Here is an 82,235-nt window from a genome sequence, read left to right on the forward strand (position 1 = left end):
CTCCTCGAATCTGTTTGGCGTCATGGCACAAAGAATGGATAGACTCTGCCGGAACCATGGGCAATAGCCTCTTGGTAAGCCAATGGAGTAGGTAACGTCATGGAACTATCAAAACAACACAAGGCGCGGCTCAGGCGCATATCTGTCGGACTGCTGACAGCATGGCTGGCGTCCGGTATCAGCTACAGTTTCGCCGAGGATAAGGGAGTCAAGGGAATGCAGAGTATCCAGTTTCAAAAAGTCATTGACCTCAGCCATGTGATTACAACGTCCATACCACTGTGGCCGCACGATCCTCCCGTCACCTTCAATGTGGTGGCCACACAGGAAAAAGACGGTTACTACTTGCGCAGCTTCAGCATGGGGGAACACAGCGCCACCCATATGAATGCCCCCAACAGCTTTCATCCCGACGGTATCGGGATTGAGGCCTACAAACCGGAGTCGCTGGTAAGGCCAGCCGTGGTGATCGATGTCCGGGCAAAAACAAAGGCCAATCCCGACTATGTGATCAATCCTCAAGACATCAAGGACTGGGAACACGATCATGGTCGCATCGCCCAGGGCTCCGTGGTGCTCTTCTATACCGGGTGGCAAGCCCTGTGGAACGACTCCAAACGCTTTTTCAACGAAGATGACAAAGGCGGTCTGCACTTCCCTGGAGTCGGTGCCGCCACGGCAAAACTGCTGGTCGACGACCGCCAGATCGCAGGGGTGGGTATCGATACCCACGGGGCGGATCCAGGCCAGGACACGGTATTTGCCACCAACAGCCTGGTTCTGGCGAAGAACGGAATCATCCTGGAGTGCCTGACCAACCTGGATCAGTTACCCGCCAAAGGTACAACGCTGGTCATTGGTGTCCTGAAGCTCAAAGACGGATCCGGCTCTCCCGCTTCCGTGCTGGCGTTTGTGCCCTGACCTCGTTTTGACAAGAGATCATTCGACTATCGGGGCGCTGGTCTGGAACTGCTTCCGGTAGTCCGCCGAGCGGCGTAGCACCTCGCAAAAACCCAGGAAGCTGGCCGGCTTGGTCAAAATATCATTCGCCCCAGCAACCCTGAAACGCTCTATCTCATTCGAAAAGGCACTCGCGGTAAAAGCCACGATGTAACAGGTGTCGCCCAGTGGCAGCCCCCGGATTCTACGAATGGCCTCCAGGCCGTCCATTCCTGGCATGTTGATATCCATCAGGATGACATCTGGGGTCGATGTCATGCACAACTCGAGTGCCTCGAGCCCCGCTGACGCAAGATCGGGCGCATAACCCAACGTCTGCAGCATGGCCATCGCCACTTTCTGATTCAACGGATGGTTCTCGACCAGCAGGATATCCAGCGGGTAACGCCGGGCAAACGACGAATCAAAAACCACCGCTGGACGATCGACCGCAAGGGCTATTTCCGAATCAGAGAAGGGGGCGTTCACCAACGAAAAAGAAAACGTCGAACCGACACCAGGCTGGCTGCTGAAGGACAGGACCCCACCCTGGGCTTCGACCAGGTTCTTACAGATGGACAGGCCGAGCCCACTCCCGGTAAAGCGCTGATTGGTCGATCCTTCAAACTGAGTGAAGGGTTTGAACAGACCGCCCTGCCGCTCTGCGGGAATCCCTATGCCTGTATCGCGTATTGAAAAGCAAAGTCGAGATTGAACAGTATCATCGCCGAGGGTGACGGTGAGCGATACCTCCCCGGCTTCAGTGAATTTGATCGCATTGCCCAGCAAGTTGATCAGTACCTGACGCAGGCGATCAGCGTCGGTTTTAACCCATAAGGGAACATTCGGCAGGACGATGACTTCAAGCGTAATGGGCTTGTCCTGAATATTTTGCCGGACCATTTCAACGCTGGAAGCAATCAAGGGACGCAACTCGAACACACGAGGCCTCAGATCCAGTTTTCCCGATTCAATCTTGGCGAGATCAAGAATGTCGTCAATCAGCGACAACAGGGTCTTGCCACTGGTGTGAATGGTGGTCAGCAAGTCACTTTGCTTTGGGCTCAAGGACGTCGCCGCCAGCAGGTCGGTCGCGCCGATAACGCCGTACATCGGAGTCCGAATTTCATGGCTCATGGTGGCCAGAAATTGGCTTTTCAGGCGATCGGCCTCTTCAGCGGCGCTTTTCGCCTGTTTCAGTACCTGTTCGTTGACTTGCAGTTGTCGAAGATGGGTTCGCAGGCGTATGGCGTCAATGACAATCAAGAGGCTGAAGGCGAGAAAGACCAAAATGGCGAGCAAAATATGGTGCAGGGAGTCTTGATTGAGTTGGTGGTAATAGTCCGCCAGCGTAATTTCCGCACCGGCAACATAAGGGGTGCCATCCTGGGACTTCAAAGGAACAAAGACCGCACGGAAATCCCCCCAGTGATCCGTGTAATCGATCCAGCTCGGGGTCGTGCGTTCGAAGCTGTCAAGCAAGGCCTGACTGGCATCGGGGTAGGGGTCGAAATAGCGGACGAAGTTATTATCCTGGACTTCCTTGGCCGAGGCGCTGGAACTGACAAGGATCGCTTGCCCTCCTCGCTTCACCACGGTATAGATGAACGCCGTGCCCATGGATTCGTTAAACCTGGAAAGCTTACGAATTGCATTTAAATCCTCGGCCTCCGTCTTTGAGCTCTTATCGATCAAATGGTCATGATATTGATCGCCCAAAATAGCTGAAGCGCCCAAGGCCGCATGCAGAAGTTTGTCATTGATGCTCTGCGTGAGGATGGCTTGAGCCTGAGCATGAAGATAATAAATATAACCACTGACACCCACAATATAGAGAAACAATAAAATCCATATATTGCGTCTGATTTTTAACATGCGTCACGGCCTCCATTGCCATAAAACTCAACCAGCTGAAATCACACTTCATGCTTGACTTATTCAGAATAAATCAAGCATGAATGGAATACAACATTTGAGTTTTTGACAACTCTACGAAGAGACACGACGAGTCCACTCGAACTGGAAGCATCGATTACATCCAGCTACATATATCTTTCATCCAAACATCATTCAGTGCGACAACCCATCAGGCCGGCAGGTGAAGCTCAACCGTGATATGCACCAGTTCCTCATGGATCGCCAGTTGTGCCTTGAAGTAGTCCGGCGTGGTCGGCAATTGCGTCACCAGGCTTAGCACGCAGGCAAACTGGCCCTTGCCAACCCGCCAGACATGCAGGTCACTGATGCTGGCCCGAATCGGGCTGGCCGCGATGACCTCACGGATTTCCTCGACCACTGGCGCATCCATTTCCGCATCCAGTAATACACGGCTGGTCTGACGGATCAGCCCATAGGCCCAACTCGCCACCAGCCCCGCGCCGACAATCCCCATCAATGGGTCGAGCCACGCCGCGCCCCAGACCTTGCCGCCGATCAACGCCAGGATCGCCAGCACCGAGGTGGCCGCATCGGCCACCACATGCAGGTAGGCCGAACGCAGGTTCAGATCGTGGCCGTGTTCATGGCCGTGACCATGATGATGGTCGTGGTGGTGATCGTGGGCATGGCCGTCCTTGAGCAACCAGGCGCAGGCCAGGTTGACCATCAAGCCGACGATGCCGATGACGATGGCTTCATCGTAGTGGATCGCGGCGGGCGCAATCAGCCGTTCAACCGATTGATACAGCATCAGCCCCGCCACCATCACCAGAAACAGCGCACTGGTGTAGCCGCCCAGCACTTCGATCTTCCAGGTGCCGAAGGCAAAGCGATTGTCGCTGGACAGCCGTCGGGCGGCGCCGTAGGCCAATACCGACAACCCCAGCGCCAACGCGTGAGAACTCATGTGCCAGCCGTCGGCGAACAGCGCCATCGAGTTGTAGTACCAGCCGCCGAAGATCTCGGCGACCATCATGATGGCGGTGAGGATCATGGCACGCCGGGTGTTGGTCTCCGCCAGGGGGTTTCCGTCGTTGAGGATTTTTGAATGGCAGTTCTGATGAGTAGCATTGGGCGAAGACATTGGGCTACAGTCCTGATGACAAGGTCGAAATATACTATACCCCAGTATAGATAACACTCAACGAGACAATTCCATGCCGCATACCATCAAGGATAAAAAGCGCCTGCTGACCCGTGTCAGGCGCATCAAGGGCCAGGCCGAAGCGCTGGAAAACGCGCTGAACATGGAAGTCGAGTGCATCGCCGTGCTGCAACAGATCGCGGCGATCCGCGGGGCGATCAATGGCTTGATGGCCGAGGTGCTGGAGGGACATATCCGCGAGCACCTGGGCACGGACGACATCACGCCGGCCCAGCGTCGCGAGGATGTGGATGAGGTGGTGTCGGCGCTGCGCTCGTATTTGAAGTGACTTCGACGGGCTTGGTCAGGCCACGCAGCGCACTTGGGAAGAACCGGCACGTCCAGGGTGACGGGCGGGTATTGGCAGGCTTGCAACAAGGGGTGGAACCCGAAGATCCACCCAGATTATTTGACCAGGCGCTTTTCCTTGGAAGGCCTGTAGCCAAAATACGAGCTATAGCATTTGCTGAAATGGCTGGGCGACACAAACCCGCAGGCCACCAGCACATCGACCTGGGACAGCTCGGTATGCTGAAGCAGTCGGCGTGCTTCGGTGATACGCAGTTCCAGGTAATAGCGTTGCGGCGTGGTGCCCAATTGCTCCTTGAACAGACGCTCGAGCTGCCGACGTGAACGACCGGCATAGGCCGCCAGTTGCTCCAGCTCCAGAGGCTCTTCGAGGTTGGCATCCATCAGCTTGACCACCTCCCGCAGCGGTGCGCTCACACACACATTCTCGGCCGGTTTGATACGCCGGTAGCGCGACTCCTCGAACGCCAGGATGTCCTCGATACCTTCGACCAGGGCTTTATCGTGCAGGCCCTTGATCCAGTCCAATGCCATATGGAAAGCCCCTGAAGGGCTGGACGCGGTGAGCCGGTCGCGATCGATGACATAGGCCTCGCTGGTGACATGGGTCGCCTTGGAGATTTCCGCGAGCGCCGGCCGATGTTCGGGGTGAATCGCACAACGGTAGCCATCGAGCAAACCCGCCCGGCCCAGGAACCAGGCGCCATTCCACAACCCGGCCAAGCTGACATCCTGGTCCGACGCAGCCCGCAGCAGGTTGATGAGCGGGTCATCGGCCTTCAGTTCAGTCCGGTAACCGCCGCAAATGACCAACAACTCAAGGTTTTGAATGGCTGCCAGATCGATACGGGCATCAGGGCGAATCACCAGGCCCAGGTCGCTGATGACCTCCCCGTCATTCAAGCCGAAGGTTCGTGAAGAGAACAACCCGGGGCGCAGCAGGTTCGCCGTGACCAGCGTATCCAGAGCCTGGGTGAACGCCGGCAGGGAGAAATGCTCGAGCAGCAGAAAGCCTGTCCGGGTCATTTGCGCGGGCAGGTCAGGTCTATCATTCAGATAGCGGAGATTTTTCCCCTTCATCCCTCCGCTGAATTGACGTCGCTCGATCAATGTTTGAACCACTCGCTTGTGTTGACCAACAGCTTGTTGGGTGGATTGATCAGGGTGAAACACCTGGCCGCTACACAGCGCAGGCAGCACCGGCCCGTTGCTCCAGTGCCAGGGCAAATCTACCCAAGCTTCACTGAGTAATCCAAACAGTCATTCTCATGCATGAAGATGAAAATGTCTTGCGGACACACCATGCCTGAGCCCCGAGGTTGTCAGCAATTTTTTGTAGAGTTCGCGCTTCAGCGCCTCACTGCACCCTCTGCGCAGCATAATTTCAATCACGACCAGATTGCCTGAACGGCAGCCACGAGGAGCAAGAGCGCCTCAACGAATCAGCATCGCCGCGGCAGCCGCCACCATGATCACCGCCGCACCACGGAACAGCCGCTGTTGTGCTCGCAAGCTCGACAGCAGGTGCCGGATGCGCACCGCGCTGACAATGAACAGCGCGCCAACACCGAGCAGCACGAGAATGGTCAGCGGCACCAGCATCAGCCCCCAGGTCTGCAACGAAACCGTCTCCAGGTTGATCACCAGCGGCAACAACGCCAGATAGAAGGCGATGGTCTTCGGGTTGCCCAGGGTAATGGTCAGGCCGGATATCGCCGCCGACAGCAGCTCCTGCCTCTTCACCGGCCTGCCGACTTCGATAGCCTGATGGTTGGCGAACCAGAACTGCCAGGCCAGATAGCACAGGTATAGCGCCGCCGCCCAGCGCACCAGCTGGAACAACGCGTTGAAGTGCTCGGCGATCATTGCCAGGCCAAAGACGGCAAATGACAGATAGGTCAGATCGCCGAGGATCAACCCAAACAGCAGGCAAAAGCCCGACAACGCACCACCACTGACGCTGCGCGCCACCAGCGCCGCCATGCCGGGGCCGGGAATGGCCGCAGCGATGCCCAGCGCAGCCGAGTAGGTAAGTACTTGTGTCAAATCGAGCATGTCATATTCCTCAGGTCATTTATTATTGTCTTGCCCGACGCTTTGCGCTTGCGACAAGCAAGGCTATCAACGCTTTCAACGGAAGCCGGCAAGCCACTGTCCGACAACTTCCCGGGAGAAGACCAGATCCACCACCGCTAATCCGAGCGACTTGAAGACCGTCACGCCTGCCTCATGAGCCAACCATTGCAGCGGGCAGCGAATTGAGACGAATCAGGTATGCACAGCGCGTCTCTTGAGTTTCAAACACCCACCTCACTACAAAGTCGATAGCCTGTTTCCGCTGACTGACACACCTGGCGCAAGCCCAGCGCAACAGTGAGTTAATAATGATCGGTTTTATTTATTCAACGACGCCGACGGCATCGATGGTTGCGTAGCCACTAAACCCTGGTCACTTCAAGTTCAGAAACTGGAGAAATATTATCCCTTTTAGTCAGGGAAAAATTTTCTATTTAAATTGCCGGAGTGCCGAGTTCTGGTAGGATTCACCCCCTTATCATAGGAAAGCGAAATTTATGACCTCTCAGACACTGAATCTGACAGACGTCAAAATCCTTACCGCCTTGCAACAGGACGGCAGGATCACCAACCAGACCTTGGCCGAGCAGATCGGCATGTCGGCCTCCCCTTGCTGGCGCAGGGTCCGGCAGTTGGAAGAACATCGCTATATCCAAGGTTACAGGGCGGTGCTGGACCGACGCCGGATCGGGTTGGGGGTCATGGTGTTCATACGGGTCAGCATCGACCATCACAGCGAAGCCGAGGCCCGGAAGTTCGAACAGGAAGTGATGCAGCTGGAGGATGTGGTGGCGTGCTACAGCATCGGTGGCGACGCCGACTTCCTGTTGCAGGTCGTGGCGCGCGATCTTGACTCGTTTGCCGACTTCGCGATGTCGGTGGTCCGGCAGTTGCCCGGTATCAAGGAGATGCAGAGTATGTTCGTACTCAAGGAGATCAAGCCTTTCGTGTCGTTCCCGGTCAAGCGCTCCCAGGAAGCCTGAACGCACAGATACGGAGCTCCAGGCGGTCGCGCAGAGCAGCCAAGTCGAGCGTTGGCACCGTTTACCAAGAGTTCGCGGGCTTGCACGATTCAGCCGACAGTTCGTGCAGATAGTCGACAAAAGCAGGCAATGGTGCCGGCAAATGGCGCCGCCCAGGCTAATACAGAAACGGACCGGAAAACGTCTGCCACCAAGGCTGCAAGATGGGGTCGCGCTCGCCGCTGTCCTGTTGCGGCCGCAAGGTCTTCAAACAAATGCATCACGTCCAGGCCGGCGACCGCTGAACCGGATGCAATTGGTGATAAGGCGAACGTGGATTAATGGTGGACCGATAAACTCCAGAAACGACAAAGCCCCGGATTCCGGGGCTTCTTCATTGAGGCCGCGACACCGTCCAATAATTGGTGCACCGTGTCCCCTACCCCAAAAATGCATCACAGACCCACCTTTATCCGGACGTCACATGACACCCAACGCAGAGTTCTACAACCCTTCCACCGAATATGCCGACAAGCTGATTGCGCGCATCGGACAAACCCCGTCCTGGATCGCAAAACGCATCGGCGTGACCGACAAGCGCATTCGCTACATCCTGGATGGCGAAAGGACCGTCAAGGGCGAAACCACCCCCATCCAGATGACCTACACCGAGCAGTTTGCCCTTGAGTGCCTGGCCGCAGAGGCGGGTTCGAGGAAGAAATAGGCGCTGATCCGGACGGGCTGTCGGATCCACACGGCATCAGGGGCCACAAAGCCTCCTATTTTTTCACCCCGAGTGTCGCAATATAATGAGCAACCGATTCAGCATCTGCATCAGACAGTGAATGAGTGACCTGCTTCATCAGGGCCCCACGGGGACGCTGGTCAGTCTGTTGGAAAATCTTGATCTGGCGGATCAGATAGTAGGCATGTTGACCCGCCAGACGCGGAAATTGGCCATTGCCCTGACCGTCAGCACCGTGACAGGAATTACACTGGATGACACCCGACCCAGGCACCCCCTGGCGAAAGATTGATTCGCCGCGTGCATCAGGCGTATCAGCGTCAGCCTTCATGGGGTTCTGACTTGAAAAATAGTCTGCCAGTTCGCTGATCTGGGTCTCTGTCAAATGGGTAAATCCCCACATGTACTGAGTCCCGCTTTCATCGCTGCGGGCATGCCCCTTGAAGTCAGTCAGTTGCAACTTCAAATACTCTTTTTGCTGGCCGGCCAACTTTGGAAACATCGGCGAGACAGACTCCCCGGTCAGTCCATGGCACATGGAGCACACCTTTTCCGCCATGGCGGTACCGGACAGGGATGAGGTCTTTTTCGATAGTTCCCCGTTCGTACCTGTACACCCCGTGAGCGCCACCACGCAAAGGGCAAGAAAAAAAGGTGAACGCTTGAAAGTACCCTTCATGCCCATCGCCTCCAGGGTTCACACCCCTGTGCTCAACCGTTCAAAGCGCGTACCACATATAGAAATACGTGGTGTTATTGTCACTGGCATTACGGCCGTTACCGTCATAGTTGCTCGATGCACCTAAATAACGGGTGAAATAGTTATATTGAAGTCCGACCCTCAGGTTTTGCATCGGCAACCAAAAAACCTCTGGCGTCCACATCTGTGTATTGGGTGAGAGATTGGCACTGTTCGGATACGCCATGGCATCCGAACTGCCATTGACATTGGAATAGGCCAGGCTCGCACCATATTTGGCACGGTACACATAACTGCCCTTCAGTTTGAATGATCGGAGGGACGCCGGGCCGTCAAAGAGCGTATGGGTGTCATCTTTTATTTCCTCCTTGACATACCGTATCTGCGCAGTAAAAGCATGGGGTTCAAGAAGGTACTGATACTGCCCATCGAAGCCCAGGTCTCGGTACTCGGTGCTGCCCTGGCCGTAGACCGGATTGTTGGAGTCATCCATGGGAAGAATTTTGGCCTTCATTGCAAAGGCGCCCACCATGATGTTTTGGGCGCCCCACTCATAGGTATAAGCCAGCCTCGCATAGGGGCTTGAGCCATCCATGTACGTCAACGGATGGTAGGTGTCGCCCTTCTTGTTACCCAGACTGAGAAAGCCCCACGTATCCTTGGCTGTCTGGTAGGAGGTCAGTTCCAGATACAACGACTTGTTCAAATAGACATAGGCCCCGATACCCGCCACCTGTTGAGCCAATCCCCCTTCAATCAGCGTCGAGGCTGGAACCCCGCCAAAAGCCCCCAATGTGGAGCTGACATACGGATAGCCCCAGGCGGGGGTGCTGTTCCAGACATCCTGCACCGTTGGGTTATTGTTCAATGTAACCCCCCAGATGACATCCCGTGAGGCATCCGCCCGGCGATCCGCATAACGCAGATCAAAATTGTCCGAGCCCAGGTGACTGACCCAATTACCCGAGCCATCCTGGTGGTCATACGAGCTGTAGGTGAATTGGGCAAAGCCGCCGATGACGTCAGTGATTTTTCCGCCCAGGAACACGCTGGAGTAATCAATGAGGAATTGCTTGTCCTTCGGTGAAATCGAGCCGCCCGCGCCATCGCTGTTGTTACGTGTCGAGGTGAGGTCACCGACGATCATGGCGGCCAGGGGGTTGGTTTGTACGCCGTTGGTATAACCTGTCAGCTTGAACAGACGCCCATAAGGCGTTAGCTCAGGAAATTGCCCACCGGCATGGCAGGCAACGCAGCTTTGTCCTGTCTGGCGCGCAAAGGAAGGCAGGGCCTGGGCGGATTGACAGAACAGGAGGAACATCAGCCCCCCCAGCAGGGTTCCCGGCTGCCCAAGCAACCTGAAAAAAAACCACCACGTCACCGCCCTCTTTCCGCCTGCGTCGCCATCCTTCGGATACATTTCAATGCCCTCTGGAAAGAGGCTGTCAAGTGACATAACCTTTTGGTGGAGCCTAGCTAGGTGTGGACCATTTACAAGTCATGTCGGGCATTGTGTCAGGGTCAAGTTTGCATCGGTACCGATACTCAGGGATGAAAACGTTTGGGTATCATCCGTACCATCGTGTTATCGCCGACCCAATAATGGTGGAAAAGCCCTGCGCAGGCGTGTAATCCGATCAGCCAGTACCCCGCATTTCCAACCCACTCATGCCAATTTTTGAGTTGCCTCGCCATATCGGGATCGAGCGCTATTGGCGAGGGGAGCATAAAGTCATAGTACGGGATCGGTTTGCCAGCAGCACTGAGCATCAACCAGGCGAGTAACGGGGTAGCGATCATCAGCCCATACAACGCCAGATGAGCCATGTGGGCCAACAGCGTTTGCCAGACAGGTGGCTTGGGCAAGATCGGCGGGCTTGCTTTCAAACGCCCTAACAGGCGCACCCATACCAAGGCAAAAATAGCCATGCCAAACACTGCATGGGTACCTAGAAAGAAACTTCGCAAGGCACCACCACGAGGAAAAAACCCTTTGATTTCGATACATGCATAGACACCGACAAAGAGCGCCAGCATTAGCCAATGCAAAATTATCGACATTTTTGCGTAACGTTGGACGACAGTTTCGTGGGGCATAACAGACCTCTTTACTTTATTGGCAAATGGGTGATTTGTTCAAACCACCCTGCTCACGTGAATGACACTTGTTTACCGATTCAAAATCAGAAAGACATCGCCATCCTCAAACTTGAGTGCTGGCGATTAAAGCCCAGGGACCGCACTCAACCGGACGGCGTCGGCGCGAGATGAAATTGGATGGCCACTTCGAAACCATCTGCCCTGCCCGGTGCGGGAGAGGCTAACGTCATGCTTGCCTTGACCCCATGGACAATGGTCTTTGCAATGGCCAAGCCCAGCCCCGAACCACTGCTCTCGCTGCTGCCTCTTACAAAGCGCTCGGTCAGACGTTGCAACACCGACTCCGGCACCGCAGCACCACCATTGGCCACCCGCAATAGACCCTGGCTAGTGAGACTGACCTCGACCGGCTGATCCGTCGCACCGTACTTCAACGCATTCTCGATCAGGTTGCGCAACAGGATGCCGAAGGCGTCCGGGTCGATGGCTGTAAAGACACTGGCCTGGGTCGGTAGCTGCAACTCGATCCGCCGACCGCTGTTGTGGTTCCATTCATCAACCACATGGGCCAGCAAGGGAATCAGGTCCTGGGGCGTTTCGGACAACAGCCCGCCCCCTTCGGCCTTGGCCAGCTGCATGAGCTTTTCCGAGAGCCGGGTCAACTCCCGCAGGGAGCTTTCGATCTTGGTCGCACGCACTCGCAACGGTCCTTCGGGGGCCTCGTGGCGCAGTCGCTGGATTTGCGCGAGGGTCGCGGCCAGTGGTGTACGCAGTTCATGGGCACTGTTGGCGGTGAAACTGCGCTCTGTCTCCAACGCCTTGCGCAAGCGTTCCAGCAGGTGATTGACCGCCTCTGCCAGCGGATCGATTTCAGCCGGCAGGCGAGCCACCGTGATCGGCGACAGATCACCAGCACCACGCACCTCGACGGCACGGCGATAGGCCAATACGCTGCGCAGGCTGATCCGTACGAACAGCCAGGTGCCCAGCAGACTGATGGGAATCAGTGCCAGCAACGGCAGCAACAAGGCAAATAGCGCTTCGCGAGCGGCTTCACGACGATGGCTCAGGGGCTCGGCGATCTCGATGAACACGGTTCCATGCCGCGCACTGGCGCTGTAAAGACGATATTTTTCAGTGTTGGAGAAGCCTTCGCTCGACGGTCTGCTGAAGATCTTCGGGCTGGCGTCATGGGACTGCATCAGGACTTTGCCCTCGGCATCGCGCACCCGATAAGCCAGGTATTCCTGGTGCATTCTCAGGGTGGGCACATGTTGTGCCTCGGACTCCTGTTCACGACTGCCGATCTCCAGCACAGCCAACGGCAGGATGCGTTGCGCGGTTTCTTCCAACGCACTGTCGAACGCCTCGTTCAGCTCATGCTGCACCACCAGCCAGGCGCCGACGGTGCCCCCCAGCCAAAGCAAGGTCATGCCCAGGGTCAGGCCCAGGCCCAAGCGTTTTTGCAGGCTTGCAGACGGCTTCATTCGCAGATCAACCGGTAACCCATGCCACGCACGGTTTCAATCATTTCCCGGCCGAGCTTTTTACGCAGGCGGCTGATATAGACCTCGATGGTATTGCTCTCGATTTCGGCGCCAAAGGCATACAACCGCTCCTCAAGTTGTGACTTGGACAGCAGCGCCGTGGGACGTTGCACAAACGCCTCGAACAGCGCCCACTCGCGAGCCGTGAGGTCCACGACCAGGCCGCCGCGCTGCACCGTGCGGGCGCTCATATCGACCTGCAGATCGCCGAATTTGATGTGCGGGTTGGGATTACCGCTGTACCGTCGGGCCACGGCGGCAACCCGGGCCGAGAGTTCAAACAGATCGAACGGCTTGACCAGGTAGTCGTCGGCACCGGCGTTGAGGCCGGCGATACGCTCGGATATCTGATCCTGGGCGGTCAGGATGATCACGGGGGTCACATCCCCCGCCGAGCGCTGCTGACGCAGAAAGTCCAGTCCGCGACCATCCGGCAGCATCAGGTCGAGCAGGATCAGGTCGTAAGGCGTGGTGCGCACGCTACTGCGTGCATGGTCCAGGCACTGCACCCAATCCACCGCGTGGCCGTCATCGGCGATCTGCTCGCGTACGGCATCCCCCAGCCCTACTGCGTCCTCGACCAGCAAAACCCGCATGCGGCACCTCTCGTAATGGTTGTCGTGGCACACCTTAAACGCCTTTGCTGACATCAACCTGAAGATTCAGGTGATTGTCAGGATTGCGCTCTAGGGTATGCCACGGGTGCCGCCTCCGGCAGCTATTTCCAAGGGTTCAGGTTGCTGTCAGCCAGCCAGTCCAGACTCTCGTCACAACGCTCGAACAGGATATCGTCATGAAAACCCTCATCGCTACAACCTGCCTCGTCGGCACCCTCGCCCTGCCAGTGCAGGCACATGCCCGTGAAGTAACCCTGACCACCCAGCTCAAGGACTACAGCGGTAGCGAGGCCTATCTGGCGATCTACCTCACTGACGGTAATGGCCAGTACCAGAAAACCCTCTGGGTGGCCGGCCGCCGGGCCAAGTATTACCGGCACCTGAGCGAATGGGCGCGGGGGAGTGGCCAAAGACCCGCTGAATTTGATGGCATCAGCGGCGCCAGCGTCGGCAGCGGCGACACCCTCAAGGTCAGCGTCGAGCTGGCGGACACTTTGATCGATGCCGGGTTTCAGATCCATATCGACAGCGCCGTGGAGAACCAACGCGAAGGCCGTGCCGACGTCAGCGTGCCCCTGACCTCCAAAGGGGCGGGCAAGACAACCCTCGGTAATACCTACGTCAAGTCCTTTACCTACGACCTGTAACACCTGCTGTTTCCGGAGGCTGAACATGCTTCGCCAATTCCACTCACTGCCCGGCCTGATCGCCGCATTGCTGGTTATGCTCCTGGCCATCAGTGGCGCGCTGCTGTCCATTGACCCGGCCCTGGAGCGCCTGCACAGCGTTCCGAGCGCCACCGGGCAGGTCACTGTCGGCCAATTGGCCGGGCGCGTTGCCGAGCATTTTCCTGGCGTGGAGCAGATCCGCCGCACCGCGTCTGGAACGGTAATCGTCTACTACAACCAGAACGATCAGACCGCGACGGAAACCGTCGACCCATTGACCGGCCAAGGCCTCGCGCCCTATGAACCGTCCGCCTTCTCGCGCTGGGTGAAAGACCTGCATCGCTCGCTGTTCCTCGGTACACCGGGGCACGCTGTATCTGGCGTCGGCGCGCTGTTCATCCTGATACTGTCGGTGTCCGGCACGCTATTGCTGACGCGGCGCCTGGGCGGCTGGCGCAATCTGTTGCGGCCGCTGCGGGGCACGTTCAGCCAGCGCTGGCATTCTGAAGTCGGACGCCTGGCCTTGCTCGGCCTGCTGCTGTCGGCACTGAGCGGGCTATACATGTCCGCCAGTACCCTGGGGCTGATCGCCGACGGTAGCCAGGATGAACCGCCACTCCCCAGTGGGATCCGTGTTGCTCCGGCATTGCCAGTGGCGAGTCTGCGGGCCCTGCAAGCCACCGACCTGAATGATCTGCGCGAGCTGGTTTACCCAAGCCCCGACAACCCACAGGACCTGTTTTCCCTGCGCACGGCACATGGCGACGGCTACGTGAATCCGGCCAGCGGCGACTGGCTGTCCTATCAGCCCCATGATGCGATGCTCAGGATTTACGAATGGATTTACCAGTTGCACACGGGTGAAGGTCTCTGGTGGCTGGGCCTGCCACTTGGTGTCTGTGCGCTCTGCGTTCCCTTGATGAGCGTGACCGGTGTCCTGCTGTGGTGGCGTCGCCGCCAGGCCGGACCGAACCTGAGCCACAACAGCGACGCGCAATCGGCCGACAGCGTGATTCTGGTCGGCAGCGAAAACAACAGTACCTGGGGCTTTGCCAAGGCGCTCCATACAGCCTTGCACCAGTCCGGCCATCAGGTACACAGCACCTCGATGAATGAATGGACTGGCCAATACCCTGGCGCCAAGCGTCTGTTCATCCTCACGGCAACCCACGGCGACGGCGATGCACCCGCCTCGGCTTCGCAGTTCCTGGCGCGGCTTCGTGAGACCGGCCTCAAACCCGGCCAGCCCTTTGCCGTGTTGGGCTTTGGTGATCGACAGTTTGCCCGGTTCTGTCAGTTTGCCCGTCAGATCCAGGACGCGATGCTGCAAGCCGGCGGCTCGGCGTTACTGGAGCTTGAAACCATCAACCGCCAATCCTCCCAGGAGTTTGCCCGCTGGGGATACGCACTGGGAGGGGTGCTGGGACAGGACCTGACGCTGACTCACACCCCCGAGCGCCCGCACACCCAACCACTGCAATTGGCGGGGCGCATCGTCTACGGTGAACAGGTGAATGCGCCGACCCAGATACTACGCTTCAAGGCTATCGGCGAGTTGCCGAGCTTCCAGGCCGGTGACCTGGTAGGGATCCTCCCACCGGGCAGCCCGGTACCACGTTTCTACTCGCTGGCAAGCCGTTCGGAGGATGGCGTGTTGGAAATCTGCGTCCGTAAACATGAAGACGGCCTGTGCTCCGCGTTTCTGCATGATCTGGAGATCGGTGCGCAGATCGACGCCTTTATCCAGCCCAACCCGCAATTCCGTCCAGCGTCCGGCGGCCAGCCGGTGATCCTGATCGGGGCCGGGACCGGTATGGGTCCCTTGGCCGGCTTTATCCGAAACAACAAGGACCATAACTCGATGCACCTGTATTGGGGCGGACGCCACCCGGCCTCGGACTTTCTCTACGAGCCGGAGCTCAAGCGCTACCTGGCTGACCGACGCCTCACGGCCTTGCGCGCGGCCTTTTCCCAAACCCAGGAGCGCAGCTACGTGCAGGACCGCCTGATCAGCGATGCACCGTCCCTGCGCCGGCTGATTGAAAAAGGCGCCCAGGTATTGGTGTGTGGCCGCCGCGAAATGGCCAGGAGCGTAATGCAGGCGCTGGATGAAGTACTCGCGCCTCTCGACCTCAGCGTGCTGACCCTGAAAGCCCAAGGACGCTACCGTGAAGATGTCTACTGACCTGCAACGCTACAGTTTGAGTGGCGAAACCATGGGCACTCGCTACACGGCCTTGTTCTACGCCGAGACAGGGATCGATACCGATGTCATTGGCCAGGACCTGGCGCACGCCGTGGGCCGGGTGGACCAGCAGATGTCGACCTGGAAAGCCAACTCCGACCTCAATCGCCTCAACGCCGCCCCCGAACAGGAATGGGTGCCGGTACCCAGGGAGATGATCAGGGTGTTGTCCGCGGCGCTGCGTATCAACCAGCAATCCAACGGTGCCTTTGACATCGCTGTTGGTGATCTGGTGCATGCCTGGGGATTCGGCCCCGGCGAACAGACGGTCACGCAACCGCCGTCCGCGACGAGCCCACCACCAGTTCGCCTGTCGGCCAGCGCGGGCCTGGTGGTCGATACACGACACAATCAGGTGCGCAAGCGCGCCGCGCTCAACCTTGATTTGAACGGTATCGCCAAGGGTTTCGGCGTGGATGAACTGGCCCGTAGCCTGGAAGGCTTCGGCATCACACGGTACCTGGTGGGTATCGACGGCGAGATGCGTGCCCGTGGCGTCAAACCCGACGGCAGGGCCTGGGCCGTGGCCCTGGAAAAACCCAACCGAGGCGTACGTGAAGTGATGGGGGTGATGGAGCTCAGCGACGCCGCCATTGCAACCTCCGGCGACTACCGACAGTGGGTCGATGTGGCCGGTCGATCCTATGCCCATACCATGGACCCGGCGACCGGCGCACCGCTGAGAAACAACCTCGCGGCCGTCACCGTAGTGGCGCCAACCGGCCTGCTCGCCGACGCCTGGGCCACGGCACTGATGGTGCTGGGCGAAAACGAAGGTCCACGCCTGGCTCAGGAGCGCGGCATGGACGCCTTGTTTGTGTTACACGACGGGCAAGACTTCAAGGAAATATACGTTTCTGATGGAAAGTTACAGCTTGCCGCGGAGGGAGAAAAACAGCGGTGATCTGCTCGCCCCGGAAACACGATTTTATAAAAACCACGCGCCCTACGACGAAAGTATAATGGACTGATATAAGACAATGAACCCAGGTTAAATATCTTGATAAAAATCAGCGGCTGGTTGAGTCACGAGACTGAATATTGGAACCGTGAAGAGCAAGAGCGTCGGCCCCATTTCCCGCTCCAACTTTATCGGTAGATAAAGCTGAAGGCATGGGTATCAGGGCCGACGTCAATGACAGGTTAAGCTTTGGTGTTGATGATCGTACCGACGGAGCCTGAAGTCGCCTTTTTTTCGACCTCACCTGGCTTGCTGCCGTCGTGATCGCCGTCGCTGTCAATCTGGGCAGCGGGCGCCTGCTGGTGCTTGATTGGGGCGTTAACAGGCATGGTTACATGCATTGAACTACCAATGGCTGATGTCATTTCGAATACCTCGAAGAAGCAGTGATTTGAATTAATATTATCGGCCGCCCGTTGGAAAGTTTAGAGAAAACGAAGAAAATTCGGATTCAAAAACCAAAGAAGGGAGTCATTATCATTCACCGCCTTACTTTCATCCATACCGGCTTCAGCCCCAACTAACCCAGTAATCAAATCGTTATATTTTTGTGAAAAAGTAGTGAAGCAGACAGCCCTTCCGCCTTTTCGCCCCCTCTGAAATCCATTTAAAAATCCCACCCCGGCAGCGTTAATACATTAAAACGCAGCACCTGCATGGAATGCGCATGACAGGCATTCCAATTAGTATTCATGCGTGCGTTGCCGGGCCTGCGTAGTCAAATGTTCGTCGCCTGGAGCGGGCACCAAAAGTGGATATGCGCCGGACGCTGACCGGGGCGACCCAATTGATTGAGGCATTCCTGGGGCCGGCCCGGTCGAGCGCAGTCAGAGCAAACAGCTGGCTGCTTGTCCGAGTTGATGGTCGTGCGTTCCAGAGATGAGGTGCGGTGGAATGCACTCTTGAGCCTCACTGGCTGGGATTTCGAAACTACAGGCTATCTGGAGGCGTAGCTCACTCAGTCCGGTCGACTCTTCTTCTTTTGCCTTGGCCATTCTCGCGTGGTTCGCTGCGATTTCATTGAGAGTTGACACGGTACATCTCCCGGTGACTGACCAAGCGTATCGCTGGAGTCCTGAAGCGTTGATTGGATGGCTGCCGCGTCAGAATTATGTCGTTCTACGGCTGCTACGACCGGCCTCTGCAAACCGCAAGCCAGACAGGCTGGTGTATTGCGCGCCAGGTTTTCATAGGCGACGAATGGCGTCACGGCGTAGTCCATCAGTTCCCTAATGTGCCTGCGTCAAGCCCATCCCATGAGCCAGGACATCACTAAGGCGCTGACTGAGCGGCATAATGCGACTCCAATCATCCAAGGAGTCGGGCCATGTTGTTTTCTGCCTATACCGAAGAATCCCTCAGCGGAATCGGTCACGTTGTCCAGGACATCGAGCAAGTAAACAGATACATCGATGGGTTGCGAAACCGGCTTTCCAGTCTTTTCAAATTCACGGAGAGCCGGTTTGGCGTGAGTTTCTCCATTCCCTCGGAGAGCTACTTCCAGATTGAAGGCCACTTTGGCCTGGTCAGGGCCAACCTGATCTATGCAAATGAAGGGAATGGGACATTCGGTCGCGTGGTGCTACGCAAGCACACGCTGGATGAACAGGGAAAAGAGGCATGGCCAGAAATCTGGGCATTCAGGATTCTGAAGGATGGCGATATCTTGATGAGCGATGCTGGCCCGGTCCTCTACAACTCATGGAATACACCAGACGAGCAGAAGCACGCCGCCACCCAGTCTCTGATTGAATCAATCGTGTTGTCTGCCATGAAGCCACGATAAACCGGCAGGTTATGCAACGCCTGCGGTTTGCGCCGACACCCAAACGCCTGCGCCAGATGTTTGCTGACCTACAACCAAAAGCGATTGGCTAGGCTCAAGACTCAGCTTGAGGACTTGACCATATAGTACACCGTAGAACCGGGGACAACCGCGAGGCCCTGACTGACGGGCCCCGCGATGGCAAATCAGCTAACCGATAATGATTTCAGGCCCATCGTCAATCTCGGAGTTCGGATCAGCCGGTTTGCAGATGAGCGAGACTAAGCTCAGGGTATTATTGAGGGTCTGCCTGCCGTCCCCGTTCGACACCGTGCTGCTCCAGCGGATTTGAGAGCTGTCGGGAACGTCGGGGGTACACGTGCGCTTATCTTTGGGTTTAACCGAATGACACTTGAACGTCATGCTCGAGTTTCCATCGAAATTGATGGGATCCCACCATTGCACATTCGCGATCTCGTTTTTCGCGCCACCGGTACTCCTCACGTTATTGAGTTTGACAATGAACTCCGCCGACTCGATGGGAAAGAGCGTATTATTGTGCAAAACCGGAGCGCAAGTATAGTACTCCTGATCGTTCAGTTTGATCTGCACTTTAACGGGCAGCTCCAAGGTGATCTTGATCCCGTCTTGGTCGAAGAGGATGACCTGTTTAGTTCTCGGCGACACGCCCAGGTTCGAGAGTGTTTCTTTGGCTAATCCAGACATTTTAATTTCCTTATTTCCCTGTTTCCATAGGTACGGAGGTTCTGAGCAAGAACCTCTCCCGGTTACGCGAATCCACTCTTTGGATACGCTTCACCATTAAAGAATGACAAATCCCTTCTGTCAACATTCGCAGATACCAACCCCAAAAAAACCAACACCCCAACTTTTATTCGCTATTGATGAGAATATTCCTTATCGCCAAACATAATAATAATTGGGACTTTAACAACCTTCTATTAGTTGCTAGACAACTGAACTTAAAGCGAAAAATGAAGAATGGCGGGGCTTGGCCTACGGTGATAGTTGCGAACACACACCGACAAGCCAGGCACCACGACGGCCAACCTCTTCCGCCCGCCGGGCGCCTTCGGCTGGTTCAGCTACACCACTTCCAGGGACACGATCGGCCATCCACGCCAGACGCTCCACGCCGAGCTGTAACGCCAGGGCGGTATGGCCCAGGTAATCGGCGGTCATTGACCGGATACCAGCCAAAACGCTGTAAAGATTGTTGAGCCCGGCTTCTGCTTGGGGCATTCTTCGCGACGCAAATTTACAAGGACCGTAAAATTTTATGCGATCTTCACCCATGGACGTGCCTATCCCCTGCGCCTGCATACCCGATGCCTTGCTTCATCCCAGCGGCCTGAAAACCTCATTGCGTCTTTATGGACTGGTTCGCATCGTCGGATTCAGCGACGCGCCTACGAGCACACCAGTTGAAATTCTTTGCGCGGCATCCGGCAAAGGAAAGGCGATTCGGGCCTTTGTTTCAAGACTGGACGCTGAGTTGGTCGCCAGGTCAATGCCTGGCACGGGCTATCGTGTCATACCGCTGGCACAATTCGATCCCACCGAATTTATCCAACAACACCAGGGCTGGCTGACCGTCCACATCACCTGTGGCTTTACCTCGCAGCGCGGCACGTTACGGTTGGCAAATGGTGACTTGACGAGCTTGGGCTGGTTTGTCTATGCCCAGACCGGCCCGTGGGCACCTGGGCGATTCCTGAATTGGGGTGAGGAAGTCGCGCAGACACTGCTTGATGCATACCGCAGCGTTGACATGCCCAATTACAACGCCTGGCTCAACCAGCTTGATGATTATTCCGCTCACGCCATGGATGACTGCACCGAGCTCGCCTGGCAAGCACTCAAGGCCTGCCGTCCGCCCCAAGAAAACCACCGAGTCATGTACAACCCCGTGGATGAAAGCTGGCGACTTTCAGACACTCCCATTGAGCTCTACTACCCCCTTTGAACACTTGAGAAGGACCTTCCCATGAGTGGCAAACCTGCTGCACGCATCACCGACCCCACCGCGTGCCCAGTTTCGGGTCACGGCACCAATTCGCTGGTAACCGGCTCATCCGATGTGATCTTCGAAGGCTTGGGTGCTGCCCGCCTGAACGACACCTCGGCGTGCGGGAGCCCGATTACCGGCGGCGTCTCTTCAACCGTATTTATCAATGGCTTCAATGCCGCCACCGTCGACAGCATCGGTGCCCATGGCAATACGGTGACGGCAGGCGCAAGCACTATCATTATCGGTGACACCTTCGTACCGGCACCCTTCAGCGGCCTGTTGCCAATGCCAGTACACTTCAGCGACAAGATAAAACTGGTCGACGAAGCTACGGGTGAATCCATGCCAAACCATGCCTACGGTATTCAGCGCGCCGACGGCAGCATTGAACATGGGGTCAGTGATGCGTTGGGCTACACCCATGTAGTGAGCTCGCATCTGGCTGAAAGCGTCAAACTATTTTTGGAAGATTAAGAACATGGAAGCTGAGAAAATCATTTTGCCGAGTGGTAAGACAGCAAGTCTGGTGGCCACCCACACACTGACAGCGGTGAGCAACTCACAGATAAAGACCGTACCTGTACCCACCGCCAAACCCATTGTTTTTTACATTGGTGGTGCTGGAGACCAAGAAAGCTACTATTTTCAAGGTGCATTTCACAACATTAATGAAGTCGAGGTACTGATGTCAAAGAGGATGAAAAACGCACAACTTTTCGAAAAATACACAAAACACGTCTGGGGATATAATGAGGTTCGTGGGGGGCGTGATATCAAAGAACACATCACAAACCTCATTCCTAACAAATCATGCCCTATCTATATCGTCGGACACAGCTTAGGCGGGTGGAATGGTGCTCACCTCTCGAAGATACTCTCTGATGAGGGTTACAAAATCGCACTCCTAATAACCTTGGATCCTGTCGGCAAAGGCTTTCTGGTTTGGTTAGGCTCTAACATCGACTACTCCGAACCAACCCCCGTTGCCGACATGTGGATCAATATCCGCGCCAACCCGATAAAATCGGACGCATCGGACCACGTTGCCAACTTCGGAGAACGATGGATTGTGAGCCAAGGCCCCGCGATAAATGCAACAGTCGACATACACCACGCGCTTGCGAGCCACATGATGGTTGCGCCGATCCAAGGTGCAAAATGTGCTCTGGACTTTCTTTATGATGCCTACGTGAAAAATATTAAATGATCACAGCTAAAAGATCACTGATACTGGCCATTGCACTGATTTGCAGCGCATGTGCTCGGACACCCAACATCCCGACTGCGTCATTGACGTTTTTAGGATTTGCGCACTATGGCGACACGCTGCTTTACGTGACGCTCGAATCAGATCAAGATCTTAGCGACGTCTTCAATATCTACGAAAAACAGAATCAAAACACCCCTACACTTATATGCTCCTTGGATCATGACAAGAACTTTGATGTAAACCACACAATTAAAATGCGAGGCCTAGGCCTTTTAGAAGCTGACGCCACACCCAGTAAAAATGGACACTTTTACTTCCGCTCTTGGCTATCATTCAACACAACCGAAGAAAGAGGGATATCTATCCCAACCCCAATAACTTCGGGCACAGTCTTAGAGACTCTGTTAGCGGGGCAAGAGAGCATCCCATGTCAGGTATACATCACCGCTTATGGATTCAAAGCTTATTACACCAACACCGTATACATCCCTACTTCAGACCTGATTACAGATCTAAAGAACAATACAAACGAACATCATCAGTAATTATTTTTCGCGAACATACTCATTTGACGATGTCGTAACCACTTACAAGGGATTTGGTGGAGCCACAAAATAAAACTACGCTCTACCGCTTGCATCTCTCTTTGTTTTTAGTCTTTTCTGCAAATGCAACGGATGTGCCAATCACGAGTGGAATGCCGTTTTTAAGTGCGCGAAAAGCATTGATTAAACATGGCTGGAAGCCAAGTTTAGCGAACGAGATGCAGCCAGCAGGCACTGCGGAGACCCTTAAAAACATGGGCATTATTGAAATAGGAAGATGCACTCAAGGAGTGCAACACTGCAAATTAAATTATAAAAAATAATATATACCTCGGAATCACCACTACCGGCGAAGAAGTAAAAGACCTGAAAATTGATGCGTGGAATTTCAAGTGCCCCGAGACAGATTAGAGGAACATCAATATCAGCCCGCCATTTTTCGGGCATTGCTTAGGGTGGAGGAATTGTCAAATGAAGGCTTCGATCCTCGCGCTCGTCGCACTTTATTGCATTGGCACCAGCGCAGCGTTTGCAGATGGCTCGCAGGCGACAAGCGACAAGCGCGGGCCGGCAGGCATCGCCGTCGGTGAGCCCTTGGTCGCTGCCAGGGCCAAGCTCGTCAAACAAGGATGGAAGCCGACGCGGATGCATACCACCGATGGCTATGAATATAGTGGCGTGGAGCGGGAGCTGGCTGCACGCAAGTTCTTCGAGGTCGATACCTGCTCTTTTGATAGCTCGCGTTGCATCTTGTTCTACTCAAAGAACGGCGCTTGCCTGCGTGTCGACACCATTGGGGAGCAATTCAATGACATGACGATTACGCGATGGGCCGATGAGTGTCCTGACGCAACTCCAAAACCAAGTAAGCGCGGCGCAGGATAGCAACCGACCATTTTGAATGGGGGCGACATTTGCCAGTACCTGGCCCAGCGCCGAAAATTGCGGTCATTCAACCTCAATGTGATACCCCCCTCACATACGCCTGGCACGCCGCCAAGGCAATCAATCCTTGGTCGCCGTCGCCGGTGATTCCGATAATTCGTTGAGCATGCGCTGGAGTAAGCTGGACACGTGCTCTTCCATGAGCCACCCCGCCGGCACTAGTGGCGGAAGGCCCAGCACGACCTCCTCTCCGGCATCCTACCGAACGAACACAATCCCCAGCCCCACTGCTATGCTCCGGTCATTACGGAGGCCCAACCATGCCAAACACAGACCTGCTGCCAGCCCTTCTCACCAAGCTCAATGAGAACCAGCTCGCCCTGGGTGCCGCGATCGAGGAATTGTCCAACTGGGTCGAGCTGCGCGGCTCCGTCGAGGTGGCCGACAACATCCGCGCCGCACTCTGGCCGCAGGACAACAACCTTGAGTTCATCAGCATGAGCTTGGCAGTGCTCAATTCACCCGAGTGACTGATCACCGGCAGGCAGCCGCCGCAGCCACAAGCTCCCGCTCGTATCCCATCCGCTGCCGGTGCTCTGCCAGCTGCGCCCTCACCCTCACCTCCGGCGACAACCTCAGCGCCATGCCCCCAAAACACCACATCGACACACACAGGAGCCCGAAATGATTGCACTCAAAAGCAGCCTGTCCGAATACTCGGAAAACGAATTTCTCGAATTGATCAAAGAAATCTGTGGAACTGTCGGCACAGAAGAGTATCAGGACGAATTGCTAGAACACTTCATTGAGGCAACTGGTAATTCCGCTGCATCTGACTGGATCGACTACCCAGAGGACGGCGAGGACGACTCGCCTAAAGGCATCTTGGAATCCGTTAAGGCGTGGCGTGCTGCTCAAGGCTTGCCAGGCTTCAAGGTGCAGGAGGGCCTGCTCCGACAGCTGCTTGCCGTAGCGGCTTTTGAGCGGCTTTTGGGGACAGATCTATTTTCACATCAGGGAGGCGAGGTACTCGGGAGTAATTGAGTGCATAAAAATGTAAACCCTCCTTTCCGAAATGGGGCAATCACAAATCAAAACAGGGTAATACCCTCATAAAATACCCCATTTAAATGCTCCATTACCCCATTTACGACTGGTCTGAGAGCTTGAAAAGGCAAATGACAAAGGGAATGGGACACAAGGGACAACAAAACAGGCTTACCAAAGATCAAGGCCGTACCACTGCCTCCTTTGGCAATGGTAAGGCTCACCGCAAGCGGATAATCACAACGATCCGTTCGGCCACTGAGTTGGAGCACACTCAACCGACGGCATCAGCACCGGCATATCCCGCCATCTGATCCAAGGCTCGTTCTGCCAGTGCAACAGGCTCACCGAATGTCCAGCCCACTGCAGGGAACTGAGGCTGGGGCCGTGGTTTGCCACGGTGGACGACATATTGCGCAATGCGGGTATGACTTCGAGGCTAAGCCACTGCCGCAGGTGCTGGTTTTCCGGGATATGGTGATGAATCAGCAGCGCATACATACCGGACTCGCTGACCATCAGGGTGTTCTGGATTTTGCCGTGGTAGTTCATCCAGAGATACCGCTGCTGATCAGCATCAAGCTTACGGGTCAGACGTTCATCCAGCGCACGGCCCATCATGCGGCCGAGGTCGGTTACGCTGAACCAGGCTTGTGACTCCAGCATCAGGCCATGGATAAAACGGTTGTGACGGGGAAACCGGATAGGTTCGAAATGTTCGATCATGATGAGTTCTCCAACTAGCGTTAAAACCGCCGCCTGACGCCAATCAGGGTGGGCGGAACCGTATGGGTTGGCGTACCGGCTAGTTGGACCCCGGCGCATCCGAAGATGCCCACATACGGCCCGCCCATAATAGACAGCCACACGCAGGACACGAAAAGCCGCTATGGCGGCTTTTGTGTCTTCCGAACCAGCCAGGACGCCAATCCTGTATCGCTGAGATTCAGCGACACGTGGACCTTAATGCCTGGTGGACGGTTGGAGATATAGGATATGGGAGCACATATCGTACGAAAAGTCCTGGATTGCGCTCTGATTGCGCGCCAACAAGCCCCCCTCAGAAGTGAGTGCCTATCGAGCGGGCGGAGACGCAGGGATGGCCGATAATGAATTGTCCGGCCTCGGGCCAAGGCCTGGATCGGGGTATCGATCGACACCCTCCAGAAACGACAAAGCCCCGGATTCCGGGGCTTTGAGGTATCTCGATATGGCGGAGGCGCAGAGATTCGAACTCTGGGACCTGTTACAGTCGGCAGTTTTCAAGACTGCTGCCTTAAACCACTCGGCCACACCTCCTATGTACTGCGGGCGCCATAATACCGGAATGAAACACACTGTCAAACTCTCGTGATAGCTTGTTACAGAGCCTCTGGTATGATCTTTGAGACTGAACATTTCAAACCCGAAGGAGTGTCGCCATGCGCGAACAGGATTACGCCGTCAACAGCGTGCAGGCTGAGCAGCTAGAAGTTAGCCGCGTCCTGCGCAACACCTACAGCCTTCTGGCCCTCACCCTCGCCTTCAGTGGCCTGACGGCCTATATCTCCCAGCAGATGCACGTCGGCTACCCGAACGTGTTCGTGGTACTGATCGGTTTCTACGGGCTGTTCTTCCTCACCAACAAACTCCGTGATTCGGCCTGGGGCCTGGTCTCCACCTTCGCCCTCACCGGTTTCATGGGCTATCTGCTCGGCCCGATCCTCAACCGCTACCTGGGCATGCAGGGCGGCGCGGAAGTGGTCAGCTCGGCCTTCGCCATGACCGCCCTGGTCTTCGGCGGCCTCTCGGCCTACGTGTTGATCAGCCGCAAGGACATGAGTTTCCTCAGCGGTTTCATCACCGTCGGTTTCTTCGTCCTGCTGGGCGCGACCCTGGCCAGCATGTTCTTCCACATCAGCGGCCTGCAATTGGCGATCAGCGCCGGTTTCGTGCTGTTCTCCTCGGTCTGCATCCTCTTCCAGACCAGCGCCATCATCCACGGCGGCGAACGTAACTACATCATGGCGACCATCAGCCTGTATGTGTCGATCTACAACCTGTTTATCAGCTTGTTGCAGATCTTCGGCATCATGGGCCGCAATGACTGATCGCACCCGTTAAGCAAAAAGCCCGCTTCGGCGGGCTTTTTCTTGCCCGCGATTTAGCTTCTTGGGGGTTCTGGCCTTATTATGACGGCAGGTTTGCCGACAGAGTCCCCCATGAAGTTTGCCATTGCGCTGTTTTCCGCGCCCCACGCGCCCTCCTCCCGCCGCGCCCTGCTGTTCGCCCAGGCCGCGCTCGCCGGCGGGCATGAGATTGTGCGGTTGTTCTTTTACCAGGACGGCGTGTACAGCGCGTCGAACAGCGTGGTCACGCCGCAGGACGAGCTGGACCTGCCCCGGCAATGGGCGGATTTCGTCAGCGAACACCAGCTCGACGGCGTGGTCTGCATTGCCGCGGCCTTGCGGCGCGGCGTGCTGAACGCCGAAGAAGCCCAGCGTTATCAACGTTCGGCGGTCAACCTGAGTGCGCCCTGGGCCTTGTCCGGCCTGGGACAGTTGCACGACGCGGTGCAAAGCGCCGACCGTTTGATCTGCTTTGGAGGGCCTTGAAATGTCCAAGTCCCTGTTGATTGTCAGCCGCCAGGCGCCCTGGGCCGGCCCGGCCGCCCGTGAAGCACTGGATATCGTGCTGGCCGGCGGCGCGTTCGATCTGCCCATCGGTCTGCTGTTCATGGACGACGGCGTCTTCCAGTTGATGCCCGGACAGAACGCCAAAACCCTGCAACAGAAAGACCTGACCGCCAACCTCCAGGCCCTGTCGCTGTTCGGCATCGACGAACTGTACGCCTGCGCCGACAGCCTGGCCGACCGCGGGATTTTCCCGACCCAGGTCGCCGGCGAAGACCTTGAGGTGCTCACCGCTGAACAGCTCAGTGCGCTTGTTAACCGTTATGACCAGGTGATCACCCTCTGATGTCGACCTTGCATGTGTTGTCCCACTCCCCTTTTACCGACAGTCGCCTGGGCAGTTGCCTGCGCCTGCTGGGCAGCGCGGATGCGCTGCTGCTCTGTGGCGACGCAGTGCATGCCGTGCAACCGCGCAGCCTGCCATTTGAGGCGCTGGAAGAACGCGCCGATGACCTGAGCCTGTTCCTGCTCGACGAAGACCTGCAGGCCCGAGGCCTGGAATGCCCGAGTTGGGCCACCAGCGTCGACTATCCGGCATTCGTCGAACTGTCGATCCGTTACGACAAGGTCAACACCTGGCTATGAACACGTTGACGGTAAATGGACAGTCCATCGCCCTGGACAAGGACGGCTACCTGGTCGAACTGGGCGACTGGTCGCCGGAAGTCGCGGCGGCCCTCGCCATGCGCGAAGAGCTGGAGCTGAGCGCCGAACACTGGGAAATCCTTGAACTGCTGCGCGGGTTCTACCGCGAGTTCGAACTCTCTCCCGCGACGCGCCCGCTGATCAAGTACACCGCCTTGAAGCTGGGCGCCGAGAAAGGCAACAGCCTGCACCTCAACCGCTTGTTCAAAGGCACCCCCGCCAAACTTGCCGCCAAGCTGGCGGGCCTGCCCAAACCGACGAACTGCTTATGACCGAGTACACGCCGTTGATCACCGAAACGCCCGCCGAGCATCCGTTCGCCCAGTTCGTCCGTATGCTCGGCAAGGGCAAGCGCGGCGCCCGCAACCTGACCCGCGAAGAAGCCCGCGAGGCCATGGGCATGCTGCTGGATGGCAAGGTCGAGGACACCCAGCTCGGGGCTTTCCTGATGTTGTTGCGGCACAAGGAAGAAAGCCCGGAGGAACTCGCCGGTTTCACCGAAGCCCTGCGCGAGCGCTTGCAGGCACCCAAGCTGGCGATCGACCTGGACTGGCCAAGCTATGCCGGCAAGAAGCGCCACCTGCCTTGGTTCCTGCTGGCCGCCAAGTGCCTGGCGCAGAACGGCGTCAGGATCTTCATGCACGGCGGCGGCGCCCATACTGCCGGCCGCCTCTACACCGAACAGTTGCTCGATACCCTGCGGATTCCGCTGTGTCGCGACTGGCCGGCCGTCGAGCAGGCCATCGGCCAGGGCAATATCGCCTTTATGCCCCTGGGCGACTGGGCGCCGCCCTTGCAGCGCATGATTGACCTGCGCAACATCCTCGGCCTGCGTTCGCCGATCCACTCCCTGGCGCGCCTGCTCAACCCGCTGGGCGCCCGCTGCGGCCTGCAAAGCATCTTCCATCCCGGCTATCAAGCAGTGCACCGCGACGCCAGCGGTTTGCTGGGCGACACGGTAATCGTGATCAAGGGCGATGGCGGCGAAATCGAGGTCAATCCGGACAGCAGCAGCCATCTCTACGGCACCACCGGCGGCGAAAGCTGGGACGAGGAATGGCCGGCGCTGTCCGAGCAGCGTCATGTGAAACCGGCGAGCCTGGAGCCCGAACACCTCAAGGCGGTCTGGCGCGGTGACGTCGAGGACAGCTACCCGCAACTGGCGCTGATCTCGACCATGGCCCTGGCCCTGCGCGGTCTTGGCACACCCCGTGAACAGGCCTTCGAACAGGCCCGTCGTTACTGGGATGCGCGGGATAGATCGATCTGATCGATGATTAACCCCCAGGGTTTGCGCTATTTATTCGAACCAAGGCCTTTAGACTGGACTCCAAAGCACACTTGCCGAGGAGTTTCCGATGGGCCTTTTGATCGACGGCCGCTGGCATGACCAGTGGTACGAAAGCAGCAAAGACGGCGCCTTCCAGCGCGAACAGGCGCAACGCCGCAACTGGCTGACCGCCGACGGCAGGCCCGGCCCCAGTGGTGAAGGCGGCTTCAAGGCCGAGGCCGGACGCTATCACCTCTATGTCTCCCTGGCCTGCCCCTGGGCCCACCGCACCCTGATCCTGCGCAAGCTCAAGGGCCTGGAAAGCCTGATCGGTGTGTCCGTGGTCAGTTGGTTGATGCTGGAAAATGGCTGGACCTTTGACAAGGCCTACGGCTCCAGCGGCGATGCACTCGATAACCACGCCTTCATGCACCAGCGCTACACCGCCGATACCGCCGACTACACCGGCCGCGTCACCGTGCCGGTGCTGTGGGACAAGCAGTTGCAACGCATCGTCAGCAATGAATCGTCGGAAATCATCCGGATGTTCAACAGTGCGTTCAATGGGATAACGGGCAATCAGCTGGATTTCTATCCCGAAGCCTTGCACCCGCAGATCGACAGCTGGAACGAGCGCATCTATCCGGCGGTGAACAACGGGGTATATCGGGCCGGGTTTGCCACTTCACAGAGCGCCTATGAAGCAGCCTTTGATGATGTGTTCAGTGAGTTGGAGCAGTTGGAGCGGCACCTGGGGGAGAACCGCTATCTGGCAGGGGAATATCTGACTGAAGCGGATATACGACTGTTCACTACGCTGATCCGTTTCGATGCGGTGTACTACGGGCATTTCAAATGCAACCTGCGGCGGATTGCCGATTATCCGGGTCTGTCGAACTGGCTGCGGGAGCTGTACCAATGGCCGGGTGTGGCCGAGACGGTGGATTTTACCCATATCAAGGGGCATTACTACGCCAGTCACCGGACTATCAATCCGACGGGGATCGTGCCCAAGGGGCCGGAGCAGGACTTCATGAAAGGCCATGATCGGGAAAAACTGATGGGCCGCGGTGTCTGGCGCGACCTGTAACAGAGTACAAAACTGTAGGAGCGTGGCTGCCTGCAAAGCTGTTGGCGGCCTCTAGGGCCTCTTCGCGGATAAATCCGGCTCCCACAATGTCCGTGTCGAACAGAGGGGCTGCATACGATCGAATACCTGTGGGAGCGGTGCTTGCCCGCGAAGAGGTCCCTGAGGCCGCCAACAGCTTTGCAGGCAAGCCACGCTCCAACAGTGTCAAACCTGGGATTGCGCGCCTTCGAACCAGGCCAGTTTCTCGCGCAACCGCACCACTTCACCGACAATCACCAGCGTCGGAGCATGCACTTCATGCTCCGCCACCAGCTGCGGCAAGTTGGCCAAGGTCCCGGTAAACACCCGCTGATTGGCCGTGGTGCCCTGCTGGATCAACGCCGCCGGCGTCTGTGCCGAACGACCATGGGCAATCAACTGCTCACAGATCATCGGCAACCCGACCAGGCCCATGTAGAACACCAAAGTCTGCGCCGGCGCCACCAGATCCGCCCAGGGCAGGTCCGTGGAGCCATCCTTCAAATGCCCGGTGACAAACCGCACCGACTGCGCGTAATCGCGATGGGTCAACGGAATCCCGGCATAAGCCGAACAACCGCTGGCCGCGGTGATCCCCGGCACCACCTGGAACGGAATGCCTTGGGCCGCCAGCTCCTCGATCTCTTCGCCGCCACGACCGAAGATAAACGGATCGCCGCCCTTCAGCCGCAACACGCGCTTGCCCTGTTTCGCCAGCTCGACCAATTGCTGATTGATCTGGTCCTGGGGTACCGCGTGATCGGCGCGACGCTTGCCGACATAGATCCGGTCCGCATCGCGCCGGCACAGTTCCAGAATCGCCGGTGCCACCAGGCGGTCATACAGCACCACATCCGCCTGCTGCATCAGGCGCAGGGCGCGGAAGGTCAGCAAATCCGGATCACCCGGGCCCGCGCCCACCAGATACACCTCACCTGGCGCATTCGGCGCCGCGCCATTGATTTTCTCCAGCAGCAAGCGCTCGGCTTCAGCGCCCTGCCCGGCCAGTTGCCGGTCGGCAATCGGGCCCTGGAACACCTCCTCCCAAAACGCCCGGCGCTGTTGCACACCCGGAAACAGGCCTTTGACCTGGGTCCGGAAACGCGCGGCCAAACCGGCCAGTTGACCATAGGTCGAGGGAATCCAGGTTTCCAGCTTGGCCCGGATCAAACGCGCCAGCACCGGCGCATCGCCGCCGCTGGAAACCGCAATGATCAACGGCGAACGGTCGACAATCGCCGGGAAGATCACGCTGCACAAGGCCGGCGCATCCACCACATTGACCGGCACGCAACGCCGATGGGCATCCGCCGAGACCTGGGCATTGAGCGGCTCGTCGTCGGTGGCGGCAATGATCAGCCCGCAACCGTCGAGGTCGGACTCAAGGTAACCGCGCAACAGCAACTCGCCGCCGCTGCCACTGACCAGCTCACGCAGCTGGCCCTCGACCTCGGGCGCGACAACCCGCAGCACCGCGCCGGCATCGGCCAGCAGGCGGGATTTGCGCAAGGCAATTTCCCCCCCGCCGACCACCAGCACACGGCGGCCGCGCAGGTTGTGGAACAGCGGCAGAAATTCCATTTAGCCGATGACCTCGATGCCGCCCATGTACGGCTTGAGCACTTCCGGTACACGGATCGAACCGTCGGCCTGCTGGTAGTTCTCCAGCACCGCCACCAGTGTACGGCCCACGGCCAGGCCGGAACCGTTCAGGGTGTGCACCAGCTCGGGCTTGCCGGTTTCCGGGTTGCGGAAACGCGCCTGCATGCGCCGGGCCTGGAAATCGCCGCAATTGGAGCACGACGAGATTTCACGGTATTTGTCCTGGCTCGGCACCCAGACTTCCAGGTCGTAGGTCTTCACGGCGCTGAAACCCATGTCGCCAGTGCACAGGGCCAGGACGCGGTACGGCAGTTCCAGCAGTTGCAGGACCTTCTCGGCGTTGGCGGTCAAACCTTCCAGGGCCTGCATGGAAGTCGACGGTTCGACGATCTGGACCATTTCGACCTTGTCGAACTGGTGCTGGCGGATCATGCCGCGGGTGTCGCGCCCCGAAGCACCGGCCTCGCTGCGGAAGCACGGGGTGTGGGCGACAAACTTCAGCGGCAGTAGTTTCGAATCGACGATTTCGCCGGAAACGATGTTGGTCAGCGACACTTCGGCGGTCGGGATCAGGTACAGGTCGGCCTCGCCTTCGCGGCTGATCTTGAACAGGTCTTCCTCGAACTTCGGCAACTGGCCGGTGCCCTGCAGGGCCGGGGCCTGGACCAGATAAGGCGTATAGGCCTCTTCGTAGCCGTGCTCGGTGATGTGCAGGTTGATCATGAACTGCGCCAGGGCGCGGTGCAGGCGGGCAATCGGACCGCGCAGCAGGGCGAAACGGGCGCCGGACAGCTTGGCGGCGGTTTCGAAATCCAGCCAGCCGAACTTCTCGCCCAGGGCAACGTGGTCCTGGATCGGGAAATCGAAGGCGGTCGGCGTGCCCCAGCGGCGCACTTCGACGTTGCCTTCTTCGTCGGCACCGACCGGTACGGAAGCGTCGGGCAGGTTCGGAATATTCAGCAGAATCTGGTCCAGCTCGGACTGGATCGCATCCAGCGCGACCTTGCCTTCGCTCAACTCGGAACCCATGGTTTCGACACTGGCCATCAACGGCGCGATGTCTTCGCCGCGCTGCTTGGCCTGACCGATACTCTTGGAAACCGCATTGCGCTCGGCCTGCAATTGTTCGGTGCGGGTCTGCACCACCTTGCGCTGGTTTTCCAGCGCTTCGATGCGGGCGACATCGAGGCTGAAGCCACGGGAGGCCAGGCGATCCGCTACGTCCTGAAGGTTGCTACGTAACAGTTTGGAATCGAGCATGTCGGTTTCTCGTTATCAGAGTTTGGTCAAGGACAGGCCGGCCCAGGTCGCGAGCAGCCCGCCGAATACGCTGAGGGCCGCATAGCCCAGGGCGATCAGCACCTGCCCGCTTTCCAGCAGGCGCACCGTATCCAGTGAAAAGGATGAAAATGTGGTCAGTCCGCCGACAAATCCCACGATCAAGCCGGCGCGGATCTCAATCGGCACCTCGGGACGCAGCAAAAACAGGCCGTAGAGCACGCCAATCACCAGGCAGCCCACGATATTAACGGCCAATGTCGCGGTATAGAAGTGCCGCGGCCAATTGGCGTTGATCAGATTGCCGGTGGCGAAGCGCACCAGGGTGCCGATAATGCCGGCGAAGGAGACGGCAAGGATGGTGCGGATCAAGGCTTTCTCCGTTGTTTCGGGCTGCTGCGGTCGAGGGCTGCGAGGTGGTTGAGCTTTTCGCCGATCTTCAGTTCCAGCCCGCGTGGCACGGGCTGGTAGAAGGGCTGGGGCGGCAGTTCTTCGGGAAAATAGTCCTCGCCCGCCGCATAGGCGTCGGGTTCGTCATGGGCGTAGCGGTATTCGTCGCCATAACCCAGTTGTTTCATCAGCTTGGTCGGCGCATTGCGCAGGTGCAGCGGCACTTCCAGCGAACCATGCTCGGCGGCGCTACGCATGGCCGCCTTGAAACCCATGTAGACGGCGTTGCTTTTCGGCGCGCAAGCCAGGTAGGTGATGGCCTGGGCCACCGCCAATTCGCCTTCGGGGCTGCCGAGACGCTCCTGCACATCCCAAGCCGCCAGGCACAGACTCAGGGCTCGTGGATCGGCATTGCCGATATCTTCGCTGGCCATGCGCACCACCCGGCGGGCCAGGTACAGCGGGTCGCAGCCGCCGTCGAGCATGCGCGCGAACCAGTACAGGGCACCATCGGGATTGGAGCCGCGCACCGACTTGTGCAAGGCGGAAATCTGATCGTAGAACGCCTCGCCGCCCTTGTCGAAACGCCGACGGGTATCGCCGAGCAGGCTTTGCAGCAACTCGACGCCGATTTCCTCGCCGTCTTCGGCCAGGTCCGAGGCGTTTTCCAGCAGGTTGAGCAACCTCCGGCCATCGCCATCGGCCGCCGACAGCAGCATCTTGAAACCTTCCTCGCCCAGGCTCAGCTGGCGCTTGCCGAGACCGCGCTCTTCGCTCAGGGCACGCTGCACCAGCTTGTTCAGCGCCGCGTCGTCGAGGCTTTTCAGCACATAGACCCGCGCCCGGGAGAGCAAGGCGTTGTTCAGTTCGAACGAGGGATTTTCCGTGGTGGCGCCGATAAAGATCAGCGTGCCGTCTTCCACATAGGGCAGGAAGGCATCCTGCTGGGACTTGTTGAAGCGGTGCACTTCATCGACGAACAGGATGGTGCGCTTGCCGTACTGGCCGGCCTGCTGCTTGGCGATTTCCACCGCCTGACGGATCTCCTTGACCCCGGCCAGCACCGCCGAAACGGTTTCGAAGTGGGCGTCCGAGACTTCCGCCAGCAGCCGCGCCAGGGTGGTCTTGCCCACGCCCGGCGGGCCCCAGAAGATCATCGAATGCAGCGCGCCCTGTTCCAGGGCTTCGCGCAACGGCTTGCCACGAGCCAGCAGGTGCTCCTGGCCGACGTATTCATCCAGGTTGGTCGCGCGTAAACGGGCGGCCAGGGGCTGGGCAATCGGGGCGCGGCTGAACAGGTCCATGGCGGGCGTCTGAAACCTCTTATTCCTGGATCACGTCCGCACCCTTGGGGATGTCGAACTTGAACTTGGCGGCGTCGATGGGTTCATTGGCCTTGACCCCGGTGAACAGCAGGTTGGTGCGCTGGCCGACGCTGTCGACCAGTTGCATGTCATTGATCAGGCCGTTGCGAAACGACAGGCGCAGGCTGTCGAACAGGGTGTCCTTGGTTTTCGGCTTGAGGACGAAGTCGATCACCCCGCCGGCTTCCTTGGCACTGATATCGAAGCTTTCGCTGATCTTGGAGACGTCACCGGAGAGCAGCAGGGCCGGGGTCTGGGTCAGGCGCAGGTCGAGCTTCTTGATGGTGACCTGTTCCAGATCCGGGTCCCATAGGGTGACTTTCTGGCCGTCGGAGATCATGGTCTGCTCCTGCGGCGCATCGGTGTGCCAGTAGAACAGGCCCGGGCGCTTGAGGCTCATCTCGCCGGCGGTTTCCTGCAGCTGGGTACCGCCGCCGTCCAGGGTCAACTGCGAGAAACGCGCGGTCAGGGTCTGGGATTTTTCGAGCAACTGGGTCAAACGGGCCACGTCCTTCGGATCGGCGTGGGCCGACAGCGTGGTCAGGGCCAGAACCGGCAGCAACAGCATGCGGATAAAACGCATGGGAATCCTCATTGAACTCGTTGAAAAGGCGCGCCGCGTGACTCCACGCGGCACGGATCAGTCGCGCGACGGCCCGGGGGCGAGTACTTCACGCGAGCCGTTGGTGTTCATGGCGGTCACGACCCCGGCCATTTCCATGGACTCGATCATGCGGGCGGCCCGGTTGTAGCCGATCTTCAGCTTGCGTTGCACCGCGGAAATCGAGGCCCGGCGGCTTTCCAGGACGAACTGCACGGCTTCGTCGTAGAGCGCGTCGGCTTCGGCGTCATCGCTGTCGCCACCACCACTGCCGCCGTCGAAGCCGCTGCCGGCCTCTTCGACACCATTGAGGATGTCGTCGTTGTATTCCGGTGCGCCGCGCAGTTTCCAGGCTTCCACCACCCGGTGGACCTCATCGTCGGAGACGAAGGCGCCATGCACACGAATCGGCAGGCTGGTACCCGGCGGCATGTAGAGCATGTCGCCGTGACCGAGCAATTGCTCGGCACCGCCCTGGTCGATGATGGTCCGCGAGTCGATCTTGCTCGACACCTGGAACGCCATGCGGGTCGGGATGTTGGCCTTGATCAGGCCGGTGATCACGTCCACCGACGGGCGCTGGGTCGCGAGGATCAGGTGGATACCGGCGGCCCGGGCCTTCTGCGCGATACGGGCGATCAGCTCTTCGACCTTCTTGCCGACGATCATCATCATGTCGGCGAATTCGTCGACCACCACGACGATGGTCGGCAGCTTCACCAACAACGGCGCTTCATCGTGGATGCTTTCGCGGTTGTACAGCGGGTCGGTCAGCGGCGTACCGGCGTCCTGGGCTTCCTTGACCTTGTGGTTGAAGCCCGACAGGTTACGCACCCCCATCTTGGCCATCAGCTTGTAGCGTCGCTCCATCTCGGCGACGCTCCAGCGCAGGGCGTTGGCGGCATCCTTCATGTCGGTGACCACCGGGCAGAGCAGGTGCGGAATACCTTCGTAGATCGACAATTCGAGCATTTTCGGGTCGATCATGATCAGCTTGGCGTCTTCCGGGCCGGACTTGAACAGAATCGACAGGATCATCGCGTTCACCCCCACCGACTTACCGGAACCGGTGGTACCGGCCACCAGCAGGTGCGGCATCTTCGCCAGGTCGGTGATGACCGGCTTGCCGCCGATATCGTGACCCAGGGCCAGGGTGACCGGGGATTTGGCGTCGTCGTATTCCGGGGTCGACAGTACCTCGGAGAAACGCACGATCTGGCGGTCCTCGTTGGGGATCTCGATGCCCACGGTGGTCTTGCCGGGGATGACTTCCACCACCCGTACGCTGGTGACCGCGAGCGAACGCGCCAGGTCCTTGGCCAGGTTGGAGATCCGACTGACCTTCACCCCCGCCGCCGGCTGGATCTCGTAACGAGTGATCACCGGGCCCGGGTGAATGGAATCCACCGAGACCTCGACGCCGAACTCCTTGAGCTTGATTTCCAGCAGGTGGCCGACGGCCGCCAGGGATTCCGGCGAGTAGTTGAGCTGCTTCTTTTCCGCCGGGTCGAGGATCGAGATCGGTGGCAAGGTGCCTTCCACCGCGCTGTCGACAAACAACGGCGCCTGTTTCTCTTTCTCCACGCGCTTGCTCTGCTGCACCGGTTTCACTGGCGCCGGGGCAATCACCGGCGGCACCTGCTTCTCGCGCTCGGACATGTGTTTGCTGAGGGCCTGCTCGCGCTCGATCAGGCGTTCCTTGACCTTGGCCTGCTCGCGCTTGTCGGGGACGCTCGGCGCCACCACTTCATTGACGCGGTCGTCGACCTCGCGCAGTTGCGCCACCAGTTGCTTGCGCTCGACCCGGCCCGACCACCAGCGATTCAGCGCGCCCTGGAACAGCTCGAACAGGTCCAGGGTGATCTTGCCGGTGACGTCCATGACCTTGAACCAGGACAGATCGGTGAACACCGTCAGGCCGAACAGGAACAGGGCGATGAACAGCAGCGTGCTGCCCTGGATATTCAGGGCGTTTTTCGCCAGGTTGCCGAGGCTCTCGCCCAGGGCACCGCCCGCGCCTGCCGGCAGGCCGAAGGGCTGATGGAAATGGATATGGGCCAGCGCGGCCCCGGACAGCACCAGAAACACCAGGCCGATCAGCCGCCAGGAAAACAGCCAGCCGCTCCATTGCCAGGGCTCATGGCGTTGACGGAAGATCTGGTAGGTCTTGATCGCCAGCAGCAAAGGGAATACGTAGGCGAAGTAACCCAGCACCATGAACAGGATGTCGGCGCTGTAGGAACCGGCGGGACCGCCGAAGTTCTGCACGTTGTCGATCTTGCTGTTGTGGCTCCAGCCCGGATCGTCCTTGCCATAGGTCAACAAGGCCATCATCAGGAACAGGCACAACGCGCCGATAGCGATCAGCGCACCTTCCTTGAGGCGATAATGCAGCTGCTGCCGCCAGAGCGGAACGACTGCTTTAGAGGGTGTGGCGGTGGATTTCTTCAAAATGATTCACTGCTTCATTACATAACCGGCATTGTACGGATTTGTCCGCCCGATGCCACGCTGTCACCGCATGGGTGTAGCATAACCGACAGCACTTTTCACGCGGTTCAATTTGAGCACGCATTCTCTTTTGTGACAAAGGCTTATGAGGTGTTTTATGAGCGCAACCAAGCATTCACGCCTGATCATCCTGGGATCCGGCCCTGCCGGCTACAGTGCGGCGGTATATGCCGCCCGCGCCAACCTCAAGCCTTTGGTCATTACCGGCCTGCAAGCCGGCGGTCAACTGACCACCACCACCGAAGTCGATAACTGGCCCGGCGACGTCGAAGGACTGACCGGCCCGGTGCTGATGGAGCGCATGCAAAAACACGCCGAGCGTTTCGACACCGAGATCGTCTATGACCACATTCACACCGCCAAGTTGCAGCAGCGCCCGTTTATCCTCGAGGGCGACAGCGGTATCTATACCTGCGACGCCTTGATTATCGCCACCGGCGCCTCGGCGCAATACCTCGGCCTGCCGTCCGAGGAGGCTTTTGCCGGCCGGGGCGTCTCGGCCTGCGCGACCTGTGACGGGTTCTTCTACCGCAACCAGGTGGTGGCGGTGATCGGCGGCGGCAATACCGCGGTCGAGGAGGCCCTGTACCTGGCCAATATCGCCAAGGAGGTGCACCTGGTGCATCGCCGGGACAAGCTGCGTGCGGAGAAGATCCTCCAGGACAAGCTCTTCGAGAAGGCCGCCCACGGCAATATCCGCCTGCACTGGAACGAGAACCTCGATGAAGTGCTCGGCGATGCCGGCGGCGTCACCGGTGCCCGTCTACGCCACAGCGACACCGGCGCGACCCGCGAACTGCAGCTGGCCGGGGTATTTATCGCCATCGGTCACAAGCCCAACACCGATCTGTTCGAGGGCCAGTTGAGCATGCACAACGGTTATTTGCGGGTACAGGGTGGCAGCGAGGGCAATGCCACGGCGACGCAAATCCCTGGGGTGTTCGCCGCCGGCGATGTGGCCGACCACGTCTATCGCCAGGCGATTACCTCGGCCGGCGCCGGCTGTATGGCGGCACTGGACGCCGAGAAGTTCCTGGACGACAACCAGACCTTGTAGGAGCCGGCTTGCCGGCGATTGCGATGCAACATTTACCATCGTCATCGCTGACAAGCCAGCTCCCGCAGGTTGTGTAGCGCCTATAAAACCGCCCTCCCCTCCTCTGCTCAAGCCTGAATGCCATGCTGACCTGGTTACAACGCAATTCCCTGACCTTCCCGCCCCTGGCCAAAGCCATGCGCGAACCCAACGGCCTACTGGCCGCCGGCGGCGACCTGTCCGCCGATCGGCTGATCCAGGCCTATCGCCATGGCTGTTTCCCCTGGTTCTCCGAAGGCCAACCGATCCTCTGGTGGTCGCCGGACCCGCGCACCGTGCTGTTTCCCGATGAATTACACATCTCCCGCAGCCTGAACAAGCTGTTGCGCCAGCAACGCTACCAGGTCACCTTCGATCGCGATTTCGCCGCCGTGATCCGCGCCTGCGCCGCGCCTCGGAGCTATGCCGACGGCACCTGGATCACCGAGGCCATGCAAAACGCCTATCTGCAACTGCACGAACGCGGTTTTGCCCACTCAGTGGAGGTCTGGGATAACGCGGAGTTGGTGGGCGGCCTCTACGGCCTGGCCATGGGCCGGTTGTTTTTCGGCGAATCCATGTTCAGTCGGGCCGACAATGCCTCGAAATTCGGGTTTGTCACCCTGGTCCGACACCTCAAGGCCTCGGGGTTCGTCCTGATCGACTGCCAGATGCCCACCGATCACCTGCACAGCCTCGGCGCCCGGGCCATTCCCCGCGAGGAGTTCGCCCGCTACCTGGGCGAATACCTGGACCCGCCCAACAGCGCGACCTGGCTGCCCTGATCCCATACGATCAGGTAACCTTCACACGGCGCCTAGGCGTCTTTTCCCAGGCTGGCTTACACTTGATTCAACGCAATTGAAAGCTTATTCCGAGGGTCGATCATGACCGAGCTGGCGCGCTTGAAGTTTTATGCCACTCAACCCCACTCTTGCAGCTATCTGCCCGAAGAGCAGGCCACCACGCTGTTCCTCGACCCTAGCCAGCCCATGGACGTGCATGTCTACGCAGACCTGTCGGAAATGGGTTTCCGTCGTAGCGGCGACCACCTGTACCGGCCTCACTGCCAGAACTGCAATGCCTGCGTGCCGGCACGGATTCCCGTGGCGCAGTTCCAGCCCGATCGCCAGCAAAAACGTATCTTCAAGCGCAATGCCGAGCTCAAGGTCCGGGCCGTCAAGCCAGGATTCAGCGAGGAATACTTCGACCTGTATCAGCGCTACATCGAACAACGGCATGCCGATGGCGACATGTTCCCCCCCAGTCGCGACCAGTTTTCCACTTTTCTGGTACGCGACCTGCCGTTCTCACGCTTCTATGAGTTCCGCCTGGAGGGGCGCCTGCTGGCCGTGGCCGTCACCGATCTGCTGCCCAACGGTTTGTCAGCGGTCTACACCTTCTACGAGCCCGCTGAGGAGCGTCGCAGCCTGGGGCGCTACGCTATCCTCTGGCAGATCGGCGAAGCGCAGCGGCTGGGCCTGGAGGCGGTCTACCTCGGCTATTGGATCAAGAACTGCAAGAAGATGAACTACAAGACCCAATATCGACCGATCGAACTGCTGATCAACCAGCGCTGGGTCACCCTCAGTTAGGTCGCCGACCCCGGCGCAATCGAACTGTATTTTCCAGGCCGGTACTAACCCCTTGGCGTGACCCCCCTTTTTCGGGCACAATGCACGCCGCTTTTGCCTGGCGCAGTTGCACCGGGCCATTCACTGGACACCGAGGGCTTTACTGCATGTCGAAAGAAGACAGCTTCGAAATGGAAGGCACTGTCGTCGACACCCTGCCGAATACCATGTTTCGCGTGGAATTGGAAAATGGGCACGTCGTAACCGCGCATATCTCCGGAAAGATGCGCAAGAACTACATTCGTATTCTCACCGGTGACAAAGTGCGCGTCGAGCTGACGCCCTACGACTTGAGCAAAGGGCGCATCACCTACCGCGCCCGCTAAGCAAGTCGATACAAAAACGCCCGGTACTGCCGGGCGTTTTTGTTTGTCTGGCGAGCGGGCTTGCCCGCGCTGGGCCGCGAAACGGCCCTAAAACCGGCTAATCCGGTACACCAGGTAGACTGAGGTGGTCGGTTTTGCGACTGCTGCGCAGACGAGCGCGGGCAAGCCCGCTCGCCACACAAGACAGCAGACACAACAAAGGCGCCTTCTGGCGCCTTTGTTGTGTTTTGCAGGCCTACATCAAGCCATTTCAGCCGTGGTTTCGAACTCGAAGGTCAGCTCGCCGTCCTTGATGTCGATGTGCACCACACCGCCATGATCGGACAACTCGCCAAACAGGATCTCTTCGGCCAACGGCCGCTTGATCTTGTCCTGGATCAGACGCGCCATTGGGCGTGCACCCATCGCCGCGTCGTAACCGCTCTCTGCCAGCCAGCTGCGGGCCGCATCGGTAACCTCCAACTGCACACGCTTGTCTTCCAGCTGCGCCTGAAGTTCGGTAAGGAACTTGTCCACCACGCTCTTGATGACCTCATGACTGAGGCGACCAAACTGGATAATGGTATCCAGACGGTTGCGGAACTCCGGCGTGAAGCTCTTCTTGATCACTTCCATGGCATCGGACGAGTGGTCCTGATGCGCGAAGCCAATCGACGCACGCGCCGCAGTCTCGGCACCGGCGTTGGTGGTCATGATCACGATCACGTTGCGGAAGTCCGCCTTGCGCCCGTTGTTGTCGGTCAGGGTCCCGTGATCCATCACCTGCAGCAGCAGGTTGAAGACTTCCGGATGGGCCTTCTCGATTTCATCGAGCAACAGCACGCAATGCGGTTGCTTGGTGATGGCTTCGGTCAGCAGACCGCCCTGGTCGAAACCGACATACCCCGGAGGCGCACCGATCAGACGCGATACGGTGTGCCGCTCCATGTACTCGGACATGTCGAAGCGCACCAGTTCGATCCCCATCGCCTTGGCCAGCTGCCGCGCCGCTTCGGTCTTGCCGACGCCGGTAGGACCGGCGAACAGGAACGAACCGACCGGTTTGTCCGGCGATTTCAAGCCGGCACGAGACAGCTTGATGGCGGTCGACAGCGAGTCGATGGCCGCATCCTGACCGAATACGGTCAGTTTCAGGTCGCGCTCCAGGTTACGCAGCAGTTCCTTGTCGGAGCTGGTGACGTGTTTTGGCGGAATCCGCGCGATCTTCGCCACGATGTCCTCGACCTGCGCCACCTCGATGCGTTTGACGCGTTTCTCGATCGGTTGCAGGCGCTGATAGGCACCGGCTTCGTCGATCACGTCAATGGCCTTGTCCGGCATGTGCCGATCATTGATATAACGCGACGCCAGTTCGGCGGCGGCGCGCAAGGCCTCATCGCTGTACTCGATATTGTGGTGCTGCTCGAAACGCCCTTTCAGGCCGCGCAGGATGCCGATGGTGTCTTCCACCGAAGGCTCGGACACGTCGACTTTCTGGAAGCGCCGCGCCAAGGCCCGGTCCTTCTCGAAGATGCCACGAAATTCCTGGAAGGTGGTCGAACCGATGCAGCGAATATCACCCGAGGAGAGCAACGGCTTGAGCAGGTTAGAGGCATCCATGACGCCGCCGGAAGCGGCACCCGCACCGATGATGGTGTGGATTTCGTCGATGAACAGGATCGCCTGCGGACGTTTTTTCAGCTCGCCGAGCAACGCCTTGAAGCGCTTCTCGAAATCGCCACGGTATTTGGTACCGGCCAGCAGGGCACCGAGGTCGAGGGAGTAGACCACGCTGTTGGCCAGCAGGTCCGGCACCTGGTTGTCGACGATGCGCTTGGCCAGGCCTTCGGCGATGGCCGTCTTGCCCACGCCCGCCTCACCCACCAGCAGCGGGTTGTTCTTGCGCCGACGCGCCAGGATCTGCGCCACGCGCTCGACCTCCAGCTCGCGCCCGACCAACGGATCGATACGACCCTGGCGCGCCAGTTCGTTCAGATTGCTGGCATACGCGTCCAGCGGATTGCCTGAAGATGAAGACTCACCGCCCTCTTCGTCCTGCATATCTTGCTCGCCTTCGGAGTGATCGCCGTGCCCGGGCACCTTGGAGATGCCATGGGCGATGTAATTGACGACATCGATTCGTGCAACGCTTTGTTGCTTGAGCAGGAAGACCGCCTGGCTTTCCTGCTCGCTGAAGATCGCGACCAGCACGTTGGCGCCCGTCACTTCACGCTTACCGGAACTCTGCACATGGAAGACGGCACGTTGCAGGACACGCTGGAAGCCCAGAGTCGGCTGGGTTTCGCGATCCTCGTCATGGACGGGGATCAGCGGCGTGGTGGAGTCGATGAACTCCTGCAGATCGTGCTTGAGTTTATCGAGATTGGCGCCACAGGCACGCAGGACGGTGGCGGCAGCCTCATTATCCAAAAGGGCCAGCAGCAGGTGCTCGACGGTCATGAATTCATGACGCTTCGAGCGAGCCTCCTTGAAGGCAAGATTGAGGGTGACTTCGAGTTCGCGGTTTAACATAGTTCACCTCATACCCAAGTGGTCGGCATTAACCGTCCTTCTCGATTTCACAGAGTAGCGGATGCTGGCTTTCCCTGGCGTACTGGTTGACCTGCATGGCCTTGGTCTCGGCGATGTCGCGGGTAAACACTCCACATACTGCCCGCCCTTCTGTGTGGACGGCCAGCATGACCTTGGTCGCCAGCTCGCGATTCAGGTTAAAAAACACCTCGAGCACTTCGACGACGAAATCCATCGGTGTGTAGTCATCGTTGAACAAAACCACCTTGTACATCGGCGGCGCCTGCAACGCGGGCTTGGATTCCTGTACTGCAATACCCGCGGAATCGTCGTCGTGGGAATCCGGGCGATCCTGATTGAATGTTAGTCGAATCTGGCTGATTGCATGCATGGAAAGAAAGGTTCGTCAGTTGAGCAATTGCAGTGATGGGGACGCGGCAGACAGATTTCAATGCTGACCGCCAGGTCACCTTGACTATCGGCAAAACGGTGTTACAACCAATAGAGCCCACAGTGGGTAATAAAGGTCCATACCGTCAACCGTTTTTCTGGTTCACGCAGTGAAGGATGAACTGGATGATACTCCAGTGATGGGGTCGTTTGCAGAGGGATATGAGCATGCTGAGTGGTAAAGTCAAGTGGTTCAACAATGCCAAGGGCTACGGCTTCATCATTGAAGAAGGCAAGAGTGAAGACCTGTTCGCCCATTACTCGGCCATCCAGATGGATGGCTATAAGACCCTTAAGGCTGGCCAAGCAGTAAGCTTTGAGATCATCCAGGGCCCCAAGGGCTTGCACGCGGTCAACATCCGGCAACTGGTGACCGTTGCCGCGCCTGCCGCCAAACCGCAGAACGCTGCCGCACAAGCCCCCGCAGCCACAGCCAGAGCCTGAAAGCCAGACACTTTCAGATAACGAAACGCCCGACCCAATCACTTGGTCCGGGCGTTTTCGTTGACCGCCGGTCGACTTACATGTGCTTGATCAGCGCATCGCCAAAGCCGGAAGACGAGACCAGCGTCGCACCGTCCATCAGACGCTCGAAATCGTAAGTTACGGTTTTCGCGCCGATGGCACCGTTGGTGCCCTTGATGATCAGGTCGGCCGCTTCAGTCCAGCCCATGTGCCGTAACATCATTTCCGCGGAAAGGATCAGCGAACCGGGGTTGACCTGGTCCTTGCCGGCGTACTTGGGTGCCGTACCGTGGGTCGCCTCGAACATCGCCACGGTGTCGGACAGGTTGGCCCCGGGGGCGATACCGATACCACCGACTTCGGCGGCCAGGGCGTCGGACAGGTAGTCACCGTTCAGGTTCAGGGTCGCGATCACGTCGTACTCGGCCGGGCGCAGCAGGATCTGCTGGAGCATGGCATCGGCGATTGCGTCCTTGACCACCACGTTGCGGCCGGTCTTCGGGTTCTTGAACTGCATCCACGGACCGCCGTCGAGCAAGGTCGCGCCGAACTCCTCGGCCGCCACTTCGTAGGCCCATTCCTTGAAGGCACCCTCGGTGAACTTCATGATGTTGCCTTTGTGCACGATGGTCAGCGACTTGCGGTCGTTATCGACAACATATTGCAGGGCCTTGCGCGCCAGGCGCTGGGTGCCCTCTTTCGACACCGGCTTGATGCCGATCCCGCAATCCTGGTCGAAACGGATCTTGGTCACACCCATTTCTTCCTTCAGGAACTTGATGACCTTGGTCGCTTCCGGCGAACCGGCTTTCCATTCGATACCGGCATAGATGTCTTCGGAGTTCTCACGGAAGATGGTCATGTCGACGTCGCCGGGCTTCTTCACCGGGCTGGGCACGCCTTCGAACCAGCGCACCGGACGCAGGCAGACATACAGGTCGAGCTGTTGGCGCAGCGCCACGTTCAGCGAACGGATACCGCCGCCAACCGGCGTGGTCAGCGGGCCCTTGATGGAGACCACGTAATCCTTGACCGCGTCCAGGGTTTCCTGGGGCAGCCAGGTGTCCTGGTCATAGACCTGGGTGGCTTTCTCGCCGGCGAAGACTTCCATCCAGGAGATCTTGCGCTTGCCGCCGTAGGCCTTGTGCACCGCCGCATCGACGACCTTGATCATCACCGGGCTGATATCGACGCCAATACCATCGCCTTCGATGAAGGGGATGATCGGGTTGTCAGGAACATTGAGAGAATGGTCTGCATTGACGGTGATTTTGTCGCCGACTGCCGGAACCTGAATCTTCTTGTATCCCATGTTGAACTCCATCTATGGATTGAACATCTGGCTGCGTTCGAGCGTACCCCAGGTGCATGCCCGTGGGAACCTCACACCCGACTCATGTGCCGCGAAAAACCTCGAATTCGCGGCCTACAAGCTTGAAAGCAAAGGTAAAAGTGCCAAAGTCGAGCACTGCTTGCGACACCTCGCCGCAGGGCGCCCTGCGACCTTTAGACCAATGGACGAGTGTAGTCGCTTATGAAGCATCGGCGTTTTGCCAGCAACCTATGTATAATCGCGCCGCTGACCATGGAGTCACGCCGGCCGACCTCTCTACAACGAGACTTTCCGCCCGAAAAAGCCGGGTTGTTATCGCAATCCGACCGCTTGACGCTCGACTGATGCACCCAACATCACCGCGCGCGAAGAAACCTCGACATTCGGCTCATGGATGACTTTTGAACGAACGCGCTTACCCGGCGCATCTCGAGTTTCTGCGCATGCTTTAGCAAAGAAGAGAGTTAATCCGAATATGCCCAACCGTTCGAAGATCATCTACACCTTCACCGACGAAGCGCCTGCCCTCGCCACTTATTCACTGTTGCCTATCGTAGAGGCCTTTACCGCTTCGGCTGATATCGCCGTGGAAACCCGCGATATCTCCCTGGCCGGACGCATTCTCGCAAGCTTCCCTGAACAACTGGGCGCCAAGGCCGTGCCTGATCACCTCGCCGAACTGGGCGAGCTGGCCATCACCCCTGAAGCCAACATCATCAAGCTGCCGAACATCAGCGCCTCGGTTCCACAACTGCAGGCTGCGATCAAGGAACTGCAAGCCCAGGGCTTCAACATCCCGGACTACCCGGAAACCGTCAGCACCGACGCCGAGAAAGATGCTCGCGCCCGTTACGACAAGATCAAGGGCAGCGCCGTGAACCCGGTCCTGCGCGAAGGCAACTCCGACCGCCGCGCCCCGCTGTCGGTCAAGAACTATGCACGCAAGCACCCGCACAAGATGGGCGCCTGGGCAGCCGACTCCAAGTCCCACGTTGCCCACATGAGCACCGGCGACTTCTACGGCAGCGAAAAAGCCGCGCTGATCGACACCGCCGGCAGCGTCAAGATCGAGCTGATCGCCCAGGACGGCACTGCCAGCGTCCTGAAAGAGAAAACCAGCGTACAAGCCGGTGAGATCCTCGATTGCGCCGTGCTGAGCAAGAATGCCCTGCGCAGCTTCATCGCCGCTGAAATCGAAGACGCCAAGAAACAAGGCGTGCTGCTGTCGGTTCACCTGAAAGCCACCATGATGAAGGTCTCCGACCCGATCATGTTCGGCCAGATCGTTGCCGAGTTCTACAAGGATGCCCTGACCAAGCACGCTGAAGTACTGGAGCAGATCGGCTTCAACCTGAACAACGGCATCGGCGACCTGTACGCCCGTATCAAGGCCCTGCCGGCCGAACAGCAGGCGCAGATCGAAGCCGACATCCAGGCGGTCTACGCCGTGCGTCCGGCGCTGGCCATGGTCAACTCCGACAAGGGCATCACCAACCTGCACGTACCGAGCGACGTCATTGTCGACGCCTCGATGCCAGCCATGATCCGTGACTCCGGCAAGATGTGGGGCACCGATGGCCAACTGCACGACACCAAGGCGGTGATCCCGGATCGCTGCTACGCCACCATCTACCAGGCGGTAATCGAAGACTGCAAGCAACACGGCGCCTTCGATCCGACCACCATGGGCAGCGTGCCGAACGTCGGCCTGATGGCGAAGAAAGCCGAAGAGTACGGCTCCCACGACAAGACCTTCCAGATCAAGACCGACGGCGTGGTTCGGGTTTCCGACAACAGCGGTCGTACCCTGCTGGAACAAACCGTGGAAGCCGGCGACATCTTCCGCATGTGCCAAGCCAAAGACGCGCCGATCCAGGACTGGGTCAAACTGGCCGTCAACCGTGCCCGCGCCAGCAACACTCCGGCGATTTTCTGGCTCGACCCGATGCGCGCCCATGACGGCGTGGTGATCGAGAAAGTCCAGACCTACCTCAAGGACCACGACACCACTGGCCTGGACATCCAGATCATGTCGCCGGTCGATGCGATGAAAGTCACCCTGGCCCGCACCCGTGCCGGCAAGGACACCATCTCGGTCACCGGTAACGTGCTGCGCGACTACCTGACCGACCTGTTTCCGATCATGGAACTGGGCACCAGCGCCAAGATGCTGTCGATCGTGCCGCTGATGAACGGCGGTGGCCTGTTCGAAACCGGCGCCGGCGGCTCGGCTCCCAAGCACGTGCAGCAACTGGTGGAAGAGAACTTCCTGCGCTGGGATTCCCTGGGTGAGTTCCTCGCCCTGGCCGCCTCCCTTGAGCACCTGGGCGTGACCTACAACAACCCGAAAGCCCTGGTGCTGTCGAAGACCCTGGACCAGGCCACCGGCCAGTTCCTCGACAACAACAAGTCGCCATCGCGTAAAGTCGGCAACATCGACAACCGCGGCAGCCACTTCTACCTGGCGCTGTACTGGGCCCAGGCCCTGGCCGCCCAGAGCGAAGACACCGCACTGCAAGGCCAGTTCACCCAACTGGCCAAGACCCTGGCCGAGAACGAGGCGACCATCGTTGCCGAGCTCAACGCGGTACAGGGCAAGCCAGTGGACATCGGCGGCTACTACCACGCCGATGCCGAGCTGATCAGCAAGGCCATGCGTCCGAGCGCGACCTTCAACGCAGCGATTGCCGCGCTGGTGTAAGCGTTCAGGAAGCACCACAAACCCCGGCCCGGTGCCGGGGTTTGTGTTTGTGGCCCAAGCATTCATCGCCCTGTGAATACAAATCCCGTGGGAGCCCCACCCTATGAAATGGCAACCCCATATCACCGTCGCCACCGTCGTCGAAGACAACGGTCGTTTCCTGCTGGTCGAAGAGCTGCAAGACGGACAGACGGTCTTCAACCAGCCCGCCGGCCATCTGGCCCCCGATGAAACCCTGATCCAAGCCGCCATCCGCGAAACCCTCGAGGAAACCGGCTGGGACGTGGAGCTGACCGGCGTCATCGGCATCTACCTGTATACCGCCCCGAGCAACGGCGTGACCTACCAGCGCGTCTGCTTTGCCGGCAAACCGCTCAAGCACCACCCCGAGTATCAACTGGACCACGGCATCATCGGCCCGCACTGGCTGACCCGCGAGCAATTGCTGGCCCTGCGCCCGCAATGGCGCAGTGAGCTGATCATCCGCTGCCTGGACGATTATCTGGCCGGCCCCCTGCACAGTCTCGAGCTGATCCGCCCTTCTCTTTAGCCTTGCGGGCCCGGGCCTGTTAGAATCGCGTCCTTTTTCGAAGACACTCATTGAATCCCTATGCGTGATCCAGCTGCCACCGCCCCAGAAAACCTGCGCGTCATCGTCGGCATGTCCGGCGGCGTAGACTCTTCCGTTTCCGCTGTCCTGCTGATGGAGCAGGGTTACCAGGTGGAAGGCCTGTTCATGAAGAACTGGGAAGAAGACGACGGAACGGAGTACTGCACCGCCATGGACGACCTGGCGGACGCCCAGGCCGTGTGCGACAAGATCGGCATCAAGCTGCACACCGCCAACTTCGCCGCCGAATACTGGGACAACGTGTTCGAACACTTTCTGGCCGAATACAAGGCCGGACGCACGCCGAACCCGGACATCCTCTGCAACCGCGAAATCAAGTTCAAGGCGTTCCTCGACTACGCCCTGATGCTCGGTGCCGACCTGATCGCCACCGGCCACTACGTGCGTCGACGCGACATCGACGGCCGCACCGAACTGCTCAAGGGCCTGGATCCGAACAAGGACCAGAGCTACTTCCTCCACGCCGTCGGCGGCGAGCAGATCGCCAAGACCCTGTTCCCGGTCGGCGAGCTGGAAAAACCCGCCGTGCGCGCCATTGCCGAGAAACATGAACTGGCCACGGCGAAGAAGAAGGACTCCACCGGTATCTGCTTTATCGGCGAGCGTCGCTTCAGCGACTTCCTCAAGCAGTACCTGCCGGCCCAGCCGGGCGAGATCAAGACCACCGACGGCGAAGTCATCGGCCGTCACCACGGCCTGATGTACCACACCATCGGCCAGCGCCAGGGCCTGGGTATCGGCGGTCTGAAGGACGCCAGCGACGAGCCGTGGTACGTGCTGCTCAAGGACCTGGAACACAACGAACTGATCGTCGGTCAGGGCAACGAGCACCCATGGCTGTTTTCCCGCGCCCTGCTCGCCTCCGAGATCTACTGGGTCAACCCGGTGGACCTGAGCGCGCCGCGCAAGTTGACAGCCAAGGTGCGTTATCGCCAAAGCGACCAGTCCTGCACCCTGGAACAGACCGCAAACGGCTATCGCGCGGTGTTCGACGAACCACAACGCGCGGTGACTCCCGGCCAGTCCGTGGTGTTCTACGACGGCGAGGTCTGCCTCGGTGGCGGCGTGATCGAAGTCGCCGAGCCCTGGACCTTCAAGGACCCGCGCCCATGAGCCCGACCCAGGAGCAATTGACCGCGCTGGGCGGTGTGTTTCTCGCCGCGGTGCTGGTGGACAAGATCGCCAAGAGCGGCCAGTCCAGCGAAGCCGGCCTGAGCTGCATGCTCGGCAGCCTGCTGGTGCGCGACCCCAAGGACACCCTGGAAGTCTACGGCGGTGACGACCTCCAGTTGCGCGACGGCTACCGCGCCCTGATCGGCGCCCTGGAGCGCGACCCCAGCACCCTGCAACGCGAACCGCTGCGTTATGCCCTGTCGATGCTTGGCCTCGAGCGCCAGTTGGCCAAGCGTGACGATCTGCTGGAGATCATCGGCAAGCGCCTGCCGCAGATCCAGTCCCAGGTCGAACACTTCGGCCCGTCCCACGAAAACGTCGTGGCCGCCTGCGGCGCCCTGTACCAGGACACCCTGAGCACCCTGCGCCAGCGCATCCAGGTGCACGGCGACATGCGCAACCTGCAACAACCGAGCAACGCCTCGAAGATCCGCGCCCTGCTGCTGGCCGGTATCCGCTCGGCGCGCCTGTGGCGACAACTGGGCGGCCATCGCTGGCAACTGGTGGTCAGTCGACGCAAGCTGCTCAAGGAACTCTACCCGCTGATGCACAGCGCCTAGGCGCTGTTATCCGCAAAAAGCGCAAGACGCCGGTCGGTTGGCAACAGACCGGCGATTATTTTCATGTATAATTCGCGCCCCATTTCGTTGCCCGACTGTCCGAGAACACCCCATGCAGCTTTCTTCGCTCACTGCGGTTTCCCCTGTTGACGGCCGCTACGCCGGCAAAACCCAGGCCCTGCGCCCAATTTTCAGTGAATACGGCCTGATCCGTGCTCGCGTCCTGGTGGAAGTGCGCTGGCTCCAGCGTCTGGCCGCCCATGCCCAGATCAGCGAAGTTCCGGCGTTTTCCGCCGAAGCCAACGCAGTACTGAACACCCTCGCCGAGAACTTCTCCCTGGAACACGCCGAGCGTGTGAAGGAGATCGAGCGCACCACCAACCACGACGTCAAGGCCATTGAGTACCTGCTCAAGGAACAAGCCGCCAAGCTGCCTGAACTGGCCAACGTCAGCGAATTCATCCACTTCGCCTGCACCAGCGAGGACATCAACAACCTGTCCCACGCCCTGATGCTGCGCGAAGGCCGCGACGATGTGCTGCTGCCGCTGATGCGCCAGATCGCCGAAGCCATCCGCGAACTGGCCCACCGCTTCGCCGGCGTGCCGATGCTCTCGCGCACCCATGGCCAGCCGGCCTCGCCGACCACTCTGGGCAAGGAGCTGGCGAACGTCGTCTACCGCCTGGAACGCCAGATCGCCCAGGTCGCCGCCGTGCCGCTGTTGGGCAAGATCAACGGTGCCGTGGGCAACTACAACGCACACTTGTCGGCCTACCCGCAGATCGACTGGGAAGAAAACGCCCGCGCCTTCATCGAAGACGAGCTGGGCCTGGGCTTCAACCCCTACACCACCCAGATCGAGCCGCACGACTACATCGCCGAGCTGTTCGACGCGATCGCGCGCTTCAACACTATCCTGATCGACTTCGACCGCGATATCTGGGGCTACATCTCCCTGGGCTACTTCAAGCAGCGCACCATTGCCGGCGAAATCGGTTCCTCGACCATGCCGCACAAGGTCAACCCGATCGACTTCGAGAACTCCGAAGGCAACCTGGGTATCGCCAACGCGCTGTTCCAACACCTGGCCAGCAAGCTGCCGATCTCCCGCTGGCAGCGCGACCTGACCGACTCCACCGTGCTGCGCAACCTCGGCGTCGGCTTCGCCCATAGCGTCATCGCTTACGAAGCCAGCCTCAAGGGCATCAGCAAGCTGGAGCTCAACGAGCAGAAAATCGCCGCCGACCTGGACGCCTGCTGGGAAGTCCTGGCCGAGCCGATCCAGACTGTCATGCGTCGCTACAACATCGAAAACCCGTACGAAAAACTGAAAGAACTGACCCGTGGCAAGGGCATCAGCCCCGAAGCACTGCAAACTTTCATCGACGGCCTCGAGATGCCCGCGGACGCCAAGGCCGAGCTGAAAAAACTCACCCCGGCCAACTACATCGGCAACGCCGTGGCCCAGGCCCAGCGTATCTGATCGCACCGTACCCGCTCTGAACGCCCGGCTGAGCCGGGCGTTTTTATTCCAGTCTGAAAAATAATCTTTTTCAATAGGTTACACATGAATCCTGATATTCCTCTGCAACTTCTGGGCGGTATCACCGCCCGGGAATTCCTGCGCGACTACTGGCAGAAGAAACCCCTGCTGATCCGTCAGGCGATTCCGGATTTCGAAAGCCCGATCGACGCCGATGAACTGGCCGGCCTGGCCCTGGAAGAAGAAGTCGAATCGCGCCTGATCATCGAGCACGGCGAGCGCCCCTGGGAGCTGCGCCGTGGCCCATTCGCCGAAGACGCCTTCAGCCAGTTGCCGGAACGCGACTGGACCCTGCTGGTGCAGGCCGTGGACCAGTTCGTCCCGGAAGTCGCCGAACTGCTGGAGCACTTCCGCTTCCTGCCGAGCTGGCGCATCGACGACGTGATGATCAGCTTTGCCGCGCCCGGCGGCAGCGTCGGCCCGCACTTCGACAACTACGATGTGTTCCTGCTCCAGGGCCACGGCAAGCGCAACTGGAAAATCGGCCAGATGTGCGACTCCAACAGCCCGCTGCTGGAACACGCCGACCTGCGCATCCTCGCCGAATTCGAGGAAAGCGCCGAGTGGACCCTGGAACCCGGCGACATGCTCTACCTGCCGCCGCGCCTGGCCCATTGCGGCGTGGCCGTGGATGACTGCATGACCTATTCGGTAGGTTTCCGCGCGCCGAGCGCCGCTGAAGTACTGACCCACTTCACCGACTTCCTCGCCCAATTCCTGCCGGACGAAGAGCGCTACACCGACGCCGACGCGCAACCGGTGGCCGATCCGCACCAGATCCAGCATGATGCCCTCGATCGCCTGAAAAGCCTGCTGGCCGAACACATGAGCGACGAGCGCCTGCTGCTGACCTGGTTCGGCCAGTTCATGACCGAGCCGCGCTACCCGGAACTGGTGACAGGCCCGGAACTCGAAGAAGAAGACCTGCTCGCCAGCCTGCAACAGGGCGCGATACTGATCCGCAACCCGAGCGCGCGCATGGCCTGGTCCGAAGTCGACGACGACCTGCTGCTGTTCGCCAGCGGACAGAGCCGCCTGCTGCCGGGCAAACTGCGCGAGCTGTTGAAAATGATCTGTGCGGCCGACGCCCTGCACGCGGATAATCTGGCGCCATGGTTGGCCGATGAAGATGGGCGCAGCCTGCTGTGTCAGCTGGTCAAACAAGGAAGCCTGGGATTTGCCGATGAATAGAATTCACGTACGTGTCGCGGACTGGCAAAAGGATAACGCCGAGATTCGGCGCATTCGTGAGTCTGTATTTATTGCCGAGCAGTCGGTTCCGCCGGAGCTGGAGTGGGACGCCGATGACAGCGGTGCCGTGCACTTCCTGGCCTTCGAGGGAGACTTCCCGATCGGCACCGCCCGGTTGTTGCCGGACGGCCATATCGGCCGGGTCTCGGTCCTCAAGGACTGGCGCGGCCTGAAGGTCGGCGACGCGCTGATGCAGGCGGTGATCGGCGAGGCCGAGAAACGCGGCCTCAAGCAACAGATGCTCAGTGCCCAGGTCCAGGCGACCCGGTTCTATGAGCGCCTGGGGTTCAGCATTGTCAGCGAGGAGTTTCTCGAAGCCGGGATTCCCCACGTGGACATGGTGCGCGGCTCGGTTTAAAAGCCGGCGCTGCTGCGCAGCCATTCGCGGGCAAGCTCCGCTCCCACAGGTTTTGCGTCACGCACAAAGCTAGTGGCTGCTCTCAATCCCGTGGGAGCGGAGCTTGCCCGCGAAGGCGTCGACAAGAACACCTCAAGACGCCCCGCCATCCTCCGATGCCGGGGCGTTTTGCTGTCCGCGATTCAACTTGACCCACCAATGGCCGAGAAACTGTCAAACTCAAGCTATTGCCCAGTCCAACGCGGAGATAACGGACATGTCCCTACGCACCCTGTTCACCGGCCTGCTACTGACCTGCACGCTCAGCGCCCAGGCCGCCACCGAAATCATCCCCCTGAACTACCGCACCAGCGCCGACCTGCTCCCCGTGGCCCAGGACTTTCTCGGCAAGGACGGCAAGGCCAGCGCCTACCAGAACCAACTGATCGTCAATGCCGAACCGGCCAAGATCAAGGAACTGCGCGACTTCCTCGGCCAACTCGACACCCCCGCCAGGCGCCTGCTGATCAGCGTCGACACCAGTGAAAACAACGACCAGAACAGCCAGGGCTATAGCGTCAATGGCCAGAGCCAGACCCGTATCATCAACTACGGCACCGCCAGTCGCGACGGCGGCATCCAGCAGGTCCAGACCGTCGAAGGCACCCCGGCGCTGATCCAGGTCGGCCAGAGCGTTCCGCTGACCACCGCCATCAGCACCAACCAGTCCTTCGGCAACGGCTCGAGCCAGAATCAGAACCCGAACCAACAGCCCCTGACGCAGATACAGAGCCAGTACCGCAACGTGACCCAGGGCTTCTACGTCACCGCCAGCGTCACCGGCGACATCGTTCACCTGTCCATCAGTACCAATCGTGACCGGATCAGCCAGGAGCGTCAGGATGTAGTGAACGTGCAAAGCACCGACACAACCGTCAGCGGGCGCCTGGGCGAGTGGATCACCCTGGCCGGTGTCAACGGCCAGAGCCAGGCCGACCGGCAGGCGCTAACCCGCAGCTACTCGACCTCCGGGCGTAACGACATGACTTTGCGAGTGAAAGTCGACAGCCTGGACTAAACCACCGAAAACTGACTGGCAAGTCGTATTAGACTAAAGATGTAGTGCCATAAAAAAAGCACTACAAAATGTTTGACGAGCCAAAAAACCGAAGGCATGATGGCCTCGCTCCCGCTAATCAGGGGCCCTGGCAAGGGCCTTCGGATCGCCGCTCTGACCCACCCACCTGAGCCGATTCGTGTCTGTTCCGCCCACAAGGCGCGTTTGACGAGGTTGCGACTGGAACGAAGTTGTCCCGAGGGACGGAAGCGTAATAGGTAGAACGGCAAGACCCCTGAAGTCCGCATGAAGGCCCACGACGCCCCAATGCGCCCGAAGGCTCGCCCTCGCCTCGCTCACTTCCCCCCTTGAGCTCATCGTTCAATCGTCGCCTTCCCCGCCGGACCGTACCTGAACGCCTAAGCTTCTGGTCAGCGAGCAGCCGTTTGCCCAAGCCTTCCCTTGAGCCTGCGGCGGAGCAAGGAACTCTCCACCCAAGACCTATGCGACGAGGTTTATCTCCATGGCACTGACACGCGAACAGCAAATTGCAGCCCTTGAAAAAGACTGGGCTGAAAACCCGCGCTGGAAAGGCGTGACACGCACTTACTCCGCCGCTGACGTGGTCCGCCTGCGTGGCTCGGTTCAACCCGAGCACACCCTGGCCCGCATGGGCGCCGAGAAACTGTGGAACCTGGTGACCCAAGGCGCCAAGCCGTCCTTCCGCCCGGATAAAGATTTCGTCAACTGCATGGGCGCCCTGACCGGTGGCCAGGCTGTACAGCAAGTCAAGGCCGGGATCCAGGCGATCTACCTGTCGGGCTGGCAAGTCGCTGCGGACAACAACTCCGCCGAATCCATGTACCCCGACCAGTCGCTGTACCCGGTGGACTCCGTGCCGACCGTGGTCAAGCGCATCAACAACTCGTTCCGTCGCGCCGACCAGATCCAGTGGAAAGCCGGCAAGAACCCGGGCGATGACGGCTACATCGACTACTTCGCGCCGATCGTGGCCGACGCCGAAGCCGGTTTCGGCGGCGTCCTGAACGCCTACGAGCTGATGAAGAGCATGATCGAAGCGGGCGCCGCCGGTGTGCACTTCGAAGACCAACTGGCTTCCGTGAAGAAATGTGGCCACATGGGCGGCAAGGTACTGGTTCCGACCCAGGAAGCCGTGCAGAAGCTGACCGCCGCCCGCCTGGCAGCCGACGTCGCCGGTGTACCGACCATCATCCTGGCCCGTACCGACGCCAACGCCGCTGACCTGCTGACCTCCGACTGCGACCCGTACGACCAGCCGTTCGTCGTTGGCACCCGTACCCAGGAAGGTTTCTACAAGGTCCGCGCCGGCCTCGACCAGGCCATTGCCCGCGGCCTGGCCTATGCACCATATGCCGACCTGATCTGGTGTGAAACCGCCAAGCCGGACCTGGACGAAGCCCGTCGCTTCGCCGAGGCCATCAAGAAGGAATACCCGGACCAGATCCTGTCCTACAACTGCTCGCCTTCCTTCAACTGGAAGAAGAATCTGGACGACGCGACCATCGCCAAGTTCCAGCGCGAACTGTCGGCCATGGGCTACAAGCACCAGTTCATCACCCTGGCGGGTATCCACAACATGTGGCACAGCATGTTCAACCTGGCGCACGACTACGCCCGTAACGACATGACCGCCTACGTGAAGCTGCAGGAGCAGGAATTCGCCGACGCGGCCAAGGGTTACACCTTCGTCGCGCACCAGCAGGAAGTCGGCACCGGCTACTTCGACGACATGACCACCGTGATCCAGGGCGGCTCGTCCTCGGTGACCGCGCTGACCGGTTCGACCGAAGAAGAACAGTTCCACTGAGTCTGCTGCGAGCAAGCGGCCATTCCAGAGCGAAGCAGAACTAACTGGAATGCCTGGAAAACTGACGCCCCGACTGGTTCGGGGCGTTTTTTTGCGTGTCGCCTACAGACTCGCCACTGCACTTTGCAGGAGCAGGGCTTGCCCGCGAAGGCGGCCGGATGAGCGGCGCAGGACTCAGGGGCCTCTTCGCGGGCAAGCCCTGCTCCTACAGGAATGCGTTCAACCGCGACAGTGCAAAACATTGATCCAGAGCGGTATCGATTACGACAAAAAGTGCTAAAACGACGCGCGACGCAACTTTCATCCCGCGCGCGGTTAAAGCCACTACACTTCCCGTCGCGGCCAGCAACAAGCATTGGATCGACCTAGATGATATCAATTATCATTCAATATTCACTTCGTTCATTACAATGCGGATAAAACATAATTAACAAAAAGGCCCCTAATGCCCACAGTACATGGCCTGCGAGCCATCGAGACCTCGACATGTCCTTATTCCAGCCAATAATTTCGCTATAGAAAATTTACTTGCCCGGTGTTTAGCCATAAAATCACCGGGCTAGATTGCACTGCGACATATCGTCACTGTTTTTACTTCTTTATCACGCTCAGAGACCTTTGCGCTCTGTTAAGGATTACCCGCATGACCGAAGCGACCGGACTCATGGCCCACAACTGGGGCTTTGCCATTTTCCTGCTCGGCGTCGTCGGCCTCTGCGCCTTCATGCTCGGTCTTTCCAGCCTCCTCGGGTCAAAAGCCTGGGGCCGCAGCAAAAACGAACCGTTCGAGTCCGGCATGCTGCCTACCGGTAGCGCCCGCTTGCGGCTCTCAGCCAAATTCTATCTGGTCGCGATGCTGTTCGTGATCTTCGATATCGAAGCCCTCTTTCTCTTTGCATGGTCTGTGTCCGTCCGCGAAAGCGGCTGGACCGGATTCGTCGAAGCTCTCGTTTTCATAGCAATTCTGTTGGCAGGTCTTGTCTACCTTTACCGAGTGGGGGCGCTTGATTGGGCTCCGCAAGCTCGTCAGAAGCGGCAGGCGAAGCTGAAACAATGAGGCTTTGGCAATGCAATACAATCTCACTCGAATCGACCCGGATGCGCCTAACGAGCAGTACCCGATCGGCCAACGGGAAACCGTTTCCGATCCGTTAGAGGATCAAGTCCACAAGAACATCTACATGGGCAAGCTGGAAGACGTGCTGAACGGCGCGGTCAACTGGGGGCGCAAGAACTCCCTGTGGCCGTACAACTTCGGCTTGTCCTGCTGCTATGTGGAAATGACCACCGCCTTCACGGCGCCCCACGACATCGCCCGCTTCGGCGCCGAGGTTATCCGGGCATCGCCGCGTCAGGCGGATTTCATGGTTATTGCCGGCACCTGCTTCATCAAGATGGCGCCGATCATCCAGCGTCTCTACGAGCAAATGCTCGAACCCAAGTGGGTCATCTCCATGGGTTCGTGCGCCAACTCCGGCGGCATGTACGACATTTACTCCGTGGTCCAGGGCGTGGACAAGTTCCTGCCCGTGGACGTCTACGTGCCTGGCTGCCCGCCCCGTCCCGAGGCTTTCCTGCAAGGCTTGATGCTGTTGCAGGAGTCGATTGGCCAGGAGCGTCGCCCACTTTCCTGGGTCGTCGGTGATCAAGGCGTGTATCGCGCCGAGATGCCGTCGCAAAAGGAACAGCGCCGCGAACAGCGTATTCAGGTCACCAACCTGCGCAGCCCCGACGAAGTCTGATCCAGATCCGCTCTGTAAAAAGAAACGAGAAGCTGGCTTCATTCTTTACGTTGACCGAAAGCGATAAGAAACCATGACTACAGGCAGTGCTCTGTACATCCCGCCTTACAAGGCTGACGACCAGGATGTGGTCGTCGAACTGAACAACCGTTTCGGCCCCGAGGCCTTTACCGCCCAGGCCACCCGCACCGGCATGCCGGTGCTCTGGGTGACCCGGGCCAAGCTCGTCGAAGTCCTGACCTTCCTGCGCAACCTGCCCAAGCCGTACGTCATGCTCTATGACCTGCACGGCGTGGACGAGCGTCTGCGCACCAAGCGCCAGGGCCTGCCGAGCGGCGCCGATTTCACCGTGTTCTATCACCTGATGTCGCTGGAACGTAACAGCGACGTGATGATCAAGGTCGCCCTGTCCGAAAGCGACCTGAGCATCCCGACCGTGACCGGTATCTGGCCAAACGCCAACTGGTACGAGCGTGAAGTCTGGGACATGTTCGGCATCGATTTCCCCGGCCACCCGCACCTGTCGCGCATCATGATGCCGCCGACCTGGGAAGGTCACCCGCTGCGCAAGGACTTCCCGGCCCGTGCCACCGAGTTCGATCCGTTCAGCCTGACCCTGGCCAAGCAACAGCTTGAGGAAGAGGCCGCGCGCTTCCGTCCGGAAGACTGGGGCATGAAGCGTTCCGGGGCCAACGAGGACTATATGTTCCTCAACCTGGGCCCGAACCACCCTTCGGCCCACGGTGCCTTCCGTATCATCCTGCAACTGGACGGCGAAGAAGTCGTCGACTGCGTCCCGGACATCGGCTACCACCACCGTGGCGCCGAGAAAATGGCCGAACGCCAGTCCTGGCACAGCTTCATCCCCTACACCGACCGTATCGACTATCTCGGCGGGGTGATGAACAACCTGCCGTACGTGCTTTCGGTCGAGAAGCTGGCGGGCATCAAGGTGCCGGACCGGGTCGACACCATCCGCATCATGATGGCCGAGTTCTTCCGGATCACCAGCCACCTGCTGTTCCTGGGGACCTATATCCAGGACGTCGGCGCCATGACCCCGGTGTTCTTCACCTTCACCGACCGCCAGCGCGCCTACAAGGTCATCGAAGCCATCACCGGTTTCCGCCTGCACCCGGCCTGGTACCGCATCGGCGGCGTCGCCCACGACCTGCCCCGCGGCTGGGATCGGTTGGTCAAGGAATTCGTCGACTGGCTGCCAAAACGCCTCGACGAGTACACCAAGGCCGCCCTGCAGAACAGCATCCTCAAGGGTCGGACCGTCGGTGTCGCCGCCTACAACACCAAGGAAGCCCTGGAATGGGGCGTCACCGGTGCCGGCCTGCGCTCCACCGGTTGCGATTTCGACCTGCGTAAAGCGCGTCCGTACTCCGGCTACGAGAACTTCGAGTTCGAAGTCCCGCTGGCGGCCAACGGCGACGCCTACGATCGCTGCATGGTGCGCGTCGAAGAAATGCGCCAGAGCATCAAGATCATCGACCAGTGCATGCGCAACATGCCGGAAGGCCCGTACAAGGCGGATCACCCGCTGACCACGCCGCCGCCGAAAGAGCGCACGTTGCAGCACATCGAGACCCTGATCACGCACTTCCTGCAAGTTTCGTGGGGCCCGGTCATGCCGGCCAACGAATCCTTCCAGATGATCGAAGCGACCAAGGGCATCAACAGTTATTACCTGACGAGCGACGGCGGCACCATGAGCTACCGTACCCGGATCCGCACCCCAAGCTTCCCGCATCTGCAACAGATCCCTTCGGTGATCAAAGGCAGCATGGTCGCGGACTTGATCGCGTACCTGGGTAGTATCGACTTCGTTATGGCCGACGTGGACCGCTAAGCATGAACAGCCCGCTTATCCAGACAGACCGTTTCGCCTTGAGCGAAACCGAGCGCTCGGCCATCGAGCACGAGTTGCATCACTACGAAGACCCGCGCGCGGCGTCCATCGAAGCCCTGAAGATCGTCCAGAAGGAACGTGGCTGGGTGCCTGACGGCGCGCTCTACGCCATCGGCGAGATCCTCGGGATTCCGGCCAGCGACGTCGAAGGCGTCGCGACCTTCTACAGCCAGATCTTCCGCCAGCCGGTGGGTCGTCACATCATTCGCGTCTGCGACAGCATGGTCTGCTACATCGGCGGCCACGAGTCGGTGGTCGGCGAGATCCAGAGCAAGCTCGGCATCGGCCTGGGTCAAACCACCGCCGACGGGCGCTTCACCCTGCTGCCCGTCTGCTGCCTCGGCAACTGCGACAAGGCCCCGGCGCTGATGATCGATGACGACACCTTCGGCGACGTCCAGCCAGCCGGCGTTGCCAAACTGCTGGAGGGCTACGTATGACCCTGACTTCCTTCGGCCCTGCCAACCGCATTGCGCGGTCGGCGGAAACCCACCCGTTGACCTGGCGCCTGCGTGATGACGCAGAACCCGTGTGGCTCGACGAGTACCAGGCCAAGAACGGCTATGCCGCCGCCCGCAAGGCCTTCGCCGACATGGCCACGGACGACATCGTCCAGACCGTGAAGGACGCCGGGCTCAAGGGTCGCGGCGGTGCCGGCTTCCCCACCGGGGTGAAGTGGGGCCTGATGCCCAAAGACGAATCCATGAACATCCGCTACCTGCTGTGCAACGCGGATGAAATGGAGCCGAACACCTGGAAGGACCGCATGCTGATGGAGCAACTGCCCCATCTGTTGATCGAAGGCATGCTGATCAGCGCCCGTGCGCTGAAAACCTACCGTGGCTACATCTTCCTGCGCGGTGAATACGTCACCGCCGCCAAGCACCTCAACCGTGCGGTGGAAGAAGCCAAGGCCGCAGGCCTCTTGGGCAAGAACATCCTCGGCAGCGGCTTCGACTTCGAGCTGTTCGTCCACACCGGCGCCGGGCGTTACATCTGCGGTGAAGAAACCGCACTGATCAACTCCCTCGAAGGCCGTCGCGCCAACCCGCGCTCCAAGCCGCCCTTCCCCGCCGCCGTCGGCGTCTGGGGCAAGCCGACCTGCGTGAACAACGTCGAGACCCTGTGCAACGTGCCGGCGATCATCGGCAACGGCATCGACTGGTACAAATCCCTCGCCCGCGAAGGCAGCGAAGACCACGGCACCAAGCTGATGGGCTTCTCCGGCAAAGTGAAGAACCCTGGCCTGTGGGAACTGCCGTTCGGCATCACCGCCCGCGAGCTGTTCGAAGACTACGCCGGCGGCATGCGCGATGGCTTCAAGCTCAAGTGCTGGCAGCCCGGCGGCGCCGGTACCGGTTTCCTCCTGCCCGAACACCTGGACGCGCAAATGTATGCAGGCGGCATCGGCAAGGTTGGCACCCGCATGGGCACCGGCCTGGCCATGGCGGTGGACGACAGCGTCAACATGGTCTCGCTGCTGCGCAACATGGAAGAGTTCTTCGCTCGTGAGTCGTGCGGTTTCTGCACCCCTTGCCGCGACGGCCTGCCGTGGAGCGTCAAGCTGCTGCGCGCGCTGGAGAACGGCGAAGGCCAGGTCGGCGATATCGAGACCCTGCTGGGTCTGGTCGGTTTCCTCGGCCCGGGCAAGACCTTCTGTGCCCACGCACCGGGTGCCGTCGAGCCATTGGGCAGCGCCATCAAGTATTTCCGTCCGGAGTTCGAGGCTGGCATCGCACACAAGAGTGCAGCCGTCCCGCCTTTGGCGCGGCCGATCGTAGTCGGCGCATAACGTATCGAAAGGGAGGGCGGCCCGTGCCGCCCTCTTGCTCGCCTGAAGACGCACTTGTGATGCGCCAGGCGAGGACCAGGATTCCATTAGCCACGCCCGCAGACGCGGGCCAACGAAGAACTTTGAACCATGGCCACTATCCACGTAGACGGCAAAGCGCTCGAAGTCGATGGGGCAGACAACCTGTTACAGGCGTGTCTGTCGCTAGGCCTCGACATCCCTTATTTCTGCTGGCACCCCGCGCTCGGTAGCGTCGGTGCCTGTCGCCAGTGCGCGGTCAAGCAGTTCAACGACGAGAACGACAAGCGTGGTCGTATCGTCATGTCCTGCATGACCCCGGCTTCCGACGGCAGCTGGATCTCCATCGATGACGAGGAAGCCAAAGTCTTTCGCGCCAGCGTCGTCGAATGGCTGATGACCAACCACCCGCACGACTGCCCGGTCTGCGAGGAAGGCGGTCACTGCCACCTGCAAGACATGACTGTGATGACCGGCCACAACGAGCGTCGTTATCGCTTCACCAAGCGCACCCACCAGAACCAGCAACTGGGCCCGTTCATTTCCCACGAAATGAACCGCTGCATCGCCTGCTATCGCTGCGTGCGCTTCTACAAGGACTACGCCGGCGGTACCGACCTCGGTGTGTTCGGTGCCCACGACAACGTGTACTTCGGTCGCGTCGAAGACGGCACCCTGGAAAGCGAATTCTCCGGCAACCTCACCGAGGTCTGCCCGACCGGTGTGTTCACCGACAAGACCCACTCCGAGCGCTACAACCGCAAGTGGGACATGCAGTTCTCGCCGAGCATCTGCCATGGCTGCTCCAGCGGTTGCAACATCAGCCCGGGCGAGCGCTACGGCGAGCTGCGTCGGATCGAAAACCGCTTCAACGGTTCGGTCAACCAGTACTTCCTCTGCGACCGTGGCCGTTTCGGCTATGGCTACGTCAACCGCGAAGATCGCCCACGCCAGCCGCTGCTGGCCAACGGCGCCAAGCTGAGCCTGGACGAAGCCCTGGATAAAGCCGCCGAGCTGCTGCGCGGCCGCAATATCGTCGGTATCGGTTCGCCCCGCGCCAGCCTGGAAAGCAACTTCGCCCTGTGCGAGCTGGTCGGTGCCGAGCACTTCTACTCGGGTATCGAAGCCGCCGAGCTGGAACGCATCCGCCTGGTCCTGCAAGTACTGAACGACAGCCCGCTGCCGGTTCCGAACATGCGCGACATCGAAGACCACGACGCCGTGTTCGTTCTCGGTGAAGACCTGACCCAGACTGCCGCGCGCATGGCCCTGGCCCTGCGCCAATCGGTCAAGGGCAAGGCCGAGGACATGGCCGAGGCCATGCGCGTCCAGCCTTGGCTCGATGCCGCGGTGAAGAACATCGGCCAGCACGCGCTGAACCCGCTGTTTATCGCCAGCCTGGCTGAAACCAAGCTCGACGATATCGCCGAAGAGTGCGTGCACGCCGCGCCCGACGACCTGGCGCGCATCGGTTTCGCCGTGGCCCACGCCCTCGACGCCAGCGCCCCGGCTGTCGAAGGCCTGGACGCTGAAGCCCAAGCCCTGGCCCAACGCATCGCCGACGCCCTGCTGGCGGCCAAGCGCCCACTGATCATCGCCGGTACCTCCCTGGGTTCCAAGGCGCTGATCGAAGCCGCGGCCAACATCGCCAAGGCCTTGAAGCTGCGCGAGAAGAACGGTTCCATCAGCCTGATCGTGCCGGAAGCCAACAGCCTCGGCCTGGCCATGTTCGGCGGCGAGTCCCTGGACGCCGCCCTGCAAGCGGTGATCGACGGCAAGGCCGACGCCATCGTCGTGCTGGAAAACGATCTGTACACCCGCACCGACAAGGCCAAGGTCGACGCCGCGCTGAACGCCGCGAAAGTAGTGATCGTTGCCGACCATCAGAAAACCGCCACCAGCGACCGCGCCCACCTGGTCCTGCCAGCGGCCAGCTTCGCCGAAGGCGACGGCACCCTGGTCAGTCAGGAAGGCCGCGCCCAGCGCTTCTTCCAGGTCTTCGATCCGAAGTACCTCGATGCCAGCATCCTGGTCCACGAAGGCTGGCGCTGGCTGCACGCCCTGCGCGCAACCCTGCTCAACCAGCCGATCGACTGGACCCAACTGGACCACGTCACCGCCGCCTGCGCTGCGAGCACGCCGCAACTGGCGCGCATCGTCGACGCCGCGCCTTCCGCCGCGTTCCGCATCAAGGGCATGAAACTGGCCCGCGAACCGCTGCGCTACTCCGGCCGGACCGCCATGCGCGCCAATATCAGCGTGCACGAACCGCGTACCTCCCAGGACGTCGACACCGCCTTCGCCTTCTCCATGGAAGGTTACTCGGGCTCCGTCGAACCGCGCCAACAGGTGCCGTTCGCCTGGTCGCCGGGCTGGAACTCGCCACAGGCCTGGAACAAGTTCCAGGACGAAGTCGGTGGTCATATCCGCGCTGGCGACCCGGGCACCCGCCTGATCGAAAGCCAGGGCGACTCGCTGAACTGGTTCGCCAATGTCCCACGCGCCTTCAACCCGGCCCAGGGCACCTGGCAAGTGGTGCCGTTCTTCCACCTGTTCGGCAGCGAGGAAACCTCCTCGAAAGCCGCACCGGTACAAGAGCGCATCCCGGCCGCCTACGTGTCCCTGGCCAAGTCCGAAGCCGATCGCCTGGGCGTCAACGACGGCGCCCTGCTCAGCCTGAACGTTGCCGGCACCACCCTGCGTCTGCCGCTGCGCATCAACGAAGAGCTGGGTGCCGGCCTGGTGGCCTTGCCGGCCGGCCTGGCGGGCATTCCTCCGGCGATTTTCGGCAAATCCGTTGACGGTCTGCAGGAGGCAGCTCAATGACCTGGTTCACCCCTGAAGTGATCGACGTGATCCTCTCGGTCGTCAAGGCCATCGTGGTGCTGCTGGCCGTGGTGGTCTGCGGCGCCTTGCTGAGCTTCGTCGAACGTCGCCTGCTGGGCTGGTGGCAGGACCGCTACGGTCCGAACCGCGTCGGCCCGTTCGGCATGTTCCAGATCGCCGCCGACATGTTGAAGATGTTCTTCAAGGAAGACTGGACCCCACCGTTTGCCGACAAGGTGATCTTCACCCTGGCACCGGTGGTGGCCATGAGCGCCCTGCTGATCGCCTTCGCCATCATCCCGATCACCCCGACCTGGGGTGTCGCGGACCTGAACATCGGCCTGCTGTTCTTCTTCGCCATGGCCGGCCTGTCGGTCTACGCGGTGTTGTTCGCCGGTTGGTCGAGCGCCAACAAGTACGCCCTGCTCGGTAGCTTGCGTGCCTCGGCGCAGACCGTGTCCTATGAAGTGTTCATGGGCCTGTCGCTGATGGGCATCGTGATCCAGGTCGGCTCGTTCAACATGCGCGACATCGTCGACTACCAGGCCCAACACCTGTGGTTCGTGATTCCGCAGATCTTCGGCTTCCTGACCTTCTTCATCGCCGGCGTGGCCGTGACTCACCGTCACCCCTTCGACCAGCCGGAAGCGGAACAGGAACTGGCCGACGGTTACCACATTGAATATGCCGGCATGAAGTGGGGCATGTTCTTCGTGGGCGAGTACATCGGCATCATCCTGATCTCGGCGTTGCTGGTCACTCTGTTCTTCGGTGGCTGGCACGGTCCGTTCGGCATCCTGCCGCAACTGTCGTTCATCTGGTTCGCCCTGAAGACCGGGTTCTTCATCATGCTGTTCATCCTGCTGCGCGCTTCGATTCCGCGCCCACGCTATGACCAGGTGATGGATTTCAGCTGGAAATTCTGCCTGCCGCTGACCCTGATCAACATGCTGGTGACCGCTGCGATTGTGTTGTTGAACACGCCTGCGGGCGCGGTTCAGTGAGGATTTGACCCATGTTCAAATATATTGGCGACATCGTTAAGGGTACCGGTACCCAGTTGCGAAGCCTGGTGATGGTTTTCGGCCATGGCTTCCGCAAACGCGACACCCTGCAATACCCGGAAGAAGCGGTGTACCTGCCGCCGCGTTATCGCGGTCGCATCGTGCTGACCCGCGACCCCGACGGCGAAGAGCGCTGCGTGGCCTGCAACCTGTGCGCCGTGGCGTGCCCGGTGGGTTGCATCTCGCTGCAGAAAGCCGAAACCGACGACGGTCGTTGGTACCCGGAGTTCTTCCGCATCAACTTCTCGCGCTGCATTTTCTGCGGCCTCTGCGAGGAAGCCTGCCCGACCACCGCGATCCAGCTGACACCGGATTTCGAGATGGCCGAGTTCAAACGTCAGGACCTGGTGTACGAGAAAGAAGATCTGCTGATCTCCGGCCCCGGCAAGAACCCTGATTACAACTTCTATCGTGTTGCAGGGATGGCCGTTGCCGGGAAGCCGAAAGGCGCTGCCCAGAACGAAGCCGAGCCGATCAACGTGAAGAGCTTGCTGCCTTAAGGAAGAACGATGGAATTCGCTTTCTATTTCGCATCGGGTGTCGCTGTTCTGTCCACGCTGCGCGTGATCACCAACACCAACCCTGTGCATGCCCTGCTCTACCTGATTATCTCGTTGATCGCCGTGGCGATGACCTTCTTCAGCCTCGGGGCGCCGTTTGCCGGCGCCCTGGAAGTGATCGCCTACGCCGGTGCCATCATGGTGCTGTTCGTGTTCGTGGTGATGATGCTGAACCTCGGGCCGGCCTCGGTACTGCAAGAGCGCGACTGGCTCAAGCCGGGGATCTGGATCGGTCCGGTGATCCTCTGCGCCCTGCTGCTGGTCGAACTGCTCTATGTGCTGTTCAGCCACAGCAGCGGCGTGGGTATCGGTCAAACCACCGTGGGCGCCAAGGCCGTGGGCATCAGCCTGTTCGGTCCGTACCTGCTGGTGGTCGAACTCGCCTCGATGCTGCTGCTCGCCGCAGCCATCACGGCATTCCACTTGGGCCGCAACGAGGCGAAGGAGTAATTCATGCCTGCTATCCCTCTTGAACATGGCCTGGCTGTCGCCGGCATCCTGTTCAGCCTCGGCCTGATCGGCCTGATGGTCCGCCGTAACATCCTCTTCGTGTTGATGAGCCTGGAGGTGATGATGAACGCCGCCGCCCTGGCCTTCATCGTCGCGGGCTCCCGTTGGGCGCAGCCGGATGGACAGATCATGTTCATCCTGGTGATCAGCCTGGCAGCCGCCGAGGCCAGTATCGGCCTGGCGATCCTGCTGCAACTGTATCGCCGCTTCCACACGCTCGATATCGACGCTGCCAGTGAGATGCGCGGATGAACATGATCTTTCTGACTTTCGTATTCCCCCTGCTCGGTTTCCTGCTGCTGTCGTTCTCCCGTGGACGCCTCTCGGAAAACCTCTCGGCCCTGATCGGGGTCGGCTCCATTGGCCTGTCGGCCATCGTCGCCGCCTATGTGATCTGGCAATTCAACGTCGCGCCGCCCGAGGGTGGCCACTACACCCTGGTGCTGTGGCAGTGGATGTCGGTGGAAGGCTTTGCCCCCAACTTCGCCCTGTACATCGACGGCCTGTCGATCACCATGCTCGGCGTGGTGGTCGGCGTAGGTTTCCTGATCCACCTGTTCGCCTCCTGGTACATGCGCGGTGAAGACGGATACTCGCGCTTCTTCGCCTACACCAACCTGTTTATCGCCAGCATGCTGTTCCTGGTCCTGGGCGATAACCTGTTGTTCCTGTACCTCGGCTGGGAAGGCGTGGGCCTGTGCTCCTACCTGTTGATCGGTTTCTACTACAGCAACCGCAACAACGGTAACGCCGCCCTCAAGGCCTTTATCGTCACCCGTATCGGCGACGTGTTCATGGCCATCGGCCTGTTCATCCTGTTCACCCAGCTGGGCACGCTGAATATCCAGGAGCTGCTGGTCAAGGCGCCGGAGCACTTCAAGGTCGGCGACTTCTGGATCGTCCTGGCGACCCTGATGCTGCTCGGCGGCGCGGTCGGTAAATCCGCGCAACTGCCGCTGCAGACCTGGCTGGCGGACGCGATGGCCGGTCCGACCCCGGTTTCGGCACTGATTCACGCCGCGACCATGGTCACCGCCGGCGTCTACCTGATCGCCCGTACCCACGGTCTGTTCAGCCTGGCGCCGGATATCCTGCATCTGGTGGGCATCGTCGGTGGCGTGACCCTGGTCCTGGCCGGCTTTGCCGCCCTGGTGCAGACCGACATCAAACGGATCCTCGCCTACTCGACCATGAGCCAGATCGGCTACATGTTCCTGGCCCTGGGCGTCGGTGCCTGGGAAGGCGCGATCTTCCACCTGATGACCCACGCCTTCTTCAAGGCCCTGCTGTTCCTCGCGTCCGGTGCGGTGATCGTTGCCTGCCACCACGAGCAGAACATCTTCAAGATGGGCGGCCTGTGGAAGAAACTGCCGTTGGCCTACACCAGCTTCATCGTCGGTGGTGCCGCCCTGTCCGCCCTGCCGATCATCACCGCCGGTTTCTACTCCAAGGACGAAATCCTTTGGGAAGCCTTCGCCAGCGGTAACCACAATCTGCTCTATGCAGGCCTGGTCGGCGCGTTCATGACCTCGCTGTACACCTTCCGCCTGATCTTCATCACCTTCCACGGTGAAGCCAAGACCGAGGCCCACGCCGGCCACGGGATCGCCCACTGGCTGCCACTGGGTGTGCTGATCGTGCTGTCGACCTTCGTCGGTGCCTGGATTCATCCGCCACTGGCTGGCGTCCTGCCGGAAAGCGCCGGACATGCCGGCGGCGAAGCCAAGCACAGCCTGGAAATCACCTCGGGCGCCATCGCCCTGGCCGGTATCCTGCTGGCCGCGGTGCTGTTCCTCGGCAAGCGTCGCTTCGTCACGGCGGTCGCCAACAGCGGCATCGGTCGTTTCCTTTCAGCCTGGTGGTTCGCCGCCTGGGGCTTCGACTGGATCTACGACAAGCTGTTCGTCAAGCCTTACCTGGCGATCAGTCATCTGCTGCGCAAAGACCCGCTCGACCAGACCATCGGCCTGATCCCGCGTCTGGCCAAAGGCGGTCACAACGCCCTGAGCCGTACCGAGACCGGTCAGCTGCGCTGGTATGCCGCGTCGATCGCCGCCGGAGCCGTCGTGGTGCTGGGCGCCATTGTGCTGGTAGCGGTCTGACTATGAACCTTGCGACATTGCGAAAGGAATTGAGCCCGTCATGATTCTGCCTTGGCTAATCCTGATCCCCTTTATCGGTGGCCTGCTGTGCTGGCTGGGTGAGCGTTTCAGCGCCACCCTCCCGCGCTGGATTGCGCTGCTGACCATGTCCCTCGAACTCGCCCTCGGCCTCTGGCTGTGGGCCCACGGGGATTTCCATCTGGCCCCGGCGCCTGGCGCCGATCCGACCTTCGCGCTTGAGTTCAAGCACGTCTGGATCCAGCGCTTCGGCATCAACGTGCACCTGGCCCTCGACGGCCTGTCGCTGCTGATGATCCTGCTGACCGGCCTGCTGGGTATCCTCTCGGTACTCTGCTCGTGGAAAGAGATCCAGCATCGCGTGGGCTTCTTCCACCTGAACCTGATGTGGATCCTGGGCGGTGTCATCGGCGTGTTCCTCGCCCTCGACCTGTTCATGTTCTTCTTCTTCTGGGAAATGATGCTGGTGCCGATGTACTTCCTCATCGCGCTCTGGGGTCATAGTTCTTCGGACGGCAAGAAAACCCGGATCTACGCGGCGACCAAGTTCTTCATCTTCACCCAGGCTTCCGGCCTGATCATGTTGGTGGCGATCCTCGGTCTGGTGCTGGTCAACTTCAACAACACCGGTGTAATGACCTTCAACTACACCGACCTGTTGAAAACCAAGATGTCGCTGACCACCGAGTACATCCTGATGCTCGGTTTCTTCATCGCCTTCGCGGTGAAGCTGCCAGTGGTGCCGTTCCACTCCTGGCTGCCGGACGCCCACGCCCAGGCGCCGACCGCCGGTTCCGTGGACCTGGCCGGTATCTTGCTGAAAACCGCTGCCTACGGTCTGTTGCGTTTCGCCCTGCCGCTGTTCCCGAATGCCTCGGCCGAGTTCGCGCCGATTGCCATGACCCTGGGTCTGATCGGGATCTTCTACGGTGCGTTCCTGGCCTTCGCGCAAACCGACATCAAGCGCCTGATCGCCTTCTCCAGCGTTTCGCACATGGGCTTCGTGCTGATCGGGATCTACTCCGGCAGCCAGCAGGCCCTGCAAGGCGCGGTGATCCAGATGCTCGCCCACGGCCTGTCGGCGGCGGCACTCTTTATCCTCAGCGGCCAGCTCTACGAGCGCACCCACACCCGCGACATGCGTGAGATGGGTGGCCTGTGGTCGAAGATTGCCTATCTGCCGGCCATCAGCCTGTTCTTCGCAGCCGCGTCCCTGGGCCTGCCGGGTACCGGCAACTTCGTCGGCGAGTTCCTGATCCTGATCGGTACCTTCGTCGCGGCACCGTGGATTACCGCGATCGCCACCTCGGGCCTGGTGTTCGGTTCGGTCTACTCGCTGATCATGATTCACCGTGCCTACTTCGGCCCGTCCAAATCCGATGCCGTGTTGCACGGCATGGATGGCCGCGAACTGATCATGGTGCTGGGACTGGCGGTGCTGCTGATCTACATCGGTGTGTACCCGCAGCCGTTCCTCGATACTTCCGCCGCCACCATGCATGGTGTGCAGCAGTGGATCGGCACCGCCTTCACTCAACTCGCTTCGGCCCGGTAAGAGCGCTATGGACCTGACGACTCAACACTTTATTGCGCTTGCACCGCTGCTGATCACCAGTCTCACCATTATCGTGGTGATGCTGGCGATCGCCTGGCGCCGCAACCACTCACAGACCTTCCTGCTCTCGGTGGCCGGTCTCAACCTGGCGCTGCTGTCGATCATTCCGGCGCTGAAAGTCGCGCCGCTGGCCGTAACAGCGCTGATCCAGATCGACGACTTCGCCTGCCTGTACATGGCGCTGATCCTGGTCGCCACCCTGGCCTGCGTCACCCTCGCCCATGCCTACCTAGGCGATGGCGGCGATGGCTACCCGGGCAACCGTGAAGAACTCTACCTGCTGATCCTGATGGCCGCCGCCGGCGGCCTGGTCCTGGTCAGCGCGCAGCACCTGGCCAGCCTGTTCATCGGCCTGGAACTGCTCTCGGTACCGGTCTACGGCCTGGTGGCTTATGCCTTCTTCAACAAGCGTTCGCTGGAAGCCGGCATCAAGTACATGGTGCTGTCCGCCGCGGGCTCGGCCTTCCTGCTGTTCGGCATGGCCTTGCTCTATGCCGAAGCCGGCACCCTGAGCTTCACCGGTATCGGTCACGCCCTGGCGGCTACCGGCCTGCCAAGCCCGATCGCCCAACTGGGCCTGGGCATGATGTTGGTCGGCCTGGCGTTCAAGCTGTCGCTGGTACCGTTCCACCTGTGGACCCCGGACGTATATGAAGGCGCACCGGCGCCGGTGGCGGCGTTCCTCGCCACTGCCAGCAAGGTCGCGGTGTTCGCCGTGATGATCCGCCTGTTCCAGATCTCTCCGGTGGCCAGTAGTGGCGTCCTGAGCAATGTGCTGGCGGTGATCGCCATCGCCTCGATCCTGGTGGGTAACCTGCTGGCGCTGACCCAGAACAACCTCAAGCGTCTGCTCGGTTATTCGTCCATCGCCCACTTCGGCTACCTGCTGATCGCCCTGGTGGCGAGCAAGGGCATGGCCGTGGAAGCCATGGGCGTGTACCTGGTCACCTACGTGATCACCAGCCTCGGCGCGTTCGGCGTGATCACCCTGATGTCCTCGCCTTACAAGGGCCGTGACGCGGATGCCCTGTACGAGTACCGCGGCCTGTTCTGGCGCCGTCCGTACCTGACCGCGGTACTGACCGTGATGATGCTGTCGCTGGCCGGTATCCCGCTGACCGCCGGCTTTATCGGCAAGTTCTACATCATCGCGACCGGTGTCGAGTCCCATCACTGGTGGCTGATCGGTTCGCTGGTGCTGGGCAGTGCCATCGGCGTGTTCTACTACCTGCGCGTGATGGTCACCCTGTACCTGATCGAACCGAACCTGCGTCGGGTCGATGCCCAACTGCACTGGGAACAGCAGGCTGGCGGCGTGATGCTGCTGGCGATCGCGGTACTGGCCTTCTTCCTCGGCCTGTACCCGCAACCGCTGCTGGAACTGGTGCAACACGCGATACTGGCGAGCTAAACAGTCGCCAGCTGTACCCGACACCCCGCCCGAGGCAACTCCGGCGGGGTGTTTTGTTTTCAAGGTCCGAGGACACCTTGTAGCAGCCGGCAAGCCGGCTATCTACAGGGAGTGATGCCGAATAGACCCAGATCAATAACCCCGGACTCCGAATGCCTTAACCTCGCGACCTTTTGCGAACGATCCGACCATGGCCCTCCCCTCCCCCGAACTGCTGGCCCCCGCCGGCACCCTGAAGAACATGCGCTACGCCTTCGCCTATGGCGCCGATGCGGTCTACGCCGGCCAGCCGCGCTACAGCCTGCGGGTGCGCAACAACGAATTCGACCATGCCAACCTGGCACTCGGCATCCAGGAAGCCCAGGCCCAGGGCAAGCGCTTCTACGTGGTGGTGAACATCGCCCCGCACAATGCCAAGCTCAAGACCTTTCTCAAGGACCTGGCGCCGGTGATCGCCATGGCCCCGGATGCGCTGATCATGTCCGACCCCGGGCTGATCATGCTGGTGCGCGAGCATTTCCCGCAGATGCCGATCCACCTGTCGGTGCAGGCCAATACGGTGAACTGGGCCAGCGTGCGCTTCTGGCAGCAACTGGGGCTGAGCCGGATCATCCTCTCCCGGGAACTGTCCCTGGAGGAGATCGGCGAGATCCGCGAGCAGGTGCCGGACATGGAGCTGGAGGTGTTCGTCCACGGGGCGCTGTGCATGGCCTATTCCGGGCGCTGCCTGCTCTCCGGGTACATGAACCGCCGCGATGCCAACCAGGGCAGCTGCACCAATGCCTGCCGCTGGCAGTACAAGGCACAGCCGGCCACGGAAAACCTGCTGGGCGAGATTGTCCAGGCGTTCGATCCCGTCGAACCGACCCTCGGTCTCGGGGCGCCGACCGAGCAGGTGTTCCTGCTCCAGGAAGCCCAGCGACCGGATGAGTCGATGCCGGCCTTCGAGGACGAGCACGGCACCTACATCATGAACGCCAAGGACCTGCGCGCCGTGCAGCATGTCGAGCGATTGACGGGCATGGGCGTGCATTCGCTGAAGATCGAAGGTCGGACCAAATCGCATTTCTACTGTGCGCGAACGACCCAGGTCTATCGCCGGGCGATTGATGATGCCGTGGCCGGGCGGGCGTTTGATCGCAGCCTGATGCATGACCTCGAGTCATTGGCCCAGCGCGGGTACACCGAAGGTTTCCTGCGTCGGCATGTGCATGACGAGTATCAGAACTACCTGCACGGCAGCTCGGTCTCGGAGCGCCAGCAGTTTGTCGGGGAATTGACGGGGGAACGGCGCGAGGGGCTGGCGCAGGTCAAGGTGAAGAACCGCTTTGGGCTGGGTGATCATCTGGAGCTGATGACGCCCGCGGGTAATCTGCATTTCGATCTGGATGAGCTGCGCAATGAGCGTGGCGAGCGGATCACGGTGGCCCCCGGGGATGGGCACACGGTGTACCTGCCGGTACCGGATGAGGTGGAGTTGCGGTTCGGGTTGTTGATGCGGGATGTCACGACCGGCGAACAATAAACTGTGGATGGCAAGCAAGCCCTGATACCCCCCAGTTAAAGCCGGACACGGTCCCTGTGGGAGCGGTGCTTGCCCGCGAAGCTTTTGGCGGTAGGACCCCTTCGCGGGCAAGCACCGCTCCCACAGTATCTGTGCCGTACGCAGGAATTGCATCAGACACAAAACTGTAGGGGCTGGCCTGTTAGATCCGGAACTGCCCCACCAGCTTGCCCAGGCTCTGTCCCAACTCCGCCAGGCTGCGGGAGGTCTGCGCACTGCGCTGGGTTTCATCGGCCACGCTGTCCACCGCCGAGGCGATCTGGTGCACGCTGCGGTTGATCTCCTCGGCCACTGCGGTCTGCTCGTCGGCGGCGCTGGCGATCTGCGCGTTCATCGTGTTGATGGTGCCGATCAACTGCGCCATGGTATCCAGCGACGCACCAGCCTCGTTGGCCCGGTCCGAAGTGCCGTCGCCGGCGTCGCTGGAACGGCGCATGGCCTCCACCGCCACCTGCGTCCCTGTTTGCAGGCGGTCGATCATGCCCTGGATTTCCTGGGTGCTCTGCTGGGTCCGGCTGGCCAGCGCCCGCACTTCATCGGCCACCACCGCAAAGCCACGCCCCGCCTCACCCGCCCGTGCGGCCTCGATCGCGGCGTTGAGGGCCAACAGGTTGGTCTGCTCGGCAATGGAACGAATCACCCCGAGCACACTGACAATCGAGGTCACATCCTGCTGCAAGCTATCCAGGGTGGTACCGCTATGGCGGATATCCTTCACCAGCGCATGGATCTGCTGGATACTGCCGTCAACCACGCGCTTGGCGGTCTTGCCCTCGGCATCGGTCTGCTGCGCGGCGATCGCCGCCCCTTGCGCGCCACGCGCCACTTCCTGGGCCGCCGAGGACATCTGGTTGATCGCCGTGGCCACCTGGTCGGTTTCGTGCCGTTGACGCTCCATCGCCTGTTCCGAACGCTGGGCCTGGTCGCTGACCTGGCCGACCAGGGTGGTCAGTTGCACGGTCATTTCGCTGATCTGTCGCACCAGCCCATGGATCTTGTCGACAAAGCGGTTGAAGGAACCGGCCAACTGCCCCAGTTCGTCGTCGCTGGTGATCGCCAGGCGCCGTGTCAGGTCACCCTCCCCCGCCGCGATATCGTCCAGGCTGAGTTTCATCAGCAGCAACGGCCGCAGAATGCCATTGCCCATCAGTGCCCCGATGACCGCGATCACCAGCAACACCACCAGCGCGATCCCGAAGATACTCAGGATCACCCCTTCCATACGCTGATGGACCTTGGTCTCGACCTCCGCGACCTGAGCCTCGATGCCGTCAAGGTTGACGAAGGTGCCGATGGCCATATCCCACTTCGGCAGGAATTCGGTGTAGGCGATCTTGGGCACCAGCACCTGTTCGTTGGTGGCCAGCGATGCGCTGTATCTGAGGAAATGGCTACCGTCCTTGGCCACCCGGACCAGCTCGCGAGTGAAATAGACGCCATTCTGGTCATGCGCATCGTTGAAATTCTTGCCGACACCCTCGGGGTTGTCACTCTTGAACACCCGCACGATCTGCGAGTCAGTGCCGAAAAAGTAACCGTCCTTGCCATACTTGATACTCGACAGCAGTTTCACCGCCTGCGCCCGCGCCGCCATATCGCCGGGAGCCGACGCATCATAGAGCGGCTTGATTGCGGTGATCGCCAGGCTGACGTAATTCTGCAAGGTCACCTTGGCCTCCGACAGTAGACGCTGACGGGTTGCCTCCACCTCATCCTTGGCCTGACTCTGCAAGATCCAAACCATGGTCAGGCTGATCACCAGGGCGCAGAGCAATACCGGCAGTACCGCGAGGGACACGACTTTGGTCTTCAGGCTCAGACGCATAATGGTTCTCTCTTATAGGAATGGACGGTTAACGGGTTAGCGGCTTGCGGCCACCAACGTTGAGCTTAGCGGCTGTCTGGCGCAGGCCTGACAGGTATCGGGCGCCTGGACGGGCGCTATCGCCGGCAAGCCAGCTCCCACAGTATCCTCGTCGTGCGCAAAAATTGCGTCAGGCACCACGATGTGGGAGCCCGCTTGCTGACGATGCTTTTAAATCCGGAACTGCCCCACCAGCTTGCCCAGGCTCTGTCCCAACTCCGCCAGGCTGCGGGAGGTCTGCGCACTGCGCTGGGTTTCATCGGCCACGCTGTCCACCGCCGAGGCGATCTGGTGCACACTGCGGTTGATCTCCTCGGCCACTGCGGTCTGCTCTTCGGCGGCACTGGCGATCTGCGCATTCATCGCATTGATGGTACCGATCAACTGCGCCATGGTATCCAGCGACGCACCGGCCTCGTTGGCCCGGTCCGAAGTGCCGTCGCCGGCGTCGCTGGAACGGCGCATGGCTTCCACCGCCACCTGCGTCCCTGTTTGCAGGCGGTCGATCATGCCCTGGATTTCCTGGGTGCTCTGCTGGGTCCGGCTGGCCAGCGCCCGCACTTCATCGGCCACCACCGCAAAGCCACGCCCCGCCTCACCCGCCCGTGCGGCCTCGATCGCGGCGTTGAGGGCCAACAGGTTGGTCTGCTCGGCAATGGAACGAATCACCCCGAGCACACTGACAATCGAGGTCACATCCTGCTGCAAGCTATCCAGGGTGGTACCGCTATGGCGGATATCCTTCACCAGCGCATGGATCTGCTGGATGCTGCCGTCGACCACGCGCTTGGCGGTCTTGCCCTCGGCATCGGTCTGCTGCGCGGCGACCGCCGCTCCTTGCGCGCCACGCGCCACTTCCTGGGCCGCCGAGGACATCTGGTTGATCGCCGTGGCCACCTGGTCGGTTTCGTGCCGTTGACGCTCCATCGCCTGTTCCGAACGCTGGGCCTGGTCGCTGACCTGGCCGACCAGGGTGGTCAGTTGCACGGTCATTTCGCTGATCTGTCGCACCAGCCCATGGATCTTGTCGACAAAGCGGTTGAAGGAACCGGCCAACTGCCCCAGTTCGTCGTCGCTGGTGATCGCCAGGCGCCGTGTCAGGTCGCCCTCGCCGGCGGCGATATCGTCCAGGCTGAGCTTCATCAGTTGCAGAGGTCGCAAAATGGCATTGGCCATCAATATCCCGAGGATCGCGATCGCCAGCAATACCAGCGCGGTGATCCCGAGGATACTCAGGATCACCCCTTCCATACGCTGATGGACCTTGGTCTCCAGCTCCGCAACCTGGGCATCGATGCCATCGAGGTTGACGAAGGTGCCGATGGCCATATCCCACTTGGGCAGGTATTCGGTGTAACCGATCTTGGGCACCAGCACCTGTTCGTTGGTGGCCAGCGATGCGCTGTATTTCAGGAAATGGGTACCGTCCTTGGCGACCTGCACCAGGTCGCGGTTGACGTAGACACCATTCGGGTCGCGGGCATCCTTGAAGCTCTTGCCGACACCCTCGGGGTTGTCACTCTTGAACACCCGTACGATCTGCGAGTCGTAACCGAAAAAGTAACCGTCCTTGCCATACTTGATGCTCGACAGCAGCTTCACCACCTGGGCGCGGGCCGCCATATCGCCCGGGGCCGCAGCGTCGTAGAGCGGTTTGATCGCGGTCATCACCTGGGTGACGTAATTCTGCAAAGTCACCTTGGCTTCCGAGAGCAAACGCTGATGGGTCTCTTCCACTTCATCCCTGGCCTGATTGCGCAACATCCAGACCGTGGTAAGACTGATCACCAGGGCGCAGAGTAATACCGGCAGTACTGCGAGGGACACGACTTTCGCCTTCAGGCTCAGACCCATGATGGTGCTCTCTTATAGGAATAGGCGCTCAACAGGTTAACGGCTGGGGACGGCCAAAGTTGAGCATAGTGGCTATTGATACACGCAAATGATGCACTACGGATATCAGCCCATTACGGGTTGACGTTATTCTCCCTGCGCACCAGCTCGCAATGACCGTGTAGCGGCCACGATCTATCAAAAAACCCTATAATTTTCAGTGAAATAGGCACCCATCGGAGGTTTTTTACTTATCTTTGACCAGGCGATAAAATAAAAAAATAACGACGTTAGGCGTCCTATCTTCTGTCGCCACCGATCAAGGATGTCACCTCATGTCGCTCAGACAGCTTTCCATTCAGTGAAAGGACGAGCTGTTCGCCGGCCTGATCGAGCAGCTCCGCGTCCAGGCACTAGCGGCGTGGCACGTCGACGGTCACTAACAGTCCGCCCAGCGGGCTGTTCGACAAACGCAGATCGCCGCCCCAGGCCTCGACGATATCGCGCACGATCCCCAGGCCCAGACCATGCCCGCGGGTCTGTTCGTCCAAGCGGGTACCGCGGCTGAAGACTTCCGCCCGGCTCTGCTCCGGGATACCCGGACCATCGTCCTCGATCTCCAGGCGATAGCCCGCCGAGACCTCGACAATACTCAAACGCACCTGCGCATCGGCCCACTTACAGGCGTTGTCCAGCAGGTTGCCGAGCAGTTCCAGCAAATCCTCACGATCCCAGGGCAACTGCAAGCCGGACACAACCTCGTGGTGCAGGTACAGGTGCTCGCCATGGATCATGCGCAGGGTCGAGAACAGCGCCGGCAGTTCCGCATCGCAATCGAAGGCCGCGCCAGGCAAGGTGTCCCCCGCCAGCCTGGCACGCCCCAGCTCCCGTTCCAGGCGTTGCTGGATCTGCTCCAGCTGTTCACGCAAGGTCTGGCGCAGCAGCGGGTGGGCGTCCAGTTCCGCACTGGAAGTCAGGCTCAGCATGACCGCCAGAGGCGTCTTGAGCGCGTGACCGAGATTACCCAGGGCGTTACGCGAACGTTTGAGGCTGCCCTCGGTGTGGGCCAGCAGGCGGTTGATCTGCGACACCAGCGGCTCCAGCTCCACCGGCACCTGGGTGTCGAGTTGCGAGCGTTGTCCTTGTTGCAACTGGGCAATCTGCTTGCGGGCGTTCTCCAGCGGGCGCAAGGCCCGGCGCACGGTGACCCGCTGCAACAGCAGAATCACGAGTAACGCGGTCAGGCCGATACCCAGGCCAATGCGCTGCATCAACTGGAAACTGCGGCGGACCGGAGTGTAGTCCTGGGCCACGCTGATGCTGATCGACTGCCCCAGGCGCCGATAGTCCGAACGCAGCACCAACAGCATCTGCCCTTCCGGCCCCAGTTGCAGGTTGGCGTGCAGTCCGGCCTTTTCGACGCTGGGCAGTTCCTGGTCCCAGAGCGAACGCGAGCGCCAGTGTTGATCGGCGAAATCGATCCGAAAGTAGTGTCCGGAAAAAGGCCGCTGATAGGCCGGCGACAAACGTCGCTCATCCAGTTTCAGCCCCTGCGGAGTGCGTACCAGCGCCACCAGCAGGCTCTCGCTGTCAGCGTGCAGTCCATCTTCCAGATAGCGCTGCAAACCCAGCTCGAACAGCCAGAGACTGGTCGGCGCCACCACCAGTCCGGCGACGAGCAATACACTGATCAGTCCCAGGCTCAGGCGGCGCTGAATCGACTTCACCGGGCCGCGCCACCAAAGCGATAACCCTGGCCCCGGCGGGTTTCAATCACGCCGCGCCCGAGCTTGCGCCGCAGGTGATTGACATGAACCTCCAGCACATTGGAGTCGCGTTCGGTTTCGCCGTCGTAGAGATGCTCGGCCAGATGGCTTTTCGAGAGAATCTGTTCCGGGTGCAGCATAAAGTAACGCAACAGCCTGAACTCGGCAGCCGTGAGCTGGACATCGCCATTCTCGCGGCTGACGCACTGGCGCCCTTCGTCCAGGTGCAGGCCGGCGGCCTTCAGGGTCGGCTGGTTGGCCTGGCCACGAGCCCGACGCAACAACGACTGGACCCGCAACTGCAACTCCTGCGGGTGAAACGGTTTGGTCAGGTAATCGTCGGCACCGGCCTGGAGCCCTTCGATACGTTCGGCCCAGGAACCGCGCGCGGTGAGGATCAGTACCGGCACCGCGAGGCTGTCGGCGCGCCATTTGTGCAACACCTCGAGCCCCGGCAAGCCCGGCAGGCCAAGATCGAGAATGATCAGGTCATAGGGCTCGACCGCTCCCTGGAAGAGCGCATCGCGTCCATCGGCCAGCCAGTCGACGGCATAACCCTGTCGGGTCAGGCTGGCCAACAACTCGTCCGCCAAGGGAACATGGTCTTCCACCAACAACAACCGCATCAATCGTCTTCCTTGTCTTTTAATAAACGACCACTGCTGGCATCCAGTTCGATATCCCGAACGACACCGGCACGGGTCAACAGCTCGACGTCATAGACATAGACGTCATGCCGGCTCACCAGTTCGGCTTCCAGCAGCTTGGCCCCGGGATAGTGGCTCAAGGCTCGCCGCAACAGTTGCTCCAGTGGCATGATGACGCCCTGGCGACGCAGGCGCAGGGCTTCGTCCTGGTTCAGGTCATTGGCCGAAACCGTGGAGCAAAAGATCGCGAACCCGAGCAGGGTGCAGGCATGCAGATTCAACGTCATTAACTGTCCTGATGGTCCTTGAGAACCTGCCCGCCGATGCCGTCCGATTCAACCTCCCACTCAACTCCCTGAGCGTCGCGCAGTTCTATCTGATAAGTGAAGTCGCCGCGTTGCTGGTTCCGTGCTACTTCGGCTGATCTGTCAGCTTCGCAGGGTAAATGCCGCAACTTAATCAAAACTGAATTTTTCAGAGCGCGACCAGCCTGGAGGCTGGCTTTTGCGGGACAACCTCCATCGCCGCTGGCGAGCTGCCTTATAATCAGTGTCCCGGTAGAACGAGGCCTGTATGACTGCCATCCATATCAAGTTTCCCGCCTTGACCCTCAAGGCCGGCAGGCGGACCCTGCAACGCATTCGCGAACAGGGCTTGAAAGCCGCCGACGTTGGTACCTTGCCCGGTGCGGCAGGCGGTCCCAAGGCCCTCGGTATACAGGGGCTGGACCTGGCCCTGTTCGGAGAGTGGCTGCCGGCCAGTCCGCGGGAACGCTCGCTGATCGGCGCCTCCATCGGTGCCTGGCGCTTCGCCAGTGCCTGCCTGCCCAACGCTGCCGAGGGCATCACGCGGTTGGGCCAGCTCTACAACGAACAGAGCTTCGCCAAGGGCGTGACCATGGCCCAGGTCAGCGAGAGCTGCCGGCGCATGCTCCATGACCTGCTCGATGGCCGCGACGCGTCGATCCTGACGAACAGCCACTATCGCCTGAACGTGGTGATCGTGAAGAGTCATGGGCTGCTTGCCCATGATCATCGGGGCCGCCTCGGTCTTGGTTTGTCGTCGGTCATTGCCGACAACCTGGTCAATCGCTCGCGCTTGTCACGGCATTTCGAACGGGTCATCTTGCATGATCCGCGACGGGGCCCTCCCCTGCAGGCGCTCAATGACTTTCCGTCACGCTGCCTGCCCCTGGCCGCGGACAATCTGCGCCAGGGCCTGCTGGCCTCCGGCTCGATTCCGATGGTGATGGAAGGCGTGCGCGATATCGCCGGGGTTGGCGCCGGCACCTACCGTGATGGCGGACTGCTGGACTATCACCTCGACCTGCCCTACTGCGGTGATGATGTGGTGCTGTATCCGCATTTCACCGACAAGGTCATCCCCGGCTGGTTCGACAAGACCCTGCCCTGGCGCCGGGGTAATCCGGACCGGTTGCAGGACGTGTTGCTACTGGCGCCCTCGCGGGAATACCTGGCCCGCCTGCCGCACGGCAAACTGCCTGATCGTAACGACTTCAAGCGTTACATGGGCGACGACAAGGGCCGCCAGGCCTATTGGCGCAAGGCGATGGAGCAGAGCCGGCGCCTGGGCGACGAGTTTCTCGAACTGGTCGACAATGGCCGCCTGGGTGAGCGCCTGCTGGCGCTTTGAGGCACTTGCCGCTGCGCAAGCTGTTAAACTGCCGCCCTGCATTCATCGGCTGCGCGCTGGCCACTCTTCAGAGCTGACATTACCGTGGAAATCTTCAAAGAGTTTACGTTCGAATCCGCCCACAAACTGCCCCACGTACCGGACGGCCATAAATGTGGTCGCCTGCATGGTCACTCGTTCAAGGTGGCGATTCATCTGAGCGGCGAGATGGATCCGCATACCGGTTGGATCCGTGACTTCTCGGAGATCAAGACGATCTTCAAGCCGCTGTACGAGCGTCTGGACCATAACTACCTGAATGATATTCCCGGCCTTGAAAACCCCACCAGCGAGAACCTGGCGAAGTGGATCTGGCAGGAGCTGAAGCCGTTGCTGCCCGAGCTGTCGGCGATTCGCATCCACGAGACCTGCACCAGTGGCTGTATCTATCGCGGGGAGTGAATCGCGCTTATAAAAAAACCACCTGCAGAGGTGGTTTTTTATGTCCAGGGTTTGAGTCCTGTAGCGACTGTTCAGCCGCTACAGAAGGCGGACCCGGCGCCAGACATTTGCGCAGCGCA

78 protein-coding genes, 1 tRNA gene and 5 pseudogenes are annotated in these 82,235 nt (G+C 60.0%); 52 read left to right on the plus strand and 32 right to left on the minus strand.

Annotation, left to right across the window (positions count from 1 at the left end; all coding sequences use genetic code 11):
• Positions 1 to 99: 99 nt before the first annotated feature.
• Positions 100 to 921 carry a cyclase family protein gene (locus M5B99_RS12230; protein ID WP_248804253.1) on the plus strand — a complete coding sequence of 274 codons (822 nt, stop codon included), beginning with the start codon at positions 100 to 102 and terminating at the stop codon, positions 919 to 921.
• Between the two features lie 18 nt (positions 922 to 939).
• On the opposite strand, the gene M5B99_RS12235 is transcribed toward M5B99_RS12230, so the two are convergent.
• Entirely contained in the window at positions 940 to 2,814 is a 1,875-nt protein-coding gene (locus M5B99_RS12235; RefSeq protein WP_248804254.1) for an ATP-binding protein, read from the minus strand.
• A 211-nt stretch (positions 2,815 to 3,025) separates the two neighbouring features.
• Complete coding sequence (gene dmeF / locus M5B99_RS12240) at positions 3,026 to 3,961, minus strand: CDF family Co(II)/Ni(II) efflux transporter DmeF (RefSeq protein WP_248804255.1); 936 nt, start codon at positions 3,959 to 3,961, stop codon at positions 3,026 to 3,028.
• 73 nt (positions 3,962 to 4,034) lie between these two features.
• On the opposite strand from dmeF, the gene M5B99_RS12245 reads away from it, so the two are divergent.
• Positions 4,035 to 4,310: a metal/formaldehyde-sensitive transcriptional repressor gene (locus tag M5B99_RS12245; RefSeq protein ID WP_248804256.1), complete on the plus strand. Its 276-nt coding sequence runs from the start codon at positions 4,035 to 4,037 to the stop codon at positions 4,308 to 4,310.
• Positions 4,311 to 4,426: 116 nt separating this feature from the next.
• Here M5B99_RS12245 and M5B99_RS12250 read toward each other — a convergent pair whose 3' ends face one another.
• A complete protein-coding gene (locus M5B99_RS12250; protein ID WP_248804257.1) occupies positions 4,427 to 5,440 on the minus strand; it encodes a GlxA family transcriptional regulator in 1,014 nt (337 codons plus the stop codon).
• 324 nt (positions 5,441 to 5,764) lie between these two features.
• Complete coding sequence (locus tag M5B99_RS12255) at positions 5,765 to 6,385, minus strand: LysE family translocator (protein WP_248804258.1); 621 nt, start codon at positions 6,383 to 6,385, stop codon at positions 5,765 to 5,767.
• 518 nt (positions 6,386 to 6,903) lie between these two features.
• Between M5B99_RS12255 and M5B99_RS12260 the strand changes: the two genes are divergently transcribed.
• Positions 6,904 to 7,389, plus strand: coding sequence for an Lrp/AsnC family transcriptional regulator (locus M5B99_RS12260; RefSeq protein ID WP_248804259.1), 486 nt, complete (start codon positions 6,904 to 6,906; stop codon positions 7,387 to 7,389).
• Positions 7,390 to 7,549: 160 nt separating this feature from the next.
• On the opposite strand, the pseudogene M5B99_RS12265 reads toward M5B99_RS12260, so the two are convergent.
• A pseudogene (locus M5B99_RS12265) lies at positions 7,550 to 7,673 on the minus strand (LysR family transcriptional regulator); the annotation flags it as partial.
• 179 nt (positions 7,674 to 7,852) lie between these two features.
• Here M5B99_RS12265 and M5B99_RS12270 point away from each other — a divergent pair.
• The gene (locus tag M5B99_RS12270; protein WP_248804260.1) at positions 7,853 to 8,092 is read left to right on the plus strand and encodes a hypothetical protein; all 240 of its coding nucleotides are present in this window, start codon (positions 7,853 to 7,855) and stop codon (positions 8,090 to 8,092) included.
• Between the two features lie 55 nt (positions 8,093 to 8,147).
• Here M5B99_RS12270 and M5B99_RS12275 read toward each other — a convergent pair whose 3' ends face one another.
• From M5B99_RS12275 to M5B99_RS12295, 5 genes are all read right to left on the minus strand, one after another.
• Positions 8,148 to 8,792 (minus strand): c-type cytochrome, encoded by a 645-nt coding sequence (locus M5B99_RS12275; RefSeq protein WP_248804261.1) that lies wholly within the window; start codon positions 8,790 to 8,792, stop codon positions 8,148 to 8,150.
• A 40-nt stretch (positions 8,793 to 8,832) separates the two neighbouring features.
• Entirely contained in the window at positions 8,833 to 10,269 is a 1,437-nt protein-coding gene (locus tag M5B99_RS12280; protein WP_248804262.1) for a cytochrome C, read from the minus strand.
• A gap of 89 nt (positions 10,270 to 10,358) precedes the next feature.
• Entirely contained in the window at positions 10,359 to 10,910 is a 552-nt protein-coding gene (locus tag M5B99_RS12285; protein WP_248804263.1) for a cytochrome b, read from the minus strand.
• A 146-nt stretch (positions 10,911 to 11,056) separates the two neighbouring features.
• Positions 11,057 to 12,400 (minus strand): ATP-binding protein, encoded by a 1,344-nt coding sequence (locus tag M5B99_RS12290; RefSeq protein ID WP_248804264.1) that lies wholly within the window; start codon positions 12,398 to 12,400, stop codon positions 11,057 to 11,059.
• The gene (locus M5B99_RS12295; RefSeq protein WP_248804265.1) at positions 12,397 to 13,056 is read right to left on the minus strand and encodes a response regulator transcription factor; all 660 of its coding nucleotides are present in this window, start codon (positions 13,054 to 13,056) and stop codon (positions 12,397 to 12,399) included. Before M5B99_RS12295 ends, M5B99_RS12290 begins: the two co-directional genes overlap by 4 nt.
• A gap of 197 nt (positions 13,057 to 13,253) precedes the next feature.
• Between M5B99_RS12295 and M5B99_RS12300 the strand changes: the two genes are divergently transcribed.
• Genes M5B99_RS12300 through M5B99_RS12310 form a run of 3 tightly spaced genes read left to right on the plus strand, consistent with a single transcriptional unit; the run spans position 13,254 to position 16,894 of the window.
• Positions 13,254 to 13,724: a DUF2271 domain-containing protein gene (locus tag M5B99_RS12300; RefSeq protein ID WP_248804266.1), complete on the plus strand. Its 471-nt coding sequence runs from the start codon at positions 13,254 to 13,256 to the stop codon at positions 13,722 to 13,724.
• Between the two features lie 25 nt (positions 13,725 to 13,749).
• Positions 13,750 to 15,930: a PepSY domain-containing protein gene (locus M5B99_RS12305; RefSeq protein WP_248804267.1), complete on the plus strand. Its 2,181-nt coding sequence runs from the start codon at positions 13,750 to 13,752 to the stop codon at positions 15,928 to 15,930.
• Complete coding sequence (locus M5B99_RS12310) at positions 15,920 to 16,894, plus strand: FAD:protein FMN transferase (RefSeq protein ID WP_248804322.1); 975 nt, start codon at positions 15,920 to 15,922, stop codon at positions 16,892 to 16,894. The genes M5B99_RS12305 and M5B99_RS12310 overlap by 11 nt, the downstream gene beginning before the upstream one ends.
• 239 nt (positions 16,895 to 17,133) lie before the next feature.
• On the opposite strand, the gene M5B99_RS12315 is transcribed toward M5B99_RS12310, so the two are convergent.
• Positions 17,134 to 17,316: a hypothetical protein gene (locus M5B99_RS12315; RefSeq protein WP_248804268.1), complete on the minus strand. Its 183-nt coding sequence runs from the start codon at positions 17,314 to 17,316 to the stop codon at positions 17,134 to 17,136.
• Positions 17,317 to 18,278: 962 nt separating this feature from the next.
• On the opposite strand from M5B99_RS12315, the gene M5B99_RS12330 reads away from it, so the two are divergent.
• Positions 18,279 to 18,737 (plus strand): hypothetical protein, encoded by a 459-nt coding sequence (locus M5B99_RS12330; protein ID WP_248804270.1) that lies wholly within the window; start codon positions 18,279 to 18,281, stop codon positions 18,735 to 18,737.
• A 189-nt stretch (positions 18,738 to 18,926) separates the two neighbouring features.
• Here the strand turns inward: M5B99_RS12330 and M5B99_RS12335 are convergent, their stop codons facing one another.
• Positions 18,927 to 19,442 carry a hypothetical protein gene (locus tag M5B99_RS12335; RefSeq protein WP_248804271.1) on the minus strand — a complete coding sequence of 172 codons (516 nt, stop codon included), beginning with the start codon at positions 19,440 to 19,442 and terminating at the stop codon, positions 18,927 to 18,929.
• A 589-nt stretch (positions 19,443 to 20,031) separates the two neighbouring features.
• On the opposite strand from M5B99_RS12335, the gene M5B99_RS12340 reads away from it, so the two are divergent.
• The 5 genes from M5B99_RS12340 (at position 20,032) to M5B99_RS12360 (ending at position 23,388) form a co-directional block, all read left to right on the plus strand.
• A complete protein-coding gene (locus tag M5B99_RS12340; protein ID WP_248804272.1) occupies positions 20,032 to 20,703 on the plus strand; it encodes a hypothetical protein in 672 nt (223 codons plus the stop codon).
• 21 nt (positions 20,704 to 20,724) lie between these two features.
• Positions 20,725 to 21,222: a PAAR domain-containing protein gene (locus M5B99_RS12345; RefSeq protein ID WP_248804273.1), complete on the plus strand. Its 498-nt coding sequence runs from the start codon at positions 20,725 to 20,727 to the stop codon at positions 21,220 to 21,222.
• Positions 21,223 to 21,226: 4 nt separating this feature from the next.
• Positions 21,227 to 21,955: an alpha/beta hydrolase gene (locus tag M5B99_RS12350; protein ID WP_248804274.1), complete on the plus strand. Its 729-nt coding sequence runs from the start codon at positions 21,227 to 21,229 to the stop codon at positions 21,953 to 21,955.
• A 604-nt stretch (positions 21,956 to 22,559) separates the two neighbouring features.
• A complete protein-coding gene (locus tag M5B99_RS12355) occupies positions 22,560 to 22,826 on the plus strand; it encodes a hypothetical protein (protein WP_248804275.1) in 267 nt (88 codons plus the stop codon).
• 148 nt (positions 22,827 to 22,974) lie between these two features.
• Positions 22,975 to 23,388 (plus strand): hypothetical protein, encoded by a 414-nt coding sequence (locus M5B99_RS12360; protein ID WP_248804276.1) that lies wholly within the window; start codon positions 22,975 to 22,977, stop codon positions 23,386 to 23,388.
• Between the two features lie 73 nt (positions 23,389 to 23,461).
• On the opposite strand, the pseudogene M5B99_RS12365 reads toward M5B99_RS12360, so the two are convergent.
• Positions 23,462 to 23,620, minus strand: a pseudogene (locus M5B99_RS12365) (lysis protein); the annotation flags it as partial.
• An 88-nt stretch (positions 23,621 to 23,708) separates the two neighbouring features.
• Between M5B99_RS12365 and M5B99_RS12370 the strand changes: the two are divergent.
• Entirely contained in the window at positions 23,709 to 23,918 is a 210-nt protein-coding gene (locus tag M5B99_RS12370) for a hypothetical protein (RefSeq protein WP_248804277.1), read from the plus strand.
• 154 nt (positions 23,919 to 24,072) lie between these two features.
• The gene (locus M5B99_RS12375; protein ID WP_248804278.1) at positions 24,073 to 24,432 is read left to right on the plus strand and encodes a bacteriocin immunity protein; all 360 of its coding nucleotides are present in this window, start codon (positions 24,073 to 24,075) and stop codon (positions 24,430 to 24,432) included.
• 240 nt (positions 24,433 to 24,672) lie between these two features.
• Here the strand turns inward: M5B99_RS12375 and M5B99_RS12380 are convergent, their stop codons facing one another.
• Together M5B99_RS12380 and M5B99_RS12385 are read right to left on the minus strand one after the other, a co-directional pair.
• On the minus strand, positions 24,673 to 25,161 hold the full coding sequence (locus M5B99_RS12380; RefSeq protein ID WP_248804279.1) for a BRO family protein: 489 nt from the start codon (positions 25,159 to 25,161) through the stop codon (positions 24,673 to 24,675).
• A 485-nt stretch (positions 25,162 to 25,646) separates the two neighbouring features.
• Positions 25,647 to 25,734: transfer RNA gene (locus M5B99_RS12385), tRNA-Ser, on the minus strand.
• Between the two features lie 122 nt (positions 25,735 to 25,856).
• Between M5B99_RS12385 and M5B99_RS12390 the strand changes: the two genes are divergently transcribed.
• From M5B99_RS12390 to M5B99_RS12420, 7 genes are all read left to right on the plus strand, one after another.
• Positions 25,857 to 26,525 carry a Bax inhibitor-1/YccA family protein gene (locus tag M5B99_RS12390; RefSeq protein WP_248804280.1) on the plus strand — a complete coding sequence of 223 codons (669 nt, stop codon included), beginning with the start codon at positions 25,857 to 25,859 and terminating at the stop codon, positions 26,523 to 26,525.
• A 111-nt stretch (positions 26,526 to 26,636) separates the two neighbouring features.
• Entirely contained in the window at positions 26,637 to 27,029 is a 393-nt protein-coding gene (gene tusD / locus M5B99_RS12395) for a sulfurtransferase complex subunit TusD (RefSeq protein WP_248804281.1), read from the plus strand.
• A gap of 1 nt (position 27,030) precedes the next feature.
• Positions 27,031 to 27,393, plus strand: a complete 363-nt coding sequence (gene tusC / locus M5B99_RS12400) for a sulfurtransferase complex subunit TusC (protein ID WP_248804282.1) — start codon at positions 27,031 to 27,033, stop codon at positions 27,391 to 27,393.
• Complete coding sequence (tusB, locus tag M5B99_RS12405; RefSeq protein WP_248804283.1) at positions 27,393 to 27,692, plus strand: sulfurtransferase complex subunit TusB; 300 nt, start codon at positions 27,393 to 27,395, stop codon at positions 27,690 to 27,692. The genes tusC and tusB overlap by 1 nt, the downstream gene beginning before the upstream one ends.
• The gene (locus tag M5B99_RS12410) at positions 27,689 to 28,024 is read left to right on the plus strand and encodes a TusE/DsrC/DsvC family sulfur relay protein (protein WP_248804284.1); all 336 of its coding nucleotides are present in this window, start codon (positions 27,689 to 27,691) and stop codon (positions 28,022 to 28,024) included. Before tusB ends, M5B99_RS12410 begins: the two co-directional genes overlap by 4 nt.
• On the plus strand, positions 28,021 to 29,022 hold the full coding sequence (locus M5B99_RS12415) for a glycosyl transferase family protein (protein ID WP_248804285.1): 1,002 nt from the start codon (positions 28,021 to 28,023) through the stop codon (positions 29,020 to 29,022). Before M5B99_RS12410 ends, M5B99_RS12415 begins: the two co-directional genes overlap by 4 nt.
• An 88-nt stretch (positions 29,023 to 29,110) precedes the next feature.
• The gene (locus M5B99_RS12420) at positions 29,111 to 30,112 is read left to right on the plus strand and encodes a glutathione S-transferase family protein (RefSeq protein ID WP_248804286.1); all 1,002 of its coding nucleotides are present in this window, start codon (positions 29,111 to 29,113) and stop codon (positions 30,110 to 30,112) included.
• Positions 30,113 to 30,316: 204 nt separating this feature from the next.
• On the opposite strand, the gene cysG is transcribed toward M5B99_RS12420, so the two are convergent.
• Genes cysG through M5B99_RS12450 form a run of 6 tightly spaced genes read right to left on the minus strand, consistent with a single transcriptional unit; the run spans position 30,317 to position 37,816 of the window.
• Positions 30,317 to 31,711 (minus strand): siroheme synthase CysG, encoded by a 1,395-nt coding sequence (gene cysG / locus M5B99_RS12425; protein ID WP_248804287.1) that lies wholly within the window; start codon positions 31,709 to 31,711, stop codon positions 30,317 to 30,319.
• Positions 31,712 to 32,992: a serine--tRNA ligase gene (gene serS, locus M5B99_RS12430; RefSeq protein ID WP_248804288.1), complete on the minus strand. Its 1,281-nt coding sequence runs from the start codon at positions 32,990 to 32,992 to the stop codon at positions 31,712 to 31,714.
• Positions 32,993 to 33,007: 15 nt separating this feature from the next.
• Complete coding sequence (crcB, locus tag M5B99_RS12435; protein WP_248804289.1) at positions 33,008 to 33,382, minus strand: fluoride efflux transporter CrcB; 375 nt, start codon at positions 33,380 to 33,382, stop codon at positions 33,008 to 33,010.
• Entirely contained in the window at positions 33,379 to 34,704 is a 1,326-nt protein-coding gene (locus M5B99_RS12440) for a replication-associated recombination protein A (protein WP_248804290.1), read from the minus strand. Before M5B99_RS12440 ends, crcB begins: the two co-directional genes overlap by 4 nt.
• Before the next feature lie 19 nt (positions 34,705 to 34,723).
• A complete protein-coding gene (gene lolA / locus M5B99_RS12445; RefSeq protein ID WP_248804291.1) occupies positions 34,724 to 35,347 on the minus strand; it encodes an outer membrane lipoprotein chaperone LolA in 624 nt (207 codons plus the stop codon).
• Between the two features lie 57 nt (positions 35,348 to 35,404).
• Positions 35,405 to 37,816: a DNA translocase FtsK gene (locus M5B99_RS12450; RefSeq protein WP_248804292.1), complete on the minus strand. Its 2,412-nt coding sequence runs from the start codon at positions 37,814 to 37,816 to the stop codon at positions 35,405 to 35,407.
• A 157-nt stretch (positions 37,817 to 37,973) separates the two neighbouring features.
• Here M5B99_RS12450 and trxB point away from each other — a divergent pair, with 157 nt between their 5' ends.
• The 4 genes from trxB to infA all read left to right on the plus strand — a co-directional run bounded on the left by trxB (position 37,974) and on the right by infA (position 40,911).
• Positions 37,974 to 38,933: a thioredoxin-disulfide reductase gene (gene trxB, locus M5B99_RS12455; RefSeq protein ID WP_248804293.1), complete on the plus strand. Its 960-nt coding sequence runs from the start codon at positions 37,974 to 37,976 to the stop codon at positions 38,931 to 38,933.
• Positions 38,934 to 39,055: 122 nt separating this feature from the next.
• A complete protein-coding gene (gene aat, locus M5B99_RS12460; RefSeq protein WP_248804294.1) occupies positions 39,056 to 39,736 on the plus strand; it encodes a leucyl/phenylalanyl-tRNA--protein transferase in 681 nt (226 codons plus the stop codon).
• 102 nt (positions 39,737 to 39,838) lie between these two features.
• Positions 39,839 to 40,546 (plus strand): arginyltransferase, encoded by a 708-nt coding sequence (locus tag M5B99_RS12465; RefSeq protein ID WP_248804295.1) that lies wholly within the window; start codon positions 39,839 to 39,841, stop codon positions 40,544 to 40,546.
• 146 nt (positions 40,547 to 40,692) lie between these two features.
• Complete coding sequence (gene infA, locus M5B99_RS12470) at positions 40,693 to 40,911, plus strand: translation initiation factor IF-1 (RefSeq protein WP_002553999.1); 219 nt, start codon at positions 40,693 to 40,695, stop codon at positions 40,909 to 40,911.
• 240 nt (positions 40,912 to 41,151) lie between these two features.
• Here the strand turns inward: infA and clpA are convergent, their stop codons facing one another.
• The gene (gene clpA, locus M5B99_RS12475) at positions 41,152 to 43,422 is read right to left on the minus strand and encodes an ATP-dependent Clp protease ATP-binding subunit ClpA (protein WP_248800039.1); all 2,271 of its coding nucleotides are present in this window, start codon (positions 43,420 to 43,422) and stop codon (positions 41,152 to 41,154) included.
• A gap of 28 nt (positions 43,423 to 43,450) precedes the next feature.
• Positions 43,451 to 43,813: an ATP-dependent Clp protease adapter ClpS gene (gene clpS / locus M5B99_RS12480; protein ID WP_040069302.1), complete on the minus strand. Its 363-nt coding sequence runs from the start codon at positions 43,811 to 43,813 to the stop codon at positions 43,451 to 43,453.
• Between the two features lie 227 nt (positions 43,814 to 44,040).
• On the opposite strand from clpS, the gene cspD reads away from it, so the two are divergent.
• Positions 44,041 to 44,316, plus strand: a complete 276-nt coding sequence (gene cspD / locus M5B99_RS12485) for a cold shock domain-containing protein CspD (RefSeq protein WP_248804296.1) — start codon at positions 44,041 to 44,043, stop codon at positions 44,314 to 44,316.
• A 76-nt stretch (positions 44,317 to 44,392) separates the two neighbouring features.
• Here the strand turns inward: cspD and icd are convergent, their stop codons facing one another.
• A complete protein-coding gene (gene icd, locus M5B99_RS12490; protein ID WP_248804297.1) occupies positions 44,393 to 45,649 on the minus strand; it encodes an NADP-dependent isocitrate dehydrogenase in 1,257 nt (418 codons plus the stop codon).
• 496 nt (positions 45,650 to 46,145) lie between these two features.
• Between icd and M5B99_RS12495 the strand changes: the two genes are divergently transcribed.
• The 23 genes from M5B99_RS12495 (at position 46,146) to yegQ (ending at position 73,873) form a co-directional block, all read left to right on the plus strand.
• Positions 46,146 to 48,371 carry an NADP-dependent isocitrate dehydrogenase gene (locus tag M5B99_RS12495; RefSeq protein ID WP_248804298.1) on the plus strand — a complete coding sequence of 742 codons (2,226 nt, stop codon included), beginning with the start codon at positions 46,146 to 46,148 and terminating at the stop codon, positions 48,369 to 48,371.
• 103 nt (positions 48,372 to 48,474) lie between these two features.
• A complete protein-coding gene (locus tag M5B99_RS12500) occupies positions 48,475 to 48,921 on the plus strand; it encodes an NUDIX hydrolase (RefSeq protein ID WP_248804299.1) in 447 nt (148 codons plus the stop codon).
• Between the two features lie 60 nt (positions 48,922 to 48,981).
• The gene (gene mnmA, locus M5B99_RS12505) at positions 48,982 to 50,115 is read left to right on the plus strand and encodes a tRNA 2-thiouridine(34) synthase MnmA (protein ID WP_248804300.1); all 1,134 of its coding nucleotides are present in this window, start codon (positions 48,982 to 48,984) and stop codon (positions 50,113 to 50,115) included.
• Complete coding sequence (gene hflD, locus M5B99_RS12510; protein WP_248804301.1) at positions 50,112 to 50,735, plus strand: high frequency lysogenization protein HflD; 624 nt, start codon at positions 50,112 to 50,114, stop codon at positions 50,733 to 50,735. The genes mnmA and hflD overlap by 4 nt, the downstream gene beginning before the upstream one ends.
• Before the next feature lie 112 nt (positions 50,736 to 50,847).
• Positions 50,848 to 52,218, plus strand: a complete 1,371-nt coding sequence (purB, locus tag M5B99_RS12515) for an adenylosuccinate lyase (RefSeq protein WP_248804302.1) — start codon at positions 50,848 to 50,850, stop codon at positions 52,216 to 52,218.
• A gap of 84 nt (positions 52,219 to 52,302) precedes the next feature.
• Positions 52,303 to 53,469 (plus strand): cupin domain-containing protein, encoded by a 1,167-nt coding sequence (locus M5B99_RS12520; RefSeq protein ID WP_248804303.1) that lies wholly within the window; start codon positions 52,303 to 52,305, stop codon positions 53,467 to 53,469.
• Positions 53,462 to 53,887: a GNAT family N-acetyltransferase gene (locus tag M5B99_RS12525; protein ID WP_248800047.1), complete on the plus strand. Its 426-nt coding sequence runs from the start codon at positions 53,462 to 53,464 to the stop codon at positions 53,885 to 53,887. Before M5B99_RS12520 ends, M5B99_RS12525 begins: the two co-directional genes overlap by 8 nt.
• A gap of 256 nt (positions 53,888 to 54,143) precedes the next feature.
• Positions 54,144 to 54,944 carry a secretin N-terminal domain-containing protein gene (locus M5B99_RS12530; RefSeq protein ID WP_248804304.1) on the plus strand — a complete coding sequence of 267 codons (801 nt, stop codon included), beginning with the start codon at positions 54,144 to 54,146 and terminating at the stop codon, positions 54,942 to 54,944.
• A gap of 502 nt (positions 54,945 to 55,446) precedes the next feature.
• Positions 55,447 to 56,772 carry an isocitrate lyase gene (aceA, locus tag M5B99_RS12535; protein WP_248800049.1) on the plus strand — a complete coding sequence of 442 codons (1,326 nt, stop codon included), beginning with the start codon at positions 55,447 to 55,449 and terminating at the stop codon, positions 56,770 to 56,772.
• Between the two features lie 643 nt (positions 56,773 to 57,415).
• Complete coding sequence (locus M5B99_RS12540) at positions 57,416 to 57,829, plus strand: NADH-quinone oxidoreductase subunit A (RefSeq protein WP_010444610.1); 414 nt, start codon at positions 57,416 to 57,418, stop codon at positions 57,827 to 57,829.
• Between the two features lie 10 nt (positions 57,830 to 57,839).
• Entirely contained in the window at positions 57,840 to 58,514 is a 675-nt protein-coding gene (locus M5B99_RS12545; protein WP_100940076.1) for a NuoB/complex I 20 kDa subunit family protein, read from the plus strand.
• A 73-nt stretch (positions 58,515 to 58,587) separates the two neighbouring features.
• The gene (gene nuoC / locus M5B99_RS12550) at positions 58,588 to 60,372 is read left to right on the plus strand and encodes an NADH-quinone oxidoreductase subunit C/D (RefSeq protein WP_248800050.1); all 1,785 of its coding nucleotides are present in this window, start codon (positions 58,588 to 58,590) and stop codon (positions 60,370 to 60,372) included.
• 2 nt (positions 60,373 to 60,374) lie between these two features.
• On the plus strand, positions 60,375 to 60,872 hold the full coding sequence (gene nuoE, locus M5B99_RS12555; protein ID WP_040069325.1) for an NADH-quinone oxidoreductase subunit NuoE: 498 nt from the start codon (positions 60,375 to 60,377) through the stop codon (positions 60,870 to 60,872).
• Complete coding sequence (gene nuoF, locus M5B99_RS12560; RefSeq protein WP_248804305.1) at positions 60,869 to 62,224, plus strand: NADH-quinone oxidoreductase subunit NuoF; 1,356 nt, start codon at positions 60,869 to 60,871, stop codon at positions 62,222 to 62,224. Before nuoE ends, nuoF begins: the two co-directional genes overlap by 4 nt.
• Before the next feature lie 129 nt (positions 62,225 to 62,353).
• The gene (nuoG, locus tag M5B99_RS12565) at positions 62,354 to 65,068 is read left to right on the plus strand and encodes an NADH-quinone oxidoreductase subunit NuoG (RefSeq protein WP_248804306.1); all 2,715 of its coding nucleotides are present in this window, start codon (positions 62,354 to 62,356) and stop codon (positions 65,066 to 65,068) included.
• A complete protein-coding gene (gene nuoH, locus M5B99_RS12570; RefSeq protein ID WP_248804307.1) occupies positions 65,065 to 66,072 on the plus strand; it encodes an NADH-quinone oxidoreductase subunit NuoH in 1,008 nt (335 codons plus the stop codon). The genes nuoG and nuoH overlap by 4 nt, the downstream gene beginning before the upstream one ends.
• Positions 66,073 to 66,083: 11 nt before the next feature.
• Positions 66,084 to 66,632, plus strand: a complete 549-nt coding sequence (gene nuoI, locus M5B99_RS12575; RefSeq protein ID WP_032627864.1) for an NADH-quinone oxidoreductase subunit NuoI — start codon at positions 66,084 to 66,086, stop codon at positions 66,630 to 66,632.
• A gap of 9 nt (positions 66,633 to 66,641) precedes the next feature.
• Positions 66,642 to 67,142, plus strand: a complete 501-nt coding sequence (nuoJ, locus tag M5B99_RS12580) for an NADH-quinone oxidoreductase subunit J (protein WP_248804308.1) — start codon at positions 66,642 to 66,644, stop codon at positions 67,140 to 67,142.
• Positions 67,143 to 67,145: 3 nt separating this feature from the next.
• Positions 67,146 to 67,454, plus strand: coding sequence for an NADH-quinone oxidoreductase subunit NuoK (nuoK, locus tag M5B99_RS12585; RefSeq protein ID WP_100940069.1), 309 nt, complete (start codon positions 67,146 to 67,148; stop codon positions 67,452 to 67,454).
• Positions 67,451 to 69,304 carry an NADH-quinone oxidoreductase subunit L gene (gene nuoL / locus M5B99_RS12590; RefSeq protein ID WP_248804309.1) on the plus strand — a complete coding sequence of 618 codons (1,854 nt, stop codon included), beginning with the start codon at positions 67,451 to 67,453 and terminating at the stop codon, positions 69,302 to 69,304. The genes nuoK and nuoL overlap by 4 nt, the downstream gene beginning before the upstream one ends.
• Positions 69,305 to 69,344: 40 nt before the next feature.
• Positions 69,345 to 70,877 (plus strand): NADH-quinone oxidoreductase subunit M, encoded by a 1,533-nt coding sequence (gene nuoM, locus M5B99_RS12595; RefSeq protein WP_248804310.1) that lies wholly within the window; start codon positions 69,345 to 69,347, stop codon positions 70,875 to 70,877.
• A gap of 7 nt (positions 70,878 to 70,884) precedes the next feature.
• Complete coding sequence (gene nuoN, locus M5B99_RS12600; RefSeq protein WP_248804311.1) at positions 70,885 to 72,348, plus strand: NADH-quinone oxidoreductase subunit NuoN; 1,464 nt, start codon at positions 70,885 to 70,887, stop codon at positions 72,346 to 72,348.
• Between the two features lie 190 nt (positions 72,349 to 72,538).
• A complete protein-coding gene (gene yegQ, locus M5B99_RS12605) occupies positions 72,539 to 73,873 on the plus strand; it encodes a tRNA 5-hydroxyuridine modification protein YegQ (protein ID WP_248804312.1) in 1,335 nt (444 codons plus the stop codon).
• A gap of 181 nt (positions 73,874 to 74,054) precedes the next feature.
• Here yegQ and M5B99_RS30220 read toward each other — a convergent pair whose 3' ends face one another.
• The 8 genes and pseudogenes from M5B99_RS30220 to M5B99_RS12635 all read right to left on the minus strand — a co-directional run.
• Positions 74,055 to 74,876, minus strand: coding sequence for a methyl-accepting chemotaxis protein (locus M5B99_RS30220; RefSeq protein WP_412548727.1), 822 nt, complete (start codon positions 74,874 to 74,876; stop codon positions 74,055 to 74,057).
• Between the two features lie 36 nt (positions 74,877 to 74,912).
• A pseudogene (locus M5B99_RS30225) lies at positions 74,913 to 75,737 on the minus strand (cache domain-containing protein); the annotation flags it as partial.
• 210 nt (positions 75,738 to 75,947) lie between these two features.
• Positions 75,948 to 76,769, minus strand: coding sequence for a methyl-accepting chemotaxis protein (locus M5B99_RS30230; protein WP_412548728.1), 822 nt, complete (start codon positions 76,767 to 76,769; stop codon positions 75,948 to 75,950).
• Between the two features lie 36 nt (positions 76,770 to 76,805).
• Positions 76,806 to 77,630: pseudogene (locus M5B99_RS30235) on the minus strand (cache domain-containing protein); the annotation flags it as partial.
• 392 nt (positions 77,631 to 78,022) lie between these two features.
• A complete protein-coding gene (locus M5B99_RS12620) occupies positions 78,023 to 79,336 on the minus strand; it encodes a sensor histidine kinase (RefSeq protein WP_248804315.1) in 1,314 nt (437 codons plus the stop codon).
• Positions 79,333 to 80,001, minus strand: a complete 669-nt coding sequence (locus M5B99_RS12625) for a response regulator transcription factor (RefSeq protein ID WP_248804316.1) — start codon at positions 79,999 to 80,001, stop codon at positions 79,333 to 79,335. The genes M5B99_RS12620 and M5B99_RS12625 overlap by 4 nt, the downstream gene beginning before the upstream one ends.
• A complete protein-coding gene (locus tag M5B99_RS12630; protein WP_248804317.1) occupies positions 80,001 to 80,309 on the minus strand; it encodes a PepSY domain-containing protein in 309 nt (102 codons plus the stop codon). The genes M5B99_RS12625 and M5B99_RS12630 overlap by 1 nt, the downstream gene beginning before the upstream one ends.
• Positions 80,309 to 80,410 (minus strand): annotated as a pseudogene (locus tag M5B99_RS12635) (peptidase); the annotation flags it as partial. The pseudogene M5B99_RS12635 and the gene M5B99_RS12630, both read right to left, overlap by 1 nt.
• Positions 80,411 to 80,595: 185 nt before the next feature.
• On the opposite strand from M5B99_RS12635, the gene M5B99_RS12640 reads away from it, so the two are divergent.
• On the plus strand, positions 80,596 to 81,675 hold the full coding sequence (locus M5B99_RS12640) for a patatin-like phospholipase family protein (protein ID WP_248804318.1): 1,080 nt from the start codon (positions 80,596 to 80,598) through the stop codon (positions 81,673 to 81,675).
• A gap of 84 nt (positions 81,676 to 81,759) precedes the next feature.
• Positions 81,760 to 82,116 (plus strand): 6-carboxytetrahydropterin synthase QueD, encoded by a 357-nt coding sequence (gene queD / locus M5B99_RS12645; protein WP_248804319.1) that lies wholly within the window; start codon positions 81,760 to 81,762, stop codon positions 82,114 to 82,116.
• The last annotated feature ends 119 nt before the right edge of the window (positions 82,117 to 82,235 follow it).

The organism is Pseudomonas sp. MWU13-2100, assembly GCF_023242365.1.
GTDB lineage: Bacteria > Pseudomonadota > Gammaproteobacteria > Pseudomonadales > Pseudomonadaceae > Aquipseudomonas.

Bases quoted from the DNA above. Each gene is read 5' to 3' on its own strand.
- cspD (WP_248804296.1), top strand. From the start codon at position 44,041: ATGCTGAGTGGTAAAGTCAAGTGGTTCAACAATGCCAAGGGCTACGGC.
- M5B99_RS12260 (WP_248804259.1), top strand. From the start codon at position 6,904: ATGACCTCTCAGACACTGAATCTGACAGACGTCAAAATCCTTACCGCC.
- cysG (WP_248804287.1), bottom strand. From the start codon at position 31,711: ATGGAATTTCTGCCGCTGTTCCACAACCTGCGCGGCCGCCGTGTGCTG.
- M5B99_RS12305 (WP_248804267.1), top strand. From the start codon at position 13,750: ATGCTTCGCCAATTCCACTCACTGCCCGGCCTGATCGCCGCATTGCTG.
- tusB (WP_248804283.1), top strand. From the start codon at position 27,393: ATGTCGACCTTGCATGTGTTGTCCCACTCCCCTTTTACCGACAGTCGC.
- M5B99_RS12530 (WP_248804304.1), top strand. From the start codon at position 54,144: ATGTCCCTACGCACCCTGTTCACCGGCCTGCTACTGACCTGCACGCTC.
- M5B99_RS12410 (WP_248804284.1), top strand. From the start codon at position 27,689: ATGAACACGTTGACGGTAAATGGACAGTCCATCGCCCTGGACAAGGAC.
- tusC (WP_248804282.1), top strand. From the start codon at position 27,031: ATGTCCAAGTCCCTGTTGATTGTCAGCCGCCAGGCGCCCTGGGCCGGC.
- M5B99_RS12255 (WP_248804258.1), bottom strand. From the start codon at position 6,385: ATGCTCGATTTGACACAAGTACTTACCTACTCGGCTGCGCTGGGCATC.
- nuoK (WP_100940069.1), top strand. From the start codon at position 67,146: ATGCCTGCTATCCCTCTTGAACATGGCCTGGCTGTCGCCGGCATCCTG.
- M5B99_RS12280 (WP_248804262.1), bottom strand. From the start codon at position 10,269: ATGTCACTTGACAGCCTCTTTCCAGAGGGCATTGAAATGTATCCGAAG.
- M5B99_RS12295 (WP_248804265.1), bottom strand. From the start codon at position 13,056: ATGCGGGTTTTGCTGGTCGAGGACGCAGTAGGGCTGGGGGATGCCGTA.
- M5B99_RS12375 (WP_248804278.1), top strand. From the start codon at position 24,073: ATGATTGCACTCAAAAGCAGCCTGTCCGAATACTCGGAAAACGAATTT.
- M5B99_RS12330 (WP_248804270.1), top strand. From the start codon at position 18,279: ATGTTGTTTTCTGCCTATACCGAAGAATCCCTCAGCGGAATCGGTCAC.
- M5B99_RS12380 (WP_248804279.1), bottom strand. From the start codon at position 25,161: ATGATCGAACATTTCGAACCTATCCGGTTTCCCCGTCACAACCGTTTT.
- serS (WP_248804288.1), bottom strand. From the start codon at position 32,992: ATGCTCGATTCCAAACTGTTACGTAGCAACCTTCAGGACGTAGCGGAT.
- M5B99_RS12640 (WP_248804318.1), top strand. From the start codon at position 80,596: ATGACTGCCATCCATATCAAGTTTCCCGCCTTGACCCTCAAGGCCGGC.
- M5B99_RS12360 (WP_248804276.1), top strand. From the start codon at position 22,975: ATGAAGGCTTCGATCCTCGCGCTCGTCGCACTTTATTGCATTGGCACC.
- hflD (WP_248804301.1), top strand. From the start codon at position 50,112: ATGAGCCCGACCCAGGAGCAATTGACCGCGCTGGGCGGTGTGTTTCTC.
- M5B99_RS12245 (WP_248804256.1), top strand. From the start codon at position 4,035: ATGCCGCATACCATCAAGGATAAAAAGCGCCTGCTGACCCGTGTCAGG.
- M5B99_RS12350 (WP_248804274.1), top strand. From the start codon at position 21,227: ATGGAAGCTGAGAAAATCATTTTGCCGAGTGGTAAGACAGCAAGTCTG.
- M5B99_RS30230 (WP_412548728.1), bottom strand. From the start codon at position 76,769: ATGACCGTGCAACTGACCACCCTGGTCGGCCAGGTCAGCGACCAGGCC.
- M5B99_RS12545 (WP_100940076.1), top strand. From the start codon at position 57,840: ATGCAATACAATCTCACTCGAATCGACCCGGATGCGCCTAACGAGCAG.
- nuoI (WP_032627864.1), top strand. From the start codon at position 66,084: ATGTTCAAATATATTGGCGACATCGTTAAGGGTACCGGTACCCAGTTG.
- M5B99_RS12520 (WP_248804303.1), top strand. From the start codon at position 52,303: ATGAATCCTGATATTCCTCTGCAACTTCTGGGCGGTATCACCGCCCGG.
- M5B99_RS12390 (WP_248804280.1), top strand. From the start codon at position 25,857: ATGCGCGAACAGGATTACGCCGTCAACAGCGTGCAGGCTGAGCAGCTA.
- trxB (WP_248804293.1), top strand. From the start codon at position 37,974: ATGAGCGCAACCAAGCATTCACGCCTGATCATCCTGGGATCCGGCCCT.
- M5B99_RS12335 (WP_248804271.1), bottom strand. From the start codon at position 19,442: ATGTCTGGATTAGCCAAAGAAACACTCTCGAACCTGGGCGTGTCGCCG.
- M5B99_RS12300 (WP_248804266.1), top strand. From the start codon at position 13,254: ATGAAAACCCTCATCGCTACAACCTGCCTCGTCGGCACCCTCGCCCTG.
- clpS (WP_040069302.1), bottom strand. From the start codon at position 43,813: ATGCATGCAATCAGCCAGATTCGACTAACATTCAATCAGGATCGCCCG.
- M5B99_RS12495 (WP_248804298.1), top strand. From the start codon at position 46,146: ATGCCCAACCGTTCGAAGATCATCTACACCTTCACCGACGAAGCGCCT.
- M5B99_RS12630 (WP_248804317.1), bottom strand. From the start codon at position 80,309: ATGACGTTGAATCTGCATGCCTGCACCCTGCTCGGGTTCGCGATCTTT.
- nuoC (WP_248800050.1), top strand. From the start codon at position 58,588: ATGACTACAGGCAGTGCTCTGTACATCCCGCCTTACAAGGCTGACGAC.
- M5B99_RS12440 (WP_248804290.1), bottom strand. From the start codon at position 34,704: ATGGACCTGTTCAGCCGCGCCCCGATTGCCCAGCCCCTGGCCGCCCGT.
- nuoH (WP_248804307.1), top strand. From the start codon at position 65,065: ATGACCTGGTTCACCCCTGAAGTGATCGACGTGATCCTCTCGGTCGTC.
- clpA (WP_248800039.1), bottom strand. From the start codon at position 43,422: ATGTTAAACCGCGAACTCGAAGTCACCCTCAATCTTGCCTTCAAGGAG.
- yegQ (WP_248804312.1), top strand. From the start codon at position 72,539: ATGGCCCTCCCCTCCCCCGAACTGCTGGCCCCCGCCGGCACCCTGAAG.
- M5B99_RS12500 (WP_248804299.1), top strand. From the start codon at position 48,475: ATGAAATGGCAACCCCATATCACCGTCGCCACCGTCGTCGAAGACAAC.
- M5B99_RS12230 (WP_248804253.1), top strand. From the start codon at position 100: ATGGAACTATCAAAACAACACAAGGCGCGGCTCAGGCGCATATCTGTC.
- M5B99_RS12625 (WP_248804316.1), bottom strand. From the start codon at position 80,001: ATGCGGTTGTTGTTGGTGGAAGACCATGTTCCCTTGGCGGACGAGTTG.
- dmeF (WP_248804255.1), bottom strand. From the start codon at position 3,961: ATGTCTTCGCCCAATGCTACTCATCAGAACTGCCATTCAAAAATCCTC.
- M5B99_RS12315 (WP_248804268.1), bottom strand. From the start codon at position 17,316: ATGACATCAGCCATTGGTAGTTCAATGCATGTAACCATGCCTGTTAAC.
- M5B99_RS12370 (WP_248804277.1), top strand. From the start codon at position 23,709: ATGCCAAACACAGACCTGCTGCCAGCCCTTCTCACCAAGCTCAATGAG.
- tusD (WP_248804281.1), top strand. From the start codon at position 26,637: ATGAAGTTTGCCATTGCGCTGTTTTCCGCGCCCCACGCGCCCTCCTCC.
- aceA (WP_248800049.1), top strand. From the start codon at position 55,447: ATGGCACTGACACGCGAACAGCAAATTGCAGCCCTTGAAAAAGACTGG.
- purB (WP_248804302.1), top strand. From the start codon at position 50,848: ATGCAGCTTTCTTCGCTCACTGCGGTTTCCCCTGTTGACGGCCGCTAC.
- M5B99_RS12345 (WP_248804273.1), top strand. From the start codon at position 20,725: ATGAGTGGCAAACCTGCTGCACGCATCACCGACCCCACCGCGTGCCCA.
- M5B99_RS12235 (WP_248804254.1), bottom strand. From the start codon at position 2,814: ATGTTAAAAATCAGACGCAATATATGGATTTTATTGTTTCTCTATATT.
- M5B99_RS12415 (WP_248804285.1), top strand. From the start codon at position 28,021: ATGACCGAGTACACGCCGTTGATCACCGAAACGCCCGCCGAGCATCCG.
- M5B99_RS12525 (WP_248800047.1), top strand. From the start codon at position 53,462: ATGAATAGAATTCACGTACGTGTCGCGGACTGGCAAAAGGATAACGCC.
- infA (WP_002553999.1), top strand. From the start codon at position 40,693: ATGTCGAAAGAAGACAGCTTCGAAATGGAAGGCACTGTCGTCGACACC.
- nuoL (WP_248804309.1), top strand. From the start codon at position 67,451: ATGAACATGATCTTTCTGACTTTCGTATTCCCCCTGCTCGGTTTCCTG.
- M5B99_RS12285 (WP_248804263.1), bottom strand. From the start codon at position 10,910: ATGCCCCACGAAACTGTCGTCCAACGTTACGCAAAAATGTCGATAATT.
- nuoG (WP_248804306.1), top strand. From the start codon at position 62,354: ATGGCCACTATCCACGTAGACGGCAAAGCGCTCGAAGTCGATGGGGCA.
- M5B99_RS30220 (WP_412548727.1), bottom strand. From the start codon at position 74,876: ATGACCGTGCAACTGACCACCCTGGTCGGCCAGGTCAGCGACCAGGCC.
- icd (WP_248804297.1), bottom strand. From the start codon at position 45,649: ATGGGATACAAGAAGATTCAGGTTCCGGCAGTCGGCGACAAAATCACC.
- nuoJ (WP_248804308.1), top strand. From the start codon at position 66,642: ATGGAATTCGCTTTCTATTTCGCATCGGGTGTCGCTGTTCTGTCCACG.
- M5B99_RS12270 (WP_248804260.1), top strand. From the start codon at position 7,853: ATGACACCCAACGCAGAGTTCTACAACCCTTCCACCGAATATGCCGAC.
- M5B99_RS12420 (WP_248804286.1), top strand. From the start codon at position 29,111: ATGGGCCTTTTGATCGACGGCCGCTGGCATGACCAGTGGTACGAAAGC.
- nuoM (WP_248804310.1), top strand. From the start codon at position 69,345: ATGATTCTGCCTTGGCTAATCCTGATCCCCTTTATCGGTGGCCTGCTG.
- M5B99_RS12290 (WP_248804264.1), bottom strand. From the start codon at position 12,400: ATGAAGCCGTCTGCAAGCCTGCAAAAACGCTTGGGCCTGGGCCTGACC.
- nuoF (WP_248804305.1), top strand. From the start codon at position 60,869: ATGACCCTGACTTCCTTCGGCCCTGCCAACCGCATTGCGCGGTCGGCG.
- M5B99_RS12540 (WP_010444610.1), top strand. From the start codon at position 57,416: ATGACCGAAGCGACCGGACTCATGGCCCACAACTGGGGCTTTGCCATT.
- aat (WP_248804294.1), top strand. From the start codon at position 39,056: ATGCTGACCTGGTTACAACGCAATTCCCTGACCTTCCCGCCCCTGGCC.
- M5B99_RS12340 (WP_248804272.1), top strand. From the start codon at position 20,032: ATGGACGTGCCTATCCCCTGCGCCTGCATACCCGATGCCTTGCTTCAT.
- M5B99_RS12465 (WP_248804295.1), top strand. From the start codon at position 39,839: ATGACCGAGCTGGCGCGCTTGAAGTTTTATGCCACTCAACCCCACTCT.
- lolA (WP_248804291.1), bottom strand. From the start codon at position 35,347: ATGCGTTTTATCCGCATGCTGTTGCTGCCGGTTCTGGCCCTGACCACG.
- M5B99_RS12310 (WP_248804322.1), top strand. From the start codon at position 15,920: ATGTCTACTGACCTGCAACGCTACAGTTTGAGTGGCGAAACCATGGGC.
- M5B99_RS12275 (WP_248804261.1), bottom strand. From the start codon at position 8,792: ATGAAGGGTACTTTCAAGCGTTCACCTTTTTTTCTTGCCCTTTGCGTG.
- mnmA (WP_248804300.1), top strand. From the start codon at position 48,982: ATGCGTGATCCAGCTGCCACCGCCCCAGAAAACCTGCGCGTCATCGTC.
- nuoN (WP_248804311.1), top strand. From the start codon at position 70,885: ATGGACCTGACGACTCAACACTTTATTGCGCTTGCACCGCTGCTGATC.
- nuoE (WP_040069325.1), top strand. From the start codon at position 60,375: ATGAACAGCCCGCTTATCCAGACAGACCGTTTCGCCTTGAGCGAAACC.